The sequence below is a fragment of the Brevibacterium jeotgali genome (genome assembly GCF_900169175.1).
Lineage (GTDB): Bacteria > Actinomycetota > Actinomycetes > Actinomycetales > Brevibacteriaceae > Brevibacterium > Brevibacterium jeotgali.
In genome coordinates, this window is sequence record NZ_FXZM01000009.1 from 1 (window position 1) to 115,343 (window position 115,343).

A 115,343-nucleotide genomic window follows, 5' to 3' on the forward strand; every position below is an offset into this window, starting at 1 on the left:
ATCTTTGCGCGCATCGATCGCCATCCTCGTGGCTCGCTCGCGTAGCTCGTCGGGGTACTTTCGTGGTGCGACCATGCCGCCCATCCTTCCGGGTTATCGATGTCTCCATTAAACCCGGGGCGATTCACCGCAGCACCACTGGTTCCCGTGGGTCGCTAAGACGGTCGCCGGCGCCGAGGTCGTCGCACTGCCCGACTCCGCCTCCCCCGATGCCGAGGCGTGGATCGGGGCCGCCGTGAACACGATCGGATCGCTCGGTCCCGAGGTCGCGGTCGTCGCCCACAGCCTCGGCTGCGTCACCGCAGTGCGCGCCGTCGAACGGCTCGCGGCAGGTAGTGCCGGCGGCTCGTTGGGTGCGTTCGTCGCGGTCTCCCCCTTCGCCGAGCCGCTCACACGCACCGGCGACGCGGGCCTCGACGCGTTCGCCGCGGACGGCCTTGGTCCGTTCCTCGCAGGTGCCGATCTACCGGGAGCCGGCCCGCACCTCGGCGCCGTCACTGTCATCCGCTCGGATGACGATCCCCTCGTCGCACCGCATCTGTCCGACGCGTTCGCCCGGAATCTGCAGGCGCGCACCGTGGTGGTGCCGGAAGCCCGTCACTTCCTCGCCGCACACGGCGTCACGGAACTGCCGGAGGTCGTGGAGGCGCTCACGAGGTGAGGGTCGGCGCCCCGTCCGCGGCGCCAGTGTGAGATCACGACCGGCGAAAGTCACAGCCAATCTTCACACCACCGACGAATGAAATCCTAACACTGCCGGAGAAATGACCACGCGCGAGCTCGAGAAGAGAGTAGTGGCGTGCCGCATTGGCGGTCCACCGGGCGACGCCGGTTCAGGTGCGCAGGTGATCGCGGAGGCCGGGAATGGCGAAATCGATCAGACCGTGGCCTGTTGATTCGATCAAACCTGCGTCGATGAGGCGGGCGCGGTAGTTGCCGATGGTGTTGCGGGCATCGCCCAGGCGCCGGCCGATGTCGGCGGTTCTTGAGGGTCCGTCGTCTTCGGCCATGGCGCGGAGGAATTCCAGGTCTTTGGGGGAAACTGCAGCCAAGGCCGCGCCGATGACCATGCGGGTATTGCGGCGGCGGGCGGCAGATATGGCTAAGTTCACCTGCTCGCCCTCCAGGGGCCCAGGCGCGGTCTCGGCGACCTGCCACAGATGGTAGCCAACAAGCTGGATCAGAAAGGGATAGCCCCCGGTCGCCTCGGCCGCGGTGCGTAACAGGCCCGAAGCAATCGGGGTCGGCAGGGCCGCGAAGACCTCTGCGTAGGAGGCTTCGACCTCGTCGACGGCGGCAGCGTGGAGATCGATACGGTCAGCCCGACGCAAGAAGGTGGCTACGCCCTCGTCGAGCAGGTCCGAGACAGCGGCTGGTAGACCGGCGAACACCAGAGCCACCGGCAGCCCAGCGCGGATGAAATGTTGGACTGCGGCCGCCAGCTGGGCCAGCTCGTCCCGGTCGGCACCGTGGATCTCATCCAGGGTGATAGCCAACCCGGTGCCTTGAGCATCCAGCAGCCGCAGCGATTCTTCGCCTAGTTGGCGCCAGCTGGTCTGCTGATCCGGGAGCAGTTCGGTATCCACCGAGAACCCGGCGATCCCAAGGCCGGTGATCCGACGTGTGGGTGGCCCGGAGCCGAGCTCTTCGACGAGCGGATGCATAGCGTGGCCGATCCGGCCGAGGAACCCGCGAGTGGCGGTCTCGGAGATCACCGCCCACCCGGCACGGCGTGCTTCGTCCTCGGCTTCACCGAGCATGACAGTCTTGCCCACTCCTCGCGCGCCGGTGAAGATCGTCAAGAGGCCAGGCGCGCCGGAACGAATCTGAAGCCCATAAGCGAACTCATCCAACAACCCTGCTCGGCCCACCAATAATGGTGGCTCGGCGCCGGCGGTCGGCCGGAACGGGTTCAGCGGTGTTGGCATCCCACCCTTTCAGTGAACACATGTGTACCTTGTGAGCGCGAGTGTACCTTGTGTACATAGATGTTCACCGAATATCGCTTCTCGGGATGGAGCGCGCGGAGTGCACCATAAGCGGTCATCCGGTGCCGGAGGCGTCGCTTTCTGCCGACCCCACCCCGGCTTCGTCGTTCCGACTCGACTCGGCCAGGACAGTGAGCTCCTGGGTGCGTGGCCTCCAGTACGCCGCCCGGACAGCCGTGAGCTCCTTGAGGTGGGGCGAGGTCACCTCATCCAGCGTTCGGAGGTAGTCGGGGACGATCTCACGCGGCAGTCGCAGCCCCATCGACAGGTGCGGCGTCCAGCTGCGACCGCGACTGTCGGGGTTCAGCGCACTGACCTCGCGGGCAGCCTGCTCCATCTCGTCCGAGGTCTCGAGCAGCCACGCGACAGTTCGCTTGCGCTTCGTTCCGAAGACCACCGTGCCGACCCGCCTGAACCGCGAAGGGATCACCGGTGGGAGCACCTCGGAGGCGCGTTGGACAGCGTCGACAGCCATGATCGGTGAGTACGTGACCGTGATGTGCGGTGTCTGTCCCTGAGCAGGGAACCCCCGCTCGGCGAGCCGCGCGAACACCTCCCGCACCTGCTGCTCCTCAGCCCGCGCAAGGTGCAGCAGGATGTTGTCCGGTGACGTCATCGTCCCTCGCTCCTCACTCTGGGCCTGATGCGATGCTCACAGGTATACCGCCAGAGCGCGAATTGACGCAGATCAAGGACTCCTGGCGTGAGTGCTCCCATACTGGGAGCGAGCGACATCACACGGAGGGGCCCCAGATGAAGAAGACCATTCCACTGGACGAGGGAACGGACCTCGTCGCGAAGAAGATGGTCGGGACGGGAGGAACCCCGTTCCCGCGGCACTCGGCGTCACATGAGTCGGTTCTGGTGATGGTGGACGGCAGCTGCACCATCACGTTCCCGCACGTCGTCCGGGAACTGCAGACCGGCGATACCTTCATCGTGCCTGCGCACGAGGTCCACCAGGTCGTCGGCACCCCCGACTTCGCGGCTGTTCACGTCATGCCGAAGAACATCCGCTTCGCCTTCACCGCCTGATGGCGACTCCACCCATCAGCGGTCGCGCGCCTGCAGCGGCCGCGGGAACGCGCAGGGTCAGCAGCGCCTATGACACGCACGCAGCCGTTGTCACGGACATGCTCGGCACCACCGTGCACCGCGACGACCCGGACCGTGCCGTGATCGAGCAGTGGGCTGACGGTGTCAGCGGTCGGATCCTCGATATCGGCTCAGGCACCGGTCGCTGGACAGGGCATCTCGCCGGTTTGGGGCATGAGGTCGTCGGGGTCGACCCCTCGGAGAAGTTCGTCGAGATTGCTCGCCGCGCTCACCCCGGGGTCCCGTTCCGAACCGCAGCGGTGCACGATCTCGCCGAGTCCCACGAGCGGTGGGCCGGCTTCCTCGCCTGGTACTCGCTCATCCACCTCGACGCCGACGACCTGCGCACCGCCCTGTCAGTCCTCCACGATCGTCTCGAGGAGGGTGGGAGCGTCCTTCTGAGCTACTTCTCCGGTCCGCGGAGTGAACCCTTCCACCACCCTGTCGCACCCGCGTACCGGTGGTCGGCCGCGGCCATTGCGGAAGCGCTGAGCGATGCCGGTTTCCGTGTCCTGGATCATCACCGCGGGAACTCCGCCGAGCACGCAGCGATCACAGCGATTCGGACGCACCCGGGCGATGTCCTCGTCCAAGGCCGGCCCGCGCCCCGCGAGGACTGAGGCTTACGCCTCGAGCACGTACCGCAGGGTCTCCACCACCTGGTCGGTGGTCGTGCACCAGGCCTGAGCCCCGGCGTCGACCTCCTTGAGGGGGTGGATGATATCGGCGTCGTGGAGGGTCACGTAGGGCTTGCCCAGCGCGGAGCAGTAGCCGGCGTCGAAGGCGGCGTTCCACTGCTTGTACTTGTCGCCGAAGCGGACCACCACGAGATCGCTCTGCTCGATCAGCGTGCGCGTGCGGATCGCATTGACCTTGGAGGACTGGTGATCACGCCAGAACTGGCTGTCGTTCGCACCGAGGTGGTCACCTGCAGCGTCGCTCGCAGGGTGGTCGGTCACCGGCGCGGTGAAGACTACGTCCAGCCCGGCCGCTTCGGCACCGCGCTGGATCTCGTCACGCCAATCGGTGTGGATCTCACCGGACAGATAAACGGAGAAAGTCATGGTTTCAAGCCCCTCTTCGGATTGTGGATGGATCTGTTCTGCTTTCTGGTCCGCCATTCTACGAGTCCAGCGATAAGAACGAGCCTCCGGCACCGGGAGGCTCCCACTCAGGGCTCGGTCATAGATCAGTCGAACACACGTCAGACCGACTGAACTTCTCTGCTGGCCACTCAACAGGAACGCACGGTCTGCGACGCGCTCTGGCTCGCCGAGCGTGAGATCCGCGCACTGCCCGGCTCAGACGTGGACGCACAGTCAGTCGCAGCACGCGGACAACTCCGGGTTGCGCCGTGGGGCGAACCCATCGCGCCGCGCTGTTTCAGCCATGCTCATGCTCACGCGACCTGGAAAGCAGAGGATCATCTGAGTGCTCGGACCTGGTGAGGCCAGCAGCACCAATCACGTCCTCCTCCCCCAGGCTCACCGACGGAGATCGGCGAACGACGCAGTTAGAATCTCCTCATCTGAGAGGAAGTGCTGAGACATGGCAACCATCACTGACCACGATTCCTACATCGCCGCTGCACCTGAGTCATTCCGCCCGATCCTCACTCACGTTCGGGGTCTCCTGAACGAGGCCCTGCCGGAAGCAGAGGAGATGACGGCATACAACATGCCGGGGTTCAGGATCCAAGGCACGGTCGTTGCGAGCTACGCCGCGTTCAGCAAGCAGGTCGGCCTGTACTTTCTCGCCCCCGCGATCTCAGTTCATGCCAAAGAGATAGCAGAAGCAGGCCTCAAAGCGAGCAAGACCGGAATCACCTTCGCACCGCGCAAGCCGGTCCCGGATGATCTCGTGACACAGCTCGCACGAGCATCAAGAACGTACGTTGACGACTGACACCCTCTGCCGCAGATTCGCGTGGATCCGGCGGTGAGAGGACATCAAACGTTGAACCTGAATTCCACCACGTCGCCATCCGCCATGATGTAGTCCTTGCCCTCCATACGGACCTTGCCCGCTGCCTTCGCATCGGCCATCGATCCCAGTGAGTCCAGGTCCGCGAACGACACGACCTCGGCCTTGATGAAACCCTTCTGGAAGTCGGTGTGGATGACGCCGGCGGCCTGCGGTGCGGTCCATCCCTTCCCGATCGTCCATGCGCGGGATTCCTTGGGACCAGCGGTGAGGTACGTCTGCAGCCCCAACGTGTCGAAGCCCACCCGGGCAAGCTGGTCCAGACCGGCTTCGTCCTGACCGCTCATCTCCAGCATCTCCGCGGCTTCCGCCTCGTCCAGCTCCGCGAGCTCCGACTCGAACTTCGCGTCGAGGAAGATCGCCTCGATAGGAGCGACGAGCGCGCGCAGTTCATCCTTCTTCGCCTCGTCGGCCAGGATGTCGTCGTCGACGTTGAAGACATAGAGGAACGGCTTCGTCGTCATGAGCTGCAGCTCGCTCAGAGGCTCGACGTCGAACCCGTCGCCCATCGCCTGGAAGAGCGTGCGCCCCTCCTCGAGGATCGCCTGCGCAGCGGTCATCGCTTCGAGGACTGCGGCGTCAGTCTTCTTCTGCTTGACCTCCTTCTCGATGCGCGGCTGCGCCTTCTCGAGCGTCTGGAGGTCTGCGAGCACGAGCTCCGTGTTGATCGTGTCGATGTCGTCCGACGGTGAGATCTTGCCGTCGACGTGCACGACGTCCTCGTCCGAGAACGCACGGATCACCTGACAGATGGCCTCCGCCTCACGGATGTTCGCTAGGAACTGGTTGCCCAGGCCCTCCCCCTCCGAGGCGCCACGGACGATGCCGGCGATGTCCACGAAGCTCACGGTCGCCGGAAGGATCTTCTCCGATCCGAAGATCTCCGCGAGCCGCCCCAGCCGGGGGTCCGGCAGCGGGACCACGCCCACGTTCGGCTCGATCGTCGCGAACGGGTAGTTCGCCGCGAGCACCTGGTTCTTGGTCAGTGCATTGAACATGGTCGACTTGCCGACGTTGGGCAGTCCGACGATTCCGATAGTAAGAGCCACAGGAGGAGAGTCTAGTCGGTCGTGTCCGTGCCTCGTGCTTCCATGGTCGTCATGGAAGCGATCACCCTCTCCGTGGCTCTTGTGCTCGTCCTCGCCGTAGGCATCGTGATCGGCTGGTGGCTTGGCAGCACGCGCGCGCGTGCGCAGACACAGGACAGGCTGGTCCGTGCCGAAACGACCGCCCAGATCCTGTCGGACCGGACGGAAGCGCTCGAGGCGGATGCCCAGGTCGCCGGTGAGCTCACTGCCGCAGTCGGTCCCCTCACGTCCGATGTGCGCTCCCTCGCCCAGCACGTGACGGGCCAGGACCGGCAGCAGGCGGCGAGGCTGGCAGGACTCGATGAGCAACTGCGGCAGCTCGCGCTTCAGAACCAGCGGCTCCAGACCTCCACGCACGGCCTGCTCACGGCTCTGTCGTCCGGCAGCGGCCGCGGCGATTGGGGCGAAGTCCAGCTCCGGCGGATCGTCGAACTCGCAGGCATGACGGAGCACATCGATTTCAACGTCGAGGTCTCCGCGACGACCGATGCCGGGCGCATCCGACCCGACATGGTCATCAATCTTCCTGGGGAGGCGCACATCGTCATCGACGCGAAGGCACCCCTCAACGGCTTCGAAAGAGAGGCCGACGGTGCCGCAGCAGCAGGCGCACAGGCCCGCGCCGTGCGCCGGCACGTGACGGCGCTGTCGAAGAAATCGTACTGGCAGGCGTTCACTCCCACACCTCGCTTCGTCGTCTGCTTCCTTCCGTCCGACGGTCTCCTCGCGGCAGCCGGCCAGGAGGATCCCTCACTGATCGACGACGCGCTGACAGCCGGAGTGCTCCTCGCTTCTCCGTCGACCCTGCTGGGCCTGCTCAAGACCGTCGCGCTCAACTGGCAGCAGGCGGATCTGAGCCGCAGTGCTCAGCAGATCCTGGATCTGGGCCGCGATCTCCACACCCGTGTCGTGACACTCACAGAACACCTCACACGAATGGGCTCGAGCCTCGACAGAAGCGTCGAGGACTACAACCGACTCGTCGGCTCCTTCGAGTCACGGTTCCTCCCCACAGCGCGGAAGCTGTCGGCCACCGGAGTCTCCGACGCTGCACTCGTCGATCCGGAGGAGCTCTCCACACGGACGAGGGGCCTCACGGCACGCGAGTTCGGCGGCGCTGACCGCCCGCCCGCCGAACCCCAGCTGTAAAGGAACCGCACGCCCGCTGATAGCGTCCTGTGTGGCGCCGGGTTGCCTCGTCTTCTCGCACCTCGGTCGCCACTCCATGCTTCCGACCTCAGAAGGCAGTCGAACGTGACCACCGATCCGTCCTCCGCCGGCGACTCCCAGCAGCGCGGCATCCTCCCGCCGCAGGCCCCCGCATACGGCCAGCAGCACACGCAGGGCCCCGGCTCCTGGCAGTCCGCCGGTGCCGCACCGAACAACGAGTACTTCGATTTCACGGACTACCGATTCCGTCTGCCCACTGCGTGGCCGAAGAGCCTGGACGCGGCGAAGCCGTCGTTCCGCAAGGGCTTCGGCAGCATCTTCCAGACGGCGCACATGCCGATGGACGCCCGGATCGGCTACTGGATCTGGCTCGTCGGATGCGTGTTCGCGATCGTGGCCTGGCTCTTCTCCATCGCGGTCATCGCGTTCGGTGTTCTCATCAACCCGTTCACGCTCGTGGCGACCGGCATGGTGGGCATCTTCGGCGGTGTCCGCTGGGGGATGGTCCTGCTCTTCGTCGCGACGATGCTCTTCGCGCTCGTGATGCTGGTCCTTCAGCTCTTCATGACCCTGAAGGTCCGCGAGGGCGCTGAATGGGCGCGTCTCGGGCTGACCGCCATCACGCTCGCGAGCATCGTCTACACGATCATCCTCACCGCCGCCGGACTCGAATCCGGAGGCGCGGGATCAGTCGTGACCAATATCCTGTCGTTCCTCATGGTCGCGTTCTTCTGGCTGCCCAAGGCCAACGAGTGGTTCCTCCGCACCACGGACGGCGGCACCCCTCCTTCGGGTCCGCGCCGTTCCGCGCGTCACTGAGAGCACCAGACGGCTCTCTGCCTCACACAGATCGGCCCGTGCGCTTCCCTTCTGGGAGTGCACGGGCCGAACAGCAATCAGTCTGCCGGAACAGAATCCAGCGGTCCTCACTCAGCAGTCGTGCTGGCGAGCACCTCGCCATCCTCATCGAGTGCTTCGACGACGACGTTGTCCGCGTCTTCGGGAAGCGGGATCGCCGTCTCGAAGCCCGCACGCTCGACCATCGCGAGCTCCGTGCGCGCACCGGCGTCAGGACCGCCGAGCACGCGCCACTGCGCGACCTCCGTCGCCCCGTTCCATGACGCGTAGACGGTCGTCTGCTCGTCCTCGGTCTTCATGTCCGCCGCGGGCGGTTCGTTCGGCGTCGCCTCCCACTCGGAGAGGTACGCACGGTAGTTCGAATCGGCCCCCACAGTCCCATCGCGCAGGACCTCTCCATCGGCGGAGTACTCCGTGAACGACGGCAGCGCTCCCCAACCGATGACGATGCGACCGTCCTCAAGCTCCTGGAAGCTCCCCTGGTTCGCAGCGATGCGCGGGACGGGTGGGAGGAACTCGTCGACGATCTCAGCCGTCATATCGTCGGTGTCCACGTCGATCCGCATCCCGCGGGAGGAGTCGCCCAGCGTGGGCGACGACTGGTTGTCGAACAGTGTGATCGTGCCATCGGGTGCGCGCTCGACGTCGTGCTGCCAGGCGAAGTACAGGTCGTCGGCGGCTTCGAAATCCGACGACTTCCCGCCCAACGTCCAGTTCACGTCACCGGACTCGCGGTCGACGCTGTAGAAGGCGTGCGTGTTGCGTGCGTCCACCAGCAGGGAGCCGTCGTCGTCGACTGACACGGAGTTGCCGTGGAAGTAGTCGTAGGGCTTGTCCTCGGTCCCGGCGTCATCCTCGAACTCCCGCTCGGAGTCCGTGACCGGGATGTGGTCGAGCGAGCTCCAGTCGAGCAGCACCTCGCCGGTCTCGATGTCGACCTCCTGGACGACCCCGTCCCAGACCCAGCCGTCGGACTCCCCACCGACCTCGGTGAGGTCCGTCTGCTGGGGGACGTAGGCGAGCAGCAGCATCGTGCCCTCGTCGGTGATCGTCGTCTCGTGGAGGTCGACCATCCTGTGCGGCAGATCATTGCCCATGCCGACCCGGGCGACCTCCTCGTAGGAGTCGTCGACGACGACGACCTCGCCCTCGGCCAGGGGCGTGTCGACGATGCCCTCCCACCAGGTGAGGACCTTCTCGCCCTCGTACTCCTGGACGCGCATGTCCCAGCCGGCGGTGGGCTCGTCATCCTTCTGAGCCTCGTCGTCCTCCTGGATCCACACGGGCTCGCCGGCCTCGTCGATGATCAGCCTGCCGGACCACGTGCCGGTCTCACGAGACTTCGGTCCGACGAAGAAGTACTCGTCGGAGCGGTCCTCGTCGGTGCTGTCGAGGTCGATCGGAGGCGCGGTGAGGTCGGTGCTCTCGTACTCGGTGAGATCGACCTCATCGGCGGCATCGCCGCCGGAACATCCCGCCACACCGACCAGTACTGCGGCAGCGAGAACCGCCGCCCCTCTGCGCACCCTGCGGGTCGTCGACATCGCATCATCCTTGTCACCGTCAGCCTCAGCGGGAACGCCGGAGTGGCGACCCGCTCTGTGTGTGGTTCCACAGTAGTCGGCGCAGGCAGGACTGGGTGCGGAGGCTGCGCCCGAGGAGTTCAGCCGCTGAGGCTCAGACGGCCATCAGCGCAGCTCGTGGTTCCGGTCTGCACCGTTCTTCTTGTTCGAGGTCTCGAGGCCGGCGGCCTTGAGGTCCTTCCGAAGTTCGCGGGGCAGGGAGAAGATCACGTCCTCATCCGCTGTGCGCACCTCTTCGACATCGCCGTAGCCGTAGTCGGCCAGCAGGCGCAGCAGATCCTGGACCAGCAGGTCCGGCACGCTCGCACCGCTCGTCACACCGATGGTCGAGACGCCGTGGAACCACTCCTCGTCGACCTCGCGCGCGAAGTCGATCCGATGGGCGTCCTTCGCGCCGTGCTCCAGCGCCACCTCGACCAGGCGGACCGAGTTCGATGAGTTCGCCGACCCCACGACCAGCACGAGATCCGCTCCCGGAGCGATCTTCTTGACCGCGACCTGGCGATTCTGGGTGGCATAGCAGATGTCGTCGCTCGGCGGGGCCTCGAGATGGGGGAACCGCTGCGTGAGGATGTCGACCGTCTCCATCGTCTCGTCGACGCTCAGAGTCGTCTGCGAGAGCCACACGAGCTTGTCCGTCTCCGGCAGTTCGACGGCGCGAGCCTCTTCCGGATTCTGGATGAGGGTGATCGAATCCGGGGCCTCGCCCATCGTGCCCTCGACCTCTTCGTGTCCTTCGTGGCCGACGAGGATGATCGAATAGCCCTGCTTCTCGAACCGCACCGCTTCACGGTGCACCTTCGTCACGAGCGGGCACGTCGCGTCGATGGTGTCGAGGCTGCGCGCTGCGGCCTCTTCGTGGACCGCCGGCGACACACCGTGGGCGGAGAACACGACGCGGGCGCCCTCCGGCACCTCATGCGTGTCGTCCACGAAGATCGCACCGCGTTCGGAGAGCCTGTCGACCACGTGACGGTTGTGGACGATCTCCTTGCGGACGTAGATGGGCGCGCCGTAGTGCTCCAGCGCGCGTTCGACGGCGATGACCGCGCGGTCCACTCCTGCACAGTATCCGCGGGGGGCGGCGAGGAGGACGTTCTTCTCACCGCTCTCCGGCTGACGGATCTCCGAGGGGTCCTTGCGGCGGCGCGGCATCGCGGGGACGGGCACAGTCACAGTCGCAGTCATGCAGGTGATTCTACGCGGCCCTCCTCAGAAGGGGCTGGGCAGTGGGGAGGCATCCATCACCTCCGGCGCCGTGTCCGCGGCCTCGTCTAGGATCGGGAGCACCCCGCACACGACGAGAAGAGGAGGGGACGGTGGCGCAGCGCATCTCCGGGACCCCCGGGATTCTGGGCGACCAGCCGGAACGCCCACCCGCCGCGGCGACGGCGGCGGACACCTCCGCGGACAATCCCTGGCCGGTCAGCCTGCTCGCCCACAAGATGAAGGCCTACATCGACCGCATGTCGACGGTGTGGGTCGAGGGCCAGATCATCGAACTGTCCGATCGGGCGAACGCCAGCTATCTCACCCTCCACGACACGACGGAGGACATCTCACTCCCCGTGCAGATCTGGCGCAACGTCCGGGACCGCCTGGACACGCGGCTCACGGAGGGCTCCCGCGTCGTCGTCCAGGCGAAGGCGAACTACTGGCTCGCGAAGGGCCGCCTCACGATGCAGGCGTACGACGTCCGCGCCGTGGGACTGGGCGAACTGCTCGCACGGCTCGAACAGCTCAAGCAGATGCTGGGCGCCGAAGGGCTCTTCGACCCCGCGCACAAGAAGCCCCTGCCGTTCCTCCCCTCCCGCATCGGCCTCATCACCGGCCATGACTCCGACGCGATGAAGGACGTCCTCCGCAACGCGTCTCTGCGCTGGCCGGCCGTGGCCTTCGAAGTCCGAAACGCCGCGACGCAGGGGACGAACGCGGTCCCGCAGGTCATGGCGGCACTGGAGGAGCTCGACGCGCACCCGGACGTCGATGTCATCGTCATCGCCCGTGGCGGCGGCAGCCTCGAAGACCTCCTCCCCTTCTCGAACGAAGCGCTGGTCCGCGCAGTCCACGCAGCAAGCACTCCGGTCGTCTCCGCGATCGGCCATGAGGCGGACCGTCCGCTGCTGGACGACGTCGCAGACATGCGCGCCTCGACTCCCACGGATGCGGCGAAGCGGATCGTCCCGGACGTGGCAGAGGAGCAGATGGGCATCCTCCAGGCCCGCGCCTCGCTCAACGGCGCACTCGACCGGCTGCTACAGAGTGAGGCCAGGGCCCTGGCCGACGTCCGCGGCCGTCCCGTGCTGGCCCAGCCGGAAACGATGATCACCGGACGGGAACAGGACGTGTCGACGCTGCGTGCCAGATCCTGGCAGGCGCAGGCGGGACTGGTGGGCCGCGCTGCGGCAGAGATCGAGCACCTCCGCACTCAGGTGCGCAGCCTCTCCCCCCTGAACACCCTGGCCCGCGGCTACGCCGTCGTCCAGACGGAGGACGGTGCCGCCGTGCGCAGCCACGAGCAGGTGGATGCGGGTGACCGCATCTCGATCAAGCTCGCCTCCGGGCGCCTGACAGCGCAGGTCGATGACTCCTCGCCGGACCCCCAGTCACGGGACCTCGGCGATGGTCCCCGGCAGAACACCGACGACAGCACTTCCAAGGAGTGACCATGGCAGATGAGCAGAACAGCACGACGACCGTTCCCGGCGGAGCGACGGACGGGATAGACGCGCTCAGCTACGAACAGGCTCGCGAAGAGCTCGTGACGACGGTGCGCACCCTCGAGGCCGGCAGCCTCACCCTGGAGGAATCGCTGCGCCTCTGGGAGCGGGGCGAGGCACTCGCCGATCGCTGCCAGAACTGGCTGGACGGGGCGAAGGACCGCTTGGAGAAGGCCCGTGCCGCCCGTGACGAGCAGGACGGAGCGGCGCAGGGCTGATCACCCATCGGCCGCTGGGCGGCCCTGGTGCTGATCAGTCGTCCTGATCAGTCGTCGGTCGCCACGGCTCCGACGGTCTGCACGGATTCCGCCGCGTACTCCTCGAGCGGGCCCCACTCGCCAGCGCCCACAAGCAGGAGGACGGTCCCGTCGGCCTCCCCCAGGAGCGCCTTGTCGGAGGAGTCGGTCCCCTCGAATCGCGTGAACGCGGTACCGGCCAGCTCGGACTCCCCCGTCTCCGCGAATTCCTCGAGGTACGACTCCGCCCACGCGTCGGGGGTCTCCTCTGCATCGGTCTGACGCAGCGACGCCCAGCCGTCGTCCCCGTCGACCCAGGACACGTACCAGGTCTCCACGGGAGGGGTCCCGCCCTCACCGAACGACGCGGCGTTCGCATGCCATCCCTCAGGCATCCCCGGCACCGCCAGGTCGAATCCTGCCTCCGGCTGCACGTTCTGGGCCACGGCGCCGTAGTCGACCTCGCGGGTGATGTCGCCCTCAGGACGCGGCGCGAGCGCAAGCGCGGCCAGCACCAGCACCAAGCACGCCAGCAGCGCGATCGCCATGTTCACCCAGTTGTAGTGCCGCCGGATCACACGCATCTCTTCGCGCGAGCCCGCCTTCGTGCGCGCCAGCGCCTTCTCGCCGGGGAACAGCTCCGGTTCCTCGTGCGGCCGCTCCGGTCCGGCGAGGCCGCCGTAGCGCGCGGTCGACGACGGGAGGGGCGGCGGGGTGGCATGCTGCTGGTCGTTCACACCTGCATTGTCCCCCGTCTCACCGCACGACGACCAATCGCCGTCCCGCCGCGACGATCCAGCGTCGGGTCCAGCCCGGGCAAGTGGCACAATGAGTGGCATGGCAGACAACTCCGCGCCCACGTCCCCCGGCGACGACGCCCCCGTCAAGGCTCACCACGCCGGAGGACGCGGCGATCCGGACGCGCCCCCGGTCACCGTGACGGATTCGTGGTCCGAGCGCCTGCGCATCCAGGAGGGCTCTCCCGATCGCAACCTCGCGCTCGAACTCGTGCGCGTCACGGAGGCGGCGGCCATCGCCGCCGGACCGTGGGTGGGCCGCGGCGACAAGCTCGCAGCAGACGGCGCAGCGGTCGCAGCCATGCGCAACGTGCTGTCGAGCGTGAGCATGGACGGCACCGTCGTCATCGGTGAGGGCGAGAAGGACGAAGCCCCGATGCTCTTCAACGGCGAACGCGTGGGCGACGGCTCCGGCGCCCAGGTCGACGTGGCAGTCGACCCCGTCGAGGGCACGACGCTCACCGCCCGTGGGATGCCCGGCGCGATCTCCGTCATGGCGGTCGCAGAGGCCGGCGCGATGCTCGACCCGTCAGCCGTCTTCTACATGGAGAAGCTCGTGGCCGGTGCGGAGATCGCCGATGTCGTCGACCTGCGGCTGCCGGTCGGCGAGAACATCCGCCGCGCCGCCAAGGCGAAGGGCACGGACACCAAGAACGTCACGGTCACGATCCTGGACCGCCCGCGCCACGAAGCGATGATCGACCAGGTCCGCGAAGCCGGCGCCCGCATCCGCCTCATCACCGACGGCGACGTCGCGGGTGCCATCGCGGCCGTGCGCCCCGGCACGGGCATCGACATGCTGCTGGGCATCGGCGGAACGCCGGAGGGCATCATCACCGCGTGCGCGATCAAGGCGCTCGGCGGCGTGATCCAGGGACGCCTGTGGCCGCAGTCCGACGAAGAGCGCCAGAACGCCGTCGAGCACGGACTCGACCTCGACACCGTGCTCTCGACGGATGATCTGGTCAGCGGCGACAACACCTACTTCGTCGCGACGGGCATCAGCGCCGGCGACCTGTTGGACGGCGTCCGGTACGAGGGCGACCGGGTCCACACCCACTCGCTCGTCATGCGATCGAAGTCGGGAACGGTCCGCAACGTCTACGCCGAGCACCGTCCGGACAAGACGCACTCCTACGAGGAAGCCGCGCGCGAAGCCGCACGGCGGGGCCTCGTCTGATGGCGGACACGACACAGCCGACGACGGGTTCCGAGGCCGCAGAGTCGACGGAGGCGCAGCCGGAGGCCTCCGCGGACAGGCGCATCGAGCGCACGAATCCCGCACGTCGCTTCATGACGCCCAAGGACGCGCTCCAGGCCGTCCTCGACGGGAACGAACGGTTCGTCTCCGGCACGCCCCTGCACCCGAACCAGGGGGCAGACCGTCGCAACGCGCTCGCGAACACGCAGGAGCCGTTCGTCTCGCTCTTCGGCTGCTCCGACTCCCGCGTCGCAGCAGAGATGATCTTCGACGTGGGCCTCGGCGAGATGTTCGTCATCCGGACTGCGGGCCAGGTCACGGACGGCGTCGTGCTGGGCACCCTGGAGTACGCCGTCGACCTCCTCAGCACCCCGCTCCTGGTGGTGCTCGGTCACGACAGCTGCGGGGCGGTGACCGCCGCACACGATTCGTTCGACTCCGGAGAGACGCCGGGCGGGTACATCGACGATCTCGTCGCCCGCATCATGCCGTCCGTCGCCCACGCCCGCGCACAGGGCCGCGAGGGCATCCCCGGCGCCGTCACGCAGAACACGATCGACACCGTCCACCGCATCCCCCAGCGCTCTCCGCTCATCAAGCGGGCCCTGCGCGAAGGCCGTCTGGAGATCGTGGGCCTCACCTACCGGCTGGACGACGGTCGCGTGAACACCGTGTCGCACCTCGGACCGATCGTGGACGCCAACGGCATTCCGGTCGATCTCCTCACCCGAACCTGACCCGACCCTCCAGCGCACCGACGGCCCCCGGCCGCAGACGCGCTGCACGCACCCACCAGATGCCGCACCCCCTGACTTCGAGGAGTGAAGGAAAGAATGACGCAGGAATACCGCATCGAGCACGACACGATGGGCGAAGTGAAGGTCCCCGCTGACGCCCTGTACAGCGCACAGACACAGCGTGCGGTGGAGAACTTCCCGATCTCCGGCAAGACGCTCGAGAGCGAGCACATCGCCGCACTCGCCCAGGTGAAGAAGGCCGCCGCCTCCGCGAACGAGGAACTGGACGTCCTCGACGCCCAGCGCGCCGCGGCGATCCGCACCGCGGCGGACAAGGTGATCGCCGGCGACTACGACGCCCACTTCCCGATCGATGTCTTCCAGACCGGTTCGGGCACCTCGTCCAACATGAACACCAACGAGGTCCTCTCGACGCTCGCGAACCGCGAGCTCGAGGGCACCGACGTCCAGGTGCATCCGAACGACCACGTCAACGCCTCGCAGTCGTCGAACGACGTGTTCCCGACCTCCGTCCACGTCGCCGTCGCGAACGCACTGGTGAAGGACCTGCAGCCGGCACTCGACGTGCTCGCGACCTCGCTGGAGAAGAAGGCGGAGGAGTTCCGCGACATCGTGAAGTCCGGTCGCACGCACCTCATGGATGCCACGCCGGTGACGCTCGGGCAGGAATTCGGCGGCTACGCCGCACAGGTCCGCTACGGCATCGAGCGCATCGACGCCTCGCTCCCCCGCGTCACGGAGGTCCCGCAGGGCGGCACAGCGGTCGGCACGGGCATCAACACCCCCGCAGGCTTCTCCGCCCGGGTCGTCGAGCTCCTCGCCGAGCAGACCGGCCTGCCCATCACGGAGGCGCGCAATCACTTCGAGGCACAGGCGAACCGCGACGGACTCGTCGAGGTCTCCGGCCAGCTGCGCACCATCGCGTACGGCTTCATGAAGATCAACAACGACCTGCGCTGGATGGGTTCGGGCCCCAACACGGGTCTGGGAGAACTCCAGATCCCCGACCTGCAGCCGGGCTCGTCGATCATGCCGGGCAAGGTCAACCCCGTCATCTGCGAGGCAGCCATCCAGGCCGCCGCCCAGGTCATCGGCAACGACACCACCGTGTCGCTCTCCTCGACCAACGGCGCCTTCGAACTCAACGTGGGAATCCCGGTCATGGCCGCGAACCTGCTCGAATCGGTTCGCCTGCTCGCCAACACCTCGCGGGTCATGGCGGAGAAGATGATCGACGGGCTCACCGCGAATGAGGAGCGCGCACGCTTCCTCGCGGAGGCCTCGCCCTCGATCGTCACGCCGCTCAACAAGGTGATCGGCTACGAATCGGCCGCGAAGATCGCCAAGTACGCCGTGGCGGAGAAGGTCACGGTCAAGGAGGCGACGATCGCGCTGGGCTTCGTCGAGGACGGCTCCCTCACGGAGGAGCAGCTCGACGCGGCCCTCGACGTCACGACGATGATCGGCGAGTACCGCTGAGCACGGCTCGCTGAGCATGTTCTGCTGAGGCGCACACGCCGCGCCTCGATCCAGAGCACATGACACCCCCGGAAGGATTCCTCCCGGGGGTGTCATGTGCTCTCAGCCGGATCCAGGCGATCGAGCCGTCGCTTCTGCACACGAATCGCCGCTTCCACGTGCCACAGTGACGTCTCGACGTGCGGAAACGACGTCACGACGCCTCAGCCGGCCTCACTCACACCAGTTCGGCCTCCTCGAGCACCTCGGTCACCAGCGCGGCGATCGCGGACCGCTCGGAACGGACGAGCGTGTAGTGCGCGAACAGCGGATGCCCGGTCAGGCGGTCGATGACGGCGGTGATCCCGTCGTGCCGCCCCACCCGCAGGTTGTCGCGCTGAGCGACGTCGTGCGTCAGGATGACGCGGGAGTTCTCTCCCAGCCGGGACAGCACCGTGAGCAGAACGGTCCGCTCCAGTGACTGCGCCTCGTCGACGATGACGAAGGAGTCGTGCAGCGAGCGTCCCCGGATGTGTGTGAGCGGCAGGACCTCGAGGATCCCCCGGTGGAGCACCTCGTCGATGACGTTCTGGCTCACCAGCGCCCCCAGGGTGTCGAACACCGCCTCCGCCCAGGGGTTCATCTTGTCGCCCTCGGAGCCGGGCAGGTAGCCCAGATTCTGACCGCCCACCGCGTAGAGCGGTCGGAAGACCTTGATGGACTGATGGCTGTGGTCCTCGAGCACGGCCTGCAGACCCGCCATGAGCGCCAGCGCAGACTTGCCGGTGCCTGCCCGTCCGCCCATACTCACGATGCCCACGGACTCATCGGTGAGCGCATCGATCGCGATGCGCTGCTCCGCAGACCGCCCGTGGACCCCGAACACCGACTGATCACCGCGGACCAGACGGATCCGATCGTCCCCGACGACGCGTGCCAGCCCGGAACCACGGGGGCTCGTCAGCACGAGGCCCGTGTTGACCGATTCGTGCGCCACGGCATCGGTCTGCAGCCAGCCCTCGTCGAACAGGGTCGACATCTCCTCCTCGTCGAGGCCCAGGGACGACATTCCGGTGAAGCTCGAATCGCCGGCCTGCTCATTGAGATACTGCTGGGCCTGCAGCCCCAGCGAGGCCGCCTTCACACGCATCGGCACGTCCTTCGTCACGACGACGACGGTGGACCCCTCCGCCTGCAGATTGCGGGCGACCGCGAGGATCCGCGTGTCGTTCTCCGCTCTGTCGAAGGTGCGCGGCAGGTGGGTCGTGTCCACGTTGTTGATCTCGACACGCAGAGATCCGCCCTCCTCCCCGACCGGGAACGGACGATCGAGTCTGCCGTGCTCCTCCCGCATCTCGTCGAGGATCGCAAGTGCGCGGCGCGCGGTGTAGCCGAGCTCCGGGTGGTGTCTCTTGCCCTCCAGCTCAGAGACGACCACCAGTGGGATGACGACCTCGTGCTCCGCGAACCGCAGCATCGCGCGCGGATCCGACAGGAGGACCGAGGTATCGAGGACGTAGGTGACGGTTCCGCTCACGGGCGAGCTCCCCTTCAAGCATCGACGTCCGAGGCCGTGTCCCTGTCCTTCCCCGACGGGGCCCTGCCCCGGAGCCGGCTTTCTGCCGACACCACCACGCTAGCCGCGTCCGTGCCCCCGCGGTCGGACGCGGCGGGCGGGTCTCATGGCCATCGGGTGAACGCGTCCTGAATCCGCTACTTGCCGTAGCGCCGGTTCCGCTCCGCGTACGAACGCAGTGCGCGCAGGAAATCGGTGCGTCGGAAGGCGGGCCAGTACGCCTCGCAGAAGTAGAACTCGGTGTAGGCGCTCTGCCAGATGAGGAATCCGGACAGCCGCTGCTCGCCGGAGGAGCGGATGATCAGATCCGGGTCCGGCTGCCCCTTGGTGTAGAGATGCTCGGAGATCCCGTCCTCCGTGACGGATTCAATCGCGTCCTCGAGCGGCCGCCCCTCATCCAGGCTCTCCCGCAGCAGTTCGCGGACCGCGGTGACGATCTCCTGCCGACCGCCGTAGCCTGCTGCGATGTTCACCCGCACCCGTGCGCGAGCATGGTCGGTGGACGCCTCCACAGCGCCTTCCAGCCGCGCACGCAGCGGCTGGGGCAGCAGTGCCAGGTCACCCACGAGGTTCACCTCGATGCCGTCGCGCTGCGCGATGTCATCGACCATGTCCGCGATGATCGTCCCGAGCGCTTCGACTTCATCATCCGCGCGCTGAAGGTTCTCCTTCGACAGCACATACAGGGTGACGACCTCGATCCCCAGCTCGTCGCACCAGCCGATGAACTCGACGATCCGCTTCGCGCCGGCCCTGTGCCCGTCCTCCGTCGTCGTGCCGAACTCCTTGGCCCACCGACGGTTGCCGTCCGTGATGACACCCACGTGGCGCGGCAGCCGCCCCGAAGGCTCCAGCCCCGCGGCTATGCGCCGGTTGTACAGCCGGTACAGCCACGAGCGCGGCGATGTCGGCATAGATTCTCTCTCCTTGGGGTGAGGTGCTTCCCAGAGAATCACCCTACTATCGGAGTATGGACCTTCTGGAGCACCCGAACGACGCCTCGTCCGCGTCCGCGGGCGATCCCGCGCTCAGCGACAATCCGGCTGCGAAGCCCGTCCGCGGCGCCCGCAGGCGCACTGCCCTGCGCCACGAGCTCACCAAACTCGCGGGACAGATCCGCCCCAGCTGGCGCGGCTGGATCCATGCCGGCGCGTTCCCGGTGAGTCTGCTCGGCGGTCTGGCCCTCGTCATCGTCGCCCCGACGATCGCCTCGCGGATCGCCGCGGCTCTCTTCACCGTGACCGGCATGCTGCTGTTCGGCACATCCGCCGTCTATCACGCGGGTCGCTGGCGGATGCGGATCCGGCTGATGCTGCGTCGCTTCGACCACGCGAACATCTTCCTCATCATCGCGGGCACGTACACCCCGCTGGCAGTCCTCTGCCTCGAAGGGACCGCTCAGACCGCGCTCCTGGTCACCATGTGGTCGGCCGCGATCGTGGGCGTCCTCTTCCGCGTCCTCTGGACGACGGCCCCGCGCTGGCTCTTCGTCCCCGTCTACGTGGGCATCGGACTCGCCGGTGTGGGCTACGTCCCGGGCATCTGGATGGAGAGCCTGCCGGTGGGGATCCTCGTCGTCACCGGAGGGGCCCTCTACATCGCCGGCGCAGTCGTCTACGGCCTCAAGCGCCCCAATCCCTCGCCCACGGTGTTCGGCTTCCACGAGATCTTCCACACCTTCACGGTGCTGGGCTACAGCTGCCACCTCGCGGCGCTGCTGGTCGCCGCGTCACACGCCTACTGACGCGGTTCGCCTACTGACGCGGTTCGTCGCCGGCTGACGTTCCTGCCGGCGCCTCGGTCCCCTGCTCCGGAGCATCGCTGCCGTCCAGGGTCCCCGTGTTCTGGGGGCCCGTCCTGGGACCGCGCTCGATCGGGATCGGGTGATAGCGGACCACACCCGCCCGCGCCCGCATCCTGCGCTGGCGCTTCACGAGGCTGCGGGCCAGCAGGACGACGGCGGTGGCCAGGAAGAACGTCGCCAAGAACCCGATCGTGCCCGGAGTCACCACCTCTGCGTCGGGGTAGCCGCCCTCAGCAGGCGGTTCAGTCGCGGCTGCGACGATGAGTGCGATCAACGGTCCTCCTCCAGGGCAGCGGGCTCGACGGCATCCGGCAGGAGGTCGTCCGGCACGGCGTCCCCGTCATCATCCGTCACCCCGGCGAAGAGGTCGGACTCGATGAAGTCCTGCGAGCGGTCCAACGGGGGCCGCCCGGTGCTGTCATGGGCGAGTTCGAACTCCTCGGTGAGCCAGTGCTTCCGAGCAGCAGCGCGTCCGCCGGAGAAGAAGCCGCCATTCGGATCGATCTGGGTCGCATGGGCGATGAGAGCCTGGTCGCGGTGGGGGAAGAACTCTCCGCTGTGCACGCGGGCCGTCAGCCAGGTGTGCCGCTCCTCGTCCCGCTTGGCGAACCATTCCAGCTGCTCTGCGAAGGGCGATTCCCCTCCCTCCGCCTCGATGAGTCGGTGGATCTCGAGGAACTTCCGAGCGGAGAGGTCCTGATTGAAGTACACCTTCTGCACACGCCACGGATCGCCCAGCTCCGGATTCGCATCACTCTGCGCCGCGCGCTCCAGAGCCACCATCGACACGTCGTGCGTGCGGATGTGGTCGGGGTGGGGGTAGCCGCCCAGCTCGTCGTACGTCGTGGCCACATGCGGGCGGAACCGGCGGATGACGGACACGAGGGTCCGAGCGGAGACCTCGATGGGCACGCGGTAGAAGCTGCCGCGCGGTGTGAGCTCGTCCGGATCGCCGTCGGGAAGCCCCGAATCGACGTAGCCGGCCCACACGTGCTCGACGCCCAGCGTCCGCGCGGCCTTCGCCATCTCCTCGCGACGCAGGCCTGCGATGTCACGGATCGCGGCGGGCGAACCCTCCAGCGCGGGGTTGAGGATGTCACCGGCCTCACCGCCGGTCATCGTCACCACCATGACGCGGGCCCCCAGCGCAGCGTACTTCGCACTGGTCGCGGCGCCCTTCGACGCTTCGTCATCAGGGTGCGCGTGGATCGCCAAGAGCCTGAGACCCTCGTAGGGGGTGGTGGTGTGGGAACGATCCCGCATGGACGGCTGACCTCCGGTCGGCGCATTGAGGCGCATGATGCTCGCTTGCTCGCGCGCGGGCCCGCGCGCACAGACCCCTCCAGGGTAGTCGCCGCACTGACCGCCCGCCCAATCGGTCGGGTGTTCATCGCCCCACACCGCCCCGCTCGTCCCGCACGCTCCGCTCCCAGGCGAGTCTGGGACAATGGAGGGCGTGACAGCCACCGCCGATCTCAGCTCCCGCTACGGGAGGCGCTCATCCCATGCCAGCCCCCAGCCGTCGGGGCGTCGCCGGATGTCCCGTCCCGCGATCATCGCCACCGTCGTCGGCCTGGCAGCCGCGAGCGGCGTGGCCGCGTGGTACGGACTGGCCCCCGGCCCCACGCCGGACGGCACGAAGGACGTGAGCTACGAGGTCGTCGACTCGACACTGACCCGCGCCACGATCGCCGTCCAGCCCGATGACGCCCGCGACATCGTCTGCGCGGTGCGCGCCGTCAGTGTCCACGACGCGGTCGTGGGGTACACAGAGATCGACGTTCCGGCGGACCCTGCGGCTGACTCGTCGACCCCGCACGTGGTGACCACGGACATCACGACCACCCAGCTGGCCGCGTCCGGCCACCACGAGTCGTGCTGGTACGCCGACGACCCGCAGATCTGAGCATCCCGCCCGCAGATCTGAGCTTCCGGTACGGATCGGCACGGACTCCTGCGGTGCAGGCAACCTTGTGACCGACGACATGACGCGGTAGAATCGCGACTTCAGGAACGATCCCGGATGGCGTCCCGCCCTCCGGGATCATTCACTGTCCTACGCGGACCATCGGGTCCGCAGACCGAGGCCCGCATCCCCTGCGGGCCTCTCGCACACGAGGAGGACCAATGACGGAAGAGGTCATCGGCGAAGAGACCTGGCTGAGCCAGGAGGCCTTCGACCGCCTCTCCAAGGAGCTCGAGACCCTGCAGGGCCCCGGACGCGCGGAGATCGCTGAGAAGATCGACTCCGCCCGCGAAGAGGGCGACCTCAAGGAGAACGGCGGTTATCACGCGGCGCGGGAGGAGCAGGGCAAGATCGAAGCCCGCATCCGCCAGCTGGAGCACCTCCTGCGACATGCGACTGTCGGCGAAGCGAGTTCGGACCTGAGCGCCGCCTCCCCCGGCACCGTCATCACAGCGACCGTCGCCGGCCGTGAGATGCGATTCCTGCTGGGTTCGCGCGAGATCGCCGGCGCGAACACGGACATCGACGTGTTCTCCGAGGCATCACCGCTCGGCGGCGCTGTCAACGGCACGAAGATCGGCGAGTCGACGTCCTACGAGGCTCCGAACGGCAAGTCGATCTCTGTGACGGTCGACAAGGTCGAACCGTACAACTGATCAGGTGAGCCGCTCCGCGGCACTCAGAACGCAGGTGGCCCGCACGGAATGCACCGTGCGGGCCACCTGCGTTCTCCATGAGGCCGACTCATAGTACTGATGCTCCAGTCAGCGGCGTTCCGGCCCGTCGTCAGACCTGCCGTCGGCACCATCTGCAGGGGCACCACCATGATCGGCGCTGTCGTGATCGACTGAGCGCGGCTCATCGCTCGCTGCGGGCCCACCGGTGGGTCTGCGCCCTCCCACCGGGCCGCGCTCCCCCGCCGCGCCGGGCTCTTCCCCCGAGCCCCCGACGGCACCGGACCTCGCAGAGCGATCGCGCGACTGCTCATCCCCGAAGGTGGAGCGGGCGGATGCGGGGGGCACGGTGGGCTCGCCCGCGGATCCCGGTGCCCCTGCGGCGACCGGGGCCGCCACCCGCGGCCGGGAGGCGCTCGGGTCCGGATCGTGCCGGGGCGGTTCGTCGTCGTCCGGTCTGTCCTTCTCATCCGCTTCGGCGAACACGTCGTCGCCGGCGAGGAAGCGCACGACGGTGTTCGCGACCGCGATGACGGGCACCGCGAACAGCGCACCGGCGATGCCGAACAGGAACGCACCGGCGGCCACCGCGAGGACGACGGCGAGCGGGTGGACGCTCACCGCCTTGCCCATGATGAACGGCTGGAGGACGTTGCCCTCGATCTGCTGCACCACCAGCACGACGCCCAACATGATGAGAGCGGATACGAGGCCCTGCGACACGAGCGCCACGACGACGGCGATGATGCCGGTGGCCACCGCACCCACGATCGGGATGAATGAGGCCAGGAAGACGAGCACCGTGAGCGGAATGGCCAGCGGGATGCCCAGCACGAGCGCACCGATGCCGATGCCGACCGCGTCGACTCCGGCGACGATGATCTGCACGCGCACGTACTGGACGAGGGTCTGCCACCCTCGCAGCGCCGCGCCCTCCGTCTTCGCGCGAGCAGGCCTGGGCATGAGCCGGACGGCCCACGTGAACATGCGGCGGCCGTCATAGAGGAAGAAGAACGCGGTGAAGAGCGTGAGCAGGAGACCCGTGGCGAATGTGCCCACCGACGACACCGCGCCCGCGGCACCGCCGACCAGGTTCGAGGCGTTCTCCTCGAGGTAGGCGATGCCCTGCTCCAGGCCTTCGTCGATGTACCCGGAGATGATCGACGAGTCCAGGCCGAAGGGGTTCGAGTTCAGCCAGTCGCTGATCGTCGTGAAACCGGCGACGACCTGTCCTGACAGCTCCCCGAAGCCCACGACGATCTGCTGTCCCACCAGGGTGATCGTGCCCGTGACGAGGATGAGGAAGCCCACGAAGACGCTTCCGGCGGACAGGGCCCGCGGCCACCCGAGCCGCACGAGGAGCGAATGGACGGGGGTCAGCAGCGCCGCCAGGAGCAGTGCGATGAGTGCGGGCAGCAGCACCAGGGACACCGTCGACATGAGCCAGAACAGTCCGCCCAGCGCGACGACCACGACGATCAATCGCCAGCTCCAGGCCGCAGCCAGGCGGAACGGCGGCGAGACGTAGGGTTCGTACGCCCCCCGACCCCGTTCGTCTGCAGTGGGCTCCGCAAAGGTCATCGGCCCTGTGGGCGGCGCACCCAGGAGCACTCCGCCGGGATTCTGGGCGGCACCGTCGCGGAGGTTCCTGAAGCCCTCCCATGCACCGAGGATCCGCTTCGTGAAGTCAGGTCGCCTGTCGTTCGCCATGGCGCCATGCTATATGCCGGAATCACCGCGATCGGGGATGTTCGCCTGAGAGGTCCCGCCGGACCGATAGGCTGACCCAGCGGTGGCTTCGAAAGGCGTGCCCACCGTCTACCCGGGTGATCGGATCGAGGAGCGTGCGCATGCGGCGAAAGACGGCCGTCGGCCTGCTGTGCACCGTCGCAGGGCCCGCTCTCCTGGCAGGCGCCGCATCGGGTCTCCTCCGACTCCAGGCCGGGCGACTGCGCCGCGCGTTCGCCGCAGCCGCGGACGCACAGGATGCCCCGGGGACCCGCATGGTCTCCGAACCGCCCGCGTTCCTCACCGACACTGCCGAGCCCCCGCTCACCGGAGGCTCCGCCACCGACGACTCCCTGGACGCGAGCGCCGAAGGCTCCCCCACCGCGGGCTCCGCTGCCGAGGACTCCCCCGCCGCGGCACTCGCAGTACTGGGCGATTCCTGGATCGCGGGGTCTGCCCCTGGAGACCCCGCACGGCTGCTGAGCCGCGGCCTCGCGGCTCTCCTGAGCACCCCCGTGCACCTGTCCGCCTTCGCAGAGCCGTCCGCCCGGGCCGAGGCCCTCATCACCCAGGTCGACCGCGCCCTGGCGGATCCACATCTGCGCACCCGCGGCGGACCGCGGATCGCCGTCATCTCGATGGGCACGGCCGACATCGTCTTCCCGGTCACCGGCTCGATCACCCTGGGCGTCCTGTCGTCAGCCCTCACCCGGCTCGACCGCGCCGGCTTCGCGGTCGTCGTCCTCTGCTGCCCGAATCTCAGCAGCCTCCCGGGGATCAGGAACCCCCTGCGAACCGTGCTGCGGCGCTCATCGCGCGTGCTCGCCGGCTCGCAGTGGCTCGCCGCACTCGCCGCCGGAGCCCTGCCGCTGTCGGTCACCCGCATCCTGTCGGGCACCTCGCACGCGGGACTGGTCGATCCGTCCGGCCAGCGCCCCAGCCCCCTGGGCCGCCGACAGCTCGCCGCCGCGGTCCTGCACGAGATCGCACAGCGGTATGCACTGCCCCAGTACAGCCATCCGATGGAGGACGAATGACCCGCCTGCTGCTGGCCTCCGGTTCGCCCTCCCGCCTGCGCACGCTGCGGGAGGCCGGCATCGAACCGCTCGTCGCCGTGCCGAACGTCGACGAGGATGCACTCGAAGCCGCACATCCGCACGCGGACGTGCGCACACTGGTCTCCCTCCTCGCCGAGGCGAAGGCGGCGGCCGTCGTCGACAGGCTCGTCGCAGATCCCTCCCTCGTCCCGGACATCGACGACGTGGACGGCGACGTCGTCCTCGTGGCCTGCGATTCGGTGCTGGAGCTGGGCGGGGCCGCCGTGGGCAAGCCCCACACCGCAGAGAGGACCAGGGCCCTCTGGCAGGAGATGGCGGGAACATCCCCGGTCCTCTGGAGCGCGCACTGGGTGGGGATCCTCACCCGGACGGTGAAGGACGACCCGCACGCTCGGGGCCCCTGGAGGGTGCGGGCCCGTCGCGCAGCCGCCGGAGAGACGACCGTCCACCTCGCCTCCCCCACCGCCGCCGAGCTCGAGGCCTACATCGCCACCTCGGAGCCCTTCGAGGTCGCGGGCGCGCTCACGATCGACGGACTGGGCGGCGCATTCGTCACCGGCATCGCAGGAGATCACCACAACGTGATCGGACTGAGCCTGCCGCTCCTCCGCACACTGCTGGGAGAGATGAACATCCTCTGGACCGACCTCTGGAACCGTACCCCGCAGTGATCGCCCCGCCCGTTCCCGCTCGCAGGGCCTCTGCAGCCGCTCACCGCCGGCGCCGCTGCGTCCGACACGCCCGGCGCCACATCACCGACGACGAGAATCGCGCCGCGCCCTTTTGTCGGGTGCCGACAACCGCTCGATGGACTTCCCTATATTCGTCGGTGCTGTTCCCGTTCGTGCAGCCCGCACGCGCACCCGCCGGTGAGGAGACCCGATGACCGCAGCACCCGCAGCGTCGCAGCCCGATCTGATCGCCGCCGATCCCCGCCCCGTCCGACGGGTCCTCATCGCGAACCGCGGCGAGATCGCCCTGCGCATCGTCCGCGCATGCCGTGACCTGGGCATCGCGAGCGTCGCCGCCTATACGGCCGCCGACGCCGACGCACTGTTCGTGTCGCTCGCAGATGACGCGTACAGGCTCGACGGCAGCGGTGCCGCAGAGACCTATCTGAGCATTCCGACCATGGTCGAACTCGCTCATCGCGCGGGAGCCGACGCAGTCCACCCCGGATACGGGTACCTCGCAGAGAGCGGCGAGTTCGCCACCGCCGTCGCAGAGGCAGGACTCACCTGGGTGGGCCCCACGGCCTCGGCGATCGACGCACTCGGCGACAAGGCGGGGGCACGCGCCGTCGCCCAGGCCGTGGGCGCTCCGGTCCCCCAGGGCTCCGCCGGACCCGTCGAATCGATCCCGGAGGCACTGGACGTCGCAGAGGAGATCGGGTACCCCGTCGCGATCAAGGCCGTGCACGGCGGCGGCGGGCGCGGATTCCGCACGGCCGCCGATGCGCAGGCCCTCCCCGCGGCGTTCGAAGCGGCGTCGCGTGAGGCGAAGGCCGCGTTCGGCCGCGGCGATTGCCTCATCGAGCAGCAGATCATCCGCCCTCGCCACGTCGAGACCCAGTGCCTCGCGGATGCGCACGGTCGTGTCCTCGTGGTCTCCACCCGTGACTGCACGATGCAGCGCCGCAACCAGAAGGTCCTCGAAGAGGCCCCGGCACCCGGTCTCACGGACGAGCAGGAGCACCTGCTCGAGGACGCCTCGGTGAACATCCTGCGCCACGTGGGCTACGTCGGGGCCGCGACCTGCGAGTTCCTCGTCGGCGCCGACGGCCGCATCACGTTCATGGAGGCGAACGCCCGCATCCAGGTCGAGCACACCATCACGGAGGAGGTCGCCGGCGTCGACCTCGTCGCCTGGCAGCTGCGCATCGCAGCGGGAGCCGCCCTGCCCGAGTCCTTCCCCGCACCGCGCGGGCACGCGTTCCAGTTCCGCATCAACGCGGAGGATCCCACGCACGGGTTCGTTCCCGTCTGCGGCACGATCACCCGGTACCGCGAACCGTCCGGCCCCGGCGTCCGCATGGACTCCGGCATCGCGACGGGCACAGTCGTCGGCACGGACTTCGACCCGATGCTCGCGAAGCTCATCGTGTGGGGACCCGACCGAGAATCGGCGCTCGCACGCAGTCGGCGGGCGATCGACGAGTTCGCCCTCGAGGGCCTCCCCACCCTGCTGCCGCTGCACCGCAGCCTCACGGACTCGGCGGAGTTCGCCGGCCCGGAGCTGCGCGTGTCCACGCGCTGGCTGGAGGAGGACTTCATGCCGGCCTGGTCTGCCGAACGGCTGCCCCAGCCGTCGGGGGACTCGGAGGCTCCCGCCGAACAGGTCGACGTGGTCGTCGAGGTCGACGGCCACCGGCTCGTCGTCGGCGTCCCTGCGTCGCTGGCCGCACCGAGCGCACGCCCGTCGTCACGCAGCCGCCGCGTCACCAGGCGCGGCACGAAGGCCGCGGCCGCGTCGGGCACCCTGACCGCACCGATGCAGGGGACGATCGTCGCCGTGGACGTCTCCCCCGGCGATCAGGTGACCGCGGGCGACCGACTCGCCGTCATCGAGGCGATGAAGATGGAGCAGCCGCTGACCGCCGCGCACGACGCCGTCGTCCGCTCCGTCGTGGTCGGACCGGGTGCGGGAGTCCGCTCAGGCGACGTCCTGGTCGAGTTCGAGGCCTGATCACCGCAGTATGAGGAAGGGTCTGTGACGCTGTCCGCGTCACAGACCCTTCCGCGTCACCGACCCCTCGCCGCCGCTGCCTGCTGCCCCGTCCCGGGCAGCGAGGATCAGGCCTGGTGGTGGTGCAGCTTGCGCGCCGCCTCCGTGAGCGACCCCGTCAGCGACGGGTAGACCACGAAGGACCGCGCCAGCTGGTCGACGGTGAGACGATTCTCCACTGCCATCGTGATGGGGAGGATGAGATCACTCGCCCGCGGGCCCACGACGACCCCGCCCAGCACTGAGCCCGAACCGCGGCGGCAGAAGATCTTGACGAATCCCTCGGTGATCCCCAGCATCTTCGCCCGCGCATTCGTGTGCAGGGGCTGGGTCACCGTCTCGACCTCGTACGCGTTCTCCTGGAAGTCCGCCTGGGACAGGCCCACGGTCGCGATCTCCGGTGCTGTGAAGACGTTCGACGCGACGTTCCGCAGGCGCAGCGGGAACACCGCGTCGCCCAGTGCGTGGAACATCGCGATCCGTCCCTGCATGGCGGCGACCGAGGCCAGCGGCAGGACCGCTGTGCAGTCGCCGGACGCATAGACGCCCGGAACAGACGTGCGCGAGACTCCGTCGACGACGATGTGGCCCGATTCCTGGACCGCCACCCCGGCCTCTTCGAGGCCGATGCCGTCCGTGTTGGGGATCGAGCCGACCGCCATGAGGCAGTGCGAGGCGCGCACGATCCGGCCGTCTGCCAGCGTGACCACGACTCCGTCGCCGTCGCGCTCCACGGAGTCCGCGCGCGATCGCGACAGGACATTCATCCCACGAGAGCGGAAGACCTCCTCGACCACTTCGGCGGCGTCCTCGTCCTCACCCGGCAGGACACGTTCGCGGGAGGACACGAGGGTGACCTCGCTGCCCAGCGCGCAGTAGGCCGATGCGAACTCCGCCCCGGTGACTCCCGAGCCCACGACCACGAGGTGCGGCGGGAGCTCATCGAGCGCGTAGAGCTGCGTCCAGGAGAGGATCCGCTCGCCGTCAGGAATCGCGGTCGGCAGTTCGCGGGGGTGCGCACCCGAGGAGACGAGCACGGTGTCTGCGGAGAGGTCGTACTCGGTGCCGCCGGCCTCCGCCACGTGGACGGTGCTGCGGTCCACGAGCGTCGCCGTCCCCTTGATGACTTTGACCCCAGCGCGGACGAGGCCGGAGTGGATGTCGTCCGCCTGTGCATCCGCGAGGCCGAGGATCCGCTCGTTCATCGCGGCGAGGTCGGGCACGACGGGGGTCTCCGACTCGCCTCCGCGCACGCGCAGGCCGAAGGTGCCGGCATCGTGGATCGTCCCCATCACCTCTGCTGTGGCGATGAGGGACTTCGACGGCACGACGTCCGTGAGGACAGCGGAACCGCCGCAGCGGTCCCGCTCGATGAGCATCACGTCAGCACCCAGCTGGGCACCGATCAGTGCGGCCTCATATCCTCCCGGGCCGCCGCCGATGATGACGACACGATTATGCGAGCGATCCAGTACGTTCTTCACACTCCGCATTCTGTCAGAGGAGCGTCGCCATCACAGGATGCGGGACCTCTCCGTGTGGAGCTGTGCGAGTTCGCGGTACGACCGCCAGTTGCGATCGATGTGCGCGCGGCCCTCGTCGTCGAGCTCGCGACGCACCTTGCCGGGGACTCCCGCGACCAGGGAGCCTCCGGGGATCGATGCGCCCTCGAGCACGAGCGCCTTCGCCGCGACCAGCGTGTACGAGCCCACGACGGCCCCGTTGAGCAGGGTGGTGGACATGCCGATGAGGCAGTCGTCCTCGATCGTGCACCCGTGGATCATCGCAGCGTGCCCGATCGAGACGCGACTGCCGACCGTCACGTCGAAGCCCGGGTCGCAGTGCATGACGGTGCTGTCCTGCACGTTGGTGTCCTCGCCGATCACGATCGCGGCCCGTTCGGCGCGCAGGACCGAACCGTAGAAGATCGAGGAGCGCGCTCCGACCGTCACATCGCCGATGAGTGTGACACCGGGCGCGATGAAGGCAGTCTCATGGACCTGCGGCGCCTTCCCATCGACCTCGATGAGTCGGACGTCGGCCAGGTTCCCGGGGCTTCTCTGCTCACTCATGTCCACCATGCAAGCAGAGGCTGCGGACCACGGCAATGGCTGACCGCCTGACGGACATGCCCTTAGCACACGATTTGCGCTTTCGCACCCGTCTCGCGCATGATTGTCTGTCAGAGACTTCACACAGCTGGGGTCTTGTGGGTGCGCTCGGTTGCGTGGGATCGTTGACTATCACCGTTTCCGCGCCCGTCAGAGCGCCAGCGGCGGTTCACGCCGCGACGACCAGTCAGACTGCGTGCCGCTGCCGGACTGCTATGACGGGACTGTCACCCCACTTGAGAGGAACCCATGGACTGGCGCCATCGTGCCGCGTGTCTGAACGAGGATCCTGAGCTGTTCTTCCCCATCGGGAACACCGGACCTGCGCTTCTTCAGATCGAGGAGGCCAAGCGGGTCTGCCGCCGCTGCGAGGTCGTCGAGACCTGCCTGCAGTGGGCTCTGGAATCCGGACAGGACGCCGGTGTCTGGGGCGGGATGAGCGAAGACGAGCGCCGCGCCCTCAAGCGCCGCGCCGCACGCGCTCGCCGCGCAGGCTGATCGCCCGCGCACGCTGACACAGAGGAAGGCCCGGATCCCCGTGGGGGTCCGGGCCTTCGTCCATCCTCGTGGAACTCTCCATCCTGCTGGATCTCTCCATCCAGTTGGATCACTCCGGCGCGCGCAGCGGCACCTCGAGGAGCACCTCGGTCCCGCCTCCCTCGCGGGGGTGCCAGTCGATCGTCCCGCGCAGATCTGCGGTGATGAGGGTGCGCACGATCTGTGTGCCCAGCCCGTCTCCGGGTCCTCGATCGTCCTTCAGTCCCACGCCGTCGTCGACGACGCACAGGCGCAGGAAGTTCCCGTCACGGTCCGGCCGCACCTCGATGCTCCCGCGCACGGGCTCCTGATCGGGGTCGTCCTGATCGAACGGGAAGCCGTGCTCCACCGCGTTGGTCACGAGCTCGGTGATCGCGAGCAGCAGAGCGGAGGCATCCTCCGTCGCGATCTTGCCGAAGCTGCCCACCCGTCGCGTCGTCACCTGGACGAGCGGCGAGGAGAGGTCCGGGGCGAGGCGCAGCCCCTTGTCCATGATGTCGTCGAAGTCGAGTGACTCGTCCAGCGACTGGCTGAGCGAATCGTGGACGACGGCGATCACGGACACCCGCCGCATCGCCTCCTCGATCGCGGACCTGGCCTCCGACGACGACGCCCGGCGGGCCTGCAGGCGCAGCAGCGCGGAGACCGTCTGGAGATTGTTCTTCACCCGGTGGTGCATCTCGCGGATCAGGGCGTCCCGGCTCATCAGCTCTCGTTCGCGCCGACGGATCTCCGACACGTCGCGGCCCAGGACGACAGCGCCCGTGCGGTTCCCATCGCGCTTGAGCGGGATGGACCGCAGCGAGATCGTCACCCGACCGGATTCGATCTCCGAGCGCCACGGCGTGCGCCCTGTGAGCACCAGTGGCAGCGATTCGTCGACCGTCCCGTGCTGATCGACGAGATCCGCGACGAGGTCCGCGAGGTACCTGCCCTCGATGTCGCCCTCGGACCCCAGGCGGTAGAGCACGGACACGCCGTTCGGCGACGCGTACCGGATCCTGCCCTCCCGGTTGAGCAGGATGAGCCCGTCGCCCACGCGCGGCTCGCCGCGGCGCGAGCGCGAGGAGGCCTCCGCGTGCGGGAACGACCCCTCGCCGATCATGTCGAGCAGGGCCGAGGCGCTGCTGCGGTAGTTACGCTCCAGTCGGGAGGCGCCCGTTCGCTTCGACTCCTCGGTATGCCGTGTGAGGACGGCGATCACGCGACCGGAGCGGACGACCGGCACGACGTCGGCACGGGCGAACCGTGTGCCGTCGTCATCGGCGATCACGGTGGCCCCGGTCCGATAGGCACGATCGATGAGCGCACGATGGCGGGGAGCAGGGCGGTCCCCGACTGCGTCCGTGGGGAAGACGGTGAGCCCCGTCGTCGGACGGCACTGCGCCGCGACGACGAAGTCGACGTCCTCATCGCGCGGCTTCGGGACCCACAGGACGAGGTCGGCGAACGACAGATCGGCGATGAGCTGCCAGTCGCCGACGAGCACGTGGAGCCAATCGACGTCATCCTCCGAGAAGCCGCTCTCGTCGGTTCGGAGGTCGGCGAGTATGCTCATGCGGTCTCACTCGCCCAGTCGGCGGAGCGGACGACACCGCGCAGCTGACGCAGCACGACCGATACCGGGGCCTGATCCACCGTCTCCACGTCCCGCAGCTCCGCGATCATGTCGAGCACCTTCTCCAGCGCACTCCGGTTGGCGTCCAGCCAGGCCGCGACCCGGCGACGGCCGCGGTCGGACCCGCGGGCCCCGTCCGCGGGGATCATGTCGTCGACATCCTCCGAGACGCCGCCCGTATGCCGGAGGACCGCATCGGTGAGCGACAGCATCGCCTGGTAGAAGTCATCCCGCATCGCGCCGCGGGCCAGAGCAGTCCAGCGGCTGGAGCGATCCAGACTCCGGATCATGTTGAGCAGCGCACTGCCGCTCACCATCTCCGTGACCGCGAAGTACACTCCGGCGGTCTCCTCCGGTTCCATGCCGGTGCGGACGCTCGCCTGGACGACGTCCAGCAGCGCGAACTCGTCGAGCAGGCCCGCGGCCCGCTTCGCCAGAGCCTCCGGGACTCCCCGGTCCCGGTAGCGACGCAGCTCATCGTGGTACTCGGCGAGGTCCTCGCCCTGCAGATGATCGGGAAGGCTGGTCCGCAGCCGGGTGACCACATCGCGGTACGTTGCGATGTTCGCCGTGACATCGAGTTCCTCCGGACTCTGGTGGACGAACCACCGCGAGGCGCGGTCGAGCAGGCGGACATGCGCGTGCAGGAGCTCCATCTGCACCTCTGCCGGAACGAGTCCGTCGAGCGCGCAGATGTCGTCGACGAGCTCGTCGAGTCCGAAGACCTCGCACACGACGGTGAAGATGCGCACGAGGTGCGGGAGCGCAGCGCCCGTCTCCTCCTGCAGCCGATAGAGGTACGTGATCCCACCGCGGTCCACGACGGAGTTCACGATCTTCGCCGTCGCGATCTCACGGCGCAGCGGGTGGTCCGCGAAGTGCTCCTCGTACCTCAGCAGGCTCGGCGGGAAGTAGTCCCGCAGCGGCCCTGCCATCCACTCCTCGTCCGGAACCGGCGATTCCAGCATCTTCTCCGCGGCGTCCATCTTCACGTACGCCAGCAGCACTGCCAGTTCGGGCGAGGTGAGTCCCGTGCCCGCCTGCGCGCGCTTGCGCAGCGCACCGGACTCGGGAAGATCCTCGACTGCGCGGTCGAGCTCCGCTTCGCGCTCCAGATACCGCATGAGTCTCAGCAGGGTCTCCGTCATCGACAGCACGCCGTAGCGGGCCTCCCCCATCGCCATGTTCTGCGTGTAGTTGTTCGCCAGCACCCGATCCGCGACTTCGTCGGTCATCGATGCGAGCACCTCGCCCCGCTCCTCCGGCGCGAAGGCACCGCGTCGGATCAGCGCTGCGAGGAGCAGCTTGATGTTCACCTCCTGGTCGGAGGAGTCCACACCGGCGGAGTTGTCCACCGCATCCGTGTTGATGCGCACGCCGTTCAGCGCCGCTTCTATGCGGCCCAGCTGGGTGGCACCCAGGTTGCCGCCCTCGCCGACGACCCTGGCGCGGATGTCCTCGCCGTCGACCCGGATGGAGTCATTGGCGCGATCGCCCACGGAGGCATGGGATTCGTCGGACGACTTCAGGTACGTTCCGATCCCGCCGTTGTAGAGCAGATCCACGGGTGCCGTCAGGATCGCGGAGATGAGCTCATCGGGGGTCTTGCGGCCAGGCGCAGTGCCCAGGGCCTCGGCGACCTCCGGAGTCACCTCGATGGACTTCGAGCTCCGCGAGTGCACGCCGCCGCCCGTGGAGATGAGTGACCGGTCGTAGTCCTGCCACGAACTGCGCGGCAGGTGGTAGAGCCGCTCGCGCTCCGCGAAGCCCACCGCTGCATCCGGCACGGGATCCAGGAAGATGTCGCGGTGGTCGAACGCCGCGACCAGGCGGATGTGCTCCGACCGGCGCATGCCGTTGCCGAACACATCGCCGCTCATGTCACCGATGCCTGCGACCCGGAAGCCTTCACGCGCCGGATCGACGCCCAGTTCCCGCAGGTGCCGCTCTACCGACTTCCAGGCCCCCCGGGAGGTGATCCCCATGGCCTTGTGGTCGTAGCCGCTGGATCCTCCGGACGCGAAGGCGTCGTCCAGCCAGAAATCACGAGAGGCCGCGATCCGGTTCGCCACGTCGGAGAAGCGCGCAGTGCCCTTGTCCGCCGCGACCACCAGGTAGTAGTCGTCCGTGTCATGCGCGATGACACGGTCCGGGCGCAGCACCGCGGACCCCTCGTCCGTGTACTCGAGGTTGTCTGCGATATCGAGCAGTGCGCCGATGAATGATTCGTACGCCGCTTGGCCCGCGGCGGCCCACGCGTCCCGGTCGACTGCGGGGTCCGGCAGGTGCTTGGGGAAGAACCCGCCCTTCGCCCCGGTCGGGACGATGAGGGCGTTCTTCACCATCTGCGCCTTCACGAGTCCCAGCACCTCGGTGCGGAAGTCGTCGCGACGGTCGGACCAGCGCAGTCCGCCGCGGGCGACCCGGCCGAACCGCAGGTGGACGCCTTCGACCGCGGGCGAATACACCCACGATTCGAGCGCGGGCCGCGGCTTCGGAAGGAAGTCCAGCTCCTCCGCGCGGATCTTCATGACGATCGCGTCCGGAAGGGAACCGTCCTCGTTGCAGAACGCGTTCGTCCGCGCGACGGAGTGGATGATGTCGACGGTGGCCCGCAGCACCCGGTCGGCCTCGAGCGTCGCGACATCCGCGAATCCCGCTTCGATCTCGGACAGGAGCGCTTCAGCCGCCTCCGCGCGCTCGTCGAGGGACGCGAACGTCCGATCCGGATCGAACTTGACTTCGAAGGCCTCGACGATCTTCGCCGTCAGCGCGGGGTGCGCTGTGAAGGCGTGCGCGATCGACGCGTCGGAGTAGGTGAATCCGGCCTGTCGCAGGTACTTCGCGAACGACTGGACGATGCTCACCCGCTGCCAGGCGATCCCCTTCAGCAGCAGCCGGTCGAGGTCATCGGACTCGCGCTCCCCCGCCCAAGCCGCAGTGAAGCCGTCGCGGATCGTCTCGAGGTCCTCGTCGCTGAGGTCCTCGTCGAACGCCAGACCGAACTCGTAGATCCAGGCCTGCCCCCCGCCCACCGGGCGCAGCTCGAACGGACGCTCGTCGACGACCTCGGCGCCCAGGTTCGCCAGGTACGGCAGGACCTGGGTGAGTGTGACGGGTTCGCGCCGGTAGAAGGCCAGGAGCGCTTCTGTCGCACTGCGACGGCGCACCGCCACGACCGGGCCGGATCCGTCGCCCACCCGCTCGATGCGCGCCACGTCCTCGACCGCTCGCGCAGGGGTGTGCAGTGACGTGTAGGACGGCGGGAACGCCTCGGTCCACCGGCGCGCGCGCTCGGCAGAGGCAGCGGGGTTCTTCTCCGCGGCCGGGGCGAGGATCTCCCAGAGGTCCTCGCCCCACGACCGCAGAGCGCCGACGATCCGTGCTTCGACCTCACCGGAGTCCGTGGCCGGCAGCTCCTGCTCCGCCGGCACGCGGGCCGTGAAGTGCAGACGTGCCAGAGCGGAGTCGCCCAGCAGCACGTCGAAGTCGACGGTGTGCGCGGAGTAGTGCTCGCGCAGAACCGTCTGGACCCTCTGGCGGGCCGCCGTGTCGTAGAGGTCGCGCGGCAGGTAGATCAGGACCGACACGTACCGCTCATACGGGTCACGGCGGATGAAGACGCGCGGTTCGTGCTTCTCCTGCAGGTCGATCACCTGCATGACGGTGCTGAAGATCTCCTCTGTGGACGCGTGGAAGAGGTCGTCGCGCGGATAGGCCTCGAGGGCGCCCAGCAGCTCGTCGCCCGCGTGGGTGTCGCGACCCAGGCCCGAACGCCGGAGGATGTTGCGCACCTTCGTCCGGATGACCGGGACCTCCAGTGCGGACGTGGTGTCCAGGCGCGGGGTCCACAGACCGACGAACCGCCGCTCACCGACGATCCTCCCGTGCTCGTCGTAGGTCTTCACACCCACGTAGTCCATGTAGCCGCGGCGCATCACCCGCGAACGCGAGTTCGCCTCCGTGAGGACGAGGACATGGGGCTCCTCCGCCTTCGCGGCGACCGTCCGGGACAGGTGCGAGCTCCGGGCCTCGCGCAGCGCGGAGATGCCGAGCGCGGTGCCGTCGAGCGGGTCCAGCCGCTTCCCGTCGCCGTCGACGGACAGCGCGTATTCGCGGTAGCCCAGGAACACGAAGCCGTGGTCCATCCAGTCGAGCAGCTCTGCGGCCTCTGCCGCCTCCGCTGTGAGCTCCGGTCGTGGCGCATGTGCGCGCAGCCCCGCCGCGATGTCCCGGGCGCGCTGGCGCAGCCTGCTGCGGTCGCGATCCGCGGCGGCCGCGTAGTCGAGCACATCGACCAGGCCGGACTCGACATCCGCGAAGCCCTCTTCGGGCACGCGGTCGACCTCGAGGTGGATCCACGATTCGGAGCGGACTCCCTCGACGCCGGGCTCCTCCGTCGCGATCCCGTCGGGGCCGATGACCGGCAGCGCGGAGGTCTCCGTCGCTGTGTGCGCGAGCTGTGCGTCCGGAACGACGACCAGGCCCTCATCGGTGCGGCGGACCGCCATGATCGGGTGATGGACCTCGCGGATGGCGAGCCCCTGTCGGTTGAGCTCCGCGACGACGCTCGCAACCGCGTAGCGGATGTCTTCGACCACGATGTCGATGAGCGTGCGGTTCCCGGTGTAGTCGCGGGAGCCGTGCTCGGGATTGCGGATGCTGATGCGGGCGGGGCCGCCGGCATAGGTCTCCGCCAGCGACACGTGCGCCGCGGCGAGCGCAGCCAGGGCCTCCGGCCCCGATCGTCGCATCTCCGCGCTGCTGAGTCGCGGATAGTATTCGGCGAGGAGGTGCTCCGGCGGGTTCTCTCCCCGAAGCGCGTTCCACGCGTGTGCGATTCCGGCCAGGTCGACCTCGGTCACGTCACTCTCACCTCATGTGCTGTAGCAGTGCGTCGTGCTCGACGGTGAGCACGTGGCCCACTCTATGCCCATGAGGCAGACTTGGCGTCCATGAAGTCCTTCACCCTCACGGGCGCTTCCGCACTGTCTCCCGCACGACTGCGCACGGGTCTGCTCGACCCCACGACGTGGCGCGGCCAGGACGGCGTCATCGAGTCCACCGCAGACGACGCACTCACCGTGTCGTTCCCGCTGGGAACGCAGTCCGTGCCCGATTCGCTGTCCCGCTTCGTCCCGGCGGACGCCGTCCTGCGGATGGAGGTGCACACCGCCGCCGAGGCTCCGGTCGGCTCCCCGCAGACCGCCGGCCTCCGGGTGACGGTTCCGGGCGCACCCGTCATGGTGCGGGTCGAGCTGATCGCTCACCCGACCGCTCCTGCCGCTGATCCGGCGGACGCGGCCGAGGGCGTCGGCTCGACACTCCGTGCTCACACGGAGATCGAATCGTCCGTTCCGCTGTTCGGGCCGGTCGTCGAGTCAGCCCTCGAGCCCGTCGTCCGCTCCCAGCTGACGGAGAAGTTCGACGAGCTGGCCGATCTCGGCTGAGTCGAACCAGAGGAGGTCCGAATCGGCGAGCGCGGCGAGTGCCGCGTCCCGGTCCTCCGGCAGTGCGGCGAAGCCCTCCGGGTCGTCGATGTGGACGCTGGCCGTCCGCAGGGGGTCGATCGTCACCGTGCCCATGACCACACCGGCCACGACCTCGGCGGCGTCAGACAGTGCGTCCTCCGTCAGGTCGACGGCGACGACGGCCCGGGGGCTGCCGGCTCGCAGCGCCGTCTCGGACACGCTCGCCGCGGCCGCGGACATCGCACGGTACTCACCGAGCTCCAGGTCGTCGCCGGTGAGCCGCCGCTCCTGCGGGCCGGGAGCGAACACGGTCACGGGGTCGCCGATCGGCCAGGTCGCGGCGAACGTCTGTCCGGTGAAGGGGGCATAGGCGCGGATCATGGCCTCATTGTCGCATCGGCACCGCCGCCCGCGTGCGCGACCGGCCCGCACGACGGCCGGTGCGCGTCCGACGTGCCGTGTGTCCGGGCAGCCGCGGCAGCAGGGCCGCGTCGAGCGCCGTGACGAGCGGCGAGCGCCGCGACACCTCGAGCGGTGACCGTCCCGCGAGCACCGCGGCGTCGACTGTGACCCGGTCGTCCGGGACGAGCACGATGTCCTCCACCCCGGCGAATCGCTGGAGGACCGACCGGATCCGGACCTCGGGATCCGGACCCACGGCGGAGGCCCGCACGCGGTTGACGACGACGGTCATGCGGTCGGCATGACGGACGGCTCGGTCCGATTCGAGCAGGCGGACCAGCCGCTGCAGGCCGATCGGATCAGCGGATGCGACGAGCACGACGTGGTCGGCGCGGTCGAGCACGGCCCGGGTCGCCTGGTGCCGGTCGTAGTGGGGGTCCGCGTACGGGTCGTCGGGATCGATCCGGTCGGACACGTCGACGAGGACGTGCTCCGCGCGCGCTGCCAGGCGGTCGAGGACCTCCGTCAGCACTCCCCCGCGGATCTCCGGCCACCGGTCGGCGCGACTGAGTCCGGTGACGACCTCGAATCCGGGCTCGACCACCACCAGGCGCTCGGCGATGGCCGGCGCATCGTGGGCCGCGCCGCTGACCACCAGGCGGCACAGGGCAGCGAGCTGCGGGGCGTCGTCCAGGAGGCCCAGCGCCGGGGTGAGCGAGGACGACACGGTGTCCGCATCGACCAGCGTCGTGCGGCCTGCTGTGCGTGCCAGGAGGTGGGCGGTGACGAGCGCGATCGTCGAGCGGCCCGGCGACGATCCGGTCCCCCACACTGCCGTCACGGCCCCCACGGGCGTCGTCGGCCCGTCCGCCCTGGGCGGCGCGGTCGGTCGGGGCGGCGCCTGGACCGCATCGGCGCAGTCGCGCAGGACGGCGCCGGTCTCCTGCGACGCAGCGCCGGGCTCCAGCACGTGGGTGATCCCCCAGCGCGCGAAGAGTGCCTCGTCCAGCCCGAAGCCGACGATCCTCGCCCCCGCCTCGTGCATGCGGGCCACGACATCCGCGTCGACGCCCGGGAACCAGCGGGACAGGACGACGACGTGGCCGGTCCCGCCCGCCACCAGCGCCAGAAGCTCGACCTCTTCTGCGGGGCGTCGCACCACCTGCGCGTCGGGAAGCGACGAGACCGCGGCCACCACGCTCGCTTCGTACTCGACGTCGACGGCGACGATCACGTCGATCATGGAACGACCTCCGTCGGCTCCGCCTCCGCACCGCCGGCGGAATGCCCGTCGGGGACGACGACCACGGAGATGTGGTGACCGGAGGCGAGTGCGCGGATGACCTCACCGATCCGGCCGTCCGGGACGTACACCTCGATGCGGGCGGCGCCGGGCGACGCGAAGTCCCCGCCGCCCCGGTCCACCGACAGGACGTCGGCACCCTCGAGGATGACGGTCGGAGCCTCGACCTCGGCCGCCCGCGCATCGGTCGCCCACACGTCGACGCGACTGCCCGAGGCCACCGCGGCGGGCAGCGCGGAGGACACGTCGACGGAGACGACGCGCCCCGACAGATCGGACAGCGCCACGAGCGAGGAGACGGGGATGAGCTCACCGGTGCCCACGACGGCACGGACCGTCGTGCCCGGCTCGATGTGCGAGTCCGCCGGGATGTACTCACCCTCCGACGCCGGGAGCTTCACCTCGATCGGCACGAACGAATCGGCGGTGAGCTCACCCCCGGGGACCAGGTCCTCCGCTGCTGCCCACACCCGTGTCGTCTCAGCGACCGCCCGCACGAGCGTCGTCGTCGCCACGAGGGACACGAGCACGAGGACCGCACCGATGAGCAGGCGCGGATCGCGCCACCGCGGACGCGTGAGGCGGCGTGCTCGTGGCGCTGCCGCAGGGGTGGACGAATGACTCATGTCGCGCCTCCAGCTGTTCGCACGTCAGTGCATGAAATCACGTCAAGTGATATTATCTGCCCGTCACCGGCATCAATCAGCGTGCTCATGACGCGAAAGGACTCCTCATGGCTGTTGAAACCCGCTTCCTGCCGCTCACCGACGTCGCCGAGGTCCTCAACGTGTCCGTCGCGCAGGCCCGTGCGCTCGTCCGGTCCGGCGATCTCCGCGCCATCAAGGTCGGCGGTCGCGGCCAGTGGCGCGTGGAGAAGACCGAACTCGAGGACTACATCCAGCGCATGTACGCAGAGGTCCGCTCCGACGTCGATGCGGGCACCGCCGACTGACGCGGCGGCCACCGTCACAGCATCCTCGTCTCAGGTCGCACGAACGCGATCTTCGCGATCGGCACGAGCAGCCCTCTGCCCGGAGCATCCGCCCGGCCCCGGCCGGCGTCGCGACCCTCGGTCTCGAGGATCTCGACGTAGTCCACGGCCACCACGCCCAGCAGCCCGACGATCGTCCGGGCACCACCGACCGCACTGACGGCAGCGACCGCGCACGGCACCCGCTCCTCACGCCACCGGCGCAGCGGGGACGCGATGGAGAGCGTCTCCTGCGGCTGCGCATGGGAGCAGGACTCCACGCGCAGATCGTCGATGTGCGCCGCTGAGACGAGCACCTCACCGCCACCCTCCAGTGCGAGCGCCACCCACGTCCGAGCAGCGGTCGCCAGACGGCCCGTGAAGCGGACTCCCGCGCTCGTGACGGTGATGCGGTGCCCCACCGCACCCGCCAGCCGGTCGGCGAGGGCGTGGTCCGCCGCCTCACCCGCGACGAGGTCGGAGAACTCGCCCAACCGCTCGTGCAGGTCGCGGCCGGACGCCTGCGCCTCCAGGTCCTCGAAGAGGCGGAGGAACCTGCCATCGGCGTCATCGGTGACGCCCATCCGTCTTCCCATATCCGCAGTATGCCATGGCGATCACACCGCCTGCATCCTTCTGTTCCGCTTTATCGGTCAATGCATAGCGCAACAGTTGTTCGATGCCCTCTTGTCCCGTTTGATGCGCTTTGATACTTTTGATGTTCCATCACGAAGGAGTGCACATGGGACTGCGCAGACTCACCGCTTTCGCCCTCGCCCACACTGCGGGCACGATCCTCCTCCTGGCATCGCTCCGGGATCTCGGCGCGGAGGCGCTGTCCGGCGAGGCGGGAGCCGCCCTGCTGCTGGTCGCCGGTGGTGCGGCGGTGCTCGCGGGAATGCGCATCGCGCTCTCCGTGCACCTGGTCCTCGCCTGGCGCGTGTGCCGAGCATGCGGGCTGGCAGCAGTCCCCCTCCGTGCGGCCGCCCTGCGCGTCGCCCCGCGGGCGATCCGCTCGATCGTCGCCGCGGCCGTGGGCGGATCCCTCTCCGTCATCGCGCTCACCTCGCCGTCGCTCGCCGCCTCGTCCTCGCCGGCCTGGCCCCTCACCCCGGGACCCGCGGTGGAGAGGACGCACGATCCGGCGTGGCCGCTCTCGGAGGAGGCGGACGCGGGTGCGGACGCGAGCGACGATGCGAGTGCGGATGATGTGGACGAGGGAGAGTTCCACATCGTCTCCTCCGGCGAGAACCTGTGGCAGATCGTCGCTGCCGACCTTCCCGGTGCAGCCACACCGCAGGTGGCGGAACGGATCGATGAGGTGCATGCGGCGAACCGCGCAACGATCGGCGCTGACGCCGATCTGCTGCTCCCGGGCCAGCGGCTGGTGCTGCCGTGAGCGCCGCGCCGCGGGCCGACCAGCAGGCGCCTTCAGCCCCTGCAGCACCGCACGCCCCCAGTGCGGCCGTGCCGGACGCTCCCGCGCTCAGCCTCGTGCGACCGCGTCGCGCGCACGCCGGCCACCCTGCGCCTTTGCACGCGATACCGGGGCCGCACACGCCTGCCGACCACTCCGGTGGGCCAGCGGGATCACCCGCAGCGGCCTCGCGCGCGACGGCCTCATCCGCGGGAGCCGGAGCATCGCCTGCCGTCGCAGCCCACCGCGGAACGACGACGGCCTCGGTCACTCCGCTCAGCACCGAGGACCGCGCACTGCTGACCTCCATGGCACCGGCACTGGCGACGGCGCTGGTCGAGGTGCTCGTGGGTGCACGCTCCGCCCAGACCGTCGAGCGCTGGGTCGAGGGATCGCTCTTCGAGCGGATCGTCGAGCACACCCGCGTCCGCAGCGCGCTGGCTCGGGGCAATCCTCATGCCGATCGGCCCGTGGGCGTCTCTGCCGCGCGCCTCTGCGAGGTGGCCGAGTCCGTCGTGGAGATCTCCCTCGTCGTGCGGACGACCAGGCGTCCACGTGCCCTGGCGCTGCGGTTGGTCCGCCGGCGATCGCGCTGGCGGCTCAGCGAGTTCCTCAGCATCTGAATGCCCGATCCACGACGAGGGGTGCCGGCTCCGTGACATGGTCACGAACCCGGCACCCCTCGATGCGCTGATCCCGTCAGGCGCCGCGCTTGCGCTTGCGGCGCTCCGCGCGGTTCGTCGGTGCATCGTCGGCGTCGTCGTCGCCTTCGCTCTCGCTCACACCACCGGTCTCATGCGGTGCGCTGAGGTGCAGCTGAGGCTTCTTCGGCTCCAGCTCTTCGGCCTCCACGGAGACTCCCCCGCCGCCGTCGGCGGTCGAGTCTCCGGCGCCCAGCTGAGCTCCGGATCCCTTCGCCCCCACAGTCGCCGTCGGCCTCTTCACCGTGACCTCGAGCGTGTTGGCCAGACGCACGACGTCCTCCTTGATGCCTTCCTGCATCGCGGTGAACATCTCGAAGCCCTCGCGCTGGTACTCGACCAGCGGGTCTCGCTGCGCCATGGCGCGCAGTCCGATCCCGTTCTTCAGGTAGTCCATCTCGTACAGGTGCTCACGCCAGCGCTTGTCGATGACGGAGAGGGTGACGCGACGCTCGAGCTCACGAGTCGCCTCCTCGCCCAGCTCCTCCTCACGGCGGTCGTAGAAGAGGTCCGCGTCCGACTGGACCTCGGAGCGGATCTTCTCCCGTGTGAGTCCTGTGGTGCCGCTCGCGTCCTCGATGAGCTCCTCTGACGTGAAGGACGGGCTGTAGAGCCTGTTCAGGGCCTCGAACAGCTCATCGATCTTCCACGTATCCGGCGGACCGGCCGTCGCAGCGGTGATGTACTCATCGAGCACCTCATCGCGGAACTGGTGGACCTGCTCGGCGAGGTCCGCTCCTTCGAGCACGCGGCGGCGCTCCTGGTAGACGACCTTGCGCTGGCGATTCAGGACGTCGTCGTACTTGAGCACGTTCTTCCGCTGCTCCGCGTTGCGCTCCTCGACCTGATTCTGCGCCGACTGGATCGCGCGCGACACCATCTTCGCTTCGAGCGGCACGTCATCCGGAACGTTCGCGATCGACATGATCCGCTCCGCCGCGCCGGATCCAAAGAGCCGCATGAGGTCGTCGGTGAGCGACAGGTAGAACCGGCTGTCGCCGGGGTCGCCCTGACGACCGGAACGGCCCATCAGCTGGTTGTCGATGCGACGCGATTCGTGGCGCTCCGTGCCGAGGACGTAGAGGCCGCCCGCTTCGCGGACCTCCTCGGCCTCCTTCTTCGCGTCCTTCTCCACCTCCGCGAGGACCTCGGGCCAGACCGCCTCGTACCCGTCCGGGTCCTCCCGGGGGTCGAGGCCCCTGGCCTCCATCTTCGCCACGGCGAGGAACTCGGCGTTTCCGCCCAGCATGATGTCCGTACCGCGGCCGGCCATGTTCGTCGCGACGGTGACGGCGCCCCTCCGGCCCGCCATCGCGACGATCGCGGCCTCCCGCGCGTGGTTCTTCGCGTTCAGGACCTCGTGCCGGATGCCGCGCTTGGCGAGCAGCGTGGAGAGGTATTCGCTCTTGTCGACGCTCGTCGTGCCGACCAGCACGGGCTGTCCGCCCTCATGGGCTTCGGAGATGTCGTCGACGATCGCATTGAACTTGGCCTTCTCGTGCTTGTACACGACATCAGCGTGGTCGACGCGCTGCATCGGCCGGTTCGTGGGGATCGGCACGACGCCCAGCTGGTAGGTCGACATGAATTCGGCCGCCTCGGTCTCTGCGGTGCCGGTCATGCCGGAGAGCTTTCCGTACAGGCGGAAGTAGTTCTGCAGGGTGATGGTCGCAAGCGTCTGGTTCTCCGCCTTGACCTCGACGCCCTCCTTCGCCTCGATGGACTGGTGGAGCCCCTCGTTGTAGCGGCGGCCCTTGAGGATGCGGCCCGTGTGCTCGTCGACGATGAGCACTTCGCCGTCCATGACGACGTAGTCCTTGTCCTTGGTGAAGAGCTCCTTCGCCTTGATGGCGTTGTTGAGGAAGCTGATGAGGGGCGTGTTGTCGGAGTCGTAGAGGTTGCCGATGCCCAGGTAGTCCTCGACCTTGTCGATGCCGGACTCCATGATGCCGATCGTCTTCTTCTTCTCGTCGACCTCATAGTCGCGTTCGGCCTTGAGCCGCTTGACGACCCGTGAGAACTCGCCGTACCAGCGGTCCGCGTCGCCCTCTGCCGGTCCGGAGATGATGAGCGGGGTGCGGGACTCGTCGATGAGGATCGAGTCGACCTCGTCGACGATGACGAAGTTGTGGCCGCGCTGCACCATCTCGTCGACAGACCAGGCCATGTTGTCGCGGAGGTAGTCGAAGCCGAACTCGTTGTTGGTGCCGTAGGTGATGTCCGCGGCGTACTGCTTGCGCCGGTCGTCATTGCTCATCTGCGCCTTGATGCAGCCGGTCTCCATCCCGAGGAATCGGAAGACTCTGCCCATGAGGTTCGACTGGTAGTCGGCGAGGAAGTCGTTCACCGTGATGATGTGCACGCCCTTGCCGGTGAGCGCGTTGAGATAGGCGGGGAGCGTCGCGACGAGCGTCTTGCCCTCGCCCGTCTTCATCTCTGCGATGTTGCCCAGGTGCAGGGCCGCTCCGCCCATCAGCTGCACGTCGAAGTGGCGCAGGCCGACCGTGCGGGCCGACGCCTCGCGCACGGCGGCGAACGCCTCCGGCAGAAGCATGTCGAGCGTCTCGCCGTCCGCATAGCGCTTCTTGAAGCGGTCCGTCTCCTCACGGAGCTCAGTGTCCGACAGGGCTTCGAACTCCTCGGACAGATTGTTGATCGCCGCCGTAAAGGTGCGCAGCCTCTTGAGCGTGCGGCCCTCGCCGGTTCTCAACAGCTTCTCGAGCAGGTTCGCCACGATTCTCCTTCGCCCCACGTGCTCTCACGCGGTCCACAGTCCGAAATCCGCCTCTCAGCATATCTGCCCGGGCGGCAGCACCTCGACCTCGGCAAGCCCCAACCAGTCTGCGAGTTTCCGCAGTTCCGCCTGGACGGCCGCTCCGCAGTCCTCACCGGGCTCCGGATGCACAGCTGCCCGCAGCGTCCCCTTGTCACGCACGGCCCGCACGTCGACCCGCGCGCGCAGTGCGCCGTCGTGGAGGAACGGCATGACGTAGTAGCCGTACCTCCGGCGGTCCGCCGGCGTGTAGATCTCGATGCGGTAGTCGAACCCGAAGAGCCAGCTGAGGCGGCGGCGGTTGAAGACCAGCGGATCGAAGGGGGCCAGCAGCGCCGTCGCTCGGACGGACCGCGGCGCGACCGCCTGGTGCCACCGCCAGGCACGGACGCCGTCGACGGACACCTCGTGAAGCTCCCCCGTCACGGTGAGCGTCTCGATGGCCCGGCGAGTCGTCGCCTGCGGCAGTCGGAAGTAGTCCGCGAAGCAGTCGACGGTGCCGATCCCCAGCGCAGGCCCCGCCAGACGGACCAGCGCCACGGCGTCGTCCTCCCGGCCCGTCACCCCTGGGCGGATCCGCCCACCTCCGGGTCGGATGCCCAGGTCGGGATCGCTCTCCGGTCCCCACAGCCCGGCAGGGACGGGGAGGTCCGGGTGGGTGTCGGCAGGCAGCGCGTAGACGCGCTCGAACTGGGGAGTCCGCCCCGAGCACGCGATCCGACCCGAGCGGAAGAGCGCTTCGAGCGCGGACTTCGTGCGCGACGGATTCCATCCCCAGTGGTCCCGGTCGCGTTCGGGCAGCGAGTGCGGCACACGGTCGGCCAGCGCCCGCGCGGTTCCGGGGCCCTCCCCCAGTTCGACGACGAGCGCCTCCATGAGCGCGACGAAGTCAGCACCGTGCTCGGCATCGCGCTGTCCGTAGTCGCGGACGAACCATTCTGCGCGGCGACGATGGAACGCGCGCACCGTCGACGGCGCCACGTAGGCCGCTTCGTGGGCCCAGTACTCGACGCCCATGCGCGGCGCCTCCTGGAGGAGGGAGTCGAGCCGTGCGCGCGGGTACGGGCCCAGCCGGGAGAAGAAGGGGAGGTAGTGGGACCGGGTGACGGCCTGGACCGAATCGATCTGGACCACGGACAGCCGCTCGAACACCCGACGCAGGTGGCCCGCGTGCGGGGCCCGGGGCCGTGGTCGGTCGAAGCCGGAGGCGGCGAGCGCGATGCGCTTCGCCGCCTCCGTCGACAGGGCCGGCGTACGACCCCTGCGGGTCGTCGTCAGGAAGGGACCTCTGCACTGTCGCGAGCCATCGTCTCGTCCAGGGCGATGACGCCGTAGCTCCAGCCCTTGCGGCGGTAGACGACGGACGGCTGCTCATTCTCCTCGTCGATGAAGAGATAGAAGTCGTGTCCGACCATCTCCATGCGGTTCAGTGCCTCTTCGATGCCGATCGGCTGCGCGGGGAAGCGCTTCTCGCGCAGGATGACCGGCGAATCGCCCTCGGCCCTGATGCGGCCGTTCGTCTGATCGGACGCGTCCGGAGCCTCTTTCGCGGAGTCGTCCGGCTCTGGGATGACGCCCTCCTGCGGGACCAGGGGGTCGATGACCGGCATCGCTGCGAGCGCTTCTCCCGTGGAGCTCTTGCGGCGATGCCCGGACCGTGCGACCTTGTTCCGGTCCTTCGTCCGGCGCAGTCGCTCGAGCAGCTTCGCCCATGCGAGGTCGAGCGCCGCGTACTTGTCGTCTGCAGCGGCCTCCGCTCGGAGCACCGGGCCCTTCTGGAAGATCGTGATCTCGACGCGCTGCTCTTCTTCACGGTTCTTCGTGTTCTCATGCCTGAGCTGGACCTCGACGGCCTGTGCACGGGGAGAGAGCTGTTCGACCTTGGAGACCTTCTCCGTGGCGTGGGCCTGAAAGCTGTCCGAAACGGCCTGGTGACGGCCCTTCACTACGACGTCCATGGTGTCTCTCCTTGGCGAATCGCTTCACGGATCGCTCCGTACCCATTCGGTGGATGGGTACACTCCATTGAACACCATCGTGAACACCGAATGAAGTCCAGATCACACCGGCGCGTCAGACATCTCCGGCGAAGCCGGCACCCTCCTCGTCATGCCCGGTGCGTCCGTCCGCGGTCACCGCGATGACCGCGCACACCGCCGCCTGCGCGCCCTCTCCTCGGAGGGCCCTCGCCGATTCTGCGAGCGTCGACCCGGTCGTGAGCACGTCGTCCACGAGGACCACGTGCGCGGCGGAGCGCACGCGCTCCCATCCGACCCTGCCGGGCCGATCGCGGCGAGGCGCATGCGCACCGGCGACGTTGCGGCGCCGCTCCCGCGCGCCGGAACCCACCTGGTCGCGATGGCGCACCACCTTCAGCACGTGCGCCGGGCGGATGTCGAGTCCGTCCTCGGCGAGCAGTCCGCAGGCGTGGGCCGTGAGATCCCCGACGAGGTCGCGGCCTCGCTCGCGCAGTGCCGCCGCCGAGGCCGGGACCGGTACGACGGCCACCTCTCCGCCCGCGTAGCCGGCCTCCTCGAGCGCATGCGCGATCGCGGCCGCCAGCAGGATGCCGACCACGGGGACGATGTCCGTCCGTCGCCGCACCTTCAGTGCGACGATGACGCTGCGCAGAGTGCCGGTGTACTCCCCCGCGCCGGTGACCGGCAGCAGACCGTAGCGCGGCACGACCGTGCGCGTCGCCGGGGCCAGGTGCGTGAGGCACGGCCCGCAGAGGCTCACGGTCTCCACGCCGCAGCCTGCGCAGGTCCGCGGCAGGGCGAGGTCGATAAGCTCTCCGCCGACCGCTCGCAGCCGACGGACGAACGGCAGAGGACGCGACGCCCCGTCCACGGTCAGCCCGGGTAGGCGGGATCGTGGACGACGAGGTCGACGACCTTCTGCCAGTTGTCCGCTCCGAACGAGAAGAGCTCGCCGTCCGCCGTGCTCACTCGGATCGAACGCGCATCGGTGCTCGCGGTGATCGAGGTTCCGCCGTTCACGTCGCCCAGCGACCGCGCGGGACCGGACACGGGGGCCAGGTACGGCTGCGGCTCGTCACCGGGGTTCTCCGCTGCGAGGACCGCCAGCTGCGCGGAGCCCGCCCAGGACACATCCACGATCCGGTCGAAGCCTGCGCCCACGCGCAGCGGTGCCGACGGGACGACGCCGGTGGGGATGCCCTCGGAGGTGCGGTTGATGCCGATCACGTCGACACGAGGTGCACCGCTCCCGTTCCGGGACAGCACCGCCAGCTGGGTCCCGTCGCGGGAGACGCGGAGCGACTCCACGGAACGATTCGCCAGCCACTGGACGGAGACGTCGACGGTGTCACCGGATTCGAGGGTCACCGAGACGCGGCCGGAGTCGTCCTGCTCGCGGGAGGCCGTCCAGATGCCGCCGTAGCGATCGAAGCTCGGGCCGGTGAGCCCGTCCTCGTCCGTCAGGATGACCGCCGCGCCGTCACCGCCGGGCAGGATGCGGTGCAGCTCCTGCCCCCCGTCCGTGAGGTACGCGTAGGTCGAATCATCGATCGAGACGGCGGGATCGGTGGGGTCGCTCCCCAGCTCCGGCAGGTCCGGGATGGGATCGACCCTGGTCTCGTCCAGACGCGCCAGGGTGCCGTCCGCGATGAGCACCGGCCGCGCGTCGATCCGCACGCCGACCGGCGCACTGTCTCCGGGAGGTGCGTCCAGGCTCCCGGCCGGCGTCGTCACCTCGATCGCGTTCGTCGAGGACAGTCCGCGCAGCGTTGCGGACACCTGACCGAGGACGCGGGCGCTGGTCTCCTCGTCGAGGCCCTGTGCGGACTCGTCGAGGCCCACCTGGGCGATGCCCCCGGACACCGTGACGGAGCGCGGTTCGAGCCGAGCCCCGTCGGGCAGCGCGGAGATGACCGACCCGCCCAGGTGGTCGGCGGGGCCGGCGAGCAGCTCCGTCATCACCTCGGTCGCGGCGGCCGGGGACCGCACGAACCAGCGGGGATCCGCCACGAGGTGATCGAAGCCGGGCGTGTAGAAGTACAGCGGGTAGGAGTCGTAGACGGTCGTGAACGACGACGAGGTGAGGACCAGCCCCTGGGGAGCGGAGGAGATCCGCCACTCGCCGTTGACCTGCCGCAGGGAGAAGTCCCGGTCGGCCTCGGAGCCGCCGCGCTCCTCGCGGTAGACGCGCTGCCCGTCGAGCGAGGCGTCGACGGGGACCGTCATGGAGATGCTCTGCTGGTCCGAGGACACCTCCGCCGTCACGGTGTCGAAGTCGGCGCCGGACGGCATGATGACCACGCTCGACTGCGGGTCCCACTCATTCGCGAAGTCCTCCGTGAGGAACGAACGGGCCACTGCGAAGTCATCGGAGTAGCCCGCTCCGGCCGCCAGGAATCCGCGGACGACGGTGTTCGGGTCGGCGCCCTCGACGGGCCCCTCGGGCTCGATCTCCGATTGGACCCGCTCCGGACGCTCCTCGACGTCGATCACACCCGATTCGCCGCCGCTCGGGATCTCCGCACAGCCGCTCAGGACGAGCACCGTCGCCAGCAGGCCCCCCAACGGTCCCAGCTTCTCACCCATCGCGCTCGTCCTCCTGCCCTGTCCTCGCGCCCTGCTCCTCCGCGCTCACGTCGACGACGATCGGGATGCTGCCGGTCTGGATGCGCACGGACCCGTCGGAACTCGTCGGCCCTGCCACGAGCGCGGCGCGGGGCGCGGCGTCCGCGGGCGGGAGCGGCAGCGGCGAGGTCGTGATCGCCTGTCCGTGGCGGCGCGGGATCGTGAGTCGGAAGCACGATCCCTCCCCCAGCTCGCCCCAGGCCTGCAGCCAGCCGCCGTGCAGGTGCGCGTCCTCGAGAGCGATCGCCAGGCCCAGACCAGAGCCTCCCAGGGTGCGCTTCCGGGAGGGATCGGCACGCCAGAACCGGTCGAAGACGTGCTCGACGTGCTCTGTGCTCATACCGACCCCGTGGTCGCGGACGCTCACCGCTGCGGCCTCGGCGTTCGACGCGAGGTGGATGTCGAGCGGGCGTCCGTCGCCGTGCTCGATCGCATTGACCACGAGGTTCCTCACGACGCGGGTGACCCGGACGCGATCGAGCTCCGCCATGACGGGAGCGGTGGGCGCGTGCACGCGCACCTGCGTTCCCGATCGGTCCGCCACCACCATGACGGTCTCGACGACGCCGGTGACGATCTCCCGCAGATCATGCGGATGGACGACGAGCTCCGCGGCGCCGGCGTCATAGCGGGAGATCTCCAGCAGGTCACCCAGCAGCTGCTCGAACCGGTCGACCTGGGAGTTCAGCAGCTCTGCGCTGCGTCGGGCCGAGGCATCGAACTCATCACGCGACTCGTACAGCATGTCGGAGGCGATGTGGATCGTCGTCAGCGGTGTGCGCAGCTCGTGCGAGACGTCGGAGACGAACTGCCGCTGGAGGACGGAGAGCCGCTCCATCCGCAGGATCTGCTCCTGCATGCTGTCCGCCATGTCGTTGAAGCTCTGCGCCAGCTGGGACAACTCGTCGCGACCGGGCACCGGCATACGGCGGTCCAGATCGCCGTCGGCGATCTCGCGGGCGACCTCGGATCCGGTCCTCACGGGGGTCACGACGAGTCGGGACACGAGCAGACCGACCGCACCCACGAGCACGACGAGCACGACGCCCGCGACAGCGGCGGCGCGGGTCACGAAGTCGAGCGTCGCCTGCTCCTCCGACAGATCGGCGATGACGTACAGGTCGAACTGCCCGGCGCCGGGCACCGACAGCGGCTGGGCGACCACGAGTCCGGGCGTCTCCTCGCCCTCCGCGAGGCTGATCGAGGTGTAGCGCTGCTGATCCGTGACGGATTCCGAGACCTGCTGCCGGAAGTCCTCCGGCAGCTCCTCGACCCGCGGGGAGCCCTGCACGGTGTCGAGCACGGTGAGCGGCAGCACGCTGCTGTTCGCGTCGCGCGGTTCGAGGCTGATCGATCGCAGCGGTGACGGTGAGCGGGAGAACATGCTCTGGAGCTGGACGGTGAGCGCCTCTCCCAGATCGTCCTCCGCCGCCACGGACTCGACCTGGGCGACGTAGGTGTTCGTCTGGTCGGAGACGACGGACAGCTTCGATTCGAAGAGTCCGCGCGCGATCACCTGTGTCATGTAGGTGCCGACGCCGAAGATGGCGACGAGCGTGAGCACGACCGTGAGCACCACGATGCGGACCTGCAGGGACCGCGAGAAGAGCGTGGCGAGCCAGCGCGTGAGGTCTGCGACGCCGCGGCCGGTCGCGGCGAGGACCCCCGCGACCGCCGGGGCCCGGCTCATCCGTGCGCCCTCCTGTCGGGAGTCACGCTGACTGTCCCGCCTTGTAGCCGACGCCGCGGACCGTCACGACGATCTCCGGGTTCTCCGGATCCTTCTCGATCTTCGACCGCAGCCGCTGGACGTGCACGTTGACCAGCCTCGTGTCCGCGGCGTGCCGGTAGCCCCACACCTCTTCGAGCAGGATCTCGCGCGAGAACACCTGCCACGGCTTGCGGGCGAGCGCGACGAGCAGATCGAACTCGAGCGGTGTCAGCGAGATCGGGGCACCTCCCCGGGTCACCTGGTGACCGGCGACATCGATCGTCACGTCCGCGACCTGGAGGACCTCCGGGGCCGCCGGCTCCGTGAGACGCAGACGCGCACGGACGCGGGCGATGAGCTCCTTCGGCTTGAAGGGCTTGGGGACGTAGTCGTCTGCTCCCGCCTCGAGACCCGCGACGACATCGACGGTGTCGGACTTCGCCGTGAGCATGATGATGGGCGTGCCGGCTTCGGCACGGATCTCACGGCAGACCTCCAGGCCGTCCTTCCCGGGCAGCATGAGGTCGAGCAGGACGAGGTCGGGCCGCATCGCGCGGAACGCCTCGATGGCGCCGTCGCCCGTTGCGAAGAACTCCGGCTCGAAGCCTTCACTCTTGAGGACGATTCCGATCATCTCCGCGAGCGCCGTATCGTCATCGACCACCAGGATGCGTGCATTCATGCCGCCCATTGTTCCAAACGTCTCACCGATCGGCGGACAGGACCCGCGACGGAACCTCCACGAAGTCTGGAACGCGCACATCGGGTGCTCGTGGCAGGATGGTGCCGATGACCAGCCGACACAGTGAGCACCGACAGTCCGGGAGGCGTGTGTGACCACCTCGCCGCACTCGGCGTGGGGCACCGAGGTCGACTGGGCCAGCGGCACTCTGCGTGACCGCAGCAGCGCCCGTCCCCCCGCGCAGTGGATGCCCGCACCCCAGCCGGGGACCCTTCCGAAGAGGCCGTTCACGTTCTTCGAGGCCATGGACGGCGGCTTCCGCCTGCTCCGCTTCGCTCCCGGCGCGACGTTCGGGACCGCGATGATCGTCCACACTCTCGTGACGCTCGCCGCGGGGCTCGCGCTCACCGCGCTCGTCGTGGGGAACGCCGGGTTCGTCGGCCGTGTATTCGAGAACCCCGAGGCGGGACTCGGGCTGAACATCGTGGTCCAGACCGTCTCCGTGGTGGCCTCTTTCCTCGTCCTCTCCCTGGTCCCCCTGCTGTCCGCCTTCGCCGCGGTCGCGGCCGACGCCGCCTTCTCCCGTGAGCGCATGCCGCTGTCGGCCGTGTGGCGCGCCCTGCACGGCAGCCGGCTGCGATTGGTGCTGCTGTGCACCGTGTGCTTCGCGGCCCACATCCTCGTCCTGGGCGTCCTCATCCTCCCGGGTCTCCTCCTGCTGGCGCTGTCGCCGGTGGCCGGAGTCCTCGTCGCCACACTCGGAGTCGTCCTGTGGGTGGCCGCGACTGCCTGCCTCTTCACGAAGTTCGCCCTCGCCGGTGCCGCACTCGCCGTCGAGGGGCTGGGCGTCTTCGCGGCCCTGAAGCGGTCCTGGGAGCTGACCCGCGGGGGGTTCTGGAAGTCGTTCGGCCAGCTCGCACTGTCCTACGTCCTGTCCTCGCAGGTGGTCGGCCTCATCCTGACCCCCATCCTGTTCGTGCTGATGTTCGGCTTCATCCTCGTCTTCGTCGTGGTGGCGCTCGACGGAGGATCCGGTGCCGAGGCCTTCGCCGGGATCGCGCTGACCGTGGGGATGGGCGTCGCAGTCGCCGCCGTGGCGATCGCCGCGAGCGCTCTCATGTTCGCCTTCCTGAGCGGCGTCGTCGCGATGGTGTACCTCGACCGGCGCATGCGCCGAGAGGGGTACGACCTCGTCCTGCTCCATCGTGCGGAGCTCGAGGAGTCCGCTTCTGCGCGGACCGCTGATTCCACCGACCCGCAGGCGCATCTCACGGGCACGGGGGGACCGCATTGATCCCCGCACGCACCGCACTGACGCCCGCTGACACGGGACCGACCGAGCACGCACTCCTCGCACAGCCGGGCAGGGACGAGGGGCAGCAGTGGGCCCGCGACGAGCTCTCGGACCCCGTCTACAGAGAAGCGGACATGACCCTCTTCGAGCGGATCGGGCGGGCCATCAGCGACTTCTTCTCCGACATGGTCGATTCCGCAGCCGGTATCGAGTCTCCGGCGCTCACGATCGTAGTGATCGTCGCGGTGATCGCGCTCATCGTCCTCGCAGTGTGGTGGGCCAGGCGCGGCGCGGACGTGCGCCTGGAGCACGTCGCGGCCCGCCAGCCCGTCTTCCGCGCGCAGCTCGACCCCGTCGCGCTCCGGCGCACTGCCGCCGAGGCCGCAGCGGCGGAGGACTGGCGGCTCGCGGTGCAGGACCTGGTCCGAGCGGTCTTCGCCGAACAGGCGAACGCGCAGCGGATCGTCATCGACCGTGCCTCGACCGCACAGGAGCTCGCCGCCGCGTCCAGCGCGGCGCTCCCCCGCTCCGCAGACGACTTCTCGCAGCTGGCGGTGCTCTTCGACGACGTGTCCTTCTCCGGCCACCGCGTCACGCGCGACGCATGGGAGCGAGCAGGAGCGCTCGACGCGCGGATCACGACCGGTGGACCTGCACCGGCGGGCTCCGTCGGCCTCGTCGCCGGCATCGGTTCGGCGGCAGGAGACGGATCCGGGGCCGGTGACGGTCGGACGACCGGCACCTCGGGCGGTGGCGCATGAGCGCACAGACGGACGTGGCAGTCCGCGGCACGCGATCTGCCACCGGGCCGGGATTCCTCGCACGTGCCGGCGGCGTCGCCCGGTCCTCCGCCCTGTGGGTCGCCGCCGCCATCGTCGTGCTCATCGCCGCGATCGTCACGGTGCTGGTCCAGGGCGGGGAGAACACGGCGGAGCTGCACTACGAATCGACTGAGGACGGCGGCGGACGCGCATTCGTGGAGGTCCTGAGCGACCACGGGCGGGATCTGACCACCACAGAATCGTATGGGGAGGCCGGAGCCGCTCTGGACGCGGGCGAGACGCTCGTGGTCTATGCGGCCGGCTGGACGATGTCGGATCCCGGGATCGAGGACCTCTCCGTGCGTGCCGCCGAATCCGGCGCGCGGATCGTGCTCATCGCACCGGAGCAGCAGGTCGAGGTCTGGACCGACGCCCTGCTCTACGACTACCTCGGCGACGGTTCGGCGCCCCCGGCGCGGCGCGCCCCGAACTGCGGAGCGGACGTCGCGAACACTGCGGGGACCGTGCGCCATGAGGACACCGGGAGCGAATACTTCTCGACGAGCTCGGAGCCTGAGGACTCGGTCTTCTGCTACGGCGCCGACTCCGGCGACGTCGTCCCGCACGGCGTGTACGCCCAGGTCCCCCACGGCGACGCCGGCGGCACGGTCACCGTCATGGGATCCGCGCAGTGGTTCGCGAACGGCACCCTCGCCCACGAGGGGCACATGTCGCTCGTCGCGGGCGCCGTGGGCACCGATGATCCTCTGACCTACTACTACCCCGTCCAGTCCGATCAGCCCGGCGAGGGAGACGACGGGGAGGCGGGCGGAGCGCCCACCTGGCTGTTCCCCGCGTGGGCGGTCGCCGCACTGCTGTGGTCACTGCCCGTCGTCCTCGTGGCGCTGCTCGTGTACGGCCGCCGGCTGGGCCCCCTCGCCGTCGAGCCGCTGCCCGTGATCGTGCCCGCCGCAGAGACCGTGCGCGGTCGCAGCGCGCTCCTCCAGCGGTCACAGGCCCGCGCGGAGGGACTTGCGGACCTGCGGGCCGCGGCGCTCGTGCGGATCGGTCGCCGCCTCGCACTGCCGCCCGACGCACCCGCGGCCGAGGTCGTGGCCCGGGCCGCTGCCGCGTCCGGGCTCGATCCGGCCTGGGCGGAGGCCGTCCTGCTCAGCGAACATCCTCACGACGACGAGACGCTCATCCGCATCGCCATCGACATCACTACCCTTGAGAGCGAGGTCACCCCTCCATGACCGTTCCCCCTCAGCAGCCGGGCCCGCACGCGCAGCCTGGCCAGTTCGCGCAGCCTGGCCAGTTCGCGCAGCCTGGCCAGCCGATGCCCCAGGGCCAGCAGGCTCAGCAGCGCCCGCAGGCCGCCTACACCCAGCCGGGGCAGCACACTCACGCGCCGGTCAATCCGGACGGCACGCAGTTCGCCCCTCCGCGGGACGGTGTGAACGCGCCGGCGCCGGCGGAATCGCTCGTCCTCACGGACGAGGACGCTCACCTGCGCGAGGTGCTGCTGCGAGTGCGCGCGGAGACGAGCAAGGCGGTCGTCGGACAGGCGCAGGCGGTCGAGGGGATCCTGCTCGCACTGCTGGTGCAGGGACACGTCCTGCTCGAGGGGGTGCCGGGGGTGGCGAAGACCCTCCTCGTGCGCTCCATCGCGCAGTCGCTCGACCTCGACTCGCAGCGCGTGCAGTTCACCCCGGACCTCATGCCCGGCGACATCACGGGTTCGATGGTCTACGACGCGAAGTCCGGGGACTTCTCGTTCCGCGAGGGCCCGGTGTTCACCAACCTCCTCATCGCGGACGAGATCAACCGCACTCCGCCCAAGACGCAGTCCGCACTCCTCGAGTCCATGGAGGAGCGCCAGGTGACAGTGGACGGGACGTCGCGTCGACTCACACCGCCGTTCCTCGTGGCCGCGACGCAGAACCCGATCGAGTACGAGGGGACCTATCCGCTGCCGGAGGCCCAGCTGGATCGGTTCCTCTTCAAGCTGGTGCTGGGACTGCCGGACCGCGACACCGAGTTCTCGATCCTCAGGCGGCATGCCGAGGGCTTCGACGCGCACCGCCTGCGGGACGCGGGCATCGAGCGCGTCGCGGGACCGGAGGAGCTCCTGCGCGCGGGAGCCCGAGCCGCACAGGTGCACTGCGCACCCCAGGTCATCGCCTACATCGTCGACATCGTCCAGGCGACGCGCCAGGCTCCCTCACTGGCGCTGGGCGTCTCACCGCGCGGTGCCACGCGCCTGCTCGCGGCCTCCCAGGCGAAGGCGTGGCTCTCCGGCCGCGGCTACATCACTCCCGACGACGTCAAGTCGCTCGTTGCGATGACATTCCGCCACCGCATCGCGCTGCGCCCCGAGGCGCAGATGGAGGGGGCGGACATCGACCGGGTCCTCGCCTCGATCGTCGAATCGGTGAACGTCCCACGGTGACGCCCTCCCCCCTGCAGTCGTCCTCGCTGCGCGCCTCCTCCGGCGCTGCGCCTCGACCCGGGAGTCGCCCGTGGCACTGACCTGGCGCTTCCTCGTCCTCACCGCGATCGCTGCGGTGCCTATCGCGCTGCGACCGGAGGGCACGACGTTCCTCGTCATGCTCGGGGTGCTCGCGATCATCGGGCTGCTCGACTGGCTGGCCGCGCCCGGTATCCGTGCGCTCGGCTTCCAGCGCACACCGGGACCGCGCATCCGACTGGGCGAGGACACCCACGCAGTCCTCACGGTCACGAACAGCGGACGTCGACGTCGCCGGCTGCTCGTCCGCGACGCGTGGGCCCCGACCGCCGGTGCGCAGGACAATCGGTTCCGGGCGACGGTCCGATCCGGGTCCTCCCACGAGAGGACCACCGTGCTGCGGCCCACACGGCGCGGAATGCTGCGCGCGGACCGGATCACGATCCGGTCGACCTCGTGGATCGGACTCGTCGCCCGCCAGCGCAGCGTCGACGTCCCGGCGACGATCACGGTGCTGCCGCCGTTCCACTCCCGCAGGCACCTCCCGTCGAAGCTCCGCAGGCTGCGCGAGCTGGAGGGCCGCACAGCGGTCATGCTCAAGGGCGCCGGCACGGAGTTCGATTCGCTCCGGGAGTACGTGCGCGGCGACGACGTCCGCTCGATCGACTGGCGGGCGACGGCACGCGCGCAGGAGGTGATGGTGCGGACCTACCGGCCCGAACGGGACCGCCGCGTCATCATCGTCCTCGACTCCTCCCGGCTGTCCGCCCGCTACGTGGGGACCGGCACCGCATTCGACGCGGCGATCGAATCGGGTCTGCTGCTCGCAGGGCTCGCGGCCGGAGCCGGCGACCGCGTGGACGTGCTCGTCGCGGATGCCCGCGTGCGGGCACGCGTCGGGCCGCTCGGCAGGATGGCATCGCTCGACCACCTCATGCACCGCATCACCCCGATCGCTCCGGAGCTGCTCGAGGCGGACTGGGAGACGATCGTCTCCGCCGTCATGGGCGTCACGTCCCACCGCGCACTCGTCGTCTTCGTCACGGCGCTGGACCCGGCGACGATCGCGGAGGATCTGCTGCCCGCCCTCCCGGTCCTCACCCGTCGTCACATGGTCGCGATCGCGTCTGTGGCGGACCCTGTGCTCCACGACATGACGTCGGCCCGCCACACGACGGAGCAGGTGTACACCGCTGCAGCCGCCGAACGGGAGCTGATGGAGTCCCGGTCCCTCATCCACGGGCTGGCCGGCCTGGGCGTGCACTCGGTGCACGAAGCACCCGACGATCTGCCTCCGGCGCTCGCTGACCTCTACATCATGCTGAAGTCCTCCGGCCGACTCTGAACCGGTGGACGACGGCTGACTCTGCGGGCGACGGGTGGATCAGTAGGCGACGGCTGCAAGCGACGGGTGGATCAGTAGGCGACGACCGTGCGGTAGCCGGCGCGCTCCTCCTCGAGATCGCCGTCACCGCCCGCCAGCAGCACCGGCCGCCCCAGCAGCGTCGCGTAGGCGAAGATCCCCAGTGTGAGGCCCACGCCCACGGAGATCTTCAGCCAGACGGGCAGCGGATTCGGCGTGATGAAGCCCTCGACCAGGCCGGACAGGAAGAGGAAGAAGACGAGCCCGCCCGCCACGGTCATGAGGGACCGGGCTTCCTTCGCGAGCGCCTGTCCGCGGGTCATGGCACGCGGGATCACCCAGGCGATGAAGATCTGCAGGCCTGCGGCGGCGGCGATGAGGATGCAGGTGATCTCCGGGATCCCGTGCGGCAGGATGTAGGACCAGAAGTCCGCTTCGTGGTCGTGCGCGTACATGACGGCGGCGGAGAATCCGACGTTGACCCCGTTCATCAGCAGTCCGAAGACCACGTAGACACCGGTGATCCCCAGCGCGACCCACTGGACGGCGATCCAGGCGTTGTTCGTCCAGACCCCCAGTGCGAAGACGGAGTTGGGGTTCTCCTTGTAGTACTCGACGAACTCATCTTCTGCGAAGGCCCGCTGCTGCCCCGGGGGCATGAGGGCATCGAGAGCGCCGGGCGTATTGAGGGCCCACACGGCCGCGACGACGGCGCTGCCCAGGAAGAAGACCGAGACGCCCAGGAGCATCCACCTCAGCCGGTAGAGGGAGGCCGGCAGCGAACGCACCGCGAAGCGCACGAACGCGGACATCGGACCGCGCGGGATCGATGACAGATGCGTCCGCGCGCGGTGGACGATGACGGAGAGCCGGGCCGCGGTCTCCGAGTCCGGTGCGACCGTCACGATCCGCGACAGGTCCTTCGACGCCGCCCGGTAGAGGGTGAGGAACTCCGCGGCGTCCGACGGATTCAACCGCGCCTTCTTCGACAGCTGTTCCAGGTGCATCCACTGGGGTCCGTGGAGCTGTGCGAGGAGAGCGGGATCCATGCCCCCACCCTACCCAGCCGATGCCCTGTCACCGCAGTTCACACCGTCTCCGGAGTCCGCAGCCTATGGGACGATGGGGCACATGAGCGTGCTTGTGACAGGCGAGGCCGTCGCCCTGAGGGTCCAACCGGCCCACTACGCCGCCCGGGCGCTGTCCGCCGGCATCGACGCCGTGGTCTACTCCATCGTGTACGTCGCGCTGTTCATCTGCGCCTCGTGGCTGCTGTCCAGTGCCCGGCTCCAATGGGACCTCGTCACCTCGTCGATCACGATCCTGCTGACGGTCTTCACGACCGTCGCGGTCCCCTGCGCCGTCGAGCTGCTGATGCGCGGCCGCTCCCTCGGGAAGCTCGCCCTGGGACTGCGCGTGGTCCGCGACGACGGCGGAGCGATCGGATTCCGCCACGCCCTCATCCGCGCGCTCCTCTGGCAGTTCGAGGTGCTCGCGACGGGCGGCTCGATCGCCGCGCTGGTGGGTCTGCTGTCGGCTCGCAGCAAGCGTCTGGGCGATATGCTCGCCGGCACGCTGGCCGTGAGCGAACGTGCGACCCGTCCCCGGCACGACCAGATCGTCCTCCACCCCCACCTCTACGACTGGATCCCCCGGGCGGATGTGTCCCCGCTTCCGGCCGGACTCCACCACCGCATCGTGCAGTTCCTGTCCTCCGCGTCCCAGCGCACGCCGGAATCCCGCCATGCGCGAGCTGTCGAACTCGCAGAAGAGCTCAATCCGCACATCAGCCCGGCACCGCCGGCGGGGACCACACCTGAGATGTTCCTCGCGGCCGTGATCGCCCGGACGCGGTGGGAGTACGTCGAGCGGCAGCGCCGGACGGATACGACCGCCGCTGCATTCCGCAGTCGGCTCGGCACCCTCCCGCACGGCCTCCGCCTGCACTGAGGACGCCTGCACTGAGCCGCCTCCACCTGCATCGAGGCTGTCCCGGCTCCCGCTCCCTCCCACCGCCCCACAGGCCCCCTTCCTTCCGGGGCCCGGGTCCTCACACGAGGAGTCTCGAGCGACTCAGTAGCGGTAGTGGTCCGGCTTGTACGGCCCGGCGACGTCCACGCCGATGTACTCCGCCTGCTCCTTCGTGAGCTCCATGAGCTGGGCTCCCAGCGCCGGCAGGTGCAGCCGCGCGACCTTCTCGTCGAGCGCCTTCGGGAGGCGGTGCACGTCGTTCGAGTACTCCGCGACACCCGCGTGCAGCTCGATCTGCGCCATGACCTGATTGGTGAAGGAAGCGCTCATGACGAAGCTGGGGTGGCCCGTCGCATTGCCCAGGTTGAGCAGGCGCCCCTCCGACAGGACGATGATGCTGGTCGTCTCACGACCGGTTCCGTCTGCTGCCGGGAGTGTCCACTCGTGGACCTGCGGCTTGATCTCCACCGTGGAGACTCCGGGGATCTTCGCGAGCCCCGCCAGGTCGATCTCATCGTCGAAGTGCCCGACGTTCCCGACGATCGCGCCGGGCTTGAGCAGCTGCAGCTGCTCGACCGACAGGACCGCGGTGTTGCCCGTCGTCGTGATGACGAAGTCCGCCGTCTCCACGCCCTGGGTCGTCGTGACGACCTGGTAGCCGTCCATCGCCGCCTGCAGCGCGCAGATCGGATCGACCTCGCTCACGATGACGCGTGCACCCTGGCCGCGCATCGCCTCTGTCGCGCCCTTGCCCACGTCGCCGTAGCCGATCACCAGGGCGATCTTGCCGCCGATCAGGACGTCGGTCGCACGGTTGAGGCCGTCCGGCAGCGAGTGGCGGATGCCGTAGCGGTTGTCGAACTTCGACTTCGTGACGGCATCGTTGACGTTGATCGCGGGGAACGGCAGTCGGCCCTCCTCCGCAAGGCGGTACAGGCGGTTGACGCCGGTGGTCGTCTCCTCGCTCACACCGCGCAGCAGGGGCGCGAGCCGCGTGAAGCGGCCCGGCTCCTCGGCGAGCGACGTGCGCAGCCGCGCTCGGAACGCCTTGAGCTCGTCCGCGTCGTCCTCGGCATCGTCGGCGACTCCGCCGGCCGCTTCTGCGGCAGCGCCCTCGAGCAGGTACATCGTCGCGTCGCCGCCGTCATCGAGGATGAGGTTCGCGCCTGCGGGGGTGTCGCCGATCACCGGGAACCGGAAGATCTGGTCGGCGCACCACCAGTACTCGTCGAGGGTCTCGCCCTTCCAGGCGAAGACCGGCACCCCGGTCGGCGCGTCCGGCGTACCGGAGCCCACGACGACGGCCGCAGCCGCCTCGTCCTGCGTGGAGAAGATGTTGCAGGACGCCCAGCGGACGTCTGCACCCAGGTCGACCAGCGTCTCGATGAGCACGGCCGTCTGCACGGTCATGTGCAGGGAACCGGCGATCCGAGCGCCGGCCAGCGGGTTGGTCCCCGCGTACTCCTCGCGCAGGCTCATGAGACCGGGCATCTCCCGCTCCGCGAGACGAATCTGGTGACGTCCCGCCTCTGCGAGCGTGAGGTCCGCGATCCGGTGGTCGTGATCGGCGAGCACCGCCGGCTGATTCGTCATCGTTCTTACCTCCGAGGGGATTCGGGTTCGGTTCCGGGTGGTGTCAGGGATCGGACGCGTGCGAGCACCGCCTCCGTGAGTGCGCGGGTGCGCTCCGCGGTGGGCGTCTCGCAGTTGAAGCGGACCAGGGGCTCCGTGTTCGACTTCCGCACGTTGGCCCAGAAGTCGCGGCCCTCGAGGGAGACGCCGTCGAACTCCACGACGTCGCCGTCGCCGAACTCACCGGTGCGGGCGCGCGCGGCGAAGTCCGCCAGGACGGCGTCGGGGTCCGTCACGGTCGAATTGATCTCCCCCGAGGCCACGTAGCGCTCCCTGCGGGCCACGAGGTCCTGCGCGGAGTCCTCCGTCCGCGCGAGCAGGGCGATCACGTGGCAGGCGGCGAGCATGCCGGAGTCCGCGGAGTAGAAGTCGCGGAAGTAGAAGTGTGCGGAGTGCTCCGCGGCGAAGACCGCGTCGTGCTCGCGCATGAGCTGCTTGATCCGCGAGTGGCCGACGGGGGTCCGCACCGCGGTCCCGCCGGATGCCTCGACCGTCTCCGCGACGATGCGCGAGGTGATGAGGTTGTGGAGGACGACCGGCTGCACCTCCCCCTCGTCACGGGCACGCATGATCTCACGCTCCGCGACGAGCGCGCCGATCGCGGACGGTGAGAGCACGTCACCCGCTCCGTCGATGAAGAAGCAGCGGTCCGCGTCCCCGTCGAATGCGAGTCCCAGATCCGCGCCCTGTGCGCGGACCACGTCGCGGACGTCGAGGAGGTTCTCCGGTTCGAGGGGGTTCGCCGGGTGGTTGGGGAATGTGCCGTCCAGCTCCGTGTACAGACCGATCACGTCGAACGGGACAGCGGGCATACCTGCATCGGTGCCGAACACCTCGCCCAGGAGCTTCCCCGCCATCCCGTTGCCGGCGTCCGCGACGATCGTGAGGGGGCGCACCGGTCGCAGCCGGTCCAGCCCGGTCAGATCGCGCAGCCTCTGCGCGAACGCCGCGGCCAGTTCCCGGGCCGCAGCGTCATCGACGGCGACCGCGCTGTGGTCGGCAGCACGCCGGGGTGCGTCCACCGCGGCGTCGCGGACCTCGCCGAGGCCCTGGTCGCGCGACACTCCCGTCGCACCGGCGCCGCACACCTTCACGCCGTTGTAGTCGGCGGGGTTGTGGCTGGCGGTCACCATGAGGCCGGGGAGGTCCCACAGCCCGGATGCGAAGTACAGCTGGTCGGTCGAGCACAGTCCCACGAAGCGGGCACGCAGACCGCCGGCGATCACGCCGGCCGCGGCCGACTCCGCGAACCGCGGGGAATCGGGCCGCATGTCGCAGCCGATCACGACCTCGGTCGCACCCTGCGCGCCGAACGCGCGAGCCGCGCCGAACCCGAGCGCGTAGAGCAGGTCGTCGTCGAGGTCGTGGCCGATCCGGCCGCGCAGGTCGTAGGCTCCCAGCACCCGGTCGAACCGGGCGCGCCTCGCGGCACGGACCGGGCCCTCGCCGCGCGTCGCGTCGGGGGCTCCCTGTGCGTCGATCATTCCCCGTTACCGGCGATGATGCGCAGGTGCCCGCGCCCCGGCCCCGATGGCAGGTCCGTGGGCGGCTGCGGGTCGCGCCGGGGCCGTGCGGCTTCGCGCACGGCGTCCGCGATCGCGAGCAGGTCATCGCGTGAGCGCTCCGGCTGCTCTTCGCCGATGTCGAGGCGGAGCAGCTCCCAGCCGCGGGGCGCGGTCATGCGCGCGGCGTGGTGTCGGCACAGATCAAGAGCACCCGGTTCGGCGCGGGTGGCGAGGGGTCCGACGACGACGGTGGCGTCCGCGTGGACGTACGTCATCGTGAATCGGGCAGTGACCCCGCACCCGGCCTTTGCACACAGACGTACTCCTGACACGTCAGGCAGTCTACCCAATGGGGAGCCCTCCGTTCGAGCACCCCACGGCCGACGACCGCATAGACTCCCAGCCATGTCCCCGTCGCGCCGCCACGACCGTCACGGTCGCAGCCCGCTGCTCTTCCACGCACCCGTCCCCGCCGCGCGCAGCCGGGCGGAGGAGTTCGCCCGCGTGGCGGCGATCCTCCTGGCCGACATCCGGCTGCGGGTCGAGGGCGAACTGGACACCGTGGTCCTCACGGTCGATGACATCCCACCCGTGGATGCGGATGTGGAGCTGGGGCGTGTCCTGCCGGCGACCCGGGACGAACCCGCCGTCATCGTGCTCCACCGCCTGCCGATCGCGCAGCGCTGCACGGACGAGCTGGACCTCGCCGATCTCATCGCGGATGTCCTCGCAGATCAGGCGGCGCTGCTGTGCGGGCGCGACCCGGACGAGCTGCGCCCCCGCTGACGTCAGTCGAGGCGCAGCCGGTCATCGTTCGAGGCGGACGTCCTGATAGCCGACGCCCTGCGGGGGCGCGGGGATGCCCACGGCGCTCGCACCCGAATCGCTCTGCGCCGCGACCGTCGCGAAGGCGTCGTCCGTCGTGCTGCGCAGCTCGAGCGCCCGGGCGTCGCCGAAGTCGGCGAGCCCCAGGACGAGTGCGCGCTGGGGATCGAGAGCGAGCGTGCGCGCGTCTCCCCGCTCGCCGTTCGCGCCGACCGGGACGACGTCCACGCTCCCTTCCCCTGCCGCAAGGACCAGGTCTCCGCCCAGCGGGGCGCCCCACTCGTCCGTCGGCACCGCGACGAGCTGGGTGTCCCCCAGCGACTCGACGCCCGGATAGTGGGCGACGTCCTGCCCCTCGTCCGTGTCGACGGTGACGGAGGCGGTGGCGGAGATGTCCGTGTCGGCCTCGAGCATCACGTCGCCCGCGGACATTTCTCCGAGGTCCACCTCCGCAGTCCCGTGCGCGGGGATCGCGACGGATCCCGTCGGCAGGGCCTCCGGGCCGTCTGCGGAGTGTGCGCCCAGTCGGGCGGTGACGGCGGTGTCGCTGGGATTGGACACACGCAGACGGACCGCACCCTCCGTGCCGACGGGGACGACCGTGCGGGTGGAGGCCGGGGCCTCGGGCGCGGCGTACTCGATCCCCCGGGGATCCAGCCCGTCGCGGCGGATGTGCTGGAGCGCGGCGGTGACGCGACCGTCCTCGGCGGTCACCTCCGCTCCCACGACGGGCACGCCCTCCGCGAGCGCACCCAGGACGACGGTCCGCAGCGACTGCGGCTGGACGGTCAGCGAATCCTCGCCGGCGACGGGGACCGGACCGGATTCACCGCTCAGCGAGACGCGGACTGTGACCGGCGCGTCCGTCGGATTGCCGATGAGGAGGCGGGAGTCCTCACCCGTCATCGTCGAGGCACCGGAGAACATCGCGCGGGTGACGGGCTCGGAGCAGCTGAGCGCGGCAAGGCCCGCGTAGTCACCGGATTCCGCATCCGCTGTCTGCACGGCGGACACGAGGGCGGGGCTCTCGCCGGCCGGCGTGCCGGCGTAGAGCACGGGGGCGCCCATACCGTCGGCACCGGTGACGAACGGGTCGCCGGGGTCCGTCGCGAAGAGTTCGTCTCCGCCCAGCACTGCCGCGTCGATGCCCGCGGCGCCCTGCGAACCGTCCGGTGCGGTCATGGACGCGCTCACGGCGCGGGCAACGGTGGTGGGCGCCTCTGCGGCTTCGAACTCCTCGTCGGTGCCCGCGGCACCGTCGGCCAGCGACAGGGGGCCCGGGCACACGGCCGTCGTGGCTGCGGCGGGCAGACGGACCTGTTCCGGACCGCGCTCACCCGAACCGCTGGGCAGGGGCGCGACGAACGCGGTGACCGCGATGAGGACGCCGGGCACGGCGATCCCCACGAAGGCGGCGGCGGACTTCGAGACGGCATTCATCGGCGACTCCCTCGACCGATCGGCACGGAGACGACGGCGGTGACCAGCAGGAGCACCCAGCCGGCGACCGTCACCGCGCGATACCAGGCGGGGGTCGCGCTGAAGGCGACCGTCACTGCGTCCTCGGGCAGCAGGAACGACTGGGCCCACCCCTGGGCGGGGTCCCCGGCGGCCAGGCGGTCACCGTCGATCGCGGCACTCGTGACGCCCGCGCGCTCTGCGAGGACGAGCCGTCGTCCGGACGGGCCCGCGGGGATCTCAGCGGTGCCGTCCGTGACGGGCACCGGCGCACTGCGACCGTCCGCGTCCACGACCCGTGCCCACGCGACCTCGGTCCCGGTCTGCTCCGACGCATCGGGGTCCGCAGCTGCTCCTGCGCTGTCCGCGGCGGGTTCGTCCTGGTCGACGGCCCCGGCGTCGGAGACCTGCCAGAGGAGTCCCTGCTCCGCAGTGCCGAGGCGGGTGAGTCCGGTCGCCCCCGACACGCTGCGGGTGGCGTCGTCGAGAGCCGCGCCCTCGTCACCCGTGAGCACGACGAAGCCGATGCCCAGCGCTGACAGCGCCTCGCCGGCGGCTCCGCCGCCCTCAGCGGTGAGGCGGCCGACCGCGCCCGCCAGCGCTGTGTCCGCGGGGTCCAGGGCGACGGGGGCACGACGCGGCCCGAACCCGTGCAGCTGCGCCGCACCGGTGAGCGTCGAGGATTCCAGGACAGTGCCGCCGGTGGCACCCACGACGCGTCCCGTCACCTCGCCGTCGGCAGCATCGAGGATGAGGGTGCGCTGGGCGAGGGGGCCGGTCGCCCGCTCCCCCGCGAAGACGGGCAGACGGTCCTCAGCGGTCCGCTCGACCTCCGTGCCGCCCACCGAGGCATCGAGCGACAGCGCGGCGAGCACCAGCGCGGCAGAGCCGGCTGCTGCGACGACGACGGTGCGCGACCGTCTGCGGGACGGCAGCGCGGACGTCGTGCCCCGGCGTCCGGGGGTCCGGACCAGTGACGCGGCGAGCAGCCCGCACAGGCCCAGGGTGAAGAGCGCGAGCCCGGCCGCCGGCCATGCGGCGACGAGGCGGTGGGCCGTGAGTCCTGCGGCCGTCATGGACTGGGCGATCGCGAGGCAGAGGCCGAGCACTGTCAGCGCGGTCGACCCGATCACGAGGTCGTCGGGGGCGCCGCGACGGAAGTAGGCGGCGCCTGCGGCGACGACCAGCGGGAGGGAGACGAGCAGGATGAGGAAGACGTAGGGAGCGGCGCCGGTGCCCGCGAGGGCCTGGGAGACCGGCACCTCGGGCCACCCCAGAGCCAGGATCCACGACCGGGCGACGGGGTACGGGAGGACGGCACCGGGGTCGGTCAGCAGCGCATCGGGCCGGCGCACCGCCGCGACCAGCCAGGAGCCCGTGAGTGCGAGCACGGGCACGAGCGCCCAGACCAGCCGCAGGGCGCGCGTGCGCACGACCAGTACGACCACGAGCACGGCGGCAGGGATCAGGAGGACCGGCATCCCGCCGCACACGATCGCCAGGAGCAGTCCAGCGGCGGCAGAGGCCTCGATGGATCGCCGGCTGACCGCGGAGTGCAGGGCGCGGACGAAGACCGGCAGGACGAGCCACGCGAGGACCGCACCGAGCCGTCCCTCCACGAGTGACACGACGAAGGCCGGCGAGGCCGACCACACGAGCGCCAGCAGAGCGCGGATGCTCGGACGGGGTGTGAGGCGCCCCGCGGCGGCGTAGGCGAAGAGCGCCGCTGCGGGCAGCGCGAGGACCAGCAGAACGCGGACGGCGAAGTCGAGATGGCCGAGGAAGGGCAGGGACCAGACGAGGAGCACGCTCAGGAGCGGATCCGCCGGGGTGCGCGATCCCAGTCCCGCGCCGTCGTGGAGGCTGAGCACCCGCCCCAGCGCCTCCCCGAAGCCCACATCGAGGCGCGGCATCGCGCCGCCGGTCAGGGACCCGGGCCCGAACAGCCGCCAACCGATGAGGATCGCGGCGAGGGACGTGAGCAGGAGGACACCGGTGAGGGGGTGCAGGAGTGCGCTGCGGCGCGGACCGACGTCCACACCGGAGTAGGACTGCAGCTCCTCCCCCGTGTTGAGTGCCTCATCGGCTCCGGCGGCGAGCGCCCCGTCGCGGGATCCCGCGCCCGCACCTGCAGGACCGTGCCGCATCCACCACGCCGCGGTGCCGTCGGCGCCGGTCTCGCGCAGCTCTCGTCGCGCCGTGTCGAGCCGCTGTCGCGTCGCAAGCAGCCCGGGGGCGGGTTCCGCGACGGGGCTGAGGCGGCGCAGGGCTGCGACCGCGCGACGGTCGCGGCTGATGCGACGTGCGGCGCCCATCCAGTTGCCCGCACCCCGGGGGTCGTTCGACAGGAGACGGCCGAAGGCGGCCCCCAGCGCTGAGAACCACAGCAGGAGGCTCATGCGCCACGCCGCGGAGGGGCGGACGCGGGAGAGTCGGTAGCGATGTTCGGCTCTGACGTCTGCGACGGCGCGCGGGGGCCGTGGGGAGGACAGCAGCGCGCGGGCGGTCTGCGCGGGCACGACGACCTCCGCGCGGGGAGCGAGCACCACGCGGAACCCTGCGGCCCGGACGCGGCGGGCGTACTCGATCCCGCGGTACGACGTGGACAGCGTCGCCGCGGGCGCACCCACAGAGCGGATCACCTCTGCGGAGACCAGGGCGCCGGGCAGGTCGACCGCGTAGACGTCCTCGGTCCGGCCGAACTGCCCCTGGTCGATCTCTCCCGGGGATACCGGGTTCATGCGCAGGCCCTGCGCGGTCGTCGTGACCCCTGCGGAGACCATGCGGTCCGAATCGGAGACGCGGAGCCCCGGCCCCACCAGACCGACGGCGTCGCCGGAGCCCGCGACGTCGAGCAGTCTCGACAGCGCATCCGGTGCGGGTTCGTCGCGGGCTCCCAGGAGCCAGATCCACTGGGCACCGTGGGCCACCGCACGGTCGATCGCCTCAGCCGTGTCGCGCGCCGAGGCGCTGAGGACAGATGAGACCCCCGGGATGTCCGCCGACGTGCGGTCACCCCGGAGGTCCGCGCCGTCGTCGGTGCCGACGACGGCGGTGATGCGAAGGCTCACCCCGCCTGCTTCTTGAGGCGGCGCCTTTCACGCTCGGAGAGCCCGCCCCAGATGCCGAAGCGCTCGTCGTTCGACAGCGCGTACTCGAGGCACTCGGAGCGGACGTCGCACGAGGAGCAGACCTTCTTCGCCTCGCGGGTCGAGCCGCCCTTCTCCGGGAAGAACGCCTCGGGATCCGTCTGGGCGCAGAGCGCCTGGTCCTGCCAGGCGAGGTCGCCGTCCCCGGAGCCGCCCAGCAGCAGCGACAGAGGAGACACCGCTTCCCCGCGATCCCCTCCCGGTGCGCGCGGCGACAGGGAGACGGGGTCGAGATCGAGCGGGTCGGCGACGAAGGACGGTTCACCCGTCCCCGGGTCGACGAACCAGTCGACCGCCGCTCTGTCCGCTACGCTCTCGCGCAGCGGCCCGGCAGGCGCCTCCGTCTGCGGTACCGCGCTCATTCCTGCTGAATCCCTCAGTCTGTGTGCTGGTGTCACGTGTCCTCCCCCTTTCATCATCGGCGCCGACTGATCTGCCCGACGCGTCCGACTCATACTGAAATTACACGTGTGTCATTACCCTTCCGTCAAGCCGTCGACGGGTACCCTTCAGCCCATTAGAACTGCTGTTCGAGGGGTTCACACTCACCCGCGCAGCCCGTTCACTACATGTGGTGGAGAGCGGCACCGGTGACCACAACCTGTGGCGCGGATGTGATGCTGTGAGTATTCGGACGTTCTTCGTCTGCAACGATAGGGCCATGACCTCCTCACCCCCCGCGCCGCACCGCAGGGCCGAATCCAGCCGTCTCCTGACCGCCTACGCGGTGCCCGGCATCGGCCGCATCCGTCCGGGAACGGACCTCGGACGGGAGATCGGGGGCGCGATGACCGCCAGCGGCCTCGACCTCAAGGACGGCGATGTCGTGGTCGTGGCGTCGAAGGTCGTCGCGAAGGCGGAGAACGCGCTCGCCCGGGCAGGAACCCGGCAGGACTTCGAACGGCTGGTCGATGCGCACTCGCGGCACACGGTCGTCCGCCGCCGCTACTCCTCCGGCGTCACGGTCAACGTCGTGCGCACGGCGTCCGGCACCGTCCAGGCCGCCGCGGGGCTCGACCAGTCGAACACGGACGGCGATGACGACGTCCTCCTCCACCCGCAGGACCCGGACGCATCCGCCGCGCGGCTGCGCACGTCCTTGTCCGACCGATTCGGCGTGCACCTGGGCGTCATCGTCTCGGACACCTCGTCACGGCCGTGGCGGGTGGGCGTCTCCGACTTCGTCCTGGGCTGCGCGGGCATCGACCCCCTCGACTCGCAGCGGGGCGAGCCCGACGATGCGGGCCGCCCCCAGCAGGTGACGGTGCGCGCCGTCGCGGATGCGATCGCGCAGGCCGCAGACCTCGTGAAGGGCTCCGCGCGGGGACGACCGGTGGCGATCGTCCGCGGCGTGAGCGAGGTCGTCACGGAATCCGGCACCGGCGGTGCAGGGCTGTCTCGACCGCTGTCGGACGACTGGTTCCGCACCGGGCACGTCGAAGCGGCGTGGACTGCCCTGGGCGTCGACCCGGCTGACCCGGCGATCACTCCCCCGTCCGGCGACGACTCCGACGACATCCTGGCCCGGGCCACCCGCGCGCTGGCCGTCGCCCGCAGCGGCGCTCCCCGCACTCCGGGGCAGGCGGGCTGGCGGCTGACGCTCACCGGCTCCGGGTCCTCCATCCGTGTGCGACCGCGCCCGGAGGCCTCCCGGCCCGAATCGGCGGGCCACCCCCTCGTCGAGGCGGCCGTGGGCCTGGGCGCCCTCGTCGAACGCATCGCCACGGCACTGGCCGCCGAGGACCTCCGCTGCGAGACGGACTGGCTCTGGGAGGACACCGGCGCCCCCGGCGGTGCAGACATCCGCATCGAACTCACCCCCACTCCGACAGGAAGCTGACACCCCGTGCGCACCTACCTCGCGGCACTCGCCGAACTCCGCCGTCCCGTCCTGCGCTGGGAGGGCCCGGACGGCGCCTCCCTCGAACTCACCGGCCCCGTCCTCGCGAACTGGGCGCACAAGGCGCACGGCCTGCTGGCCGATTCCGAGGTCGGACCGGACCTGGACCTCGGCATCGTCGACTCCGCCGGACTGCACTGGCGCGCGCTGACGGGTGCCCTCGCAGCGTGGTCGCTGGGTGCGTGCGTGCGCATCGTGGCAGACGAGGAGCCGCAGAGCGGCTGGGCCGCACTCGCCTCTGAGCACCGCGCCGAGGACCCCGTCACCCACTCCGCCGACGAGGTCTTCGTCTTCCCGATCGCCCCACTCGCCCTGAGCGTCGACGCACCGGTCGACACGATCGACTACGCGACCGCCCTGCGCACCCACCCCGACGAGGCACCCGTGGGAGCCCTCGCGAGCGTGTCGTTCGGCGATGCCGCCACGACGGAGTCGGCAGCATTCGCCGGGCTGACGGAGCAGGCCCCCGCGGCGTCCGACAGCCACAGCACCGAGGTCGTCGTCACCGAGGCCCCTCGCTCCACCACGGAGTGGGGCCGGGTGCTGGCAGGGCTCCTCCACGGTCTCGTGGTCCTGCGCCAGGTGGACTGAGCGCTCCTCGACGGCCTGTCGATCCGCTCCCCCCGGCCCAGCGGACACGCCGTCACGTCGAGACGGTCCCGTGCAATAATCCGAAGCATGGACAAAGTGGTTTCGACAGCAGCAGAAGCGGTGAAGGACATCCCCGACAGCTCACGCATCGCCGTCGGAGGCTTCGGAGTCGTAGGAGTGCCCGAGGTGCTCATCGACGCGGTCCGCGACCAGGGTGCGAAGGATCTGGAGGTCATCTCCAACAACGCGGGGGTGGACGGACGCGGATTGGGCAAGCTCCTCGAGACACGCCAGATCAGCCGCATCATCGCCTCCTACGTCGGAGAGAACAAGGAATTCGCCCGCCAGTACCTGTCGGGAGAGCTCGAGGTCGAGCTCACTCCGCAGGGGACGATGGCAGAGAAGCTGCGCGCTGCAGGCGCCGGCATCCCCGCCTTCTACACGATCACAGGGCTCGGCACGCAGGTGGCGGACGGCGGCATCCCGTGGAAGTACGACAGCGACGGAAACGTCGTGAAGTCCTCGCCCACGAAGGACACGAGGACGCTCACGACGTTCGGCGAGGAGCAGGAGTACGTCCTCGAGGAGTCGCTGCCCACGGATTACGCCCTGGTCCGCGCGGCGAAGGGCGACCGGGCCGGCAACCTCGTCTTCAACGCCTCCGCCCGCAACTTCAACCCACCGGCGGCGATGTCCGCGAACACGACGATCGCAGAGGTCGAGGAGCTCGTGGAGGTCGGCGAGATCGACCCGGACGACGTCCACCTGCCGGGCATCTACGTCGCCCGCGTCCTCCCGCTCACCCCTGAGCAGGTCGCGGACAAGCCCATCGAGAAGATGACCGTGAGGGAGGACTGACTCATGAGCCTGACACGCAATCAGATGGCCGCCCGCGCGGCTGAGGAGCTCGCCGACGGCTCGTACGTCAATCTGGGCATCGGCATGCCCACGCTCGTTCCGAACTACATCCCCGAAGGCGTCCACGTCGTCCTCCAGTCGGAGAACGGGCTGCTGGGCGTCGGCCCCTATCCTCGCCGGGACGAGATCGACGCCGACCTCATCAACGCGGGCAAGGAGATCGTCACGATGCACCCCGGTGCGGCGTTCTTCGACTCCGCGGTGAGCTTCGGCATGATCCGCGGCGGCAAGATCGACGTGGCGATCCTGGGCGGCATGCAGGTCGCCGGCAACGGCGACATCGCCAACTGGATGATCCCCGGCAAGATGGTCAAGGGAATGGGCGGCGCGATGGACCTGGTCCACGGCGCGAAGAAGGTCCTCGTCCTCATGGACCACACCGCCAAGGACGGATCGCTGAAGCTGCTCGAAGCGTGCGACCTGCCGCTGACCGGTGAGCGCGTCGTCTCGCGCATCATCACCGACCTCGCGGTCCTCGACGTCACCGGAACGGGATTCCGCCTCATCGAGCGCGCCCCCGGCGTGAGCGTCGAGGAGATCCAGGAGAAGACCCAGGGCCTCGAGCCCCTCACCGGAGACGTGCCGGAGGCTGCGACAGTCGCCTGATCGGCAGGCGGGCGCGACAGAAGCCTGCTCTCTGGGACGGCGGTCGGGGATTCCCTGAGGGATCCCCGACCGCTGTCGTGTGTGCGCGCGTCAGACTGTCGCGGGCCAGTCCGTCGCAGCCCAGCCCGTCACAGCCCAGTCCGTCGCAGCCCGGTCCGTCGCGGCCAGGGGTGTCACAGTCCCGCACTGGCGACGAACAGCGACCCGATGCCGGTCACCGCGGGGCGGGGCTCATCCGCCGGAATCCACACGGAGTCCCCGCGCGCCAGCTCGCATGCGGCGGAGCCGCCGTCGTCCGGCCCCTCGGCACGAAGCGTGAAGGCCCCTTCCGTGCACAGGAGGGTGAGCGCACCGGGGCGCTCCAGGCGACGGCCCGCAGCCTCCGTGATGACCGTGAGGACGAAGTCGTCGGTCCTCCCCCGCAGCTCACCGTCGTCGTCCGGTAGGAGCAGGTCCGGGGCGTGCGTGTCGAAGCGTGCCGTGCGGACCAGCTCGCACACGTCGACGTGCTTCGCCGTGAGGCCGCCGCGCAGAACGTTGTCGCTCGATGCCATGATCTCGACGCCCATGCCCCGCAGGTACGCGTGGATGCTCCCCGACTCGACCGCCAGCGACTCGCCCGCCTGCAGGAGGTGGCGCCGGAGCATGACTGCGACGAGCGGCCCCGGGTCGTGCGGGAAGTCCGCGTGCGTCTCCTGCAGCGTGCGCGCAGGATCCGTGCTGCTGCCGACGCGCGACGGGTCGTCCGCAGCCGCAGAGCGGAGCGCAGAATCGGCCAGGGCAGCCGCCAGGGCGTCGGCGAGTGCGCCGAACCGCGCGGGCTCACCCAGGAGGCGCTCGACCGCGTCGCGCAGCACCACGGCGTCAGCGCGCGGATCCCCCGGTGGTCGGGTCAGCGCGGCTCGCCACGCCGTCAGGGCGTCGCGCGCCTCGGCGGGAGCCCCGGCGGTCTCGAGTGCGTGCGCGAACCTGTCGAGCGTCGCGAGGACGGCTGCGACGGGCCGGAATCCGCAGAGTGCGTGGAACTCGTCCAACGCGTAGAGCAGCTCCGGCTTGTGCCACGAATCCCTGTACGTCCGGTGCGGGGCATCCGTCGGGATCCCTGCCGCCTCTTCGCGCGCGAACCCGGCTTCGGCCTGCTCCCGGGTCGGGTGGCTCTGGATGGACAGCGCGCTGCGGGCGGAGAGGACCTTCAGGAGGAACGGCAGTCGGGGACCGAACAGCGCAAGGGATTCCCGGCCCAGGAACCGGGCCGGGTCCTCAGCGATGAGCGCATCGAGGCTGCGGCCGTCGACCGTGGACGGCGCACCGGGATGCGCGCCGACCCACAGCTCCGCGACGGGCGTGCCGTCCGGCTCCTGCCCCAGGATCTCCGGAATGCCCGTCGGGCTGCCCCAGGCGTAATCCTTCCGGGTGTTCGTCAGCCGCTGCATTCATCTCCTCATCCACCCGCATCCAACCCGTCCCGCGAAGCCTACGATAGGCCACTCGGACAGCCGAACCACGCACGAGCGGCCCCACACCCTGTTCAGGTGCGGGACCGCTCGTGACCGGCGCGCCGAAGGGTTCCCCGCCCTCCGGGCTCCGCGATCAGATCACGCGGACGAAGACCGCTCCCCGATCGAGCATCCAGCTGTAGCTGCGCTTCGAGGTGTTCGTGCGCGAGGATCCCGCGTCGTACATCTGCCCCTTGGTCTCGGAGATGATGCCGATGTGGCCGGGGATCCAGACGAGGTCGCCCGGCTTCGCCTCCTCGGCGGAGATCACCGTCCCCGCGTTCTTCTGCGCACTGGTGTGGCGCGGCAGGTCGATCCCGTGCTTGCCGTAGACGTACTGCGTGAACCCGGAGCAGTCCCAGCCCGACGGGGACGTTCCGCCCCAGCGGTACGGCGCGCCCATGTGCTTCTTCGCCTCGGCGATGATCGCGGCGCGCTTCTCCTCGTCCTTCTGCTCCTCCGACTTCTCCGGCTTCTTCGAAGGCTTCGGATCAGCCGTCTTCGTCGGCTTGGGCGACGGAGTCGTCGTCGGCTCGGGCGAGGCACTGCGGGAGGGCTCCGGCGACGAATCCTCTGTGGGCTCCGTCGTCGGCTGCTCCGACGGCTCGACGGAGGGCTCGTCCGACGGGCCTTCCCCGGGCTCGCCGGACTCACCTCCGTCACGGGGGCTCAGGTCCTCGACATCGGCATTGAGATCGCCCTCAGCGGAGAACTCGGTCGTGCCGTAGCCCTCTGCCCAGACGAGGCGTGCACCCTGGAACGCCTGCTCGGCGCGGCCGTCCTCCACCGTCAGTTCACCTGTCGGGTACCCCAGGTGCCCATTCTCATAGCCCTTGTCCTTCCAGTACCTCTGGAGGATGCCGGTCGTCGCGTGCGCACCGGTGGCCTCCGTGTAGTGGATGGAGCCCTTCTGGAACGGCTGGTATTGGCCGTCATCCGTGAGGCCGCCCTTCGAGTCGGTCTTCGGGAAGCCGATCGTCTTGAGGAGATCCTCGTCCACGCGGTCATCGAACACGCCCTTCACGATGTGCGCGCCGGTGTCCTTCGTGTAGTAGATGTGGCCCTTCGCGTACTTCTGGCCCAGGCCGCCGGCGATCTTGAACTCCTCGCCGGACGGCTTGCCCAGCTGCTCGACGTTGCCTTCGTACTTCTTCTCGATGGGAGTCTTGGACGTCTTCTCGTCGTCCTTCTTCTCGTCCTTCTTCTTCTCGTCGTCCTTCTTCTTCTCGTCCTCAGGGGTGTCGCCACCGTCCTGCATCTTCTCGATCGCAGAGCGCATGCCGCCCAGCTTGGAGTAGAACGCAGCACCGGGGCAGACGGTCTGGCCGACGTCGCGGTGGCCGATCACCGTGCGGACGCGCGTGCCGCCCAGCGTGGTCCTGTCCGCCGCGGACACACCGTCGAGCGACAGCTTCCAGGCGATCACGTGGTTGACCGCGTCGATCGTCTTCTGCGGCGGTGCCGCCTTGTCGTAGGTGCCCATGACGGAGATGCCGAAGGACCCGGTGTTGTAGCCGGCGGCGTGCGCGCCGATCACGGCCTTGCTGAGACCACCGGCGCGGCCTTCCCAGAGGCGGCCGTACTTGTCCGCGAGGACGTTGTAGCCGACGTCGCTCCAGCCGCGGCCCTGCGTGTGGAAGCTGTAGATGCCGCGCAGGATCGAGGGAACGTCGCCCGCACTGTAGCCGTTGGCACCGGCCGTGTGGTGGACGACCGCGGCCTTGACGGAGCTCGCGTAGTCGGCAGAGCCGTTGCGCATGCTCTCCTTGGCGCCCCACGACTTGCGGGAGCCGATGGACGGCTTGTCGACCTTCTTCACGGACGTGTTCTGCACGGACGAGCTGCCCGGGACGTAGGACGCGTTCTGCGCGGACGCACCGTCTGCGGGTGCTGCGTTCGCAGCATCCGTCGCGGGGACCTCGGCCTCGTCGGACGGCGCTGCGGACTGCTCGCCCGCATCGGCCTGCGGCGGGAGGACCGGCTGGTTCTCCTCGACTGCGGCAGCATCACCCGCCGACGACTTCGGGTCCACGAGGACGAGTTCGGTCGCGGCGGGTGCGTCGGCGGCGCCGAGTACACGCAGCTGGACGCCGTCCGCGCCGGACACGATGAACGGCTCTGTACCGTTGCCGCCCTCGTCGAGGTTCTCGATCTCCAGGTCGGTCCACGCGCCCCATTCGCCACCGGCCTTCTGCCGGACCTCGAACGACACGTCGGTGTCGCCCTCATAGGTCACGCCCACGACGCTCGGATTGCCGCTGGGAACGTCCACGGCCTCGGAGATCGCAGCGATCGAGGTGCCGTCCTCGGTCTCCTCCTGAACGGACCCGACGACGGGGGCATCGGTCTCGTCCGGCTCGGAGGACTCAGCGGACCCGGACACGTCGGGGTCCTCCGCTGCATCGGTCGCGGGTCCGGAGGGCCCGCCCAGTCCGGGCGCGTCGTCCTCCGCGGACTCCGCCGACGAATCCGTGAGCCCGGTGTTCGCGGCCTCGAATGCTCCGCTGTGGGGTGTCATCGGGCCTGCAGCGACGTTCGTGGCAGTCGTGGCGCCGCTGGCGCGCAGGAGTCCGGGCACGTTGGTCAGTGCGCGGTTCGACGCGGCGGCGGTGGATTCGGACGAGGCGCGCGCCCCGATCTCGTCGAGGCCGTCGTCGCTGATGTCCGTCAGGGGCGACGAACTGATCTCGGGATTGACAGGAACCGCGATCGCGGCGGTCGAACTCGAGAGTCCGAACGTCGTCACCATGACCGCGGCCGCGCATGCGGCTACAGAAGGGACCAGAATTCTCATCGTTTCAGCCTTTGCGAGGAAGTCAGGGAAGGAGGCTTCTACGAAGTGGGGTCGTCGCTGGATGCGGCGAACCACCTCAACATCTCAAGATTGTTACATATTTTCGGCGTGTCTCAGTTGAAATCTCGCCCGAAACGGAAATGACACGCGTGTGGTTCCGCATGTTCTCGCGCCGAACGGCGCCTGAAAAAGTTTTGCGGGAATCCCGTCAGATCGAGCGGATCGAGCACGATCGAGGGTGATACTCGTCACGTCCGGCGCGCCAGGGCTCCCCTCAGGCACCCCCGACAGACGACAGCTGGAACAGCCTACCGCTGCCGCTCAGGGGCCGACGAGGCGAGACGCACGAGACGAGACGCTCGAGACGGGACGTGACGCACCCCCGACAGGCCATCGACGCACGGGCAGCGTCCGCCCGTGCTCGTCAGGGAACGCTGCAGATCGCAGCCGCGTCTGCCTCGGAATCTTCCGCATCCTGCTCGTCCCCGGTCTCCCCGGCCACAGGCGCGGCCCACAGGGACACCTCCTGCGTCGCACCCGTCGCATCCGTGGGAAGCGCTGCGACGGTCGTCGCCGCAGGCCCGACGGACGTCTCGGCAGCCGCCTCGGCCTCTTCGGCCGTCTGCTCCGATTCGACGACGGTGTCAGCTACCAGCTGCCGGACGTCGGCGAAGTCCGGACGGGTGGGGTTGACCTCGGGAGGTGTGAGGTCGACGGAGGTCGTCCCGGCGGTGCGCGTCTTGAGCGCCAGGTCCACGAAGCGGTCCACCTGGACCTGCGGGATATCCGTCGACACGACGTCCGGGGCCGCCTGTGCGATGTCCTGGAAGCGCAGCAGGAGCGTCGAGGGATCGAGCTGCTGGACCATCGCGTCCTGCACGCACCGCTGCCGGACCATCCGCTCGTAGTCGGACGAGAACTCGCGCGATCGCGCGAACCACAGCGCGTGGTACCCGTCGAAGTGATGCTCGCCGGACTCGATCCATTTCTTCACCGGGCCGTGCTGCCCGGTGGACGGATCGACCTCGGAGGAGATGGGCACGCGCTTCTCCGAGACGACGGAGATGCCTCCCATCGCATCGATGAGGCTCTCGAAGCCCTTGAGGTCGATCATCGCGTGGTACTGGACATCGAGGCCCGTCACTCCGCCGACGGCCTCCTTCATCGCCTCGACACCGGGGGTGACGTCGTCCGGGTACTCGTCCGCGTGCTCCTCCCCCTGCTGGTAGACGGCGTTCAGCAGGCACTCGTCGCCGCAGTCGAAGCCGTTCGGGTGCACGGCCGCCAGCGGGCTGTCTTCGGTGAAGGGCACGTTCTGCATGTTGCGGGGCAGGCCGATCATGACGGCGCCGCCGGTCTTCGCATCGACGCTCACCAACGTGATGCTGTCCGGCCGGATCCCGTCCCGGCCCTCTCCCGCGTCGGACCCCAGGAGCAGGATGTTGTACCGGCCGTCCGCCGGCCGCTCACCCAGGCCGCCGGCGAAGAGGTCGGACATGAGCTCGCGCTGGCTGTTCATCATGAAGGAGCTGTAGGCGGTGCCGCCCGTGACGACCAGGACTGCGACCGCAGCCGCCGCCAGGAACCGTTTCCTGGCCCTGGGGCTGAGCGTGTGGAGCCTGACCCTGCGCACGGTGTCCAGGAGGCACAGGACCCAGCTCACGCCCGCGACGACGAGCAGGGCGAGCAGGAACGTGAGAATGAAGGGGTTCGTCGCGAGGGTGAATGCGAACTGGCGACGGATGAGCACGACGATGAGTGCGACCGCGAGCAGCAGCCAGGTGAGCAGAGTGATGACCAGGGGGATCCGGGATCCCCGCGTGCGGAAGAACGACTGCACGCTGCCGGGCATCAGCATCGTCGCCGCGAGCAGCACCCACCCCCGCACGTCGCGACGCGGGGCGTCGAGGTGGCGGGGTTCGCGGACGGGATCCGCATACTGCAGCGAACGCTTTTCGGTCACAGGGCGCCTCGGGGTGGAGCGGACGTACGACAGCACAACCATGCACGATCAGAGGACGGTTCTCACGGACCCCACCCCGGCAGGTCGGTGGGAGATCCCTGGACGTCCGGATCAGACCGCGTCCGCACGCACGGGTGCAGACGCGCGAGACCGCTGGTCGCCTATGGGCGCTCGAGATCGCTCAGGGCAGCTCAGGGCAGCTCAGGCATCGGCCACCCATTCGCGCAGGCGGGTGAGCCCCTCTGTGATGTCCTCGAGACCGATCCCGGAGTACGCGAGCCTGATGTACTCCCGGTCCTCGCCCGGCTGCCTCGTCCCGAAGTGCTCCCGCGTGCAGAAGGAGACACCGGTGCTGTGCAGGGCCTGCTGCGCGAACTCACCGACGTCCGCGAGCCCCATCCTCCGGACGGCCTCCGTCACGTCCGGGAAGACGTAGAAGGTCGACTGGGGCACGGCGGCCGTCATCCCGGGGATCGCGTTGACGAGGCCGCACACCGCGTCGCGCCGTGCGCGGAACTCGTCGAGCATGAGGCGCACCGGCTCCTGCGTGCCCGTGAGAGCCGCGATCCCGGCCCACTGGACGAAGTGCGTGGTGCAGGATTCGTCGTTCGTGTTGAGGGTGGAGAGCACGTCCGCCACAGCGCGGGGCGCCACTGCGCAGCCCAGTCGCGATCCCGTCATCGCGAACTTCTTGCTGAACGTGTAGAGGATGACCGTCCGCTCCGCCATTCCCGGAAGTGCGGCGATCGACCGCGATTCTCCCTCGTAGCGCATCTCGAAGTACGCCTCGTCGGACAGCACCCACAGATCGTGCTCCTGCGCGATCTGCGCGACCGCCTCGCGCTCTGCGTCCGTCGATTCCGCAGAGATCGGATTCTGCAGGTCGTTGTAGATGAGCGCAGTCGTCTGCGGCGTGATGAGAGAGCGCAGGTGGTCGAGGTCGATCGCGAAGCCGTCGGGGGTGGGGATGTACCGGTACGGCAGCGGCACGCCGCCCAGGTACGCGATCTGGGATTCGTAGATCGGGAAGCCGGGGTTCGGGTACAGCACGCCGTCCCCCGGGTCCATGACGGTCTGGAGGAACTTCGTGATGACCGGTTTGCCGCCCGTCGTCACGACGACCTGGTCCGGGGAGATCCGCATCCCCCGTCGGGTCCCGATGTCATCGGCCAGCGCTTCCCGCAGCTCCGGAATGCCGGGGCCCGGGCAGTAGCCGGTCTTCCCGTCCGCGATCGCAGCATTCATCGCCTCGACGATGTGCGGAGCGGTGGGCAGGTCGATGTCACCCAGGTGGAACGGGAAGACGCGGTTGCCGCGCGCCTTCCACTCGGCGGCCGCCCGAGCGACGGCGAAGGCGGTCTCCGTCCCCAGATCGTCGATGCGGCGTGCGATCTTCATGGCGGGCTCCTCGTGCAGGTGGATCGGCACCCTCCAGTCTGCCGCTTCGCGCTGCCCCCGTCACTCCCCCACGGCCCACGGTCGCCTCACAGCGCTCCGCGTCTGCTCCGGCGCACCCCCGGACCGCCGAACCGCTGCGGGCGGACATCGTGAGGGAGTGCGGAGGCGCTGAGGGGTCGGCATCCCGCTGCCGATCCGAGACGTCGCTCCAGCACCCGAGATCGTCGAAATCTGTGCCCAGGTGACGTCTCGCACGCCGCACGCGCGGGTCCGCACGCCGCACGCACGGGCTCGCACGCCGAACGCGCGGGTCCGAGCGCGAGAGCGCCCCGCACGCGCCTCCGGTTCACGCCAGCAGCTTGCGTCCCATGACGAGCCGCTGCACCTGGTTCGTGCCCTCGTAGATCTGCGTGATCTTCGCATCGCGCATCATGCGCTCGACCGGGTGGTCGGCCACGTAGCCCGCACCGCCGAGCAGCTGCACGGCGTCCGTCGTGATCTCCATCGCCGCGTCGGATGCGTAGGCCTTGGCCGCCGCACCGAAGTAGCCCAGGTCCGCGTCCTCCCGCTCGCTCTTCGCCGCGGCGACGTAGGTGAGCTGACGCGCCGCCTCGAGCTTCATGCCCATGTCCGCGACCATGAACTGGATGCCCTGGAAGTCCGCGATGGCCTTCCCGAACTGCTTGCGCTCCTTGATGTAGCCCATCGCGTAGTCGAGCGCTCCCTGGGCGATGCCCACGGCCTGCGCCGCGATCGTCACGCGCGTGTGGTCGAGGGTGCGCAGAGCGATCTTGAGGCCCTCGCCCTCCGCTCCGACGATCCGATCGGCGGGCAGGTGGACGTTGTCGAAGATCAGTTCGCGCGTGGGGCTGCCCTTGATGCCGAGCTTGCGCTCCTTCTCACTGAACGTGAAGCCCTCATCGCCCTTCTCGACGACGAAGGCGGTGATGTTGCGTCCGCGCGCACCGTCCGGATCGGTGACCGCCATGACCGTGTAGAGGTCGGACTCGCCCGCGTTCGTGATCCACGTCTTCACACCGTTGAGGGTCCAGCCGTCGCCGTCGCGCACCGCGCGCGTCGTCATGGACGCGGTGTCGGAGCCCGCCTCGCGCTCCGACAGGCCGTAGGAGAACCCGCGCCCCTCCGCCAGCTGCGTGAGGTACTTCTCCTTGACCTCCTCGCCGCCGCCCAGCTGCACCGGCATGGAGCCCAGCTTGTTGACGGCGGGGATGAGCGACGAGGACGCGCAGCCGCGCGCCACCTCCTCGATGACGATCGCCGTGGCCAGCGCGTCCGCGCCCACACCGCCGTACTGCTCCGGCACGTGCGGGGCGAAGAAGTCGGTTGCGAGCAGCGCGTCGTGCGCCTCCTGCGGATAGCGCGAGTCCGCGTCCACCTCTGCGGCGTGCGGGGTGATCTTCCCCTCGACGACGTCACGGACGGCGGCACGCAGCTCGTCGTGCTCCTCGGTGGGACGGAAGAGATCGAATGTCATGCTCGTACTCCTTCATGTGCGGGCCGTCGCCCGACGATCGGACTGTCACTCTGCGACGAGGCCCGGGGAGGACGCCGTCGCGGGGGTCTGGTCTCAGTGGTGCGCGCCGCCTTCGCCGGCGACCCGTTCCGACAGCGCACGGCCCTTGGCCATCGCCTTCTCCCGCAGCGCTGCCCGGTGGTCATCGAGCGCGGCGCGCAGGTCAGTGCCGTCCTGCGCCTCGTCACCCACCGCGCCGGTCGCCAGGATCCTCACCGCGAGCAGACCCGCGTTCGCGGCCCCTCCCACGGACACGGTCGCGACGGGGACGCCCGAGGGCATCTGGACGATGGACAGCAGCGAGTCCATCCCGTCGAGGTGCGCGAGCGGGACCGGGACGCCGATCACCGGCAGCGAGGTCAGCGACGCGAGCATCCCCGGCAGGTGTGCGGCGCCCCCCGCGCCGGCGATGATCACCTCGAGTCCGCGGTCAGCGGCCGTGCGGCCCCACTCGACCATGTCCTCGGGCATCCGGTGCGCGGACACGACCTCTGCGGTGAAAGGGATGCCGAACTCCCGCAGCGCATCTGCGGAGGCGGACATCGTCGGCCAGTCGGAGTCCGAACCCATGACGATGCCGACCCGTGGCCGGTCGTCGGTCCGCGGATCGGGAGGACCCGCCGCCGAGGCCGTCGTCGCCGCTGCGCCCGTCGTCGGGCCGCTGCTGTCGGGACCCGCGATCCCGAGGCCCGCCGCATGCGCGGCATCACTGAAGTCCGGGTGAGGGTTCGTGTCCACTCCCGCGATGAAGTCCGCCGCGTGACGGGCGCGGGCCAGCAGCCGCGCGGGATCTCCGGAGCCCGCGAGGTTCACGTGCCCCAGCTTCCTGCCGGGCCGCACGCCCTTGCCGTACATGTGCACCTTGACGGCGGGGTCGTGCGCGAGCACGTGGAGGTAGGCGTGGTAGAGGTCGTCGCGGTCCGCACCCAGCACGTTGACCATCGCCGTCAGCGGCGCGTGCGCGGACGGGTCGCCCAGCGGCAGGTCGAGGACCGCGCGCAGGTGCTGCTCGAACTGACTCGTGAGGGAGCCGTCCTGCGACCAGTGGCCCGTGTTGTGGGGGCGCATCGCGAGTTCATTCACGAGGTACCCGCCGTCGACCTCGAACATCTCCATGGCCATGACGCCGGTGACGCCCAGGCGAGTGGCCAGTGCGATGACGTCGCCCTGGATGCGGGCGGACAGCTCCGCGGACAGTCCGGGGGCCGGCGCGAGCGCCTCCTTGCACACCCCGTCCTGCTGGTGTGTCGCGACGACGGGCCACACTGCGGTCTGGCCGGACGGCGACCGCCCCACCATGACGGCGAGCTCACGGGTGAAGGCGACCTTCTCCTCTGCGAGCAGCGTGCCGGGGGCGTCGGCGAACCAGTCAGCGGCCTCGGCGGGGTCATGGATGACCCGCACCCCGTGGCCGTCGTAGCCGCCGCGCGGAGTCTTGAGGATGAGCGGCAGACCCAGGTCGGCAGCCGCGGATTCGAGCTCTTCGACGGAGCCCACCTCCGCCCAGCGCGGGTTGGGCAGACCCAGTTCATCGATCTTCGCGCGCATGACGAGCTTGTCCTGCGCGTGGATGAGCGCGTCGGGGCCCGGATGCACACTGTGGCCGGCCGCCTCGAGCGCCCGCAGGTGCTCCGGAGGCACGTGCTCGTGGTCGAAGGTGAGGACGTCGACGGTGTCCGCGAACGCCTTGAGGTCATCCCAATCGCGGTAGTCGCCCACCGTGACGAATGCGGACACCTGCGCGGCCGACGCGCCGTCGGCCTCACTGAGGACATGGAAGGAGACGCCGAGCGCCTCTGCTGCGGGCGCCATCATCCTGGCGAGCTGTCCGCCGCCCACGACGCCGATCTTGGGGAAAGTCACGGGAGACAGTCTATGCACGCTGTGCGGCACCGTCCTCATCCGCCGTTAGTCTTGCGCACATGGGACTGCTGAAGGAGCTCCGCCGAGTGGGGAAATTCTCCGTCATCGGCGGCATCGCCTTCATCGTCGACATCGGACTCTTCAATCTGCTGCGGCTCGAGACGGTGGGGATGGGACCGATGTGGGCGAAGGTCCTCTCCGTCACCGCCGCGACGACCGTGTCGTGGATCGGCTCCCGCTACTGGACGTTCCGCGACGGGAAGTCGAACACCCCGGTGAAGGAGGCGGTGGGCTTCTTCGCCGTCAACGCGGTGGGTCTGCTCATCGCAGTGGGCTGCCTCTGGTTCTCCCACTACGTCCTGGGCTTCACCACCACGTTCGCGGACAACATCTCCGGCAATGTCGTCGGAGTGCTGCTGGGCAACGTGTTCCGCTACCTCATGTACCGCCACGTCATCTACCGCCCCGAACGGGGTGCTGGGCCCACCCCCCGCAGAGCGATCGTGGACGTGGACGACACGGCGCCGCGCGGAGGCCATCGCAGCTGACAGGCTCAGCCGACAGAGGTCGGCCGGCTGCACGAGCCGGGGGCCGACGTCACCCGTTCAGCAGCAGCGGGATCTCGAGCTCGTCGGCCGTCACTCCACCGTGGTGGCCCAGCAGCGACAGCGCAGCGGCGGAGTCGTTCTCCGAATCCACGATCCCGAATCCGGGCTCACCGATGACGACGAGGTCCCCGATCCGCGGCAGGTTGCGATCGCGGACTGGACCGAAGAGACCTGCGCCCACCGCTTCGGCGCGGGTGAGGACGGTGCCCCGCTCCCCCACCAGGGTCCGGAACGCCGCGAGCGCGTCGGCGGATGCCCCCTCCCGGGCGTAGAGATGAGCCGCGCGCGGTTCCCCTCCGACGGCGCGGAGGAGATCGCGGTGCGCGGGGTGGTCCGCCAGGTCGAGGCGGGTCTCATGGGGCACGTCGATCATCCCGTGGTCGGCCGTCACCGCCATGACGGCGTCGTGCGGCAGGGCCGCCGCGAGTCTGCGGAGGCTGCCGTCGACGCTCTCGAGCTCCTCGAGCCACTCCCACGAGTCGACGCCGTGGACGTGCCCGTTCTTGTCGAGGGCGCCCCAGTAGAGGTAGACGACCCGCTGACCGGGCGCCCGCAGCGCCTCCAGAGCATGGTCGACGCGCTCGTCGAGGGTCCGCGATCCGCGGAACCGGGCCCCGCGCATCGAGCCGCGGTTGAGTCCGCGTCCGTCGAATTTGGGTTCTCCCAGGTTCACCGCGTCGATCCCCCCGGCGATGAGCCGGTCGAACAGCGTGGCGTCCGGCACCCACACGCGACCGTCGACGTGGTCGGAGCCCGTGAGCTGGTTGAAGACCTCATCGCGGTCGGGATCGAGCAGCGTGTAGCCCATGACGCCGTGCGCACCCGGCAGCATGCCGGTCGCCAGCGATGACAGGGAGTTCGCCGTGGTCGAGGGGAAGCCCGCGCTCAGCAGCGTCTCGTCCGGCAGCAGGGAGCGCAGGAACGGGGTGTGGGCCGCCCTGCGCCGCAGCAGCCGCGAGCCCAGTCCGTCGATGAGCACGACGACGGCCGTCCGGGCCGCGGTGTCCGGGGCGATCCGCTGTGCCCGGGCGACGGCTTCGGGCGCGAGGATGTGCTCCGCACCCACGGCGAGCGCCGCGGCGGGGAGCACGTCGGACAGGAGCGGCCCCGCATAGTCCGGGGTGGGGATCGTCAGCGGGGCGGTGCCGCCGATCGGGTGCGCCGGCGAATCGTCGACCATCAGCGGTTCAGCCCCTGTCGCGGGTCGCACGGAAGGAGGCCCTGCGGAGTTCGACGGCGAAGGCCTGCGCGCGCGCCACGGCGTCCGGCCCCTCAGCCTGGGCGGAGACGCGGAGCGTGAGGTCCTCGGACAGCAGGCTGCCGCCGTAGCCGTGGTCCGCATCGCACTGCGGATCGGTGCAGGCCTCCGGGAAGGTGTCTATCCGGGTCGTCGATCCCCACCCGAGTGTGAGTGACACCTCGACGGGGGCCTGCCCCGGTTCGAACTGAGCGGGGCGCTCGTACGTGCGTCCGATGAGGACAGTGCGGATGCCGTCCAGCTCGATCGCCTCCGACGACGTCATCGCACGCGGAGGCTGTCCCAGCGGACGCGGGGCGGGATCGTCGTCCACGTGCGCGATGAGGAGGCGGGTGGGGGTGATCGCGAACGCCGTCACGTGCCGGTGGATCGAGTCGAGGTCCACATGCGTGTCGATGTGGACGAAGTGCGAACGGATCTCCTCATCGAACAGGCTCTCGACGAGCATGGTCCCGGCGAGCTGCGGGTAGTACCCGGCCGCCTGGAGATCGGAGATGAGTTCATGCGGAATTGCCATGCGCCCAGCATATGCGCCACTCATCCCGCATATGCTTCCCGTATGACGAGCTACCCCGCCCACTGGGAGGCCGACGTCGTCCTCCGCGACGGAGGCACGGCCCACCTGCGCCCCATCGTCCCGTCCGACTCCGCGGCCCTGCAGCGGATGCACCGGGCACAGTCGCCCGAATCCGTGTACCTGCGCTTCTTCGCCCCCATGCCGCAGATCCCCACGAAGGACCTGGACCGTTTCGTCACAGTCGACCACCGTGACCGCGTCGCCTTCGTGCTGGTCGTCGGCGACGAGGTGATCGGTGTGGGCCGCTTCGACCGGATCGATCCGGAATCAGCAGAGGTCGCCTTCAACATCGCGGACGCGCACCAGGGGCGCGGGATCGGCTCGATCCTGCTCGAGCACCTCGCCGTCGCCGCCCGCGAAGTCGGCATCACCGTCTTCACCGCCGAGGTCCTGCCCCACAACCGTCCGATGCTGCAGGTGTTCGCGGCCGCCGGATACGAGGTGTCACGGGAGTTCGAGGACGGCGTCGTCGCCGTCCGGTTCGAGATCGACCCGACCGACCGGGCGATGCAGGTCATCGCGGCCCGGGAGCACCGCGCGGAGGCTCTGAGCGTCCGCTCCGTCCTCCACCCGGCCTCCGTCGTCGTGATCGGCGCGTCCCGGAAGCGCCACTCCACCGGCAACCTGCTGGTCCGCAACCTCACGTCGGCGGGGTTCCAGGGCACGCTCACCGTGGTCCACCCGGAGGCGGAGTCGATCGCAGGAGTGCAGACGGTCCGCAGCCTCGACGAGCTGACGGAGCCGGCCGACCTCGCCGTCATCGCCGTGCCGGCCACGTCCGTCAGCGGCGTCGTCCGCGACTGCGCCGCGCACGGGGTCAAGGCGGTCGTCGTCATCTCCTCCGGCTTCGCGGAGGCCGGGCCGGAGGGCACAGCACTCCAGCGCGAGGTCGTCGCCACCGCCCGGTCCCACGGCATGCGGGTCGTGGGCCCCAACAGCTTCGGGATCGCGAACACCGCCCCCGATGTCGCCCTCAACTCGTCGCTGTCCCCCTTCCTCCCGGAGCCGGGCAGCCTGGGCCTCTTCAGCCAGTCCGGTGCGCTGGGCACCGCGCTGCTGGCGCGCGCCACCCGGCTGGGACTCGGCATGTCCACGTTCGTGTCCGCTGGCAACCGCGCGGACCTGTCCGGCAACGACCTGCTCCAGTACTGGGAGGAGGACCCCGCGACGAAGGCAGTGGGCCTCTACCTGGAATCGATCGGCAATCCGCGCAAGTTCTCGCGCATCGCCCGTCGCGTGAGCCGGGTGAAGCCCGTGGTCGTCGTGAAGTCCGATCTCACGGGTCAGGAGCTGCCCCCGGGCCACCAGGTGCGCCTCTCCGGTCTCGCGGAGCGCGCGGGCGGAGCGCTGGACGAGATCCTCACGCAGGCGGGGATCCTCCGAGCCGATTCCATCCGCCAGCTCTTCGACATCACCCAGGTGCTCACAGCCCAGCGCCTGCCCACAGGCCGGAGGGTCGGGATCATCGGCAACTCCGCGGCCATGGGGACGCTCCTCGTCCAGGCCGCCCGCGCCGAAGGTCTCGTGGTCGACTGCGACCCCGTGTCGCTCCACCCTGAGGTGCGCGCGGACGAATTCGCAGAGGCACTCGCGCAGATGTACTCCCGCGATGACGTCGACTCCGTCATCGTGAGCTTCACCCCGTCCGCCGGAGCCTCGGATCAGGAGATCGCGGGGGTCCTCTCCGAGCAGGCCGCCCAGGCGACGCAGACGACCGTCGCGTGCTTCTCCGGCGTCCAGGGCGTGCGCGAAGAGCTCACCGCCTTCGTCCCGGGCGACGAGGGCACGCCGGAGCGCCGCACCGTACCCAGCTACTTCGGGCCGGAGGACGCCGTCCTCGCACTCGCGCGCACCACTGACTACGCGATGTGGCGCGGCGAGGACCACGGCCACTACCCGGAGCTCGAGAGGATCGACCGTCGTGCGGCGCGCTCCGTCATCGACTCCGCGCTCGACGAGGTCGAGGGCGACGAGACCGTGGTCCTCTCCCCGTCCCGCACCCGCGAACTCGTGCAGGCGTACGGCATCTCGGTCCTGCCGCACATCACGACGTCGTCCGTCGATGAGGCGCTCGAAGCGGCAGAGGAGCTGGGCTACCCCGTTGCGCTCAAGGCCGTCCACACCCGTCTGCGCCATCGGATGGAGCTGGGCGGGGTCCGCCTCAACATCGAGACGCCGGGCGAGCTGCGCGACGACTACGGGCAGATCCGCGAGGTCATCGATTCCTTCACCCAGGAGGGCCCCTACGACGTCGACGTCCAGCGCATGGCGCCTCCGGGCACCGCGTGCGTGGTGCGCGGCGGCGAAGACCCCCTGCTGGGACCCGTCGTGTCGTTCTCCCTGTCCGGGGACACGACGGAGCTGGTGGGCGACATCGCGCACCGCGTCGCGCCGCTCACGGACGTCGACGCCTCTCAGATGCTCCGGTCCGTGAAGGCGGCGCCGCGACTGTTCGGCTACAAGGGACTGCCCATCATGAACGTCGCGCCCATCGAGGACCTGCTGCTGCGGATCTCCCAGCTGGTCGACGACTTCCCCGCGATCGCGGACATCGCCGTCCACCCCGTCGTCGCCACCCAGACGGACTCTCATGTGCTGAGCATCCGCGTCGTCCTGCGCTCCGCGGTCGACAGGATCGACTCCGCACGCCGGCGACTCGCCTGACCTGCTGCGGGGCGGGACCGGCGCAGCTGCTCTCCGCCGCGGGACGCGCCCCCGTCCCACATGGGCTCCTTAGGCTTGCCTCAGCACACCGCATTAGCGTACGTTTGTGTGACGGATAGAGATGCAGGTGAGCCTTCCCTCCGGGTGGCCGCTCCCCCGCTGGAGCCCGCATCTCACGCACAGCCCGAGGAGGACCGTTGAGCACGCTCGCGATGGACCCGACGATGACCGGGACCGACCGTCCGCTGGCTCCGACCGCACCTCGGCCCGTATTCCGCAGCGACCACGCCCCGCAGCGGGAGAACGCGCGGAACGCCACGTTCCGCTTCGACACGAGCCCCCGCGTGCTCACGGTCGTGAAGTCCCTGCGCCTGTCCGACGCACTCATGCGCATCCGCTTCCGCGCCGATGACGGCTTCGCGGAGTTCCCGAGCATCAGCCCGGACGATCATCTCAAGCTCTTCTTCGATGTGGACGAGCACGGCGAACCGGTGCTGCCGACCGTCGCCGACGGCCGCTTCTCCATCCGAGGGCTCACCCATCGCGACTTCACCATCCGGTGGTTCGACTCCGCGAGCCGGACGGTCGACATCGACTTCGTCCTCCACACGCACGGCGTCGCCGGCCATTGGGCCGCTGCCGCGCAGCCGGGCGATCGACTGGCCTCGATGGGTCCCCGCGGAACGTACCTCGTGAAGGACACCTTCGACTGGTACGTGCTCGCCGCAGACGACACCGCACTGCCCGCGCTGGCGCGCTGGGCCGAGTCGCTGCCGGAGGGCACCGCCGCCACCGCCTATGTCGAGGTCGACTCCGCCGCGTCGCAGATCGCCCTGCCGACACGGGCGGACCTCACCGTCCGCTGGCTGCACCGCGGCGACGCGGAACCGGGTACGACGACCCTGCTGGCCGACGCGGTGATGGAGCACGACTTCACGAACCCGAACGGCTACGTCTGGGCTGCGGGTGAGGCGATGTCCATCAAGTCGCTGCGCTGCTTCCTGACCTTCCGCACCCTCCTCACACGCGACAACTGGACGGTCGACGGGTACTGGCGACGCGGTGTCGCCGCGTTCGACCGCACTCTGCGAGGGCGCGCATGCCCGCAGTGCGAGGCACCTGCCCCCTGACCAGCGCTGGTCTGCCGGCTGGCCCGCGCTCTCCTGATCCCCTGCTCGTCGGCCCCCTGCTCGCCGCCTCGACCGACCCCCTGCTCGACGCGGGGGATCCCCACGCCCCGACCGGCGGCTTTCCCCACTGCCCGGGACGAGCAGCGTTCCTAGGCTCGAGAGCATGTCGCTCCTGTCCGGTCTCCTCTCCACGGGTCACGCATTCGCCGTACTCCTCGCCCTCACCGGCGCCGTTCTGCTCGCATTCGGCACGCACGCCCAGCACGCCGCAGTGACGCGGCCCGGGCGACCGACAGGCATCCGTCGTCTCCTCCGCACACCGCTGTGGCTGCTGGGCGGCGCACTGATCGTGCTGGAGACCGTCTTCAACGTCGTCGCACTGGGACTCGCACCCCTTGCGCTCGTCCAACCGCTCGGCACTGCATCGCTCGTCCTCGCGGTGCTCATCGGAGCGTCCCGCAGCCCCCTCACCCGCGAGGTCGTGTTCGCCGTCCTGCTGACCTCCGGATCCGTCGCCGCCTTCGTGAGCATCTCCGCCCAGCACGCGGACCACTCTCCCGCCTCCCCGGAGGCCGCAGGACTCCTCGCGGCCCTGCTGCTCGCAGGATCAGCGCTCGGCGTCGTCATCGCACGCAGCGCAGCAGGTCACCTGCCCCGCGTCGCAGCGGCGGGCATCCTGTTCGGCTGCGTGGCATCCGGCGCGCACGTCGCCGCCGCGCGGTTCCTCACGGGCGAGGGTCTCCCCCTCCCCGTCTGGGTCGTCATCGCAGCCCTGGCTCCGGCCTCGGCGGTGGGCATCTGGCTGGTGCAGACCGCGTACGCGAGCGGTTCTGCGGCGACCGTCCTCGCAGGGCTCACCGTCATCGATCCGATCACCGCGGTGACGGTGGGGACCGCAGTCCTCGGCGAGTACGGAACCCTTCCGTCGTCCTCACTCGCACTCCTCGCCGCGAGTGCGGCAGGCGCTCTGTGGGGAGTGCGCCTGCTGGTCGGCCACCGCCACGGCACGCTCCACGGGCCCAGATCCCCGGCTGTGTCCTCATCTGCCGATACCATGGGGGACGCTCATCGAGAAGGAGTCCCACTACACCCATGACGACCGGCACGGCAGGACAGATCTCAGACGTCGACGTCTCCCAGGAGATGGAGACGTCGTTCCTCGAGTACGCGTATTCAGTCATCTATGCGCGCGCTCTGCCGGATGCCCGCGACGGGCTCAAACCGGTCCAGCGGCGCATCGTGTACCAGATGGGCGAGATGGGCCTGCGCCCCGATCGCGGCCATGTGAAGTCCTCCCGCATCATCGGCGACGTGATGGGCAAGCTCCACCCGCACGGCGACACCGCGATCTACGACGCGCTCGTGCGCCTGGCACAGGGCTTCAACCTCCGCCTGCCCCTGGTCGACGGCCACGGCAACTTCGGCAGCCTGGACGATGGTCCCGCTGCTCCGCGGTACACAGAGGCACGGCTGGCGCCCGCCGCCATGGGGATGATCGCCGGGCTCGGCGAAGACGTCGTGGACTTCGTCCCGAACTACGACAATACGCTCACGCAGCCGTCCGTGCTGCCGTCCGCGTTCCCCAACCTGCTCATCAACGGCGCCTCCGGCATCGCAGTGGGGATGGCGACCAACATGGCGCCTCACAACCCCGGTGAGGTCATCACCGCCGCGCAGCACCTGATCCGCCACCCCGATGCCACGCTGGATGAGCTCATGCGCTTCATCCCCGGCCCGGATCTGCCGTCGGGCGGACGCATCATCGGTCTGGACGGGGTCCGGGAAGCGTATGAGACCGGACGCGGCACCTTCCGCACCCGGGCGACCGTCACGTTCGAGAACCTCACGCCCCGTCGCCGCGGGATCATCGTGACGGAGCTCCCGTACCAGGTGGGGCCGGAGAAGATCATCGAGAGGGTCAAGGACCAGGTGCAGGCCAAGCGCCTGTCCGGTGTCGCCTCGATCGACGACTTCTCCGACCGCAGGCACGGCATGCGGCTGGTCATCGGAGTCAAGACGGGCTTCGACCCCACGGCGGTCCTCGAGGAGCTGTACCGGCTCACACCCATGGAGGACAGCTTCGGCATCAACAACGTGTGCCTGGTCGACGGCCAGCCGCGCACGCTCGGACTGCTCGAACTGCTGCAGGTCTACGTCGACCACCGGATCGAGGTCATCCGCAGGCGCACGCAGTTCCGGCTGGGGAAGGCGAAGGACCGGCTCCACCTGGTCGAGGGCATGCTCATCGCCATCGTCGACATCGACGAAGTCATCCAGCTGATCCGCTCCTCCGAGGATGCCGGATCCGCGCGAGCGCGCCTCATGGAGGTCTTCGACCTCTCCGAGGTCCAGGCGACCTACATCCTGGACCTCCAGCTGCGCCGCCTCACGAAGTTCTCGCGCCTGGAGCTCGAAGCGGAGCGGGACGAACTGCAGAGGCTCATCGAGCACCTGGAGCACCTGCTCGCCGACGAAGCCGCGCTGCGAGAGCTCGTCGCGACAGAACTGGGCGAGACGGCGGACCAGATCGCGGATCCCCGTCGCACCGTGCTGGTCGAAGGATCCCTCAAGGAACTGTCCGCGAAGGGTCGCAAGTCGCAGAAGCCGCTCACGATGGCCGACGACCCCTGCTGGGTGCTGCTGTCCAGCTCCGGCCGGGCCGCGCGGACGACCGACCGCTCACCGCTGTCCGGCGAGGGACGCCGGGCAAGCCACGACGCGATCGTCTCGCAGCTGCCCGCGACCGCACTGGGTCATCTGGCGGCGCTGACCGACACGGGGCGACTCGTCGGACTCGAGGTCGTCCATCTCCCCCACCTGCCCCCGCAGGCCACCCGGCCCGCTCTGGCGGGGGGCACACCGGTGAAGGACCTCGTCGAACTCGAGAAGGGCGAGAAGGTCGTCGCACTCGTCGATCCGGGCCAGGATCTCGTCCTGGGCACGCGGAACGGCATCGTGAAGCGGGCGGCCGGTCACGGTGCTCCCACGGGGCGCAGCGAATGGGAGGCCGTCAGCCTCAAGGGCAAGGACCTCGTGGTCGGTGCGGCTCAGGCTCCGGCCGGAACAGACCTGGATTCCTACAACGCCGCATTCGTCACCTCCAACGCGCAGCTGCTGCACTTCCCCGTGTCGGTGCTGCGCGCGCAGGGCTGGGCCGCAGGCGGGGTCGCCGGTGTCCGGCTCACCGATGGGGCTCACGTCATCGCATTCTCTCTGGTGGATCCGCAGGCCCAGAACCGCGTCGTCACCATCGCGAAGGGCGAGAACTTCTACGGTGACCCCGTGTCCTCGATCAAGGTCTCCGACTTCACGGAGTTCCCCGGCAAGGGGCGCGCCACAGGCGGGGTCCGCGCACACCGCTTCCTCACCGGCGAATCCGAACTCGCGCTGGGCTTCGTCGGGCCGTCGCCGCAGGCTGCGTCGTCCGGGGGCGGGGCGCGCTCCCTCCCCGACTCCCTCTCACGACGCGATGCCTCCGGCGTGCCGCTCGATGCGAAGATCGACGCGATCGGGACACTGCCCCATGTCTCCGCGGGCGGCGATGCGGCGGCGCCCCCGGTCGGTGGCGCAGGACCCGCGGCGGAAGCGGGCGCTGGAGCCGCAGCAGGCCCGGGCTCCGCTGCAGGGTTCCCCGTCGCCGGCATGGCCTCCGGCACTCTGCCCGGCATGGACACGGCGGGCGGAGTCACGAGCGCGGACGCCGAACGTGAAGCACGGCGAGAAGAGATCGCCCGTGCAGCGGCGAAGGATGTCGAGGACGCGGTCATCGTCTCCTATGACGAAGACGACGAGGACGATTCGAACGCCCTGTTCTGACCGCCCTGTTCTGACGTCTGATCAGGCGCCCGCCGGTCGTCCCGTCCAGGCGTCTGTCAGGCGATGTGCCTGTCAGACGATGTCCTCCGCATTGATCGTCGACGCTGACAGCCGGTGCATCTCCACGACGCCGATCTCTCCCAGCCCCTGCAGGTTGAGGTCGCGGCGACCGGAGAATTCGAAGGCGTCGTCCCGTTCGATGATGCGCGCGGTGTCCGCGTCCGTCACAACGGTGTTCGGATCCGCCACTGCGGTGAGGCGGGCGGCGAGGTTCACGGTCGTGCCGAAGATGTCGCCCATGCGGGACAGGACGCGCCCCCAGGAGAAGCCCACGCGGCACCGGGGCAATGAGGCGTCCGCCTTCACCTGCTCGAGCAGCGTCATCGCGATCTCCGCACCCGCCAGTGGCGTCTCTGCGGCGAAGAACACTTCGTCGCCGACCGTCTTGATGACCTTCCCGCCGCCGGCCGCCACGATGTTGTAGGCGAGGAACTGGAACTTCTTGACCAGCCTGCTGAGCTCTCGGGAGTCCAGCTGCTGTGACAGCCGCGTGTAGGAGACGAGGTCGATGAAGCCGATCCCCCGGGCCAGCGGCATCGTGGGGTCCTGGCCGCGAGAGGCGCCGCCGATCTCCAGTCCTTCCTCGACATTCACATTGAGGCGTCCCAGCGCACCGGCGAGGTTGCGCCGCCAGGCGTAGACCATGAGGTCCTGCAGGGGATCGATGAGGTCTTCGAAGACGTCGAGCGCCGTCAGCCGGGCCTCGCTGTCGCTCAGCCCCTTCTCCTCGATGAGGAACTCGACCATCGCCTCCATCTGCCACACGACCAGCCGGTCGGTCATCTGACCGATCGCACGGGACAGCTGGAGCGCCGTCTCCTCGTCGACGCGCTCGCTCGCGACGAGATCGGCGACGCGACGCAGCGGTGCCGCGTCCCTCACGGTGAAGGCCGCTTCGCCCTCGGAGATGCGGGGCTGGCCCAGCGACCGCCAGAGCTTGCGGGCCGACAGGGTCGACACCTCCGCCAGCTGAGCGACCTCCTTGCGGGTGAGGACGCGCTTGCCACCGATCAGCACCTCTTCGAGGTGCTGAGCCGCAGTGCGGAGTTCGTAGATCGTGTCCTCCGTGGCAGCGGCCTCGCGCTCCGAGGCCTCCTCGAGATCGATGGTCCGCATCGCACCCGTGCGCGGGTCGTCGGCCAGACGGCGGGAGAAGGATCCCGGACCGTCGGAGCCGCTCTCGTCGGCCCCCTCATCGTCCGGGGCTTCGAGGTCGATGTCTCCGTCGAGCTCGTCCGGGTCCGTCGGCTCCGGCAGCGCGTCGTCCTCGTGCCCCGCAGCCGCAGCTCCGGGACGCTCGCGCTCGGATGCGGCCGCAGCCTCTGGCTCGTCCTCGGATGCGGGTTCCTTCACAGGGTCGCTGTCGTGCGCCTGCTCCTCGATGACGGGCAGCGACGCGACTCGCGGCGCGTCCTCCGATGCCTCCTTCGATGCCCTGGCGTCCTGCGAGGCCGCAGCGGCAGGGTCTTCCGTCGACCCGGACGGTTCTGAGCCGTCGGGCCCGTCGGACACGTCGGGCCCGTCTGACGAGGCGGTCGTCGGCACTGCGCGCGCGGAGGTGTCCTCCTCATCGGCAGACCACTCCGCACCGCCCGGCATCCAGGCTGCGGGGTTCGCCGCGTCGGCCCAGCGGACGGAGCCCGTCCACGTCGCGGGCGCGTCCGAGCTCACTGGTCGTCTCCTTCGTCCGGCGGGGCGGTGCTGGTCTGCGCGGTCGTCGTCCGCGCTCATGCAGGCCTCACGTGGATGACATCGCCGGCGGCCACACGGACGACCGCGTCGTCAGCGGCGCCGTCCGGACGGACCAGGAGGTTCGCGTGCGCGTCGAGGTCGACGGCGGTGCCGACGAGCTGGTCACCACCGGGCAGGTGGACGCGGACGGCCGATCCCAGCGTGACCATGGCGGCCCGGGCCTCGGCGGCGGTCGCACCGTCCGCGAAGGCGGATCCTTCGTCGAGCACGGCCGTGACGGTCCTGCGGAGGTGGGCCACCAGCGAGCCGAGCAGCCCGTCGCGGTCCGTCCGTCCGCCCTCGAGCAGGACGGAGGTCGCGTAGCCCTCCGGCACACCGCCGGCCCGCAGGTCGTCGGCTGTGAGGCCGACGTTCACACCCGCTCCGATGACGACGGTCGTGCGACCGCCGCGCACGACCATGCGGGCGAGGATCCCGCAGATCTTCCGGCCGTCGACCAGGACGTCGTTCGGCCACTTCAGCTGGGCCGCGACTCCCGCGTCGGCCAGCGCCGCCCGGACAGCGACTCCGGTGACGACGGGCAGCCACCCCAGCGCGTCGGCGGGCGCGCCGGACGGGACGCGGACAGGGACGGAGAAGGTGAGCGCACGACCGGGCGGGACGTTCCAGGCGCGGTCCAGGCGGCCTCGGCCCGCAGTCTGGTGATCGGTGCCCACGACCGCGAAGTCGGGCACGTCCGCACCTGCTTCGAGCAGCTCCACGAGACGGTCGTTCGTCGACGCCGTCGCGGTCGTCCACTCATGGATGACAGGGTTCTGCAGATTCGGCTCCTCATACAGGTTCGACGGCGCACCACGGTCGCCCTCCAGGGGATCGCGAGGGTCCGTGGACGTAGCGCGTATCGGCCCGTCGCTGTGCACCACATCACCCTATGGCCTTTGGCGGCTCCTTACAACGAGCGCGCACGGGCACTGCGGTCATCGTCAGCGGACGCGCAGTCGCCGTAGGGTGTGGCCCATGAGCCAGACCACGGAACCGCAGCCCCCCGACAGCAGCGTCCCCCGCACCACCGCGGACCGCATCGCCGCGTTCGAGGAGCGGCGCACCGCCGCCCACACGGGCAGCGAGCGGGCAGTCGCGAACCAGCGGAAGAAGGGCAAGCAGACCGCCCGCGAACGCATCGACCAGCTGCTGGACACCGGCTCGTTCCAAGAGGTCGACGAATTCGTCCGCCACCACAACACCCACTTCGGGATGATGAAGAACCGCCCCGACGGCGACGGCGTGGTCTGCGGGCTGGGCACCATCGAGGGCCGCACCGTCGCGGTCTTCGCGCACGACTTCACCGTCCTGGGCGGGTCGCTGGCAGAGGCGAACGGTCGGAAGATCGTCAAGGTCCAGAAGCTCGCGCTCAAGCTGGGCTGCCCGATCATCGGCATCAACGACTCCGGGGGCGCGCGCATCCAGGAGGGCGTCGGCTCGATCGCGCTCTTCGCGGAGATCTTCCGGCTCAACGTCGCGTCCTCCGGTGTGATCCCGCAGATCTCGCTGATCATGGGGCCGTCTGCAGGCGGCGCGGTGTACTCCCCCGCGCTCACAGACGTGACGATCATGGTCGACGGCACGTCGCACATGTACATCACGGGCCCGGACGTCATCAAGACGGTCACCGGCGAGAACGTGGGGCACGAGGAGCTGGGCGGCGGTCGGACGAACAACACCGTCACGGGCAACGCCCACTACCTCGCCGAGGACGAGCCCGACGCGATCGACTACGTGCGCGATCTGCTGTCGTACCTGCCTCAGAACAGCCTCGATCCCGTCCCCCGCTATGACGAGCCCGCGCACCTGGAGGAGTCGGAGGAGGACCGGGCCCTCGACGCTCTCGTGCCCGATTCGCCGTCCCAGCCGTACGACATCCTGCGCGTGGTCGAGGCCGTGCTCGATCCGGAGACCCTCCTGCAGGTGTCCGAGCTGTTCGCCCCGAACGTCGTCACGGCGTTCGGCCGGGTGGAGGGCCGCAGCGTCGGCATCATCGCGAACCAGCCGATGCAGCTGGCCGGCACACTCGACATCGACGCGTCGGAGAAGGCGGCGCGGTTCGTGCGCCTGTGCGACGCGTTCAACATCCCGATCCTCACGTTCGTCGACGTCCCCGGCTTCCTGCCGGGCACCGACCAGGAGTACGGCGGGATCATCCGTCGCGGCGCGAAGCTCATCTACGCGTACGGAGAGGCGACCGTCCCGCTGGTCACGCTCATCACCCGGAAGGCCTACGGCGGCGCGTACTGCGTCATGGGCTCGAAGCAGCTGGGCGCTGACATCAACCTCGCGTGGCCATCGGCGCAGATCGCGGTGATGGGCGCGCAGGGTGCCGCGAACATCGTCTACCGGCGCGATCTCGCCGCGGTCGATGAGGCGGGCGGAGACGTCGACGCCCGTCGCGAAGAGCTCATCCAGGAGTACGAGGACGCCCTGCTCAATCCGTACCTCGCCGCCGAGGAGGGGTACATCGATGCGGTGATCCGCCCGTCGGAGACCCGTGAGCGCATCGTCCGCTCGCTGCGCGCACTGGAGAACAAGCACGTCGAGCAGCCGGCCCGCAAGCACGGGAACATCCCCCTGTGAGCCCGGCGGACGCACACGGCCGCGAACTGCTGACCGAGGAGTCGGAGCGCGCCCTGGCCCGCCAGGCCGCCGTCGCCGCTCTCACCGCCGTGGGGAGGATGCGCGCCGAGGCCGAGGCGGAGGCGGAGGCCGGTGCCGGCGGAGGATCGGGCTCCGGCGGGGGGCCGGGCTCCGGGTCGGGCTTCGCGAGCACGCAGGGAGTCACCGGAGCGGGCGGCTCCGGCGGCGCCACCGGGGTGGGTCCGTCGAGCGGCCGTGCCGACGGTGGCCGCGTCGGTCGCCGGGTGGGCTTCGCCTCCCCGGAGCGCGCGGTGCGGCGACGGCTCCGGGGCGGCTGGGCCGCCCGCGGCTGACCCACCGGATGCTCAGTCCTGCGCGCCCCGGCCCACGCGGAAGCCATGGACCAGTGCGTAGACCGCAGCGGACACGAGGACGAAGCCGGCGCTCAGCCAGTACATCGCCGTGTAGCCCGCCGCGCTGGCGAAGAGGCCCAGCAGGACCGGCCCCACACCGGTCCCCACATCGAGGATGAGGAAGAACGTCGACGTCGCGACGCCCACCTGTGCGGGGGTGGTCCGGCTGATGAGGATCGCCTGCAGCGACGGCAGCAGGCAGCCGAAGCCCAGCCCGGTGAGCAGTCCGGCGAGCGAGAAGGCCCACACGGAGTCGGCCATCGCAACGGTGGCCATCCCGGCTCCGAACACCGCGAACACGGGGACCACGACGACGTTGTCCCCGTACTGGTCCTGGATGCGGCCCGCGAACAGCCGTGCGACGAGGGAGCCTGCGGCGTAGAGCAGGAAGAACATGCTCGCGGCCTGAGGCACTCCCACGGTGGCCGTGTGCCCTGCGAGATAGGCCAGCACGGACGAGTACGCCAGCCCGCCGAATCCCATGACCGCGGCGTACGGCAGCGCTTTCGCGTCGACGAAGCTGCTGGGCCGGAACGACTTCACCAGGGCTCTGTCCTCATCGGTGATCGTGCGCTCGGGGACTCTGTAGGCGAGGGCCGCGAGCATCGCGAGGAGCCCGCAGGCGGAGGCGACCCAGAAGAGTGAGGAGAATCCGAACCGGGCCGCGAGCGTCACCCCGAGGAAGGGACCCACAGCGGTGGCGAGGGTCGTCGCGGTACCGAAGTAGCCGTTGCCCTCGGCTCTGCGCGCGGGTGGGATCACCGACTGGATCGAGGCCACGAGCGCCGTGTTCCCCAGGCCGAAGGCGAAGCCGTGGATCAGGCGGACGGCGATCAGCAGTCCCAGACCGTCAGCAGGGATGTACGCGAGGCCCGCGACGACGAACACGGCCATGGTCACAATGAGCATCCGCCGCCGTCCCACGAGGTCGAGGAACTTGCCCGCGAGGACCCTCCCGACCACCGCGCCGACGATGAAGCCGGAGGAGGCGAGACCGGCGCCTGCATCCGAGGCGGAGAACCGGTCGACGGCGTAGACGGCCATCGTCGTCATGAGGAGGTAGAAGACCGTCGCCATGAAGAGATTCACGACGATGCCGATGACGAATGTCCGGGTCCACAGTCTCTGCTCAGTCACTCGGGACAGTCTATGGCCGTGCCGACGCACGCAGCGCGCGGGGCGGCGGGAGCAGTCGCCGTCCGGCGGCACCGGCGACCGTTCCTGACGGCCACTGACGGCCTCAGTGCCGTCGGGGAGCGCCGGCGCGGCCCGCGCGGGGGAACCGTCCGTGGACCAGCGCGTACCAACCGGCGGAGGCGACGACGAACACAGCGCACAGGACGTAGAGCGCGGAGTAGCCCCAGGCGCCGGCGGCCGCACCCAGGACTATCGCTCCCAGCCCCATTCCCAGGTCCATGCACAGCAGGTAGGTCGAGGTCACCAGCCCCACACGACTGAGGCCCGCGGTCCGCACGGCGATCGCCATCGCGCAGGTGATGAGGGATCCGTAGCCGAACCCCGCGAGCAGACCGGCGAGCACCATGCCGGTGACTGTCGGCCAGAAGGCGAGGAGCAGGCAGGAGGCGGCGAACGACGCGAACAGCGGGTAGAGGACGACGTTGTCCCCGTAGACGTCCTGGATCCGCCCGATGGTGAGGCGTGCGCTGAGCGATGCGACCGCGAAGCAGGAGAAGAAGACCGGTGACGACGAGGCGCCGGCGCCGGAGGCGGCGGCGTGCGTGGCGAGGAACGCGAGGATCCCCGAGTAGGCCGCACTGGTGAGGAAGATGACGGCGCCCATGCGGAAGCCGTCCGGGTCGACCAGGGTGCGCGGATGCGGCGACAGGGCCTCCCGCAGCTTCGCGGCGGTGAGTCTGCGTTCGGGCAGTCGGAGGAACGGGAGGCCGACGAGTGCGACGAGCGAGAACGCCAGCGAGATCCCGAAGAGAGCCGTGTAGCCCCACGCATCGACGGTCGTCACCGCGATGAGCGGACCCAGAGCGGACCCCAGCGTCATCGATGTCGCGAAGTAGCCGCTGCCCTCCGACCGGCGGTCCGACGGGATGAGGTCTTGTGCGGCCGCGTTGAGCGTCGTGTGCCCGGCGCCGAACAGCATGCCGTGCACCAGCCGCGACAGGATGAACAGCCCCAGTGAGTCGACGAAGAAGTATGCGAGGGAGACGACTGCGGCGAGCACCAGCGCGATCGTGAGCAGTCGGCGACGTCCGACCACATCCATGAGCTTCCCGGCGAGCGGCCGTGTGAGGACGGAGCCCAGGACGAACGCGGTCGAGGCGAATCCCGCCGACGTCTCCCCCGCCGCGAACCGCAGGACGGCGTAGCCGACCATCGAGGTGACGAGGAGGTAGAACACGAAGGCGAGGAAGACGCTGATGACGAGCGCGACGGTGAAGTCCTTGTTCCACAGCCGCCGCTGCGACATGGTCCTCCTCAGATCGGGTCGTTGCTGAACGAACGATAAGAATGCTGGTGCGATGCTATCCCATCGGTCACTTCACGATGCGGGCGTACAGGAGCATGTCCCGTCTGCTCCCACTGATCCACTGGTGGCTGCGCAGCAGCCCCTCCCGGCCGTAGCCCGCCGACTCCGCCGTCTGCACGGAGCCGGAGTTCCACGGCTCGATGTACAGCTCGACGCGATGCAGCCCCGGCAGCTCCGCCGCGAAGGCGGTGAGCGTGCGGAGTGCGTCGCCCGCCAGTCCTCGCCCCCGATGGCCGGGGGCGAGCGCGTAGCCCGCGGTCGCGCGTCCGTCCGACAGCGCACGCAGCCACAGGCCGCAGTTGCCCACCGCCGCATCCGCCTGGTCGTCGACGATCGTGAACGAGTAGCCGGCACCGCGATCCCTGCTGTCTCGCTGCCGCGCGATCCACGCCCGCGCCTGCTCAGGCGTCGCATCGGGCGGGAGTGAGCCGATCGCAGGGACGTACGGATCCGTGGACAGGCTCCGCGCCATGGCGACGTCCCGCTCGTCCGCCCGACGCAGGACCACCCGGTCTCCGGCGAGGGGGTGTTCGGGCCACGGCAGCAGATTCGCAGTCATACGCCCATAGTCTCCCCGATCCGCCGCCCCGTCACGCGTTCGCTCCACCGTGGGCCGGGGAGAAGCGCGCGAACGTCCCCGTAGTCTGGATCCATGAGCGAATCGACGACGCAGTCACCGTCCCGTGTCCCGACCCCTGTCGACGCAGTCGCAGAGCAGCATTTCCAGGGCATGCTCGACCTCTCCCCGTCGCTGCGGATCGAAGTGGGGGCGCCGGGTCGCGACGATGAGCTCGATGACTTCTCCCCCGGCGGCCTCGCCGCCCAGGACGCGTTGAACACGCGCACGATCGCTGCGCTCGCGGACGCAGAGGCGGAGTCCCGTGCGGCCGGCACCTTCGACGACGTCGACGCGGTGACCGCCGATGCACTGCGGGAACGGCTGGGGCTCGAGCAGGAGCTGCACGCACTGGGTGCCGGCCTGTCCGATCTCAACGTCCTCACCTCCCCCTTCCAGACGGTCCGCGAGTTCTTCGATCTGGTGCCGACGGCCTCGGAAGCGGACTGGGAGGCGAACGCCGCCCGACTGCGCGCGGTGGCCCAGGCACTCGCCGGCCACCGAGAATCCCTGCTGGAGGCACGGGCGAACGGACGGATCGCCGCTCGCACCCAGGTCGCCGCAGTCATCGGGCAGGCTCGCTCCGCCGCCGAGGCCGCAGGCCACTTCGATCGCTTCGTCGCCACGGCGGGGGACACCGTCTCCGCGGGGCTGCGAAGGGAGCTCGAGGACGCAGCGGGGACCGCGCGCACCGCGAGCGGTCGATTCGCGGAGTTCCTGCAGGAGCAGCTGCTGCCCGAGGCGCCCGAGGAGGACGCCGTCGGCCGCGAGGAGTATGCGCTGCACTCCCGGATGTTCCTGGGTGCGGAGATCGATCTCGATGAGACGTACGAGTGGGGCCTGGAACTGCTCGCCTCCATCGATGCAGAGCAGCGGGAGATCGCAGAATCGCTGTACCCCGGCGCCTCCGTGCGGCAGACGATGGAGCTCCTGGACGCGGATCCTGAACGGCGGCTGCACGGGCTCGACGCCCTGCGGGAGTGGATGCAGTCCACTGCGGATGACGCCACGGCGGCGATGGCCGGCACCCACTTCGACATCAGTGACCCCGTCCGGACGATCGAGTGCATGGTGCTGCCCGACGGCACGGGCGGCATCTACTACACGCCGCCCACCTCGGACTTCTCGCGTCCCGGCCGCATGTGGTGGTCGGTGCCGACGGGTGTGGACACGTTCTCCACGTGGCAGGAGAAGACGACGGTCTACCACGAGGGCGTTCCCGGCCACCACCTCCAGTTCGGCGCCGCGGTCATGCAGGACGACATCCTCAACTCGTGGCGGAAGCAGGGCGTCTGGGTGTCCGGCCACGGAGAGGGCTGGGCCCTCTACGCGGAGCGCCTCATGGACGAGCTCGGCTTCCTCTCCGATCCGGGCGACCGCTTCGGCATGCTCGATTCCCAGCGCCTGCGCGCCGCACGCGTCTGCCTGGACATCGGCGTGCACTGCCGCAAGCAGGCACCCGAATCGCTGGGCGGCGGCGTGTGGGACAAGCAGAAGGCCTGGGAGTTCCTCACCGCCAATGTCGCGATGGAGCGCAGCTTCCTCGAGTTCGAGCTCACCCGCTACCTGGGATGGCCCGGGCAGGCCCCCTCGTACTCGGTCGGTCAGCGGATCTGGCAGGACGTGCGGGAGGCTGTGCAGATGCGCGAGGAGTCAGCGGGCCGGGGCTTCTCGCTGCGTGACTTCCACTCGCAGGCGCTGGCACTGGGGTCCGTGGGGCTGTCGACACTGCAGAAGGCGATGCTCGGAGGGTTCTGAACCGGCGCCCCCCGGCTCCTCACCAGCAGGGGGCCCTGTTCAAGACGCTGGCTGGGGGCTAGCCTGGAAAGGACACGTCATACCCCGCAGCCGCGGACAGACTGACGGACGGGAGAGGCACGATGCCGCAGAACGTCGCAGAGAAGCTCATCCACTCGCACCTCATCGAGGGAACGCCGGAGCCCGGACATGAGATCGGGCTGGCGATCGATCAGACCCTCACCCAGGATGCCACCGGCACCATGGTGATGCTCGAACTCGAGGCACTGGGACTCGACCGCATCCGCACGGAGCTCTCCGTGCAGTACGTCGACCACAACCTGCTGCAGACGGACGAGAAGAACCCCGAGGACCACATGTTCCTCCAGTCCGCGGCCCAGCGCTACGGGCTGTGGTTCTCCCGCGCCGGCAACGGGGTGTCCCACCCGGTCCACCAGGCCCGCTTCGGCAGGCCCGGAGCCACGATGATCGGCTCCGATTCCCACACGTGCGCGGCCGGCGCACTGGGCATGCTGGCGATGGGAGTGGGCGGGCTGGAGATCGCCATGGTCATGGCCGGCGATCCGCTCTACGTCGCCATGCCCGAAGTGTGGGGCGTCGAACTGACCGGAACCCTCCCGGACTGGGTGTCCGCCAAGGACGTCATCCTCGAGATGCTGCGCCGCCACGGGGTCAACGGCGGCGCGGGCCGGATCATCGAGTACCACGGTGAGGGGCTGCAGCAGCTTTCGGCGATGGACCGCCACGTGATCGCGAACATGGGCGCCGAACTGGGTGCCACGACCAGCGTCTTCCCCGCCGATCGCGCTGCTCGTGACTTCCTCACGGCCGTGGGGCGGGGTCACGAGTACACGAAGGTGGTCGCGGATCCCGGTGCCGCGTACGACGTGCAGGAGCACATCGACCTCTCCACCCTCGAACCGCTCATCGCGAAGCCGTCGTCGCCGGGGAACGTCGTCCCGGTGCGTGAGGCCGCCGGCGAAGAGGTCTTCCAGGTGGTCGTCGGATCATCCGCGAACCCCGGCCTGCGCGACTTCGCGGTCGTCGCTGAGATCCTGCGCGGTCGCCAGCCGCACGATCGGGTATCCCTGGACATCAATCCGTCCTCGCGTGAGATCCTCGAGGACCTCACGAAGGGCGGGTGGACGTTCGATCTCATCCGCTCCGGCGCTCGCATCCACCAGTCCGGGTGCATGGGATGCATCGGGATGGGCCAGGCACCCGCTGTCGGGCGCAACAGCCTCCGCACGATGCCGCGCAACTTCCCCGGGCGTTCGGGCACCGACGAGGACTCCGTCTGGCTGTGTTCCCCGGAGACGGCCGCGGCCGCAGCGCTCACCGGGACGATCACCGATCCGCGCGACCTCGACATGCGCTGCCCGCGGCCCAGGCTTCCGGACACGTACAGCGTCAACACGCGCATGCTCCTGCCACCGCTGGGCGAGCGCGAAGCGCGGGACGTCGAGCTGGTCAAGGGCGAGAACGTGAAGTCCCTGCCCGAATTCGACCCGCTGCCCGATGACATGGAGCTGCCGGTCATGCTCACGGTCGGCGACAACGTCTCGACCGACGAGATCATGCCCGCGGGCTCACGCGTCCTCCCCTTCCGCAGCAACATCCCCCGGATGGCGGACTTCGTCTACCTCCAGGTCGACGACACCTACCCCACCCGCGCCGCGGAGTCCCACGGCGGCCACGCGATCGTCGGCGGCGACAACTACGGTCAGGGGTCTTCGCGCGAGCATGCGGTCATCGCGCCGCGCTACCTGGGGCTGCGGGTGGTGGTCGCGAAGTCCTTCGCCCGCATCCACTGGCAGAACCTCGCGAACTTCGGAGTGCTCCCCCTCGAATTCGAGGACCCGGCGGACGCGGACCGGATCTCGCAGGACGACGTGCTGCGCTTCACCGGACTGCGCGCAGTCCTGGAATCGTCCGTGCGGGTGCCCGCCCAGCTGAACGGCGAGGAGATCGCGCTCACGCATCGTCTCTCCGAGAGGCAGGTGTCCATGGTGCTCGCCGGCGGCCGCATCGCGCACCGTGCCGGCGAGGACCCGACGATCGAGGCGAAGCCCTCTCCTCCCGAAGGATGACCCGCGTTCATGCGCTCCCGCGCCTGCGCGAGCGCATGAACTCCCCCACGACGGCGGAGCCCAGGTCATCCGCCGACGGCGCGACGACGGTGCCCCGCACCCGACGAGCCATCGCATCGACGAAGCGCGCGAGGCCCCGGTCGTCGCCGAGCCGGAAGAACGTCGTCTGCGCACCCTGCCGGCCCACGCGGTCCAACTGCTCGATCGTCCGGTGGATCGTCGCGGAATCGGGCGGGTAGGAGAAGACGCCCTCTCCGCTGGGTGTGAGGTACGCGGTCGGCTCCCCGTCCGTGACGATGAGCATGACCGGCTGCGCCGTGGGGTGCTTCCGGAAGAAGTCCTCTGCCAGCAGGAGGCCGTGGTGCAGGTTCGTGCCCGGGTCGTACTCCGCGGACAGACCCACGAGTGAGTCGAGGTCGGTCGTCCGGGCGATCCTGCCGAACGTGATGAGGGTGAGGTCGTCACCGCGGAACCGTGTGCGCACCAGGTGGTGGAGGGCGAGCGCGGTGCGCTTCATCGGGAGCCACCACCCGTCCATCGCCATGGAGAACGACACGTCGACCAGCAGCACGACGGCTGCGCGCGTGCGCGCCTCCGTCTCCTGCACCTCGACGTCGTCGACACTGATCCGCACTCCGCGGGCCGGGTCCCCGCCGTCGGCGGCCGTCCGCACGATCGCGTTGCCGACGGTGCGGGCGACATCCCAGGGCTCCGTGTCTCCGAACTCCCATTCCCGCGTGGAGCCGGTCTGCTCCCCCGCGATCCCGGTCAGGCGCGCATCACGCTGGCCCGACCGGCCGGACAGCCGCGTCGCCGCATCGCGCAGCAGCGTCTTGCCCAGGCGCTTCAGCGCTGCCGGCGACAGCCGCAGATCGCCGTCGGCACTGCGCCGCAGGTAGTCCGACTCCTGCATCCGCTCCTCGATCTCCTGCAGCTTCCGCACATCGACGGACGCGTCGCCTCCCAGCTGGCGCTCCAGCGCGTCGACGTCGACGTCCGACAGTGAGGAGCCGGGGTACGACTGACTCAGCTGGTGGGCGAGGCGGTCCAGCTCCGCGAGGTCCTCGAGTGCGCGGGCTCCCTCACCCAGCCCCAGGCCCTCGTCGCCTGCGAACTCCTCCGCGCCGGTCCAGTCGAGGTCGGGGCGCAGTGAGCGCAGTCCCGCATCCACGCGGTCCAGCTGCTCCTGCAGGTCCGGTGAGCCGAATGCCTGCTGGGACAGCTGCGCGATCTCCGCGCGCTGCTCCTCCGTCATGGATTCCAGCATCCGCGCGGCCGCGGCGGAACGACGTGCCAGCATGTCGACGAGTTCGTCGAGGGTCGAGGGGCTCTCCGGGAGGAGGTCGCCGTGGGCGTCCATGAACCGCGCGAAGTCCTCCTCCGTGTCCTCGCCGCGCTCGCGCTTCTCCAGCAGGTCGCCCAGGTCGCGGAGCATGTCCGCGACACGGGCGCGGTCCTCGTCCGTCGCGTTCTCGAGCGCCTGCTTCATCCCCTGGAAGCGTGCGTCGAGCGCGTCGCGACCCAGCAGGTCCTCGATCTGCTCGAAGGACTGCTGCGCCTCGGCCGACTGCCAGTCGTAGCCGCGCAGCTCGGACACGGCGGCGGCGGGAGAATCCGGCAGGTTCTCGATCTGCATCTCCCGGAAGGTCCGGTCCGTGGGGTCCATCGTGATATCCCGCGCGAGCTGCCCCCTCTCCGCCAGCACCGCCTCGTCGAGCAGCTTCTTCACCTGGTCGATCGTCCCGCCCAGGCTGTGACGCTCCAGCAGTGAGCGGCGGACGCGCTGGACATCGCCGGCGAGGTCGTCGAGTCCGCGCGTGTCAGCGCCTCCTCGTCGCAGGTACTCCCGCAGGGCCTGGTCCGGTCCGTAGCCGGCCATGACGTCGTCGGACATCGACGCCAGCGCCTCCGACAGGTCGACGGGCGGCGCAAGGGGGTCCGGACCGCCGGTGAAGCGGCCGTACCGAGCCCTCCGGTCCTCAGCCATAGACCGACTGCCCCTCCCCCGTCTCCTTCGACAGCTTCCGCGACAGGTAGAGCCCTTCGAGCGCCAGCTCGATCGCCGCGGCGCGCTGCCCCGGCGTCGTCGCGTCGAGCCGTGTCGCGATGGTCTCGTAGAGCTGAGGCTCTGCGAGGTCCGGCAGCTCGTCGAGGACCTCCTCCGCGGTGACCCGCTCCCCCGTCATGAGGGTGAGGTCGCCGTCGAAGGCGGCGACGAGGGGCCTGAGGTCGACGCCGGCGAGCCGTTCGCGCGCTGTCTCGGCCGTGGCGATCCGGAGCCCGTAGTCGAGGATGTCCCGCTCCCGGCCCTCCTCGCCGGGTTCGAACTCCACCTTGCCGCGCAGCACGTCGACCACGGTGCCGAGGTCGACGGGCCGGGCCACGGCCTCGGCCACAGCTCCCCTGACCCCGCGGACGGCGGCCCGGTGACGCGCGGCTGCCGCGACGGTCTCTGCGGCGGCGATCGCGAACCGTGCGGACACCCCGGAGGACTGATCGATCGCGGGGGACTCCCGCAGTCCTCTGGCGAACCGGGCGATGATCTCGAGGAGGTGGTCGGGCACCTGGGCGGCGAGGACGGCCTCCTGCCGGATGATGGCGACCTCACCGGCGAGGTCGGCCGGGTAGTGGGTGCGGATCTCCGCACCGAACCGGTCCTTGAGCGGTGTGATGATCCGGCCCCGGTTCGTGTAGTCCTCCGGGTTCGCTGAGGCGACGACGAGCACGTCCAGCGGCAGGCGCAGCACGTAGCCGCGGATCTGCACATCACGCTCCTCCATGACGGTCAGCAGCGCGACCTGGATGCGTTCGGCCAGGTCGGGCAGCTCGTTGATCGCGACGATGCCGCGGTGTGCGCGAGGCACCAGGCCGAAGTGGATCGTCTCCGGGTCGCCCAGGCTGCGGCCCTCGGCGACCTTCATCGGATCGACATCACCGATCACGTCTGCGACGGAGGTGTCCGGTGTGGCGAGCTTCTCGACGAACCGCTCCGACCGGTGCCGCCACACGATGGGCAGGTCGTCGCCCTCCGCCGCGGCTCGGCTGCGGGCGGCCGACGTGATCGGCACGAACGGGTCCTCACAGAGGTCGGTGCCCGCGATCGCGGGCGACCACTCGTCGAGCAGGTGGGTCAGCGCGCGCAGGAGCCGGGACTTGCCCTGTCCCCGCTCGCCCAGGAGGACGATGTCGTGGCCCGCGATGAGTGCACGCTCCACCTGGGGCAGCACTGTGGCCCCGAACCCGTGGAGGCCCGGCCACGGGTCTTCACCGTCAGCGAGCTTCGCCAGCAGATTGGCCCGGATCTCCACGCGCAACGAGCGGGATCCGCAGCCGGCGGCGCGGAGCCCGCCCAGGGTGGTGATGTCAGGCGCGCCCGCGTCCGTACCGCGCTGCGTATCGAGGGGTGAGAAGACTTCATCGTGGGTGCTCACCCTTCCACGCTAGACCGGTTCTGCGCGGGGGTCGAGGGGTGACCGCCCGAACGCGGCGGACTCCCGCCCGCCCTACTCCGCCTGCTCGAGGATCTCACTCCGGATCTCGCGCTTGCGGATCTTGCCCGCCGCGTCGCGCAGCGGTCGTGTCGTGCCGACGATGCGGCGCGGTCTCTTCACCTTCGACAGATGCTCCGTGAGGAACCGGTCGAAATCGCCGGGGACCTCGCCATCGGCGGTCTCGATGATGAGTGCGGGCACGGAGCCCAGGTCCTCATCCGGGGTCCCCACGCAGCAGGAGGCGAGGACCTCGGGGTGCATGTCACTCACCGCCTCCACTTCCGCCGGGTAGACGTTCACACCTCCCACCAGCAGCATGTCCGACCGCCGGTCCGTGAGGTAGAGATAGCCGTCCTCGTCCAGCCGTCCGATGTCGCCCACCGTCTCCCACTGGCCCTCTGCCGCTTCGGCCTCTGCTCCGAGGTAGAAGTACGAGGGCGGCTCACCGGCGCCTCTCCGCAGCCAGACCTCGCCGGTCTCCCCGACCGGCAGCGGGCGGCCCTCGTCGTCGCGGATGCTCACCTCCCCCACCTTGGGCGTGCCGACGGAGCCCGGGTGGTCGAGCCATTCCGCGCCTGTGAGGGCAGTCGCCGCCTGCCCCTCGGTGGGCCCGTACAGCTCGTAGACCACGTCTGCCCCCAGCCACTCGATCCACGCGCGCTTGAGCCACTGCGGGCATGGGGCCGCGACGTGGAAGAAGGTCTCGACGGATGACAGGTCATAGCCGAACTTCACGTCGTCGGGCAGCCTCCAGATGCGCTGCATCATCGCCGGCACCGCATAGACCCAGGTGGCACGGTGGGTCTCGATCTTCTCCAGCGTCGCCTCCGGGTCGAAGCGCTCCATCAGCACTGTCGTGTTCCCCAGCGTGAGGGCGGCCAGCGCGCTGCTGAACGCGGCGTTGTGATAGACCGCCGCAGTGACGAGGCAGACGCCCTTCTCCGGCACACCCATCACTCTGCCGGACAGCGCGATCGCCGCCGGATCCCCGGCTGCACCGGAGACGATGAGCTTCGGCCTGCCCGTGCTGCCGCCGGACGTCGGTGACTTGAGCTGGGGCGAGACCACGGCCGGCAGCGGCTCTGCGGAGAACCCGTCAGCCGCGCTCAGATCCGTGACCCGGGGCACTGACAGGGACCGTTCGGTCGTGTCGAGGGCCAGTGCGGGACGCCCCACCTCGATGATCGCGTCGAGCTCACTCTGCACGAGCCTGTCGGAGACCGGCATGGGAACGGCGCCAATCTTCCACGCCGCGATCGCCGCGCTCATCATGAGTGAGCCGATCGGCGAGGACATGAGGACGAAGTCCCCGAACCCCACCCCACGCTCCCGGAAGAGTCGAGCGAGCTGGTTCGTCCGGGTCTCCAGCTCTGCGAAGGTGACGGAACCAGCCGCGTCGACGAGCGCCACGACCTCACCGCGCGAGGCGGCGAGAGTCTCGAACTGCTCCTGGAAGGTTGCGCGGAGGTCCACGTCGAGCAGCGGATCGTCCGCCGCCTGCGAAGACTGCTGCGACCGCGTGGTTTCCTGCGCGGCGGATTGCGATGTCACGGTATCGAGCCCCTCTTGCTCCGGCCGCCACAGCGTTCTCGTCGCGGCTCTGCTGACGCGCGTGCGTGCCTCTCACCTGCAGATTAGGGCGTGATGTCCCCGATGGTCAATCCGGTCGGGCCCTTTGCTACACTCACAATTGAGGTTCGCTTCACTTTTCTGGCGGGCTTCGTCCTTTCCGCATTGATTCAAAGGTGAACACATGAGAAGGGCACTTCTGCCACCGTCCCCGCGGTCACGAGCCGTCACCGCCACCGCCGCCGTCGCGGCACTCAGCATGGCCCTCTCCGCGTGCGCCGGCAGCGCCGGCGCCGGAGGCTCTTCGGACGATGCCGGCGACGGCTATGCGTACGGAGCCGCACAGGAGGAGATCGACGCCGCCATCGCGGACCTCGAACCTGTGACGATCAACTATCAGATCCCGGCGACGTCGATGGAGTCGCCGCAGGCGTCGCTGGGGACCGATTTCAAGGAGGCCGTCGAAGAGCGGTCCGGAGGGAAGATCACCGTCGATCTCGCCTGGAATCAGTCGATCGCCGCCTACGACGAGGTCCACGACGCCCTCGCCGACGGGCGCGTCGACATGGCCTTCACGCTTCCCTCGTACGATCCGGCACGCTTTCCCGCGTTCAACGCGCTCAACGACCTGCTGGGCGGCGATCCGTCCTCTCCCATGCTCGGTGAGATGATCGTGAACACCGTTGCGGCAGACGTCGCCTGGAAGACACCGGAGATCCTTCAGGAGTACGAGGACAACGGGCTGACCCCCTTCGTGCCGGTGATGGCGTCGAGCAACTACTACTCGATCTGCACCGAACCCGCACCGGGTCTGGACGACTGGCAGGGCCTGCAGGTGCGCGTGGGATCACCCGCGGCGAACGACATGGTCGATCACGTGGGCGGCACCCCCGTGTCGATCGCCGGGGTCGAGGCCTACGAGGCCCTGCAGCGCGGAACCATCGACTGCACGCTCGCCGTTCTGTCCGACGTCGTCCAGGGCGGATTCTTCGAGGTCGCGCCCACTCTGGGATATCCGACGGAGACGAGCTTCCCCCGGGTCTCCGGCGCGATCCTCACCGGATCGGGCGTCGAGCAGCTTCCGCTGGCCTACCAGCAGATCCTCTTCGACGCGTTCGACCACTACTACCAGGGCAGCCTGGAGGCTGGGATCGGCAGCAAGGTCGATGCGATCACGATCGCGGATGAGACGGGTGTCGACATCGAGGAGGCATCGTCCGACCTCCAGGACGAGGTCCGCTCGTTCGCAGAGCTCACGCGCGACGAGGTCGCGGAGTCCGGCATCATCGGCGACGACATCGTGGAGCGCCTCGACGCATCACGGGAGCACTGGACCTCGACGGTCGACGAGATGGGCTACGAGGAGACCGGCGGGTTCGCCGAATTCGACGAGTGGTACGACCAGGACACCGACTACACGCCTCTCGCCACCGCACTGCTCGAGGAGACGATGCTGGAGCACCGGCCCAGCTGATCAGAGGTGCCGGGCCAAGCGCTTCTCCACGAGCACGGACAGCCAGGTGGCGGGAATGGAGATGCTCGCGTAGATCGATCCTGCCAGCACGAAGAGCGTCATGTACTTGAAGCTCATCGTCGCGTTCGTGTACGCCTGGCTCATGAGCTCCGGCACAGCGACGGTGTAGGCCAGCGACGTCATCTGGAAGAGGATGACGGCGAATCCCATGAGCGACGGCAGGGCGATCCGCCACCCCTGTGGGATCACGATGTAGCGCAGGGTGTCCCACCGCGTCATGCCCAGGGCCATGGACCCCTCGACCTCTCCCCGGGGGACGGCCGACAGGCCCCCGCGCAGGTACTCCGCGCAGTATGCGGCCGTCGTCCACGTGAGGGCGAGCGTCGCGGATGCGAGGGCAGAGAGGGTGAGACCTGCCGTCGGCAGTCCGAAGTACATGAACTGCAGCATGACGAGGGCCGGAGCACCGCGTCCGACCTCGACGAACGCGATCGACACCCAGCGCACGGGCTTGTTCGCCGAACGGGTCCCGAAGGACAGCAGCGTCGCGAGCGGAAGCCCGAAGAGCAGCGACAGCCCGGTGAGTGCGAGGCTGACACGCAGCCCGCCCAGCAGCGCGGGCAGGAACTGCACGGCGTCGGTGAAGAAGGTCATTGCGCCACCGTCCTGCTGAGTCGTTCATCCGCCATCCGCGACAGCAGCCCCACGGGAACGCTGACGAGGATGTAGACCGCGGCCGCCACCATGAAGACCGTGATGCCCTCTCCGGACGTGCGCGCGTAGTTGCCGGACGCGAACACCATCTCAGCGACTCCGATCGTCGACGCGATCGACGAGTCCTTCAGCAGTCCGATCCCATAGGTCGTGTACCCGGGGATCGCGACGCGCCACGCCTGCGGTGCGATGACCGCGCGCCAGAGGTCCACGTTCGTGAACCCGAGCGCGCGTCCCGCCTCGTACTGGCCGGCGGCGACCGACGACACTGCGCCGCGGAAGATCTCGGCGAGGTAGGCGCCGGACACCAGGCCCAGTCCCAGCACAGCCGCACCGAACGGGGACAGCTTCGTCGGACCGATCGTCACGCCGTAGTAGAAGATGAACAGCCACACGACGATCGGCACGCCGCGCAGCAGGTCGATGACGCCCCTGGAGATCAGCCACGGGATGCGGTGCTTCGACAGAGTGCCCGCCAGCAGAGGCATCGACACTGCGGTGCCGATGACCAGGGCGACGAACGTCACCCCGAGGGTGAGTGGAATGCCTGAGAGGACTGCCTGCAGCATCGGCGTCACCTCTGCAGGACCGCGCGCAGGAAGTCCTGCGTGCGCGGGTGACTCGGGTCCTCCATGATCCGCTTCGGCTCCCCCTGCTCGATGATCCGCCCGTCGGCCATGACGACGAGGTCGTCCGACACCGTGCGGGCGAAGCCCATCTCGTGCGTCACGACGATCATCGTCATGCCTTCGTTCGCCAGTTCGTGCATCACCTCGAGCACTTCGACGCCGACTTCGGGGTCGAGCGACGAGGTGGGCTCATCGAACAGCATCACAGTGGGTTCGAGAGCCAGCGCCCGGGCGATCGCGATCCGCTGCTGCTGGCCGCCCGAACACCGATTCGGATACTGGCTGCCCTTGTCCCCCAAGCCCATGCGCGTCAGCAGCTCGTGCGACTTCTGCTCCGCTTCCGCCTTGGACCGACCGAGGATGCGCTGCTGGGGCAGGGTCACATTCCGCATCACCGACATGTGCGGGAAGAGGTTGAAGTGCTGGAAGACCATCCCGGCCTCGCGCCGCAGGGCGTAGAGCTGGCGATTGGTGAACCTCGACTCCGCGTCGATGCGGTGTCCGCTGATGTCGATCGTCCCGGAATCGGGCCGCTCCAGCAGGTTCAGGCACCTGAGCACCGTCGACTTCCCCGCCCCTGACGGTCCGATCATCGCGGTCACCGTGCCCTCGAGGACTGTCATGTCGATGTCCTCGAGGACGACGTTGTCGCCGAACGACTTCGCCAGGTGCCGGACCGTCACCTTCGCATCGCGCCCCGGGAAGCGCTCTTCCGGCAGTTCGATCACTGGGCCTCCTCCGTCCCTCGGTGCATGGAGCGGTCGATCAGCCGATGAGGCGGGGTTCGCCCGTATCCGCCGATTCCGCTGGGAGGCCGTGGGACTCGAGGACCTCGGCGATCGTTCCGTCCTCGTGCGCGGTCGCGACCCACTCGTTGAGGGCCTCCGTCATCGCATCGTTGTCCTGGGTGTGCGGGAAGGTGATCTGTGCGGGCTCCACCGACGCGGCGACCCGGTCATCCGACTCCACCGTCTCCACGGTGTACTCGTCGTCGTCCTTGAGCCGTTCGCCTGCAGATCCGAAGCTGTCGAGTCCGACGTCGATGCGACCGGCGTCCAGGTCCGCCTGCATCTCGACCGCCGACGGGTAGATCGTGAAGCTGTCCCCCAGCACCTCGTTCATGTCCGTCACCCAGAGGTACCCGTCGACGCTGCCGACGTTCATCTCCTCCATGTCGGCGATGCTCGTGACCCCGTCTGCTGAGATCGATGCCATCGTGTCGACGTAGACCGGATCCCCGAGTCCCACGACGGCGTCGCGCTCCTCGGTGCGATAGAACGCGCCGGTCGCCATATCCGCCCGGTCCTCTGTCACAGCCGGGATCGCTCCGGCGTACTGGGTCTGCATCCAGTTCACCGACTTGCAGTTCGCCTCCGCGAACGCCGCGACGTAGTCGA

The 115,343-nt window shown here is 69.5% G+C and carries 96 protein-coding genes and 1 pseudogene (1 of these 97 running past the window's edge); 43 read left to right on the top strand and 54 right to left on the bottom strand.

The features are described 5' to 3' along the window. Positions 1-133 precede the first annotated feature (133 nt). Positions 134-661 (top strand): annotated as a pseudogene (locus tag BJEO58_RS09680) (RBBP9/YdeN family alpha/beta hydrolase); the annotation flags it as partial. Between the two features lie 172 nt (positions 662-833). Here the strand turns inward: BJEO58_RS09680 and BJEO58_RS09685 are convergent. Beyond that, positions 834-1,928 carry an ATP-binding protein gene (locus BJEO58_RS09685; RefSeq protein WP_101589281.1) on the bottom strand — a complete coding sequence of 365 codons (1,095 nt, stop codon included), beginning with the start codon at positions 1,926-1,928 and terminating at the stop codon, positions 834-836. A gap of 115 nt (positions 1,929-2,043) precedes the next feature. Then, positions 2,044-2,604: a 2'-5' RNA ligase gene (locus BJEO58_RS09690; RefSeq protein ID WP_101589282.1), complete on the bottom strand. Its 561-nt coding sequence runs from the start codon at positions 2,602-2,604 to the stop codon at positions 2,044-2,046. Positions 2,605-2,741: 137 nt separating this feature from the next. Between BJEO58_RS09690 and BJEO58_RS09695 the strand changes: the two genes are divergently transcribed. Continuing rightward, positions 2,742-3,023, top strand: a complete 282-nt coding sequence (locus tag BJEO58_RS09695; protein WP_101589283.1) for a cupin domain-containing protein — start codon at positions 2,742-2,744, stop codon at positions 3,021-3,023. Beyond that, on the top strand, positions 3,023-3,703 hold the full coding sequence (locus BJEO58_RS09700) for a class I SAM-dependent DNA methyltransferase (RefSeq protein ID WP_101589284.1): 681 nt from the start codon (positions 3,023-3,025) through the stop codon (positions 3,701-3,703). Before BJEO58_RS09695 ends, BJEO58_RS09700 begins: the two co-directional genes overlap by 1 nt. 3 nt (positions 3,704-3,706) lie before the next feature. Here BJEO58_RS09700 and BJEO58_RS09705 read toward each other — a convergent pair whose 3' ends face one another. Beyond that, positions 3,707-4,204: a YtoQ family protein gene (locus tag BJEO58_RS09705; RefSeq protein ID WP_246076052.1), complete on the bottom strand. Its 498-nt coding sequence runs from the start codon at positions 4,202-4,204 to the stop codon at positions 3,707-3,709. Between the two features lie 427 nt (positions 4,205-4,631). Between BJEO58_RS09705 and BJEO58_RS09710 the strand changes: the two genes are divergently transcribed. After that, the gene (locus BJEO58_RS09710) at positions 4,632-4,988 is read left to right on the top strand and encodes an iron chaperone (protein WP_101589286.1); all 357 of its coding nucleotides are present in this window, start codon (positions 4,632-4,634) and stop codon (positions 4,986-4,988) included. A gap of 44 nt (positions 4,989-5,032) precedes the next feature. On the opposite strand, the gene ychF is transcribed toward BJEO58_RS09710, so the two are convergent. Further along, positions 5,033-6,115, bottom strand: a complete 1,083-nt coding sequence (ychF, locus tag BJEO58_RS09715; RefSeq protein ID WP_101589287.1) for a redox-regulated ATPase YchF — start codon at positions 6,113-6,115, stop codon at positions 5,033-5,035. Between the two features lie 51 nt (positions 6,116-6,166). Between ychF and BJEO58_RS09720 the strand changes: the two genes are divergently transcribed. Further along, positions 6,167-7,303 carry a DNA recombination protein RmuC gene (locus BJEO58_RS09720; protein ID WP_101589415.1) on the top strand — a complete coding sequence of 379 codons (1,137 nt, stop codon included), beginning with the start codon at positions 6,167-6,169 and terminating at the stop codon, positions 7,301-7,303. A 105-nt stretch (positions 7,304-7,408) separates the two neighbouring features. Beyond that, positions 7,409-8,143, top strand: coding sequence for a hypothetical protein (locus tag BJEO58_RS09725; protein WP_180951902.1), 735 nt, complete (start codon positions 7,409-7,411; stop codon positions 8,141-8,143). A 107-nt stretch (positions 8,144-8,250) separates the two neighbouring features. Here BJEO58_RS09725 and BJEO58_RS09730 read toward each other — a convergent pair whose 3' ends face one another. Further along, complete coding sequence (locus BJEO58_RS09730) at positions 8,251-9,726, bottom strand: arylsulfotransferase family protein (protein ID WP_101589288.1); 1,476 nt, start codon at positions 9,724-9,726, stop codon at positions 8,251-8,253. A gap of 144 nt (positions 9,727-9,870) precedes the next feature. Then, a complete protein-coding gene (locus BJEO58_RS09735; protein ID WP_101589289.1) occupies positions 9,871-10,953 on the bottom strand; it encodes a 4-hydroxy-3-methylbut-2-enyl diphosphate reductase in 1,083 nt (360 codons plus the stop codon). A 131-nt stretch (positions 10,954-11,084) separates the two neighbouring features. Between BJEO58_RS09735 and xseA the strand changes: the two genes are divergently transcribed. Beyond that, the gene (xseA, locus tag BJEO58_RS09740; protein WP_101589290.1) at positions 11,085-12,431 is read left to right on the top strand and encodes an exodeoxyribonuclease VII large subunit; all 1,347 of its coding nucleotides are present in this window, start codon (positions 11,085-11,087) and stop codon (positions 12,429-12,431) included. A 2-nt stretch (positions 12,432-12,433) separates the two neighbouring features. After that, a complete protein-coding gene (locus tag BJEO58_RS09745; protein ID WP_087004804.1) occupies positions 12,434-12,703 on the top strand; it encodes an exodeoxyribonuclease VII small subunit in 270 nt (89 codons plus the stop codon). A gap of 47 nt (positions 12,704-12,750) precedes the next feature. Here the strand turns inward: BJEO58_RS09745 and BJEO58_RS09750 are convergent, their stop codons facing one another. After that, positions 12,751-13,458, bottom strand: coding sequence for a DUF4245 domain-containing protein (locus BJEO58_RS09750; RefSeq protein WP_179207048.1), 708 nt, complete (start codon positions 13,456-13,458; stop codon positions 12,751-12,753). A 100-nt stretch (positions 13,459-13,558) separates the two neighbouring features. On the opposite strand from BJEO58_RS09750, the gene glpX reads away from it, so the two are divergent. From glpX to BJEO58_RS09765, 3 genes are all read left to right on the top strand, one after another. After that, complete coding sequence (gene glpX, locus BJEO58_RS09755; protein WP_087004810.1) at positions 13,559-14,698, top strand: class II fructose-bisphosphatase; 1,140 nt, start codon at positions 13,559-13,561, stop codon at positions 14,696-14,698. Next, positions 14,695-15,456: a carbonic anhydrase gene (locus BJEO58_RS09760; RefSeq protein WP_373270415.1), complete on the top strand. Its 762-nt coding sequence runs from the start codon at positions 14,695-14,697 to the stop codon at positions 15,454-15,456. The genes glpX and BJEO58_RS09760 overlap by 4 nt, the downstream gene beginning before the upstream one ends. 96 nt (positions 15,457-15,552) lie before the next feature. After that, positions 15,553-16,956: a class II fumarate hydratase gene (locus BJEO58_RS09765; RefSeq protein ID WP_101589291.1), complete on the top strand. Its 1,404-nt coding sequence runs from the start codon at positions 15,553-15,555 to the stop codon at positions 16,954-16,956. Between the two features lie 217 nt (positions 16,957-17,173). On the opposite strand, the gene phoH2 is transcribed toward BJEO58_RS09765, so the two are convergent. Then, a complete protein-coding gene (gene phoH2 / locus BJEO58_RS09770) occupies positions 17,174-18,472 on the bottom strand; it encodes an RNA 5'-3' helicase PhoH2 (protein WP_101589292.1) in 1,299 nt (432 codons plus the stop codon). 176 nt (positions 18,473-18,648) lie between these two features. Beyond that, the gene (locus tag BJEO58_RS09775; protein ID WP_101589293.1) at positions 18,649-19,425 is read right to left on the bottom strand and encodes an isoprenyl transferase; all 777 of its coding nucleotides are present in this window, start codon (positions 19,423-19,425) and stop codon (positions 18,649-18,651) included. Positions 19,426-19,481: 56 nt separating this feature from the next. Between BJEO58_RS09775 and trhA the strand changes: the two genes are divergently transcribed. Continuing rightward, complete coding sequence (gene trhA, locus BJEO58_RS09780; protein WP_101589294.1) at positions 19,482-20,255, top strand: PAQR family membrane homeostasis protein TrhA; 774 nt, start codon at positions 19,482-19,484, stop codon at positions 20,253-20,255. 10 nt (positions 20,256-20,265) lie between these two features. Here the strand turns inward: trhA and BJEO58_RS09785 are convergent, their stop codons facing one another. Both BJEO58_RS09785 and mca read right to left on the bottom strand, forming a co-directional pair. Beyond that, positions 20,266-20,589, bottom strand: coding sequence for a hypothetical protein (locus BJEO58_RS09785; protein ID WP_101589295.1), 324 nt, complete (start codon positions 20,587-20,589; stop codon positions 20,266-20,268). Further along, on the bottom strand, positions 20,586-21,578 hold the full coding sequence (mca, locus tag BJEO58_RS09790; protein WP_101589417.1) for a mycothiol conjugate amidase Mca: 993 nt from the start codon (positions 21,576-21,578) through the stop codon (positions 20,586-20,588). Before mca ends, BJEO58_RS09785 begins: the two co-directional genes overlap by 4 nt. 193 nt (positions 21,579-21,771) lie before the next feature. Between mca and BJEO58_RS09795 the strand changes: the two genes are divergently transcribed. Next, entirely contained in the window at positions 21,772-22,221 is a 450-nt protein-coding gene (locus BJEO58_RS09795; RefSeq protein WP_180951903.1) for a DUF4307 domain-containing protein, read from the top strand. Positions 22,222-22,442: 221 nt separating this feature from the next. Next, positions 22,443-22,937 carry a transcription elongation factor GreA gene (gene greA / locus BJEO58_RS09800; RefSeq protein WP_101589297.1) on the top strand — a complete coding sequence of 165 codons (495 nt, stop codon included), beginning with the start codon at positions 22,443-22,445 and terminating at the stop codon, positions 22,935-22,937. Positions 22,938-23,045: 108 nt separating this feature from the next. Here greA and BJEO58_RS09805 read toward each other — a convergent pair whose 3' ends face one another. Next, on the bottom strand, positions 23,046-24,665 hold the full coding sequence (locus BJEO58_RS09805; protein WP_246076053.1) for an AI-2E family transporter: 1,620 nt from the start codon (positions 24,663-24,665) through the stop codon (positions 23,046-23,048). A 140-nt stretch (positions 24,666-24,805) separates the two neighbouring features. Here BJEO58_RS09805 and BJEO58_RS09810 point away from each other — a divergent pair, with 140 nt between their 5' ends. From BJEO58_RS09810 to BJEO58_RS09820, 3 genes are all read left to right on the top strand, one after another. Then, positions 24,806-25,720 carry an SGNH/GDSL hydrolase family protein gene (locus BJEO58_RS09810; RefSeq protein WP_101589298.1) on the top strand — a complete coding sequence of 305 codons (915 nt, stop codon included), beginning with the start codon at positions 24,806-24,808 and terminating at the stop codon, positions 25,718-25,720. Beyond that, positions 25,717-26,412 carry a Maf family protein gene (locus tag BJEO58_RS09815; protein ID WP_101589299.1) on the top strand — a complete coding sequence of 232 codons (696 nt, stop codon included), beginning with the start codon at positions 25,717-25,719 and terminating at the stop codon, positions 26,410-26,412. The genes BJEO58_RS09810 and BJEO58_RS09815 overlap by 4 nt, the downstream gene beginning before the upstream one ends. A 211-nt stretch (positions 26,413-26,623) precedes the next feature. Continuing rightward, on the top strand, positions 26,624-28,426 hold the full coding sequence (locus BJEO58_RS09820) for an acetyl/propionyl/methylcrotonyl-CoA carboxylase subunit alpha (protein WP_101589300.1): 1,803 nt from the start codon (positions 26,624-26,626) through the stop codon (positions 28,424-28,426). 107 nt (positions 28,427-28,533) lie between these two features. On the opposite strand, the gene BJEO58_RS09825 is transcribed toward BJEO58_RS09820, so the two are convergent. Both BJEO58_RS09825 and BJEO58_RS09830 read right to left on the bottom strand, forming a co-directional pair. Beyond that, positions 28,534-29,949, bottom strand: a complete 1,416-nt coding sequence (locus tag BJEO58_RS09825) for an NAD(P)H-quinone dehydrogenase (RefSeq protein WP_246076054.1) — start codon at positions 29,947-29,949, stop codon at positions 28,534-28,536. 30 nt (positions 29,950-29,979) lie between these two features. Continuing rightward, positions 29,980-30,537: a gamma carbonic anhydrase family protein gene (locus BJEO58_RS09830; RefSeq protein WP_101589302.1), complete on the bottom strand. Its 558-nt coding sequence runs from the start codon at positions 30,535-30,537 to the stop codon at positions 29,980-29,982. 288 nt (positions 30,538-30,825) lie between these two features. Between BJEO58_RS09830 and BJEO58_RS09835 the strand changes: the two genes are divergently transcribed. After that, positions 30,826-31,074: a WhiB family transcriptional regulator gene (locus BJEO58_RS09835; protein ID WP_087004855.1), complete on the top strand. Its 249-nt coding sequence runs from the start codon at positions 30,826-30,828 to the stop codon at positions 31,072-31,074. Positions 31,075-31,183: 109 nt separating this feature from the next. Here BJEO58_RS09835 and BJEO58_RS09840 read toward each other — a convergent pair whose 3' ends face one another. Both BJEO58_RS09840 and BJEO58_RS09845 read right to left on the bottom strand, forming a co-directional pair. Continuing rightward, positions 31,184-32,671, bottom strand: coding sequence for a sensor histidine kinase (locus BJEO58_RS09840; protein WP_101589303.1), 1,488 nt, complete (start codon positions 32,669-32,671; stop codon positions 31,184-31,186). Next, on the bottom strand, positions 32,668-37,596 hold the full coding sequence (locus BJEO58_RS09845; protein WP_180951904.1) for an NAD-glutamate dehydrogenase: 4,929 nt from the start codon (positions 37,594-37,596) through the stop codon (positions 32,668-32,670). Before BJEO58_RS09845 ends, BJEO58_RS09840 begins: the two co-directional genes overlap by 4 nt. 90 nt (positions 37,597-37,686) lie before the next feature. Between BJEO58_RS09845 and BJEO58_RS09850 the strand changes: the two genes are divergently transcribed. Beyond that, positions 37,687-38,181, top strand: a complete 495-nt coding sequence (locus BJEO58_RS09850) for a DUF2505 family protein (protein WP_144573875.1) — start codon at positions 37,687-37,689, stop codon at positions 38,179-38,181. Here BJEO58_RS09850 and BJEO58_RS09855 read toward each other — a convergent pair. Genes BJEO58_RS09855 through BJEO58_RS09865 form a run of 3 tightly spaced genes read right to left on the bottom strand, consistent with a single transcriptional unit; the run spans position 38,113 to position 40,533 of the window. Beyond that, the gene (locus BJEO58_RS09855) at positions 38,113-38,583 is read right to left on the bottom strand and encodes a DUF6912 family protein (RefSeq protein WP_101589305.1); all 471 of its coding nucleotides are present in this window, start codon (positions 38,581-38,583) and stop codon (positions 38,113-38,115) included. The two genes, BJEO58_RS09850 and BJEO58_RS09855, sit on opposite strands and share 69 nt — an antisense overlap. Positions 38,584-38,587: 4 nt before the next feature. Further along, on the bottom strand, positions 38,588-39,847 hold the full coding sequence (locus BJEO58_RS09860; protein WP_101589306.1) for a CpaE/TadZ family protein: 1,260 nt from the start codon (positions 39,845-39,847) through the stop codon (positions 38,588-38,590). Then, positions 39,844-40,533: a CpaB family protein gene (locus tag BJEO58_RS09865; RefSeq protein ID WP_101589307.1), complete on the bottom strand. Its 690-nt coding sequence runs from the start codon at positions 40,531-40,533 to the stop codon at positions 39,844-39,846. Before BJEO58_RS09865 ends, BJEO58_RS09860 begins: the two co-directional genes overlap by 4 nt. Positions 40,534-40,640: 107 nt before the next feature. On the opposite strand from BJEO58_RS09865, the gene BJEO58_RS09870 reads away from it, so the two are divergent. Continuing rightward, positions 40,641-40,859: a helix-turn-helix domain-containing protein gene (locus BJEO58_RS09870; protein ID WP_101589308.1), complete on the top strand. Its 219-nt coding sequence runs from the start codon at positions 40,641-40,643 to the stop codon at positions 40,857-40,859. Between the two features lie 14 nt (positions 40,860-40,873). Here the strand turns inward: BJEO58_RS09870 and BJEO58_RS09875 are convergent, their stop codons facing one another. Next, the gene (locus tag BJEO58_RS09875; protein ID WP_144573876.1) at positions 40,874-41,473 is read right to left on the bottom strand and encodes a hypothetical protein; all 600 of its coding nucleotides are present in this window, start codon (positions 41,471-41,473) and stop codon (positions 40,874-40,876) included. Between the two features lie 146 nt (positions 41,474-41,619). On the opposite strand from BJEO58_RS09875, the gene BJEO58_RS09880 reads away from it, so the two are divergent. Further along, positions 41,620-42,276: a hypothetical protein gene (locus BJEO58_RS09880; RefSeq protein ID WP_101589310.1), complete on the top strand. Its 657-nt coding sequence runs from the start codon at positions 41,620-41,622 to the stop codon at positions 42,274-42,276. 134 nt (positions 42,277-42,410) lie between these two features. Then, the gene (locus tag BJEO58_RS14805; protein ID WP_144573877.1) at positions 42,411-42,917 is read left to right on the top strand and encodes an Rv3235 family protein; all 507 of its coding nucleotides are present in this window, start codon (positions 42,411-42,413) and stop codon (positions 42,915-42,917) included. Positions 42,918-42,993: 76 nt separating this feature from the next. Here BJEO58_RS14805 and secA read toward each other — a convergent pair whose 3' ends face one another. The 7 genes from secA to mtrA all read right to left on the bottom strand — a co-directional run bounded on the left by secA (position 42,994) and on the right by mtrA (position 52,765). Next, positions 42,994-45,729 carry a preprotein translocase subunit SecA gene (secA, locus tag BJEO58_RS09890; protein ID WP_101589312.1) on the bottom strand — a complete coding sequence of 912 codons (2,736 nt, stop codon included), beginning with the start codon at positions 45,727-45,729 and terminating at the stop codon, positions 42,994-42,996. A 54-nt stretch (positions 45,730-45,783) separates the two neighbouring features. Further along, complete coding sequence (locus BJEO58_RS09895; RefSeq protein ID WP_246076055.1) at positions 45,784-46,920, bottom strand: winged helix-turn-helix domain-containing protein; 1,137 nt, start codon at positions 46,918-46,920, stop codon at positions 45,784-45,786. A 122-nt stretch (positions 46,921-47,042) separates the two neighbouring features. Beyond that, the gene (hpf, locus tag BJEO58_RS09900) at positions 47,043-47,726 is read right to left on the bottom strand and encodes a ribosome hibernation-promoting factor, HPF/YfiA family (RefSeq protein WP_101589314.1); all 684 of its coding nucleotides are present in this window, start codon (positions 47,724-47,726) and stop codon (positions 47,043-47,045) included. 115 nt (positions 47,727-47,841) lie between these two features. Beyond that, positions 47,842-48,516: a ComF family protein gene (locus BJEO58_RS09905; RefSeq protein WP_219617103.1), complete on the bottom strand. Its 675-nt coding sequence runs from the start codon at positions 48,514-48,516 to the stop codon at positions 47,842-47,844. Positions 48,517-48,620: 104 nt separating this feature from the next. Beyond that, positions 48,621-50,333 carry an LpqB family beta-propeller domain-containing protein gene (locus BJEO58_RS09910; RefSeq protein WP_101589316.1) on the bottom strand — a complete coding sequence of 571 codons (1,713 nt, stop codon included), beginning with the start codon at positions 50,331-50,333 and terminating at the stop codon, positions 48,621-48,623. Continuing rightward, the gene (mtrB, locus tag BJEO58_RS09915; RefSeq protein WP_101589317.1) at positions 50,326-52,062 is read right to left on the bottom strand and encodes an MtrAB system histidine kinase MtrB; all 1,737 of its coding nucleotides are present in this window, start codon (positions 52,060-52,062) and stop codon (positions 50,326-50,328) included. Before mtrB ends, BJEO58_RS09910 begins: the two co-directional genes overlap by 8 nt. A gap of 22 nt (positions 52,063-52,084) precedes the next feature. Continuing rightward, positions 52,085-52,765, bottom strand: coding sequence for an MtrAB system response regulator MtrA (gene mtrA / locus BJEO58_RS09920; RefSeq protein ID WP_101589419.1), 681 nt, complete (start codon positions 52,763-52,765; stop codon positions 52,085-52,087). A gap of 151 nt (positions 52,766-52,916) precedes the next feature. On the opposite strand from mtrA, the gene BJEO58_RS09925 reads away from it, so the two are divergent. The 5 genes from BJEO58_RS09925 to BJEO58_RS09945 all read left to right on the top strand — a co-directional run bounded on the left by BJEO58_RS09925 (position 52,917) and on the right by BJEO58_RS09945 (position 58,635). Continuing rightward, a complete protein-coding gene (locus BJEO58_RS09925; protein WP_101589318.1) occupies positions 52,917-54,059 on the top strand; it encodes a hypothetical protein in 1,143 nt (380 codons plus the stop codon). Then, the gene (locus BJEO58_RS09930; protein ID WP_101589319.1) at positions 54,056-54,820 is read left to right on the top strand and encodes a DUF4129 domain-containing protein; all 765 of its coding nucleotides are present in this window, start codon (positions 54,056-54,058) and stop codon (positions 54,818-54,820) included. The genes BJEO58_RS09925 and BJEO58_RS09930 overlap by 4 nt, the downstream gene beginning before the upstream one ends. Then, entirely contained in the window at positions 54,817-56,076 is a 1,260-nt protein-coding gene (locus BJEO58_RS09935) for a DUF4350 domain-containing protein (RefSeq protein WP_101589320.1), read from the top strand. Before BJEO58_RS09930 ends, BJEO58_RS09935 begins: the two co-directional genes overlap by 4 nt. Beyond that, the gene (locus tag BJEO58_RS09940; protein WP_246076056.1) at positions 56,073-57,272 is read left to right on the top strand and encodes an AAA family ATPase; all 1,200 of its coding nucleotides are present in this window, start codon (positions 56,073-56,075) and stop codon (positions 57,270-57,272) included. The genes BJEO58_RS09935 and BJEO58_RS09940 overlap by 4 nt, the downstream gene beginning before the upstream one ends. Positions 57,273-57,342: 70 nt before the next feature. Next, positions 57,343-58,635: a DUF58 domain-containing protein gene (locus BJEO58_RS09945; protein ID WP_101589321.1), complete on the top strand. Its 1,293-nt coding sequence runs from the start codon at positions 57,343-57,345 to the stop codon at positions 58,633-58,635. Positions 58,636-58,706: 71 nt separating this feature from the next. Here BJEO58_RS09945 and BJEO58_RS09950 read toward each other — a convergent pair whose 3' ends face one another. Then, complete coding sequence (locus tag BJEO58_RS09950; protein ID WP_101589322.1) at positions 58,707-59,702, bottom strand: stage II sporulation protein M; 996 nt, start codon at positions 59,700-59,702, stop codon at positions 58,707-58,709. Between BJEO58_RS09950 and BJEO58_RS09955 the strand changes: the two genes are divergently transcribed. Further along, a complete protein-coding gene (locus BJEO58_RS09955) occupies positions 59,701-60,603 on the top strand; it encodes an RDD family protein (RefSeq protein WP_246076057.1) in 903 nt (300 codons plus the stop codon). The genes BJEO58_RS09950 and BJEO58_RS09955 overlap by 2 nt on opposite strands. Positions 60,604-60,726: 123 nt before the next feature. Here BJEO58_RS09955 and ahcY read toward each other — a convergent pair whose 3' ends face one another. Genes ahcY through BJEO58_RS09970 form a run of 3 tightly spaced genes read right to left on the bottom strand, consistent with a single transcriptional unit; the run spans position 60,727 to position 64,093 of the window. Further along, the gene (ahcY, locus tag BJEO58_RS09960) at positions 60,727-62,217 is read right to left on the bottom strand and encodes an adenosylhomocysteinase (RefSeq protein WP_101589323.1); all 1,491 of its coding nucleotides are present in this window, start codon (positions 62,215-62,217) and stop codon (positions 60,727-60,729) included. 5 nt (positions 62,218-62,222) lie between these two features. After that, positions 62,223-63,740, bottom strand: a complete 1,518-nt coding sequence (locus tag BJEO58_RS09965) for a phosphohexomutase domain-containing protein (RefSeq protein ID WP_180951907.1) — start codon at positions 63,738-63,740, stop codon at positions 62,223-62,225. Further along, the gene (locus tag BJEO58_RS09970) at positions 63,737-64,093 is read right to left on the bottom strand and encodes a DUF3499 domain-containing protein (protein WP_257904207.1); all 357 of its coding nucleotides are present in this window, start codon (positions 64,091-64,093) and stop codon (positions 63,737-63,739) included. The genes BJEO58_RS09965 and BJEO58_RS09970 overlap by 4 nt, the downstream gene beginning before the upstream one ends. A 73-nt stretch (positions 64,094-64,166) precedes the next feature. Here BJEO58_RS09970 and BJEO58_RS09975 point away from each other — a divergent pair, with 73 nt between their 5' ends. Next, a complete protein-coding gene (locus BJEO58_RS09975) occupies positions 64,167-64,547 on the top strand; it encodes a metallopeptidase family protein (RefSeq protein ID WP_101589325.1) in 381 nt (126 codons plus the stop codon). A gap of 21 nt (positions 64,548-64,568) precedes the next feature. Here the strand turns inward: BJEO58_RS09975 and BJEO58_RS09980 are convergent, their stop codons facing one another. Genes BJEO58_RS09980 through BJEO58_RS09990 form a run of 3 tightly spaced genes read right to left on the bottom strand, consistent with a single transcriptional unit; the run spans position 64,569 to position 69,372 of the window. Beyond that, positions 64,569-66,026, bottom strand: a complete 1,458-nt coding sequence (locus tag BJEO58_RS09980) for a DUF5719 family protein (protein WP_101589326.1) — start codon at positions 66,024-66,026, stop codon at positions 64,569-64,571. Further along, positions 66,023-69,115, bottom strand: coding sequence for a glycosyltransferase family 2 protein (locus BJEO58_RS09985; protein WP_101589327.1), 3,093 nt, complete (start codon positions 69,113-69,115; stop codon positions 66,023-66,025). Before BJEO58_RS09985 ends, BJEO58_RS09980 begins: the two co-directional genes overlap by 4 nt. Further along, the gene (locus tag BJEO58_RS09990; RefSeq protein ID WP_087009306.1) at positions 69,112-69,372 is read right to left on the bottom strand and encodes a WhiB family transcriptional regulator; all 261 of its coding nucleotides are present in this window, start codon (positions 69,370-69,372) and stop codon (positions 69,112-69,114) included. The genes BJEO58_RS09985 and BJEO58_RS09990 overlap by 4 nt, the downstream gene beginning before the upstream one ends. Positions 69,373-69,854: 482 nt before the next feature. Between BJEO58_RS09990 and BJEO58_RS09995 the strand changes: the two genes are divergently transcribed. The 4 genes from BJEO58_RS09995 (at position 69,855) to BJEO58_RS10010 (ending at position 73,208) form a co-directional block, all read left to right on the top strand. Then, positions 69,855-71,033 (top strand): coenzyme F420-0:L-glutamate ligase, encoded by a 1,179-nt coding sequence (locus tag BJEO58_RS09995; protein ID WP_101589328.1) that lies wholly within the window; start codon positions 69,855-69,857, stop codon positions 71,031-71,033. 6 nt (positions 71,034-71,039) lie between these two features. Further along, the gene (locus tag BJEO58_RS10000) at positions 71,040-71,684 is read left to right on the top strand and encodes a hypothetical protein (protein WP_101589329.1); all 645 of its coding nucleotides are present in this window, start codon (positions 71,040-71,042) and stop codon (positions 71,682-71,684) included. 87 nt (positions 71,685-71,771) lie between these two features. After that, positions 71,772-72,542 carry a CoA transferase subunit A gene (locus BJEO58_RS10005; protein ID WP_101589330.1) on the top strand — a complete coding sequence of 257 codons (771 nt, stop codon included), beginning with the start codon at positions 71,772-71,774 and terminating at the stop codon, positions 72,540-72,542. Between the two features lie 3 nt (positions 72,543-72,545). Then, entirely contained in the window at positions 72,546-73,208 is a 663-nt protein-coding gene (locus BJEO58_RS10010; protein WP_101589331.1) for a 3-oxoacid CoA-transferase subunit B, read from the top strand. Positions 73,209-73,381: 173 nt separating this feature from the next. Here the strand turns inward: BJEO58_RS10010 and manA are convergent, their stop codons facing one another. From manA to BJEO58_RS15385, 6 genes are all read right to left on the bottom strand, one after another. Beyond that, on the bottom strand, positions 73,382-74,641 hold the full coding sequence (gene manA, locus BJEO58_RS10015) for a mannose-6-phosphate isomerase, class I (protein ID WP_101589332.1): 1,260 nt from the start codon (positions 74,639-74,641) through the stop codon (positions 73,382-73,384). Between the two features lie 157 nt (positions 74,642-74,798). After that, positions 74,799-77,498, bottom strand: a complete 2,700-nt coding sequence (locus BJEO58_RS15345) for an NlpC/P60 family protein (RefSeq protein WP_101589333.1) — start codon at positions 77,496-77,498, stop codon at positions 74,799-74,801. A 424-nt stretch (positions 77,499-77,922) separates the two neighbouring features. Continuing rightward, positions 77,923-79,461: an LCP family protein gene (locus BJEO58_RS10025; protein ID WP_101589334.1), complete on the bottom strand. Its 1,539-nt coding sequence runs from the start codon at positions 79,459-79,461 to the stop codon at positions 77,923-77,925. Positions 79,462-79,662: 201 nt separating this feature from the next. After that, positions 79,663-80,859 carry a pyridoxal phosphate-dependent aminotransferase gene (locus tag BJEO58_RS10030; protein ID WP_101589335.1) on the bottom strand — a complete coding sequence of 399 codons (1,197 nt, stop codon included), beginning with the start codon at positions 80,857-80,859 and terminating at the stop codon, positions 79,663-79,665. Between the two features lie 346 nt (positions 80,860-81,205). Continuing rightward, positions 81,206-82,354, bottom strand: a complete 1,149-nt coding sequence (locus BJEO58_RS10035) for an acyl-CoA dehydrogenase family protein (RefSeq protein ID WP_101589336.1) — start codon at positions 82,352-82,354, stop codon at positions 81,206-81,208. Between the two features lie 93 nt (positions 82,355-82,447). Continuing rightward, on the bottom strand, positions 82,448-84,256 hold the full coding sequence (locus BJEO58_RS15385; protein WP_101589337.1) for a 5-(carboxyamino)imidazole ribonucleotide synthase: 1,809 nt from the start codon (positions 84,254-84,256) through the stop codon (positions 82,448-82,450). 59 nt (positions 84,257-84,315) lie between these two features. Between BJEO58_RS15385 and BJEO58_RS10045 the strand changes: the two genes are divergently transcribed. Beyond that, positions 84,316-84,804 (top strand): GtrA family protein, encoded by a 489-nt coding sequence (locus BJEO58_RS10045; protein WP_101589338.1) that lies wholly within the window; start codon positions 84,316-84,318, stop codon positions 84,802-84,804. A 49-nt stretch (positions 84,805-84,853) separates the two neighbouring features. Here BJEO58_RS10045 and BJEO58_RS10050 read toward each other — a convergent pair whose 3' ends face one another. After that, a complete protein-coding gene (locus tag BJEO58_RS10050; protein WP_101589339.1) occupies positions 84,854-86,044 on the bottom strand; it encodes an alkaline phosphatase family protein in 1,191 nt (396 codons plus the stop codon). Between the two features lie 7 nt (positions 86,045-86,051). Next, positions 86,052-86,639 (bottom strand): DUF5998 family protein, encoded by a 588-nt coding sequence (locus BJEO58_RS10055; RefSeq protein WP_101589340.1) that lies wholly within the window; start codon positions 86,637-86,639, stop codon positions 86,052-86,054. A 42-nt stretch (positions 86,640-86,681) separates the two neighbouring features. Between BJEO58_RS10055 and BJEO58_RS10060 the strand changes: the two genes are divergently transcribed. The 4 genes from BJEO58_RS10060 to BJEO58_RS10075 all read left to right on the top strand — a co-directional run bounded on the left by BJEO58_RS10060 (position 86,682) and on the right by BJEO58_RS10075 (position 94,309). After that, entirely contained in the window at positions 86,682-89,363 is a 2,682-nt protein-coding gene (locus BJEO58_RS10060) for a bifunctional acetate--CoA ligase family protein/GNAT family N-acetyltransferase (RefSeq protein ID WP_101589341.1), read from the top strand. Between the two features lie 197 nt (positions 89,364-89,560). Then, on the top strand, positions 89,561-90,493 hold the full coding sequence (locus BJEO58_RS10065; RefSeq protein ID WP_101589342.1) for a siderophore-interacting protein: 933 nt from the start codon (positions 89,561-89,563) through the stop codon (positions 90,491-90,493). Positions 90,494-90,656: 163 nt separating this feature from the next. Continuing rightward, a complete protein-coding gene (locus BJEO58_RS10070; RefSeq protein WP_101589343.1) occupies positions 90,657-91,589 on the top strand; it encodes a DMT family protein in 933 nt (310 codons plus the stop codon). After that, positions 91,586-94,309 (top strand): DNA gyrase/topoisomerase IV subunit A, encoded by a 2,724-nt coding sequence (locus tag BJEO58_RS10075; protein WP_101589344.1) that lies wholly within the window; start codon positions 91,586-91,588, stop codon positions 94,307-94,309. Before BJEO58_RS10070 ends, BJEO58_RS10075 begins: the two co-directional genes overlap by 4 nt. 72 nt (positions 94,310-94,381) lie before the next feature. On the opposite strand, the gene BJEO58_RS10080 is transcribed toward BJEO58_RS10075, so the two are convergent. Then, positions 94,382-96,040, bottom strand: coding sequence for an adenylate/guanylate cyclase domain-containing protein (locus BJEO58_RS10080; protein WP_246076059.1), 1,659 nt, complete (start codon positions 96,038-96,040; stop codon positions 94,382-94,384). 56 nt (positions 96,041-96,096) lie between these two features. Continuing rightward, on the bottom strand, positions 96,097-96,981 hold the full coding sequence (locus BJEO58_RS10085; protein ID WP_180951908.1) for a biotin--[acetyl-CoA-carboxylase] ligase: 885 nt from the start codon (positions 96,979-96,981) through the stop codon (positions 96,097-96,099). Between the two features lie 97 nt (positions 96,982-97,078). Between BJEO58_RS10085 and BJEO58_RS10090 the strand changes: the two genes are divergently transcribed. Next, positions 97,079-98,689: an acyl-CoA carboxylase subunit beta gene (locus BJEO58_RS10090; RefSeq protein WP_101589346.1), complete on the top strand. Its 1,611-nt coding sequence runs from the start codon at positions 97,079-97,081 to the stop codon at positions 98,687-98,689. Then, positions 98,686-99,042, top strand: coding sequence for a hypothetical protein (locus tag BJEO58_RS10095; RefSeq protein ID WP_101589347.1), 357 nt, complete (start codon positions 98,686-98,688; stop codon positions 99,040-99,042). Before BJEO58_RS10090 ends, BJEO58_RS10095 begins: the two co-directional genes overlap by 4 nt. 12 nt (positions 99,043-99,054) lie before the next feature. On the opposite strand, the gene BJEO58_RS10100 is transcribed toward BJEO58_RS10095, so the two are convergent. The 3 genes from BJEO58_RS10100 to BJEO58_RS10110 all read right to left on the bottom strand — a co-directional run bounded on the left by BJEO58_RS10100 (position 99,055) and on the right by BJEO58_RS10110 (position 102,164). Next, a complete protein-coding gene (locus BJEO58_RS10100; RefSeq protein WP_101589348.1) occupies positions 99,055-100,239 on the bottom strand; it encodes an MFS transporter in 1,185 nt (394 codons plus the stop codon). Between the two features lie 103 nt (positions 100,240-100,342). Beyond that, positions 100,343-101,545: an MFS transporter gene (locus BJEO58_RS10105; RefSeq protein ID WP_101589349.1), complete on the bottom strand. Its 1,203-nt coding sequence runs from the start codon at positions 101,543-101,545 to the stop codon at positions 100,343-100,345. Between the two features lie 67 nt (positions 101,546-101,612). Beyond that, positions 101,613-102,164 carry a GNAT family N-acetyltransferase gene (locus BJEO58_RS10110; protein ID WP_101589350.1) on the bottom strand — a complete coding sequence of 184 codons (552 nt, stop codon included), beginning with the start codon at positions 102,162-102,164 and terminating at the stop codon, positions 101,613-101,615. Positions 102,165-102,257: 93 nt separating this feature from the next. Between BJEO58_RS10110 and BJEO58_RS10115 the strand changes: the two genes are divergently transcribed. Together BJEO58_RS10115 and BJEO58_RS10120 are read left to right on the top strand one after the other, a co-directional pair. Beyond that, positions 102,258-103,979 carry a DUF885 domain-containing protein gene (locus tag BJEO58_RS10115; RefSeq protein ID WP_101589351.1) on the top strand — a complete coding sequence of 574 codons (1,722 nt, stop codon included), beginning with the start codon at positions 102,258-102,260 and terminating at the stop codon, positions 103,977-103,979. Between the two features lie 122 nt (positions 103,980-104,101). Then, positions 104,102-106,069: an aconitate hydratase gene (locus BJEO58_RS10120; RefSeq protein ID WP_101589352.1), complete on the top strand. Its 1,968-nt coding sequence runs from the start codon at positions 104,102-104,104 to the stop codon at positions 106,067-106,069. A gap of 7 nt (positions 106,070-106,076) precedes the next feature. On the opposite strand, the gene BJEO58_RS10125 is transcribed toward BJEO58_RS10120, so the two are convergent. From BJEO58_RS10125 to BJEO58_RS10135, 3 genes are all read right to left on the bottom strand, one after another. Beyond that, a complete protein-coding gene (locus tag BJEO58_RS10125; RefSeq protein ID WP_101589353.1) occupies positions 106,077-108,056 on the bottom strand; it encodes a vWA domain-containing protein in 1,980 nt (659 codons plus the stop codon). Next, a complete protein-coding gene (locus BJEO58_RS10130) occupies positions 108,049-109,431 on the bottom strand; it encodes a sigma 54-interacting transcriptional regulator (protein WP_101589424.1) in 1,383 nt (460 codons plus the stop codon). Before BJEO58_RS10130 ends, BJEO58_RS10125 begins: the two co-directional genes overlap by 8 nt. Before the next feature lie 141 nt (positions 109,432-109,572). Continuing rightward, the gene (locus BJEO58_RS10135) at positions 109,573-111,111 is read right to left on the bottom strand and encodes an AMP-binding protein (RefSeq protein ID WP_180951909.1); all 1,539 of its coding nucleotides are present in this window, start codon (positions 111,109-111,111) and stop codon (positions 109,573-109,575) included. 202 nt (positions 111,112-111,313) lie between these two features. Between BJEO58_RS10135 and BJEO58_RS10140 the strand changes: the two genes are divergently transcribed. Further along, positions 111,314-112,603 (top strand): type 2 periplasmic-binding domain-containing protein, encoded by a 1,290-nt coding sequence (locus tag BJEO58_RS10140; protein WP_101589355.1) that lies wholly within the window; start codon positions 111,314-111,316, stop codon positions 112,601-112,603. On the opposite strand, the gene BJEO58_RS10145 is transcribed toward BJEO58_RS10140, so the two are convergent. The 4 genes in view from BJEO58_RS10145 to BJEO58_RS10160 are tightly spaced (at most 37 nt apart) and all read right to left on the bottom strand, a layout consistent with a single transcriptional unit that may run on beyond the window. Next, a complete protein-coding gene (locus BJEO58_RS10145) occupies positions 112,604-113,257 on the bottom strand; it encodes an amino acid ABC transporter permease (RefSeq protein WP_101589356.1) in 654 nt (217 codons plus the stop codon). Then, a complete protein-coding gene (locus tag BJEO58_RS10150) occupies positions 113,254-113,886 on the bottom strand; it encodes an amino acid ABC transporter permease (RefSeq protein WP_101589357.1) in 633 nt (210 codons plus the stop codon). The genes BJEO58_RS10145 and BJEO58_RS10150 overlap by 4 nt, the downstream gene beginning before the upstream one ends. A gap of 5 nt (positions 113,887-113,891) precedes the next feature. Next, on the bottom strand, positions 113,892-114,674 hold the full coding sequence (locus BJEO58_RS10155; RefSeq protein WP_281284827.1) for an amino acid ABC transporter ATP-binding protein: 783 nt from the start codon (positions 114,672-114,674) through the stop codon (positions 113,892-113,894). A 37-nt stretch (positions 114,675-114,711) separates the two neighbouring features. Next, on the bottom strand, positions 114,712-115,343 hold the 3' portion of the coding sequence (locus tag BJEO58_RS10160; protein ID WP_101589358.1) for a substrate-binding periplasmic protein. Its footprint extends 211 nt past the window's final position; only the last 632 of its 843 coding nucleotides appear in the window; its start codon lies beyond the right edge, outside the window; the stop codon is at positions 114,712-114,714.

Excerpts from the sequence above, each read along its gene's own strand:
- BJEO58_RS10035 (WP_101589336.1), bottom strand. The coding sequence starts at position 82,354 with ATGACATTCGATCTCTTCCGTCCCACCGAGGAGCACGACGAGCTGCGT.
- BJEO58_RS09870 (WP_101589308.1), top strand. The coding sequence starts at position 40,641 with ATGGCTGTTGAAACCCGCTTCCTGCCGCTCACCGACGTCGCCGAGGTC.
- BJEO58_RS09745 (WP_087004804.1), top strand. The coding sequence starts at position 12,434 with ATGGCAGATGAGCAGAACAGCACGACGACCGTTCCCGGCGGAGCGACG.
- BJEO58_RS10010 (WP_101589331.1), top strand. The coding sequence starts at position 72,546 with ATGAGCCTGACACGCAATCAGATGGCCGCCCGCGCGGCTGAGGAGCTC.
- BJEO58_RS10050 (WP_101589339.1), bottom strand. The coding sequence starts at position 86,044 with ATGGTCGACGATTCGCCGGCGCACCCGATCGGCGGCACCGCCCCGCTG.
- mtrA (WP_101589419.1), bottom strand. The coding sequence starts at position 52,765 with ATGAATGCACGCATCCTGGTGGTCGATGACGATACGGCGCTCGCGGAG.
- BJEO58_RS09835 (WP_087004855.1), top strand. The coding sequence starts at position 30,826 with ATGGACTGGCGCCATCGTGCCGCGTGTCTGAACGAGGATCCTGAGCTG.
- BJEO58_RS10075 (WP_101589344.1), top strand. The coding sequence starts at position 91,586 with ATGACGACCGGCACGGCAGGACAGATCTCAGACGTCGACGTCTCCCAG.
- BJEO58_RS09865 (WP_101589307.1), bottom strand. The coding sequence starts at position 40,533 with ATGAGTCATTCGTCCACCCCTGCGGCAGCGCCACGAGCACGCCGCCTC.
- BJEO58_RS09690 (WP_101589282.1), bottom strand. The coding sequence starts at position 2,604 with ATGACGTCACCGGACAACATCCTGCTGCACCTTGCGCGGGCTGAGGAG.
- BJEO58_RS10070 (WP_101589343.1), top strand. The coding sequence starts at position 90,657 with ATGTCGCTCCTGTCCGGTCTCCTCTCCACGGGTCACGCATTCGCCGTA.
- BJEO58_RS10145 (WP_101589356.1), bottom strand. The coding sequence starts at position 113,257 with ATGACCTTCTTCACCGACGCCGTGCAGTTCCTGCCCGCGCTGCTGGGC.
- BJEO58_RS09940 (WP_246076056.1), top strand. The coding sequence starts at position 56,073 with ATGACCGTTCCCCCTCAGCAGCCGGGCCCGCACGCGCAGCCTGGCCAG.
- BJEO58_RS09820 (WP_101589300.1), top strand. The coding sequence starts at position 26,624 with ATGACCGCAGCACCCGCAGCGTCGCAGCCCGATCTGATCGCCGCCGAT.
- BJEO58_RS09765 (WP_101589291.1), top strand. The coding sequence starts at position 15,553 with ATGACGCAGGAATACCGCATCGAGCACGACACGATGGGCGAAGTGAAG.
- BJEO58_RS10090 (WP_101589346.1), top strand. The coding sequence starts at position 97,079 with ATGAGCCAGACCACGGAACCGCAGCCCCCCGACAGCAGCGTCCCCCGC.
- ahcY (WP_101589323.1), bottom strand. The coding sequence starts at position 62,217 with ATGACGAATCAGCCGGCGGTGCTCGCCGATCACGACCACCGGATCGCG.
- greA (WP_101589297.1), top strand. The coding sequence starts at position 22,443 with ATGACGGAAGAGGTCATCGGCGAAGAGACCTGGCTGAGCCAGGAGGCC.
- BJEO58_RS09805 (WP_246076053.1), bottom strand. The coding sequence starts at position 24,665 with ATGGCGAACGACAGGCGACCTGACTTCACGAAGCGGATCCTCGGTGCA.
- BJEO58_RS10115 (WP_101589351.1), top strand. The coding sequence starts at position 102,258 with ATGAGCGAATCGACGACGCAGTCACCGTCCCGTGTCCCGACCCCTGTC.
- BJEO58_RS15345 (WP_101589333.1), bottom strand. The coding sequence starts at position 77,498 with ATGAGAATTCTGGTCCCTTCTGTAGCCGCATGCGCGGCCGCGGTCATG.
- BJEO58_RS09995 (WP_101589328.1), top strand. The coding sequence starts at position 69,855 with ATGACCTCCTCACCCCCCGCGCCGCACCGCAGGGCCGAATCCAGCCGT.
- BJEO58_RS09710 (WP_101589286.1), top strand. The coding sequence starts at position 4,632 with ATGGCAACCATCACTGACCACGATTCCTACATCGCCGCTGCACCTGAG.
- BJEO58_RS09815 (WP_101589299.1), top strand. The coding sequence starts at position 25,717 with ATGACCCGCCTGCTGCTGGCCTCCGGTTCGCCCTCCCGCCTGCGCACG.
- BJEO58_RS10125 (WP_101589353.1), bottom strand. The coding sequence starts at position 108,056 with ATGGCTGAGGACCGGAGGGCTCGGTACGGCCGCTTCACCGGCGGTCCG.
- BJEO58_RS09700 (WP_101589284.1), top strand. The coding sequence starts at position 3,023 with ATGGCGACTCCACCCATCAGCGGTCGCGCGCCTGCAGCGGCCGCGGGA.
- BJEO58_RS09695 (WP_101589283.1), top strand. The coding sequence starts at position 2,742 with ATGAAGAAGACCATTCCACTGGACGAGGGAACGGACCTCGTCGCGAAG.
- BJEO58_RS09880 (WP_101589310.1), top strand. The coding sequence starts at position 41,620 with ATGGGACTGCGCAGACTCACCGCTTTCGCCCTCGCCCACACTGCGGGC.
- BJEO58_RS10110 (WP_101589350.1), bottom strand. The coding sequence starts at position 102,164 with ATGACTGCGAATCTGCTGCCGTGGCCCGAACACCCCCTCGCCGGAGAC.
- BJEO58_RS09735 (WP_101589289.1), bottom strand. The coding sequence starts at position 10,953 with ATGACTGCGACTGTGACTGTGCCCGTCCCCGCGATGCCGCGCCGCCGC.
- BJEO58_RS10005 (WP_101589330.1), top strand. The coding sequence starts at position 71,772 with ATGGACAAAGTGGTTTCGACAGCAGCAGAAGCGGTGAAGGACATCCCC.
- BJEO58_RS10045 (WP_101589338.1), top strand. The coding sequence starts at position 84,316 with ATGGGACTGCTGAAGGAGCTCCGCCGAGTGGGGAAATTCTCCGTCATC.
- BJEO58_RS09730 (WP_101589288.1), bottom strand. The coding sequence starts at position 9,726 with ATGTCGACGACCCGCAGGGTGCGCAGAGGGGCGGCGGTTCTCGCTGCC.
- glpX (WP_087004810.1), top strand. The coding sequence starts at position 13,559 with ATGGCAGACAACTCCGCGCCCACGTCCCCCGGCGACGACGCCCCCGTC.
- manA (WP_101589332.1), bottom strand. The coding sequence starts at position 74,641 with ATGCAGCGGCTGACGAACACCCGGAAGGATTACGCCTGGGGCAGCCCG.
- BJEO58_RS09850 (WP_144573875.1), top strand. The coding sequence starts at position 37,687 with ATGAAGTCCTTCACCCTCACGGGCGCTTCCGCACTGTCTCCCGCACGA.
- BJEO58_RS09965 (WP_180951907.1), bottom strand. The coding sequence starts at position 63,740 with ATGATCGACGCACAGGGAGCCCCCGACGCGACGCGCGGCGAGGGCCCG.
- BJEO58_RS09955 (WP_246076057.1), top strand. The coding sequence starts at position 59,701 with ATGCCCCCACCCTACCCAGCCGATGCCCTGTCACCGCAGTTCACACCG.
- trhA (WP_101589294.1), top strand. The coding sequence starts at position 19,482 with ATGGACCTTCTGGAGCACCCGAACGACGCCTCGTCCGCGTCCGCGGGC.
- BJEO58_RS09775 (WP_101589293.1), bottom strand. The coding sequence starts at position 19,425 with ATGCCGACATCGCCGCGCTCGTGGCTGTACCGGCTGTACAACCGGCGC.
- BJEO58_RS09910 (WP_101589316.1), bottom strand. The coding sequence starts at position 50,333 with ATGGGTGAGAAGCTGGGACCGTTGGGGGGCCTGCTGGCGACGGTGCTC.
- BJEO58_RS09705 (WP_246076052.1), bottom strand. The coding sequence starts at position 4,204 with ATGGCGGACCAGAAAGCAGAACAGATCCATCCACAATCCGAAGAGGGG.
- BJEO58_RS10150 (WP_101589357.1), bottom strand. The coding sequence starts at position 113,886 with ATGCTGCAGGCAGTCCTCTCAGGCATTCCACTCACCCTCGGGGTGACG.
- BJEO58_RS10140 (WP_101589355.1), top strand. The coding sequence starts at position 111,314 with ATGAGAAGGGCACTTCTGCCACCGTCCCCGCGGTCACGAGCCGTCACC.
- BJEO58_RS09935 (WP_101589320.1), top strand. The coding sequence starts at position 54,817 with ATGAGCGCACAGACGGACGTGGCAGTCCGCGGCACGCGATCTGCCACC.
- BJEO58_RS09810 (WP_101589298.1), top strand. The coding sequence starts at position 24,806 with ATGCGGCGAAAGACGGCCGTCGGCCTGCTGTGCACCGTCGCAGGGCCC.
- BJEO58_RS09875 (WP_144573876.1), bottom strand. The coding sequence starts at position 41,473 with ATGGGAAGACGGATGGGCGTCACCGATGACGCCGATGGCAGGTTCCTC.
- BJEO58_RS09950 (WP_101589322.1), bottom strand. The coding sequence starts at position 59,702 with ATGGATCCCGCTCTCCTCGCACAGCTCCACGGACCCCAGTGGATGCAC.
- BJEO58_RS09980 (WP_101589326.1), bottom strand. The coding sequence starts at position 66,026 with ATGAATGCCGTCTCGAAGTCCGCCGCCGCCTTCGTGGGGATCGCCGTG.
- BJEO58_RS10120 (WP_101589352.1), top strand. The coding sequence starts at position 104,102 with ATGCCGCAGAACGTCGCAGAGAAGCTCATCCACTCGCACCTCATCGAG.
- BJEO58_RS10030 (WP_101589335.1), bottom strand. The coding sequence starts at position 80,859 with ATGAAGATCGCACGCCGCATCGACGATCTGGGGACGGAGACCGCCTTC.
- BJEO58_RS10105 (WP_101589349.1), bottom strand. The coding sequence starts at position 101,545 with ATGTCGCAGCGGCGGCTGTGGAACAAGGACTTCACCGTCGCGCTCGTC.
- BJEO58_RS09685 (WP_101589281.1), bottom strand. The coding sequence starts at position 1,928 with ATGCCAACACCGCTGAACCCGTTCCGGCCGACCGCCGGCGCCGAGCCA.
- mtrB (WP_101589317.1), bottom strand. The coding sequence starts at position 52,062 with ATGAGCCGGGCCCCGGCGGTCGCGGGGGTCCTCGCCGCGACCGGCCGC.
- BJEO58_RS09860 (WP_101589306.1), bottom strand. The coding sequence starts at position 39,847 with ATGATCGACGTGATCGTCGCCGTCGACGTCGAGTACGAAGCGAGCGTG.
- BJEO58_RS09830 (WP_101589302.1), bottom strand. The coding sequence starts at position 30,537 with ATGAGTGAGCAGAGAAGCCCCGGGAACCTGGCCGACGTCCGACTCATC.
- BJEO58_RS09855 (WP_101589305.1), bottom strand. The coding sequence starts at position 38,583 with ATGATCCGCGCCTATGCCCCCTTCACCGGACAGACGTTCGCCGCGACC.
- hpf (WP_101589314.1), bottom strand. The coding sequence starts at position 47,726 with ATGGACGTCGTAGTGAAGGGCCGTCACCAGGCCGTTTCGGACAGCTTT.
- BJEO58_RS10055 (WP_101589340.1), bottom strand. The coding sequence starts at position 86,639 with ATGGCAATTCCGCATGAACTCATCTCCGATCTCCAGGCGGCCGGGTAC.
- BJEO58_RS10060 (WP_101589341.1), top strand. The coding sequence starts at position 86,682 with ATGACGAGCTACCCCGCCCACTGGGAGGCCGACGTCGTCCTCCGCGAC.
- BJEO58_RS09720 (WP_101589415.1), top strand. The coding sequence starts at position 6,167 with ATGGAAGCGATCACCCTCTCCGTGGCTCTTGTGCTCGTCCTCGCCGTA.
- mca (WP_101589417.1), bottom strand. The coding sequence starts at position 21,578 with ATGCGGGATCGTTCCCACACCACCACCCCCTACGAGGGTCTCAGGCTC.
- BJEO58_RS09840 (WP_101589303.1), bottom strand. The coding sequence starts at position 32,671 with ATGAGCATACTCGCCGACCTCCGAACCGACGAGAGCGGCTTCTCGGAG.
- BJEO58_RS09975 (WP_101589325.1), top strand. The coding sequence starts at position 64,167 with ATGTCCCCGTCGCGCCGCCACGACCGTCACGGTCGCAGCCCGCTGCTC.